At 65.8% G+C, this 112,283-nt stretch carries 103 protein-coding genes, 1 tRNA gene, 1 pseudogene and 1 riboswitch (1 of these 106 running past the window's edge); of the genes and pseudogenes, 57 read left to right on the forward strand and 48 right to left on the reverse strand.

Annotation, left to right across the window (positions count from 1 at the left end):
* On the forward strand, positions 1-182 hold a 182-nt coding region (locus tag ISP25_RS02440; protein WP_404612099.1), incomplete at its 5' end, for an OmpA family protein.
* Between the two features lie 143 nt (positions 183-325).
* On the forward strand, positions 326-1,075 hold the full coding sequence (locus ISP25_RS02445) for a pseudouridine synthase (protein ID WP_404611409.1): 750 nt from the start codon (positions 326-328) through the stop codon (positions 1,073-1,075).
* 3 nt (positions 1,076-1,078) lie between these two features.
* Here the strand turns inward: ISP25_RS02445 and kbl are convergent, their stop codons facing one another.
* Positions 1,079-2,272 (reverse strand): glycine C-acetyltransferase, encoded by a 1,194-nt coding sequence (gene kbl / locus ISP25_RS02450; RefSeq protein ID WP_404611411.1) that lies wholly within the window; start codon positions 2,270-2,272, stop codon positions 1,079-1,081.
* Positions 2,273-2,413: 141 nt separating this feature from the next.
* Positions 2,414-6,031 (reverse strand): DUF748 domain-containing protein, encoded by a 3,618-nt coding sequence (locus tag ISP25_RS02455; RefSeq protein WP_404611413.1) that lies wholly within the window; start codon positions 6,029-6,031, stop codon positions 2,414-2,416.
* Between the two features lie 219 nt (positions 6,032-6,250).
* On the opposite strand from ISP25_RS02455, the gene ISP25_RS02460 reads away from it, so the two are divergent.
* Positions 6,251-6,802, forward strand: coding sequence for a hypothetical protein (locus ISP25_RS02460; protein ID WP_404611415.1), 552 nt, complete (start codon positions 6,251-6,253; stop codon positions 6,800-6,802).
* Between the two features lie 57 nt (positions 6,803-6,859).
* Here the strand turns inward: ISP25_RS02460 and tdh are convergent, their stop codons facing one another.
* A complete protein-coding gene (gene tdh / locus ISP25_RS02465; protein WP_192160175.1) occupies positions 6,860-7,894 on the reverse strand; it encodes an L-threonine 3-dehydrogenase in 1,035 nt (344 codons plus the stop codon).
* An 81-nt stretch (positions 7,895-7,975) separates the two neighbouring features.
* Complete coding sequence (locus ISP25_RS02470) at positions 7,976-8,680, reverse strand: hypothetical protein (protein ID WP_404611417.1); 705 nt, start codon at positions 8,678-8,680, stop codon at positions 7,976-7,978.
* 197 nt (positions 8,681-8,877) lie between these two features.
* Between ISP25_RS02470 and miaA the strand changes: the two genes are divergently transcribed.
* From miaA to msrA, 8 genes are all read left to right on the forward strand, one after another.
* A complete protein-coding gene (miaA, locus tag ISP25_RS02475) occupies positions 8,878-9,828 on the forward strand; it encodes a tRNA (adenosine(37)-N6)-dimethylallyltransferase MiaA (protein ID WP_404611419.1) in 951 nt (316 codons plus the stop codon).
* 141 nt (positions 9,829-9,969) lie between these two features.
* The gene (gene hfq, locus ISP25_RS02480; protein ID WP_192160185.1) at positions 9,970-10,248 is read left to right on the forward strand and encodes an RNA chaperone Hfq; all 279 of its coding nucleotides are present in this window, start codon (positions 9,970-9,972) and stop codon (positions 10,246-10,248) included.
* A 72-nt stretch (positions 10,249-10,320) separates the two neighbouring features.
* Positions 10,321-11,697: a ribosome rescue GTPase HflX gene (gene hflX, locus ISP25_RS02485; protein ID WP_404611421.1), complete on the forward strand. Its 1,377-nt coding sequence runs from the start codon at positions 10,321-10,323 to the stop codon at positions 11,695-11,697.
* A 159-nt stretch (positions 11,698-11,856) separates the two neighbouring features.
* On the forward strand, positions 11,857-12,939 hold the full coding sequence (hflK, locus tag ISP25_RS02490; protein WP_404611423.1) for an FtsH protease activity modulator HflK: 1,083 nt from the start codon (positions 11,857-11,859) through the stop codon (positions 12,937-12,939).
* On the forward strand, positions 12,936-13,808 hold the full coding sequence (gene hflC, locus ISP25_RS02495; protein ID WP_192160193.1) for a protease modulator HflC: 873 nt from the start codon (positions 12,936-12,938) through the stop codon (positions 13,806-13,808). The genes hflK and hflC overlap by 4 nt, the downstream gene beginning before the upstream one ends.
* Before the next feature lie 55 nt (positions 13,809-13,863).
* Positions 13,864-15,156 carry an adenylosuccinate synthase gene (locus tag ISP25_RS02500; RefSeq protein ID WP_192160195.1) on the forward strand — a complete coding sequence of 431 codons (1,293 nt, stop codon included), beginning with the start codon at positions 13,864-13,866 and terminating at the stop codon, positions 15,154-15,156.
* 123 nt (positions 15,157-15,279) lie between these two features.
* Positions 15,280-15,726, forward strand: a complete 447-nt coding sequence (gene msrB, locus ISP25_RS02505; RefSeq protein ID WP_404611425.1) for a peptide-methionine (R)-S-oxide reductase MsrB — start codon at positions 15,280-15,282, stop codon at positions 15,724-15,726.
* Complete coding sequence (gene msrA, locus ISP25_RS02510; RefSeq protein WP_404611427.1) at positions 15,726-16,241, forward strand: peptide-methionine (S)-S-oxide reductase MsrA; 516 nt, start codon at positions 15,726-15,728, stop codon at positions 16,239-16,241. The genes msrB and msrA overlap by 1 nt, the downstream gene beginning before the upstream one ends.
* A gap of 123 nt (positions 16,242-16,364) precedes the next feature.
* Here the strand turns inward: msrA and ISP25_RS02515 are convergent, their stop codons facing one another.
* Both ISP25_RS02515 and ISP25_RS02520 read right to left on the reverse strand, forming a co-directional pair.
* Positions 16,365-17,210 carry a hypothetical protein gene (locus tag ISP25_RS02515; protein WP_404611429.1) on the reverse strand — a complete coding sequence of 282 codons (846 nt, stop codon included), beginning with the start codon at positions 17,208-17,210 and terminating at the stop codon, positions 16,365-16,367.
* A gap of 106 nt (positions 17,211-17,316) precedes the next feature.
* Positions 17,317-18,567, reverse strand: coding sequence for a S8 family serine peptidase (locus ISP25_RS02520; protein WP_404611431.1), 1,251 nt, complete (start codon positions 18,565-18,567; stop codon positions 17,317-17,319).
* A gap of 120 nt (positions 18,568-18,687) precedes the next feature.
* Here ISP25_RS02520 and ISP25_RS02525 point away from each other — a divergent pair, with 120 nt between their 5' ends.
* On the forward strand, positions 18,688-19,179 hold the full coding sequence (locus ISP25_RS02525) for an RNA polymerase sigma factor (RefSeq protein ID WP_404611433.1): 492 nt from the start codon (positions 18,688-18,690) through the stop codon (positions 19,177-19,179).
* Positions 19,176-19,919 (forward strand): anti-sigma factor, encoded by a 744-nt coding sequence (locus ISP25_RS02530; RefSeq protein ID WP_404611435.1) that lies wholly within the window; start codon positions 19,176-19,178, stop codon positions 19,917-19,919. The genes ISP25_RS02525 and ISP25_RS02530 overlap by 4 nt, the downstream gene beginning before the upstream one ends.
* Positions 19,920-19,945: 26 nt before the next feature.
* On the opposite strand, the gene ISP25_RS02535 is transcribed toward ISP25_RS02530, so the two are convergent.
* From ISP25_RS02535 to ISP25_RS02545, 3 genes are all read right to left on the reverse strand, one after another.
* Positions 19,946-20,164, reverse strand: a complete 219-nt coding sequence (locus tag ISP25_RS02535) for a hypothetical protein (RefSeq protein WP_404611437.1) — start codon at positions 20,162-20,164, stop codon at positions 19,946-19,948.
* 67 nt (positions 20,165-20,231) lie between these two features.
* Entirely contained in the window at positions 20,232-21,002 is a 771-nt protein-coding gene (locus tag ISP25_RS02540; protein WP_192160212.1) for a LytR/AlgR family response regulator transcription factor, read from the reverse strand.
* Positions 20,999-22,261 carry a sensor histidine kinase gene (locus ISP25_RS02545; protein WP_343227599.1) on the reverse strand — a complete coding sequence of 421 codons (1,263 nt, stop codon included), beginning with the start codon at positions 22,259-22,261 and terminating at the stop codon, positions 20,999-21,001. The genes ISP25_RS02540 and ISP25_RS02545 overlap by 4 nt, the downstream gene beginning before the upstream one ends.
* Positions 22,262-22,476: 215 nt before the next feature.
* Here ISP25_RS02545 and ISP25_RS02550 point away from each other — a divergent pair, with 215 nt between their 5' ends.
* A complete protein-coding gene (locus ISP25_RS02550; protein ID WP_404611439.1) occupies positions 22,477-25,131 on the forward strand; it encodes a M1 family metallopeptidase in 2,655 nt (884 codons plus the stop codon).
* Positions 25,132-25,378: 247 nt separating this feature from the next.
* Here ISP25_RS02550 and ISP25_RS02555 read toward each other — a convergent pair whose 3' ends face one another.
* The 4 genes and pseudogenes from ISP25_RS02555 to ISP25_RS02570 form a co-directional block, all read right to left on the reverse strand.
* Positions 25,379-25,849 carry a hypothetical protein gene (locus tag ISP25_RS02555; protein ID WP_404611441.1) on the reverse strand — a complete coding sequence of 157 codons (471 nt, stop codon included), beginning with the start codon at positions 25,847-25,849 and terminating at the stop codon, positions 25,379-25,381.
* A 225-nt stretch (positions 25,850-26,074) separates the two neighbouring features.
* Entirely contained in the window at positions 26,075-27,238 is a 1,164-nt protein-coding gene (locus tag ISP25_RS02560) for a MalY/PatB family protein (RefSeq protein WP_404611443.1), read from the reverse strand.
* A 195-nt stretch (positions 27,239-27,433) separates the two neighbouring features.
* Entirely contained in the window at positions 27,434-29,581 is a 2,148-nt protein-coding gene (gene ovoA, locus ISP25_RS02565) for a 5-histidylcysteine sulfoxide synthase (protein WP_404611445.1), read from the reverse strand.
* A 251-nt stretch (positions 29,582-29,832) separates the two neighbouring features.
* Positions 29,833-30,131, reverse strand: a pseudogene (locus ISP25_RS02570) (hypothetical protein); the annotation flags it as partial.
* A 193-nt stretch (positions 30,132-30,324) separates the two neighbouring features.
* Here ISP25_RS02570 and ISP25_RS02575 point away from each other — a divergent pair.
* Positions 30,325-32,955, forward strand: a complete 2,631-nt coding sequence (locus tag ISP25_RS02575) for a M1 family metallopeptidase (RefSeq protein ID WP_404611447.1) — start codon at positions 30,325-30,327, stop codon at positions 32,953-32,955.
* 192 nt (positions 32,956-33,147) lie between these two features.
* On the opposite strand, the gene gcvP is transcribed toward ISP25_RS02575, so the two are convergent.
* On the reverse strand, positions 33,148-36,069 hold the full coding sequence (gene gcvP, locus ISP25_RS02580) for an aminomethyl-transferring glycine dehydrogenase (protein ID WP_404611449.1): 2,922 nt from the start codon (positions 36,067-36,069) through the stop codon (positions 33,148-33,150).
* Positions 36,070-36,104: 35 nt separating this feature from the next.
* A riboswitch (glycine riboswitch) is annotated at positions 36,105-36,198 on the reverse strand.
* Positions 36,199-36,361: 163 nt separating this feature from the next.
* On the opposite strand from gcvP, the gene ISP25_RS02585 reads away from it, so the two are divergent.
* Positions 36,362-36,772, forward strand: coding sequence for a VOC family protein (locus tag ISP25_RS02585; protein WP_192160225.1), 411 nt, complete (start codon positions 36,362-36,364; stop codon positions 36,770-36,772).
* Here the strand turns inward: ISP25_RS02585 and ISP25_RS02590 are convergent.
* Together ISP25_RS02590 and ISP25_RS02595 are read right to left on the reverse strand one after the other, a co-directional pair.
* On the reverse strand, positions 36,769-37,386 hold the full coding sequence (locus tag ISP25_RS02590) for an HAD family hydrolase (RefSeq protein WP_404611451.1): 618 nt from the start codon (positions 37,384-37,386) through the stop codon (positions 36,769-36,771). The two genes, ISP25_RS02585 and ISP25_RS02590, sit on opposite strands and share 4 nt — an antisense overlap.
* Positions 37,387-37,462: 76 nt before the next feature.
* Positions 37,463-37,547 (reverse strand) — tRNA-Leu (locus ISP25_RS02595).
* Positions 37,548-37,707: 160 nt separating this feature from the next.
* Between ISP25_RS02595 and rnr the strand changes: the two genes are divergently transcribed.
* Genes rnr through ISP25_RS02610 form a run of 3 tightly spaced genes read left to right on the forward strand, consistent with a single transcriptional unit; the run spans position 37,708 to position 41,254 of the window.
* A complete protein-coding gene (gene rnr, locus ISP25_RS02600; RefSeq protein ID WP_404612060.1) occupies positions 37,708-40,254 on the forward strand; it encodes a ribonuclease R in 2,547 nt (848 codons plus the stop codon).
* On the forward strand, positions 40,251-40,997 hold the full coding sequence (gene rlmB, locus ISP25_RS02605) for a 23S rRNA (guanosine(2251)-2'-O)-methyltransferase RlmB (RefSeq protein ID WP_404611453.1): 747 nt from the start codon (positions 40,251-40,253) through the stop codon (positions 40,995-40,997). Before rnr ends, rlmB begins: the two co-directional genes overlap by 4 nt.
* Positions 40,994-41,254, forward strand: coding sequence for a CBU_0592 family membrane protein (locus ISP25_RS02610; protein ID WP_404611455.1), 261 nt, complete (start codon positions 40,994-40,996; stop codon positions 41,252-41,254). The genes rlmB and ISP25_RS02610 overlap by 4 nt, the downstream gene beginning before the upstream one ends.
* Before the next feature lie 135 nt (positions 41,255-41,389).
* Here ISP25_RS02610 and phoU read toward each other — a convergent pair whose 3' ends face one another.
* From phoU to rnt, 6 genes are all read right to left on the reverse strand, one after another.
* Complete coding sequence (gene phoU / locus ISP25_RS02615; protein WP_192160231.1) at positions 41,390-42,121, reverse strand: phosphate signaling complex protein PhoU; 732 nt, start codon at positions 42,119-42,121, stop codon at positions 41,390-41,392.
* A 125-nt stretch (positions 42,122-42,246) separates the two neighbouring features.
* Positions 42,247-43,062, reverse strand: a complete 816-nt coding sequence (pstB, locus tag ISP25_RS02620; protein ID WP_404611457.1) for a phosphate ABC transporter ATP-binding protein PstB — start codon at positions 43,060-43,062, stop codon at positions 42,247-42,249.
* Positions 43,055-43,924 (reverse strand): phosphate ABC transporter permease PstA, encoded by an 870-nt coding sequence (gene pstA, locus ISP25_RS02625; RefSeq protein ID WP_192160233.1) that lies wholly within the window; start codon positions 43,922-43,924, stop codon positions 43,055-43,057. Before pstA ends, pstB begins: the two co-directional genes overlap by 8 nt.
* Entirely contained in the window at positions 43,924-44,883 is a 960-nt protein-coding gene (pstC, locus tag ISP25_RS02630; protein ID WP_404611459.1) for a phosphate ABC transporter permease subunit PstC, read from the reverse strand. Before pstC ends, pstA begins: the two co-directional genes overlap by 1 nt.
* A gap of 151 nt (positions 44,884-45,034) precedes the next feature.
* Entirely contained in the window at positions 45,035-46,048 is a 1,014-nt protein-coding gene (gene pstS, locus ISP25_RS02635) for a phosphate ABC transporter substrate-binding protein PstS (protein ID WP_404612062.1), read from the reverse strand.
* 160 nt (positions 46,049-46,208) lie between these two features.
* Positions 46,209-46,835, reverse strand: coding sequence for a ribonuclease T (gene rnt / locus ISP25_RS02640; protein WP_404611461.1), 627 nt, complete (start codon positions 46,833-46,835; stop codon positions 46,209-46,211).
* A 229-nt stretch (positions 46,836-47,064) separates the two neighbouring features.
* Here rnt and ISP25_RS02645 point away from each other — a divergent pair, with 229 nt between their 5' ends.
* On the forward strand, positions 47,065-48,756 hold the full coding sequence (locus tag ISP25_RS02645; RefSeq protein WP_404611463.1) for a hypothetical protein: 1,692 nt from the start codon (positions 47,065-47,067) through the stop codon (positions 48,754-48,756).
* 409 nt (positions 48,757-49,165) lie between these two features.
* Here ISP25_RS02645 and ISP25_RS02650 read toward each other — a convergent pair whose 3' ends face one another.
* The 3 genes from ISP25_RS02650 to ISP25_RS02660 form a co-directional block, all read right to left on the reverse strand.
* Positions 49,166-50,608 (reverse strand): efflux transporter outer membrane subunit, encoded by a 1,443-nt coding sequence (locus tag ISP25_RS02650; RefSeq protein ID WP_404611465.1) that lies wholly within the window; start codon positions 50,606-50,608, stop codon positions 49,166-49,168.
* Between the two features lie 190 nt (positions 50,609-50,798).
* A complete protein-coding gene (locus ISP25_RS02655; protein WP_404611467.1) occupies positions 50,799-51,977 on the reverse strand; it encodes an efflux RND transporter periplasmic adaptor subunit in 1,179 nt (392 codons plus the stop codon).
* Positions 51,967-55,206: an efflux RND transporter permease subunit gene (locus ISP25_RS02660; RefSeq protein WP_404611469.1), complete on the reverse strand. Its 3,240-nt coding sequence runs from the start codon at positions 55,204-55,206 to the stop codon at positions 51,967-51,969. The genes ISP25_RS02655 and ISP25_RS02660 overlap by 11 nt, the downstream gene beginning before the upstream one ends.
* 257 nt (positions 55,207-55,463) lie before the next feature.
* On the opposite strand from ISP25_RS02660, the gene ISP25_RS02665 reads away from it, so the two are divergent.
* Positions 55,464-55,910, forward strand: coding sequence for a hypothetical protein (locus ISP25_RS02665; RefSeq protein WP_404611471.1), 447 nt, complete (start codon positions 55,464-55,466; stop codon positions 55,908-55,910).
* A gap of 28 nt (positions 55,911-55,938) precedes the next feature.
* Here ISP25_RS02665 and ISP25_RS02670 read toward each other — a convergent pair whose 3' ends face one another.
* The 8 genes from ISP25_RS02670 to ISP25_RS02705 form a co-directional block, all read right to left on the reverse strand.
* A complete protein-coding gene (locus tag ISP25_RS02670) occupies positions 55,939-57,327 on the reverse strand; it encodes a sensor histidine kinase (RefSeq protein ID WP_404611473.1) in 1,389 nt (462 codons plus the stop codon).
* Between the two features lie 10 nt (positions 57,328-57,337).
* Complete coding sequence (locus ISP25_RS02675) at positions 57,338-58,003, reverse strand: response regulator (RefSeq protein WP_192160244.1); 666 nt, start codon at positions 58,001-58,003, stop codon at positions 57,338-57,340.
* A gap of 85 nt (positions 58,004-58,088) precedes the next feature.
* Entirely contained in the window at positions 58,089-58,727 is a 639-nt protein-coding gene (gene nth, locus ISP25_RS02680) for an endonuclease III (RefSeq protein ID WP_404612064.1), read from the reverse strand.
* Between the two features lie 127 nt (positions 58,728-58,854).
* On the reverse strand, positions 58,855-59,466 hold the full coding sequence (locus tag ISP25_RS02685) for an RnfABCDGE type electron transport complex subunit B (protein WP_404611475.1): 612 nt from the start codon (positions 59,464-59,466) through the stop codon (positions 58,855-58,857).
* Positions 59,459-59,911: a putative signal transducing protein gene (locus ISP25_RS02690; protein WP_404611477.1), complete on the reverse strand. Its 453-nt coding sequence runs from the start codon at positions 59,909-59,911 to the stop codon at positions 59,459-59,461. The genes ISP25_RS02685 and ISP25_RS02690 overlap by 8 nt, the downstream gene beginning before the upstream one ends.
* An 11-nt stretch (positions 59,912-59,922) precedes the next feature.
* A complete protein-coding gene (gene metG / locus ISP25_RS02695) occupies positions 59,923-62,022 on the reverse strand; it encodes a methionine--tRNA ligase (RefSeq protein ID WP_404611478.1) in 2,100 nt (699 codons plus the stop codon).
* A 131-nt stretch (positions 62,023-62,153) separates the two neighbouring features.
* Positions 62,154-63,956, reverse strand: a complete 1,803-nt coding sequence (locus tag ISP25_RS02700) for an alkaline phosphatase family protein (RefSeq protein ID WP_404611480.1) — start codon at positions 63,954-63,956, stop codon at positions 62,154-62,156.
* Between the two features lie 284 nt (positions 63,957-64,240).
* Entirely contained in the window at positions 64,241-66,535 is a 2,295-nt protein-coding gene (locus tag ISP25_RS02705; RefSeq protein ID WP_404611482.1) for a S53 family peptidase, read from the reverse strand.
* 316 nt (positions 66,536-66,851) lie between these two features.
* Here ISP25_RS02705 and ISP25_RS02710 point away from each other — a divergent pair, with 316 nt between their 5' ends.
* Together ISP25_RS02710 and ISP25_RS02715 are read left to right on the forward strand one after the other, a co-directional pair.
* The gene (locus tag ISP25_RS02710) at positions 66,852-67,484 is read left to right on the forward strand and encodes an HAD family hydrolase (RefSeq protein WP_404611484.1); all 633 of its coding nucleotides are present in this window, start codon (positions 66,852-66,854) and stop codon (positions 67,482-67,484) included.
* A gap of 515 nt (positions 67,485-67,999) precedes the next feature.
* Positions 68,000-68,752 carry a hypothetical protein gene (locus tag ISP25_RS02715; RefSeq protein WP_404611486.1) on the forward strand — a complete coding sequence of 251 codons (753 nt, stop codon included), beginning with the start codon at positions 68,000-68,002 and terminating at the stop codon, positions 68,750-68,752.
* A gap of 143 nt (positions 68,753-68,895) precedes the next feature.
* Here ISP25_RS02715 and ISP25_RS02720 read toward each other — a convergent pair whose 3' ends face one another.
* Positions 68,896-69,363 carry a DUF2147 domain-containing protein gene (locus ISP25_RS02720; protein WP_404611487.1) on the reverse strand — a complete coding sequence of 156 codons (468 nt, stop codon included), beginning with the start codon at positions 69,361-69,363 and terminating at the stop codon, positions 68,896-68,898.
* 150 nt (positions 69,364-69,513) lie between these two features.
* On the opposite strand from ISP25_RS02720, the gene apbC reads away from it, so the two are divergent.
* From apbC to ISP25_RS02740, 4 genes are all read left to right on the forward strand, one after another.
* Positions 69,514-70,608 (forward strand): iron-sulfur cluster carrier protein ApbC, encoded by a 1,095-nt coding sequence (apbC, locus tag ISP25_RS02725; protein ID WP_404611489.1) that lies wholly within the window; start codon positions 69,514-69,516, stop codon positions 70,606-70,608.
* Positions 70,605-71,141, forward strand: coding sequence for an NADPH-dependent FMN reductase (locus ISP25_RS02730; RefSeq protein WP_192160268.1), 537 nt, complete (start codon positions 70,605-70,607; stop codon positions 71,139-71,141). The genes apbC and ISP25_RS02730 overlap by 4 nt, the downstream gene beginning before the upstream one ends.
* A gap of 512 nt (positions 71,142-71,653) precedes the next feature.
* Positions 71,654-72,223 (forward strand): dCTP deaminase, encoded by a 570-nt coding sequence (gene dcd / locus ISP25_RS02735; RefSeq protein ID WP_404611491.1) that lies wholly within the window; start codon positions 71,654-71,656, stop codon positions 72,221-72,223.
* An 84-nt stretch (positions 72,224-72,307) separates the two neighbouring features.
* The gene (locus ISP25_RS02740) at positions 72,308-72,832 is read left to right on the forward strand and encodes a hypothetical protein (RefSeq protein WP_404611493.1); all 525 of its coding nucleotides are present in this window, start codon (positions 72,308-72,310) and stop codon (positions 72,830-72,832) included.
* A gap of 68 nt (positions 72,833-72,900) precedes the next feature.
* On the opposite strand, the gene ISP25_RS02745 is transcribed toward ISP25_RS02740, so the two are convergent.
* The 5 genes from ISP25_RS02745 to ISP25_RS02765 all read right to left on the reverse strand — a co-directional run bounded on the left by ISP25_RS02745 (position 72,901) and on the right by ISP25_RS02765 (position 77,289).
* Positions 72,901-73,992, reverse strand: a complete 1,092-nt coding sequence (locus ISP25_RS02745; protein ID WP_404611495.1) for a S41 family peptidase — start codon at positions 73,990-73,992, stop codon at positions 72,901-72,903.
* Positions 73,993-74,092: 100 nt separating this feature from the next.
* A complete protein-coding gene (locus ISP25_RS02750) occupies positions 74,093-74,758 on the reverse strand; it encodes a response regulator (RefSeq protein WP_192160273.1) in 666 nt (221 codons plus the stop codon).
* Positions 74,755-76,161 (reverse strand): ATP-binding protein, encoded by a 1,407-nt coding sequence (locus tag ISP25_RS02755; protein WP_404612066.1) that lies wholly within the window; start codon positions 76,159-76,161, stop codon positions 74,755-74,757. The genes ISP25_RS02750 and ISP25_RS02755 overlap by 4 nt, the downstream gene beginning before the upstream one ends.
* 10 nt (positions 76,162-76,171) lie before the next feature.
* On the reverse strand, positions 76,172-76,621 hold the full coding sequence (locus ISP25_RS02760) for an HIT domain-containing protein (protein ID WP_404611497.1): 450 nt from the start codon (positions 76,619-76,621) through the stop codon (positions 76,172-76,174).
* Positions 76,618-77,289 carry a dienelactone hydrolase family protein gene (locus ISP25_RS02765; protein WP_192160276.1) on the reverse strand — a complete coding sequence of 224 codons (672 nt, stop codon included), beginning with the start codon at positions 77,287-77,289 and terminating at the stop codon, positions 76,618-76,620. Before ISP25_RS02765 ends, ISP25_RS02760 begins: the two co-directional genes overlap by 4 nt.
* A gap of 197 nt (positions 77,290-77,486) precedes the next feature.
* Here ISP25_RS02765 and rimO point away from each other — a divergent pair, with 197 nt between their 5' ends.
* From rimO to arr, 6 genes are all read left to right on the forward strand, one after another.
* Positions 77,487-78,824 (forward strand): 30S ribosomal protein S12 methylthiotransferase RimO, encoded by a 1,338-nt coding sequence (gene rimO, locus ISP25_RS02770; protein ID WP_404611499.1) that lies wholly within the window; start codon positions 77,487-77,489, stop codon positions 78,822-78,824.
* A gap of 6 nt (positions 78,825-78,830) precedes the next feature.
* Complete coding sequence (locus ISP25_RS02775; protein ID WP_404611501.1) at positions 78,831-79,679, forward strand: DUF3025 domain-containing protein; 849 nt, start codon at positions 78,831-78,833, stop codon at positions 79,677-79,679.
* A gap of 51 nt (positions 79,680-79,730) precedes the next feature.
* Entirely contained in the window at positions 79,731-80,105 is a 375-nt protein-coding gene (locus ISP25_RS02780; RefSeq protein WP_404611503.1) for a bleomycin resistance protein, read from the forward strand.
* Positions 80,106-80,284: 179 nt separating this feature from the next.
* Complete coding sequence (locus ISP25_RS02785; RefSeq protein WP_404611505.1) at positions 80,285-81,313, forward strand: ADP-ribosylglycohydrolase family protein; 1,029 nt, start codon at positions 80,285-80,287, stop codon at positions 81,311-81,313.
* Between the two features lie 21 nt (positions 81,314-81,334).
* Complete coding sequence (locus ISP25_RS02790) at positions 81,335-81,718, forward strand: VOC family protein (RefSeq protein ID WP_404611507.1); 384 nt, start codon at positions 81,335-81,337, stop codon at positions 81,716-81,718.
* Between the two features lie 210 nt (positions 81,719-81,928).
* Positions 81,929-82,360 (forward strand): NAD(+)--rifampin ADP-ribosyltransferase, encoded by a 432-nt coding sequence (gene arr / locus ISP25_RS02795; protein ID WP_192157818.1) that lies wholly within the window; start codon positions 81,929-81,931, stop codon positions 82,358-82,360.
* Between the two features lie 54 nt (positions 82,361-82,414).
* Here arr and greB read toward each other — a convergent pair whose 3' ends face one another.
* From greB to ISP25_RS02810, 3 genes are read right to left on the reverse strand one after another with little or no spacing between them, the layout of a single operon-like run.
* Positions 82,415-82,927: a transcription elongation factor GreB gene (greB, locus tag ISP25_RS02800; protein WP_404611509.1), complete on the reverse strand. Its 513-nt coding sequence runs from the start codon at positions 82,925-82,927 to the stop codon at positions 82,415-82,417.
* A complete protein-coding gene (locus tag ISP25_RS02805; RefSeq protein WP_404611511.1) occupies positions 82,924-83,535 on the reverse strand; it encodes a DUF998 domain-containing protein in 612 nt (203 codons plus the stop codon). The genes greB and ISP25_RS02805 overlap by 4 nt, the downstream gene beginning before the upstream one ends.
* The gene (locus ISP25_RS02810; RefSeq protein WP_404611513.1) at positions 83,532-84,779 is read right to left on the reverse strand and encodes a hypothetical protein; all 1,248 of its coding nucleotides are present in this window, start codon (positions 84,777-84,779) and stop codon (positions 83,532-83,534) included. The genes ISP25_RS02805 and ISP25_RS02810 overlap by 4 nt, the downstream gene beginning before the upstream one ends.
* Before the next feature lie 235 nt (positions 84,780-85,014).
* On the opposite strand from ISP25_RS02810, the gene ISP25_RS02815 reads away from it, so the two are divergent.
* Positions 85,015-86,490 carry a transglycosylase SLT domain-containing protein gene (locus ISP25_RS02815; RefSeq protein ID WP_404611515.1) on the forward strand — a complete coding sequence of 492 codons (1,476 nt, stop codon included), beginning with the start codon at positions 85,015-85,017 and terminating at the stop codon, positions 86,488-86,490.
* 25 nt (positions 86,491-86,515) lie between these two features.
* Here ISP25_RS02815 and ISP25_RS02820 read toward each other — a convergent pair whose 3' ends face one another.
* Positions 86,516-86,956 (reverse strand): hypothetical protein, encoded by a 441-nt coding sequence (locus tag ISP25_RS02820; RefSeq protein ID WP_192157811.1) that lies wholly within the window; start codon positions 86,954-86,956, stop codon positions 86,516-86,518.
* Between the two features lie 103 nt (positions 86,957-87,059).
* Positions 87,060-87,905, reverse strand: a complete 846-nt coding sequence (gene asd / locus ISP25_RS02825) for an archaetidylserine decarboxylase (protein WP_404611517.1) — start codon at positions 87,903-87,905, stop codon at positions 87,060-87,062.
* Positions 87,906-88,027: 122 nt separating this feature from the next.
* Here asd and prmB point away from each other — a divergent pair, with 122 nt between their 5' ends.
* The 10 genes from prmB to ISP25_RS02875 all read left to right on the forward strand — a co-directional run bounded on the left by prmB (position 88,028) and on the right by ISP25_RS02875 (position 98,303).
* Positions 88,028-88,948 carry a 50S ribosomal protein L3 N(5)-glutamine methyltransferase gene (gene prmB / locus ISP25_RS02830; protein ID WP_404611519.1) on the forward strand — a complete coding sequence of 307 codons (921 nt, stop codon included), beginning with the start codon at positions 88,028-88,030 and terminating at the stop codon, positions 88,946-88,948.
* Positions 88,923-89,489: a GNAT family N-acetyltransferase gene (locus ISP25_RS02835; protein WP_404611521.1), complete on the forward strand. Its 567-nt coding sequence runs from the start codon at positions 88,923-88,925 to the stop codon at positions 89,487-89,489. Before prmB ends, ISP25_RS02835 begins: the two co-directional genes overlap by 26 nt.
* A gap of 389 nt (positions 89,490-89,878) precedes the next feature.
* Positions 89,879-90,967 (forward strand): chorismate synthase, encoded by a 1,089-nt coding sequence (aroC, locus tag ISP25_RS02840; RefSeq protein WP_404611523.1) that lies wholly within the window; start codon positions 89,879-89,881, stop codon positions 90,965-90,967.
* Between the two features lie 23 nt (positions 90,968-90,990).
* On the forward strand, positions 90,991-92,019 hold the full coding sequence (locus ISP25_RS02845; RefSeq protein ID WP_404611525.1) for a 2-hydroxyacid dehydrogenase: 1,029 nt from the start codon (positions 90,991-90,993) through the stop codon (positions 92,017-92,019).
* Between the two features lie 18 nt (positions 92,020-92,037).
* A complete protein-coding gene (locus tag ISP25_RS02850; RefSeq protein WP_404611527.1) occupies positions 92,038-93,066 on the forward strand; it encodes an aspartate-semialdehyde dehydrogenase in 1,029 nt (342 codons plus the stop codon).
* Entirely contained in the window at positions 93,063-93,338 is a 276-nt protein-coding gene (locus ISP25_RS02855) for a hypothetical protein (protein WP_404611529.1), read from the forward strand. The genes ISP25_RS02850 and ISP25_RS02855 overlap by 4 nt, the downstream gene beginning before the upstream one ends.
* Before the next feature lie 183 nt (positions 93,339-93,521).
* Positions 93,522-95,747 carry a FimV/HubP family polar landmark protein gene (locus tag ISP25_RS02860; RefSeq protein WP_404611531.1) on the forward strand — a complete coding sequence of 742 codons (2,226 nt, stop codon included), beginning with the start codon at positions 93,522-93,524 and terminating at the stop codon, positions 95,745-95,747.
* A 125-nt stretch (positions 95,748-95,872) separates the two neighbouring features.
* Positions 95,873-96,640, forward strand: coding sequence for a tRNA pseudouridine(38-40) synthase TruA (gene truA / locus ISP25_RS02865; RefSeq protein ID WP_192157794.1), 768 nt, complete (start codon positions 95,873-95,875; stop codon positions 96,638-96,640).
* On the forward strand, positions 96,637-97,266 hold the full coding sequence (locus tag ISP25_RS02870) for a phosphoribosylanthranilate isomerase (RefSeq protein ID WP_404611533.1): 630 nt from the start codon (positions 96,637-96,639) through the stop codon (positions 97,264-97,266). The genes truA and ISP25_RS02870 overlap by 4 nt, the downstream gene beginning before the upstream one ends.
* Positions 97,267-97,268: 2 nt before the next feature.
* On the forward strand, positions 97,269-98,303 hold the full coding sequence (locus ISP25_RS02875) for a cupin-like domain-containing protein (RefSeq protein ID WP_404611535.1): 1,035 nt from the start codon (positions 97,269-97,271) through the stop codon (positions 98,301-98,303).
* Positions 98,304-98,313: 10 nt separating this feature from the next.
* Here the strand turns inward: ISP25_RS02875 and ISP25_RS02880 are convergent, their stop codons facing one another.
* On the reverse strand, positions 98,314-99,207 hold the full coding sequence (locus ISP25_RS02880) for a LysR family transcriptional regulator (RefSeq protein ID WP_192157790.1): 894 nt from the start codon (positions 99,205-99,207) through the stop codon (positions 98,314-98,316).
* A gap of 103 nt (positions 99,208-99,310) precedes the next feature.
* Here ISP25_RS02880 and trpB point away from each other — a divergent pair, with 103 nt between their 5' ends.
* The 4 genes from trpB (at position 99,311) to ISP25_RS02900 (ending at position 103,173) form a co-directional block, all read left to right on the forward strand.
* The gene (trpB, locus tag ISP25_RS02885; protein ID WP_192157788.1) at positions 99,311-100,522 is read left to right on the forward strand and encodes a tryptophan synthase subunit beta; all 1,212 of its coding nucleotides are present in this window, start codon (positions 99,311-99,313) and stop codon (positions 100,520-100,522) included.
* Positions 100,519-101,319: a tryptophan synthase subunit alpha gene (trpA, locus tag ISP25_RS02890; RefSeq protein WP_404611538.1), complete on the forward strand. Its 801-nt coding sequence runs from the start codon at positions 100,519-100,521 to the stop codon at positions 101,317-101,319. Before trpB ends, trpA begins: the two co-directional genes overlap by 4 nt.
* A 143-nt stretch (positions 101,320-101,462) precedes the next feature.
* Entirely contained in the window at positions 101,463-102,332 is an 870-nt protein-coding gene (accD, locus tag ISP25_RS02895; RefSeq protein WP_192157784.1) for an acetyl-CoA carboxylase, carboxyltransferase subunit beta, read from the forward strand.
* A gap of 64 nt (positions 102,333-102,396) precedes the next feature.
* On the forward strand, positions 102,397-103,173 hold the full coding sequence (locus tag ISP25_RS02900; protein ID WP_404611540.1) for a dienelactone hydrolase family protein: 777 nt from the start codon (positions 102,397-102,399) through the stop codon (positions 103,171-103,173).
* Positions 103,174-103,417: 244 nt separating this feature from the next.
* Here the strand turns inward: ISP25_RS02900 and ISP25_RS02905 are convergent, their stop codons facing one another.
* From ISP25_RS02905 to ISP25_RS02915, 3 genes are all read right to left on the reverse strand, one after another.
* Positions 103,418-103,975 (reverse strand): phosphatase PAP2 family protein, encoded by a 558-nt coding sequence (locus ISP25_RS02905; RefSeq protein ID WP_404611542.1) that lies wholly within the window; start codon positions 103,973-103,975, stop codon positions 103,418-103,420.
* Entirely contained in the window at positions 103,944-105,104 is a 1,161-nt protein-coding gene (locus ISP25_RS02910; protein ID WP_404611544.1) for a glycosyltransferase family 4 protein, read from the reverse strand. Before ISP25_RS02910 ends, ISP25_RS02905 begins: the two co-directional genes overlap by 32 nt.
* Before the next feature lie 92 nt (positions 105,105-105,196).
* A complete protein-coding gene (locus tag ISP25_RS02915) occupies positions 105,197-105,958 on the reverse strand; it encodes a transporter (protein WP_192157781.1) in 762 nt (253 codons plus the stop codon).
* 28 nt (positions 105,959-105,986) lie between these two features.
* Here ISP25_RS02915 and gltX point away from each other — a divergent pair, with 28 nt between their 5' ends.
* The 9 genes from gltX to hisD all read left to right on the forward strand — a co-directional run.
* Positions 105,987-107,387, forward strand: coding sequence for a glutamate--tRNA ligase (gene gltX / locus ISP25_RS02920; protein ID WP_404611546.1), 1,401 nt, complete (start codon positions 105,987-105,989; stop codon positions 107,385-107,387).
* Positions 107,388-107,412: 25 nt separating this feature from the next.
* Positions 107,413-107,691 (forward strand): hypothetical protein, encoded by a 279-nt coding sequence (locus ISP25_RS02925; RefSeq protein ID WP_404611548.1) that lies wholly within the window; start codon positions 107,413-107,415, stop codon positions 107,689-107,691.
* A 56-nt stretch (positions 107,692-107,747) separates the two neighbouring features.
* Positions 107,748-108,233: a transcriptional repressor gene (locus ISP25_RS02930; RefSeq protein WP_192157775.1), complete on the forward strand. Its 486-nt coding sequence runs from the start codon at positions 107,748-107,750 to the stop codon at positions 108,231-108,233.
* A 68-nt stretch (positions 108,234-108,301) separates the two neighbouring features.
* Positions 108,302-108,814, forward strand: a complete 513-nt coding sequence (locus ISP25_RS02935; protein WP_192157773.1) for a MerC domain-containing protein — start codon at positions 108,302-108,304, stop codon at positions 108,812-108,814.
* A 137-nt stretch (positions 108,815-108,951) separates the two neighbouring features.
* Positions 108,952-109,923 (forward strand): cation diffusion facilitator family transporter, encoded by a 972-nt coding sequence (locus tag ISP25_RS02940; RefSeq protein ID WP_404611551.1) that lies wholly within the window; start codon positions 108,952-108,954, stop codon positions 109,921-109,923.
* Positions 109,924-110,002: 79 nt separating this feature from the next.
* Complete coding sequence (locus ISP25_RS02945; RefSeq protein ID WP_077483554.1) at positions 110,003-110,164, forward strand: 30S ribosomal protein THX; 162 nt, start codon at positions 110,003-110,005, stop codon at positions 110,162-110,164.
* Positions 110,165-110,353: 189 nt separating this feature from the next.
* Complete coding sequence (locus ISP25_RS02950) at positions 110,354-110,689, forward strand: YerC/YecD family TrpR-related protein (protein ID WP_404611553.1); 336 nt, start codon at positions 110,354-110,356, stop codon at positions 110,687-110,689.
* Positions 110,686-111,579, forward strand: a complete 894-nt coding sequence (gene hisG / locus ISP25_RS02955) for an ATP phosphoribosyltransferase (RefSeq protein WP_404611555.1) — start codon at positions 110,686-110,688, stop codon at positions 111,577-111,579. Before ISP25_RS02950 ends, hisG begins: the two co-directional genes overlap by 4 nt.
* A gap of 13 nt (positions 111,580-111,592) precedes the next feature.
* Positions 111,593-112,283, forward strand: partial view of a histidinol dehydrogenase gene (hisD, locus tag ISP25_RS02960; protein ID WP_404611557.1) — the 5' portion only. It continues 617 nt past the right edge of the window; only the first 691 of its 1,308 coding nucleotides appear in the window; its start codon is at positions 111,593-111,595; its stop codon lies beyond the right edge, outside the window.

Consider the following 112,283-nt stretch of genomic DNA (forward strand, 5'->3'; position numbering starts at 1 on the left):
ACAACCAGTCGCTGTCGGAGCGTCGTGCGCAGATCGTGTACGACTACCTGACCAGCCACGGGATCGACGCGAGCCGTCTGGAAGGCCCGATTGGTCACGGCGAAGACAACCCGATCGGCGACAACGCGACCGACGCGGGCCGTGCGCAGAACCGTCGCGTGGAATTGCAGGTCCAGCAGTAATCGGACTTGTTGCAGTGTCACGAAAAAGCCCGGCGCATGCCGGGCTTTTTTTGTGGGTACTGCGGCCACGGATGACCGTCCGTTTGGTTCTCGTGATCATGGATGATTGCAATGGGGTGTTCCGACGCCATTTGAGCTTGCCGATGACTCGTGTACGACAATCCGAACCGCTAGGCGGCAAACGACACGGTGTTGCCCGCGCACTGAGCAAGCTGGGTGTGTGTTCGCGCAGCCAGGCCGAGGCGGCGGTGCGGGCAGGGCGTGTTGGCGTGGATGGCCGGCCGGTGCACGATCCCGAGCATCCGGTGGATGCGGCTCGCCAGAAAATCAGTCTGGATGGCGTAACCGTGGTGGCGACCCAGCGCGTCTATCTCGCCCTCAACAAGCCGCGCGGCATCGTGGTGAGCGCAGCGGACGAACGCGGTCGCGATACCGTATATGACCTGTTGCGTGACGCCGGTTTGCCATGGTGCGGGCCGGTCGGCCGGCTGGACAGGGCCAGCGAAGGCCTGCTGCTGCTCAGCAATGACAGCGTATGGGCGGCCGGCATCACCGAACCGAGTACGCATCTCGACAAGACCTACCACGTGCAAGTGGTGGGGCGGCCAGACGCCGATGCTCTGGCGGCGATGCTGGCCGGTGTTCGCGATGGTGCGGATTTGCTCAAGGCGCGCAGGGTCGCGTTGCTGCGTGCGGGCGAGAAGAACGCCTGGCTGGAAGTGCTGTTGGACGAAGGCCGCAATCGGCACATCCGCCGCCTGCTGGCGGCGCTGGGCTTCGAGGTGCTGCGGTTGGTGCGCGTTGCCATCGGGCCCCTGCAGCTTGGCGAGCTTGCCAAGGGGCAATGGCGCCACTTGAGTGCCGCCGAAGTGGCGGCACTCAGGACGCGTTGAGCATCAGATCACGCCAAGCTGTTTACCCACCTTGGTGAATGCCGCGATGGCGCGATCCAGGTGTTCGCGCGTATGCGCCGCGCTCATCTGCGTGCGTATGCGGGCCTGCCCTTGGGGCACCACTGGGTAAAAGAAGCCAGTGACGTAGATGCCTTCGTCTAGCAGGGCAGTGGCCATCGCCTGTGCCTTGGGTGCGTCGTAGATCATCACGGGTACGATGGGATGCACGCCAGGCTTGATGTCGAAGCCGGCCTTGGTCATCTGCTCGCGGAAGTAGCGGGTGTTTTCCTGCACCTTGGCGCGCAGATCCCCCGCGGAGGCAAGCATGTCGAATACCTTGATCGCCGCAGCCACCACATGCGGCGGCAGCGAGTTGGAGAACAGGTACGGCCGCGAGCGTTGGCGCAGCATCTCGATCATTTCGGCGCGGCCGGTAGTGAAGCCGCCCAGTGCACCGCCCAGCGCCTTGCCCAGCGTGCCGGTGAAGAGGTCGATCTTGTCCATCACGCCGTTGACTTCGGCCGAGCCACGGCCGGTTTCGCCGAGAAAGCCGGTGCAGTGGCATTCGTCGATGTGTACCAACGCGTTGTACTTCGCGGCCAGCGCGGTGATCTGGTCGAGCTTGGCGATGAAGCCGTCCATCGAGAACGCGCCGTCGGTGGAGATCAGCTTGGTGCGCGCGCCGGCTGCGTCGGCGGCCTGCAACTGCTTCTCCAGGTCGGCCATGTCGCTGTTGGCATAACGGAAGCGCTTGGCCTTGCACAGGCGGATGCCGTCGATGATCGAGGCGTGGTTGAGCGCGTCGGAGATCACCGCGTCTTCCTCGCCCAGCAGCGGCTCGTACAGGCCGCCGTTGGCGTCGAAGCAGGCGGCGTAGAGGATGGTGTCCTCGGTACCGAAGAAGCCGGCGATCTGCTTTTCCAATTGCTTGTGCAGGTCCTGCGTGCCGCAGATGAAGCGCACGCTGGCCATGCCGAAGCCGTGCGTGTCCAATGCATCCTTCGCGGCCTGGATCACGTCGGGATGGTCGGCCAGGCCGAGGTAATTGTTGGCGCAGAAATTCAGCACCTTGCGGCCGCCTTCCAGCTCGATTTCCGCGGACTGCGGCGAGACGATTACGCGCTCGGCCTTGAACAGGCCCTGCTCGCGGATGGATTTCAGTTCGCTGGCGTAGCGCGCTTGGCCGGGGTAGCTCATGGTGGAGTTCCGCTCATAGGGAAAGCGCCTATTGTCGGCCTTTTTGCGAGCGCCATCCATGGCGGCCGTACGCGTGGCCGATGCGGATGTGATGCAGAGACCACATCCGGCGATTTTCCCCGTGACGGAGGCCTCTGGTTTTCAGTGTAGGCCGAAGTCGACACGCGTGGTCTTGCCCGCGTCATCGATGCCCTTGGCATCGACCTTTGGCGCCAGCACGAACACGCGATTGTCGGCGAGCTTGCCGCGCAACGCGGCGCGCACCGCATCGGCCCTGCGTTCGGCAAGGTGGCGCAACGCGTCTTCGTCCACCGGCATGTTGGTTTCCAGCAACTTGCGCATCACGTCCGAGGGCTGCGATTTGGTGAGGCCGATGGCGTCGCGCGGCTTGGGGAACTTGGCGTGCTTGTAGGCCTTCTTCAGGTATTTGTCGTACTGGTCCGGTGTGAGCTTGGCAAGGTCGGCGCCTTCGCCAGCCTCCTGTTGCACCAGGTCGTCCACCATCACCTTGCGCAGGCCGCTTTCGTCGAACTTCGGATCGACACGGCCAGTGACGTCCAGCTTCAGAGCGGTTTTCTGCTGGAGGATCTTCACAATCTGGTCCAGCTTTTCCTGCGCCTTGGCGTCCAGCACGGCCGAGCCGGGGGCGAATTCCACATAGCCCAGATCCTGCTGCTTGCCGCCGCCACCCATGGCCGAGGCGATCAGCCGGAACGGGGAGGTCACCGCACGGCCGATCAGGTTGACGAAGGCATGCCAGATCAGTCCGCCCACGCTGAACTGCGGGTCGTCCAGCGAGCCGGATACCGGCACGTCCACGTCGATGTTGCCGTCGGCATCCTTCAGCAGCGCCACCGCCAGCTTCACCGGCAGGTGGCTGATGCCGGGGCCCTGGATGGCGTCGCCGAAGGTGAGCTGGGTAATGAAGATATGGTTGTCGGCGTTGAGCTTGCCGTTGTCGAGCTGGTAGTGCACGTCCATCGTCAGCCGGCCCTTGGTGATCGGATAGCCGGTGTACTTGCCCGAGTACGGCGACAGGTGGGTGAGCTCCACGCCATCGGCCTTGCCCTTCACGTCGAGGGACGCCGTCGGTGCCAGCGGGTTGATCGTGCCGGTGATGTTTACCGGCGCGTTATCGTCGAGCTGGCCCTGCAGGTCCATGTCGGCGGGCGGGCCGCCCGCAGTGCCGAACGCGCCAACCTTGCCGGCTAGGTCGGTGATGTTGGCCGTGTAGTTCGGCTTGATGAAGTTGTCGGTGTAGTTGAGGTAGCCGCGTGCCAGCGTGATGCCGCCGATCTGGATGTCGGCGGCGGGTGCCGCGGCGGTGCCGGCGGGGGTAGGCGAGGCTGTGGTAGCGGCAACCTGCGGTTTCGCCGCGGGTGCCGCGGGGTTCTGTCGCGTCTGGGTCACCGAGACGGGAGCGGCGGCCGGGTTGGCTACCACGTCCTGCATATTGGTGCGGCCATTCGTATTGATGATGACGCGGGCATAGAAATCGTCCAATGCCAGACCGGCTACCGACACATGCGGCACGTCTTCGCCCATGTGCACCGTCAGGCCGCTGGCGTCCAAGGAGTTCCAGCGCAGGAAGTCGTCGCCGGTGAGCTTGTCCTGCACGCGCACGTTGCCCAGCGTGACGCGGCCGCGCCAGTCCATCAGCGCCTGTGGCTGGTGGTCGCGGTAACGCAAGCGACCATCCGCGCTGAGCGTGGCGCTGGTGAGTGTCACGTTGAGCGGCACCGTGGCCAGCGATTGCAGCGGGGCGATATCGAGCCGCGTGGTGCGTACGCGCAGGTTGGCATCCAGCGGTTGCGGGCGCAGCGTGCCGTCCACGCGCAGGCTGCCGCGGCCGATGCCACCTTCCAGTGCCAGCTTCAACGGCTTGCGCATGTCGCTGGAAAGATCATCGAAGTTGGCGTGTGCCAGCTTGAGCGCGGTGCGGTTGTTCTTGCCGGCAATGTGCGGATCAGTGAGCGCCAGCGTGCCGTCGATGCCGACGTGGGCGATGCTCCAGTGCCAACTCGGCGAGGGTGGCGATGGTTTGCGCGAGCCATGCGTCGGCTCGGACTTCATCAGGTCGGTCAGGTCGATGTTGCCGTTCTGCAGGCGCCGCGCCTCGACCTGCAGGCCGTGCAGGGTTACGTGATCGAGTTGCGCTGTGCTGCTGGCGAGATCGAGCTGCGTGATGCCGGCTTCCAGCGATTGCCATGCGAGCGGCGTGCGCTTGCCCTGCTGCAGGGCGAGGTCGTTGATCGTTGCAGTGGTGGTTTGCAGCGTGAGGTTGAAGACCTTGCCCCAGTTGGCTTGCAACTGGCCGTCCGCATTCAGCGTGCCCTTGGTCAGCTCGGCGTCGAGCATCGACGGGGCCAGCGACAGCAAGGGCGGCAGGCCTATGCCTTTCATGCCCAGCTTGCCGTCGTAGTGGCCATTAGCCACATCGAGTTTGCCGCTTGTGGAGAGGTTGCCGCCGTTGAGCGAGGCGGCAGCAATATCGAGTATTGCAGGTGGCGCGGCGACCGTGGATAGCCCGCGCAATGTGCCGTAGATATTGTTCAGCGCTAGCGAGGCTGGTTTGCGGCCACTGGCGTCGGTGTAGTCGAGGTGACTGACTCCCAATGTCAGCGCGGCGATGCTCACCTCAGTGGTCGGTGCGGCGGGTTTGGTAGGTGGTGTGGGTTTCGCGGCATCGCCCCCGGTCAGCGCATCAAAGTTGCTGTGGCCTTCGGACGTGCGGGTGTAGTGCAAGGCGAGGCCGTACAGTTGCACCACACCGAGGCGATAGCGCGACAGCAGTGGCTCCACGTCATCCAGTGTGGCCTTGGCGAGAGCTAGTTCGAACAGCGGCGCACCTGCCGGCGTGGTCAGTGCGAAGCCGTTCAATTGCAACTGGCCGCCAAGACGAATCTGCGGGCCGGACTTTGCCTGCACGAACTGCAGATCGAGCTTGCCGGACAACTGGCCGCTGGGTATCGCCACCGGCAGCTTCGCCGGCACGTAGCCGAGGTAGCGCGGCAGATCGAGGTGATCCAGCGAGAAATTGATGTCCGACTCGAGGCTGTCCGAGAACGGCTTGGTCTGGCCGGCGACGCGCAGCGGGCTGCCGTCTACGTTCATAGCCAGCAGCGGCTGCACGAATACGTCGGTGTCGCGCGGCAGGTTGGCGATGAAAGGGATGCCGACCTGCAGGTGGTCGATGCGGTGCGTGGCGTTGGACACCGCGTCGGCGAACGTGATGTCACCGTCGGTCACGCTGATGTTGGACAGCGCGAAGCGCGCGGGTTGGCTGTCCGGCTTCGGCGGTCCGCCGGAGAACTTGGCGATCAGGTCGGAGAAGTTGAACTGCTGCGGCGCGGTACGCGCAATGTGCAGCTGCGGATGCTGCAGCGAGAGTTCGTCGAGGATTGGCGCCATGCGGAACAGCGAAGTCCACGAGGCATTGACCACGGCGCGGTCGATGTCCACGAACGGCGAATGACCGTCGCGGTCGCCGATGTGCAGCTTGTCCAGTTCCAGCCGCAGGGTGAACGGATCCAGGTGCACCGCGTCCACGCTGACCGGGCGGTCGAGCAGGGCGGTGAGCCGGGTCTGCAGCTGGCTCTTGATGATCGGCGGCGCGACCAGGAAACCGAGCAGGCCGAACACGACCAGCACGATGGCAATCACCAGCGCGGTCTTGCGCGTGCGCCGCGAGCGATACAGCCGTTCGGCGCGGTCGCGCGCCATCGCCAGAGGGGAAGCTGCTGGGCGAGGATCGTTCATGATCGCGGTATCCCGTTGCGCGTCGACCGTGAAAGTTTACGTGAAAGGAAAATCGGCGGCGTGGCCCACCTCCTTCGCGCTTCGCTGCGGCTTGCATGGTCTGTTGCAGGGAGTGGAAACCCACGCCAAACGCAAAGACATGCACCAATTGACCGCTTCAATCCCCGGGAGTAGAAGTCCGGATAGCCACGACAACGCGGCATTTGCAGGAGCGAAGCCATGAAACGTGCAAATGGTGTATTGCTTGGTCTTGCCGTGTCGATGTTGTTCGGAGCGAGTGTCGCCGCCCACGATGCTTCGCCGGCAAGCCTTCCCCAATCGGCAGCCAGTGGCGCCACCCAGGCGCAGTCCAGCGCGGTCACGAATATTCCCCTGCTGGTGATCGTGACCAACAAGGGGCAGGTTCGCGACATCCAGCATGCGCAGCGCCTGCCCACGCAGGTGAACCGGTTGCTCTGGAGCAGCGTGCAGGACTGGACCAGGTCACCCGCACGCGTCAACGGCAAGCGTGTCACGGCGCAGGTTTACATGGATGTGACCTTGCACGCGGAGCCGCGGGCCGACGGCAGCTCCAGCGTCTATTTCACCTTGGCCTCCGTCGGCCCGGTCATGCGCGGCTACTGGAAAATGCGCGGCGACCGCATCAACGGTCCGTGCGAGAAGGTGACGGGCAACATGACCGCTGGCGTCGGCGGTGCTGGCGCCTGGTGCACGTTCAAGCTCACAGCGGGAATTCCGTCGACGGCGACCGAGGCACCTTCCGCCAAATGACGACCATGAAAAACGGGCCGGCTTCAGGAGCCGGCCCGTTTCGCTTGCGTCAATGCATCAGTTCCAGGAACAAACGACCTTGCCGCAGGTGCCGGCGTCCATCAGGTCGAAGCCCTTCTGGAAATCGTCAATGTGGATCTGGTGGGTCAGCACCTTCTGCAGCGGGAAGCCGGTGAGCACCATCTGGGTCATCTTGTACCAGGTCTCATACATCCTGCGGCCGTAGATGCCCTGCAGGGTGAGGCCCTTGAAGATCACCCTGTCCCAATCGATGCCGGCGCCCTTGGGCAGGATGCCGAGCAGGGCGACTTTGCCGCCGTGGTACATGCAGTCGAGCATGTCGTTGAAGGCGCGCGGGTTGCCGCTCATTTCCAGGCCCACGTCGAAGCCTTCCATGTGCAGATCCTTCATCACGTCCTTCAGCGAGGTGTTAGCCACGTTCACCACACGGGTGGCGCCCATGTCCGCCGCCAGCTTCAGGCGGTAGTCGTTGACGTCGGTGACCACCACGTTGCGCGCGCCCACGTGCTTGGCGATGCCGGCGGCGATGATGCCGATCGGGCCGGCGCCGGTGATCAGCACGTCCTCGCCGATCAGGTCGAATTCCAACGCGCAGTGCGCGGCGTTGCCGTAGGGGTCGAAGAACGCGGCCAGCTCGGACGGGATCTGGTCCGGGATCGGCCACAGGTTTGAGGCCGGCATGGTCATGTATTCGGCGAACGCGCCGTTGCGGTTCACGCCGATGCCGATGGTGTTCGGGCACAAGTGCTGGCGGCCTGCGCGGCAGTTGCGGCAGTGGCCGCACACGATGTGTCCCTCGGCCGAGACACGGTCGCCCACCTTGTAGCCGGTGACGCCGGGACCGATTTCCACGATGCGGCCGACGAACTCGTGACCGATGGTGAGGCCGGGCTTGATGACGCGCTGGCTCCACTCATCCCATTTGTAGATGTGCAGGTCGGTGCCGCAGATCGCGGTTTTTTCCAGCTTGATCAGCACTTCGTTGGGGCCGACCTCGGGCACCGGCACCTCTTCCATCCAGATGCCTTTCTCGGCGTGGCGCTTGACCAGGGCTTTCATCGTCTGCGGCATGGGGGATCCAATGGCTGGCCCGAACGGGCGGGGAAGACCACGATTATAAATCCATGGCCGGCATCGCCGCCCACAGGCCGGTTACTGGTCGACGCGCACGTAGTTGCGATGGAACACCACCGGCCGCTGCAGGAAGCCGGGTTGCCATTGTTCGGTGACTTGCAGCGTGTGGCCGTCGGCGGAACGCGACCAGATTTCGTTGAGATGACTGCCGTCGTTGAATTGCAGGGTGAACTGCAGGCCCTGGCCGGCGTCCAGCCGGTGGGCGATCGCATTGCCGTCAAGCGTGTGCTGATCATGGCCGTTCAGCGGCATGGCCAATTGTTCGCCATTCTCCAGTCGTGTCTGCAGAGCATTGGCATCCTGCTGGACGATCAGCACGGAGTCGTTGGCCAGCGTGGGCGGCAGCTTGAGCAGGTCGGCATCGTCGGACGAGTTGCTCGATGATGCGCTGTCCGTCTTGTTGCCGCCGCGACCGTGGCCACCACCCATGTGGCCGCCGCCCATGCCTCCACGGCCGCCACCATGGCCCCCATGGCTGCTCGGCTGGGATGTGCTGGCGCTGGACGATGCACCGGCCGGCGCCACGGTAGGCGACTGTTCGCGCCGCAATTCGCTGCGCAGCATGGCAGTGACCTGGTCCGGGCCATCGCTGCCCTGGTCGCTGAGGCGCCACAGGCCATTGAAGTCGGGCAACGTGGTGATCTGCTGCGAGATGGCCCAGGTGCTTGCGGCAAGCAGGGCAACGGCGGGGAGTGCGGATGTGAGGGCATTGGGCTTGGGCATGCAGAGGCAAACGCGCGAGTCGATATGCCGATTACCTGCGAGCTGCGGTTCTATCCACAGCGGATGTGGATACGCGCGGGACAAGCATGTGGACAACTCCGGTTCGCGCCGCTGCGACAGACACTTGCCTCGCATTGATGAAGTTTTGCGCAGGTGCGTTCGGCTACGCTTGCGCATCCTTTGCCGCATCGCCACGCATGAGCCTCGACGCACGTCCCCTCGCGGTCTTTCTGATGGGCCCTACGGCCTCTGGCAAGACCGCGCTTGCCTGTGAGCTGGCGGATCGCTTTCCGCTGGGGCTGGTCAGCGTGGATTCGGCGCTGGTGTATCGCGGCCTCGACATCGGTGCGGCCAAGCCGGATGCGGCCACGCTGGCGCGTTATCCGCATGCCCTGATCGACATCCGCGATCCGGCCCAGCCTTATTCGGCGGCGGAATTCTGCGACGACGCGCTGGCGGTCATGCGCGAAATCACGGCACGGGGCAGGGTGCCGCTGTTGGTGGGGGGCACCGGGCTGTATTTCCGAGCCTTGCAGCACGGACTTTCCGAATTGCCCGAAGCCGATCCGGTGATCCGTGCGCGATTGACGGACGAAGCCGCGCGTATCGGTTGGCCGGCCATGCATGCGCGACTGGAGCGGCTCGATCCTGCCGCCGCAGCGCGCATCGGCCCCAACGACGCCCAGCGTCTGCAGCGCGCCCTTGAAGTGATCGAGTTGAGCGGACGGCCGTTGTCCGAATTGCAGCGTGGCGGTCATGGCGAGGTGTTTCCCTGGCGCGTACTCAAGCTGGCACTGTTGCCGACGGATCGTCGGCCGCTGCATGCGCGCATCGCGCGGCGCTTCGATGCCATGCTTGCCGACGGCTTTCTCGACGAGGTGCGCGTTCTGCGCGAACGCGGCGACCTGCATGCCGACCTGCCCGCGATCCGTGCGGTGGGCTACCGGCAGGGCTGGGAATATCTGGCCGGCCAAGGCAATGCCGTCGACTTCCGCGATCGCGCCATCTTCGCCACCCGCCAGTTGGCCAAGCGGCAGATCACCTGGCTGCGTGCCGAGCTGGATGCGCGCGTGTTCGATCCGGAGCTTGCGCCGCCGCTCGTGCAGGCTACCGAAGCGGCGCGCCTGTTTCTCGGGACAGCGCACTGAAGCGGTGACCATTCCGTGCGCCGCGACCCGGAAAACCCCCTTCCTTCAAGCCCTTGAACCCGGTTAACATCGATTCCGTTGAACCGGGGCGCCTTTGGCGTTTTTTCCCCGGTTCGGGTGCCGCTTAGGGGAGAACAAGAAATGTCCAAGGGACAATCGCTGCAGGATCCTTTTCTCAACGCCTTGCGTCGCGAGCGCGTGCCGGTGGCCATTTATCTGGTGAACGGCATCAAGCTGCAGGGCACCGTCGAGTCCTTCGACCAGTTCGTGGTGCTGCTGCGCAACCAGGTCAGCCAGATGGTGTACAAGCATGCCATCTCCACCGTGGTGCCCAGCCGCAATGTGCGCATCGGCACCGGCCATGAAGGCCACGAGGCGCATGTCGATGCCGCTCCTGCGGGCGACGCCACGGATGCTTGATTGACGGCCGGCTGGCCCACATGAAGGTGGGGTCGTCCCGACTCCGCCCAATCGCAAAGGCCACCATCCCACGTGTTTGATCGTCAGAAGAAAGGCGAACGCGCCGTACTCGTGCTGCCGCACGCGCGTGGCGGCGGCGATGCCGAACGCCGCGCGGACGAGTTCGCGGAACTGGCCAGGTCGGCCGGTGCCGAGGTACTGGGCAGTGTCTCCGCGCGTGTCGAGGCGCCCAATCCGCGTTTCTACGTCGGCAGCGGCAAGGCCGACGAAGTGGCCGAGATGGTGCGCGCGCTGGGTGCCGACCTCGTGCTGGTCGACCACCTGCTCAGCCCGGTGCAGGAGCGCAACCTCGAAAAACACCTCAGTGCGCGCGTGGTCGACCGTGCCGGCCTGATCCTCGACATCTTTGCACAGCGTGCGCGCTCGCACGAGGGCAAGCTGGAGGTCGAGCTGGCCCAGCTCAAACACGTCGCCACCCGGCTGGTGCGCGGCTGGACGCATCTGGATGCCCAGCGCGGCGGTGCGATCGGCAACCGCGGCCCCGGCGAGACCCAGCTGGAAACCGACCGTCGCCTGCTCGCCGAACGGGTGAAGCAGCTCACCAAGCGCCTCGAAAAAGTGCAGACCCAACGCGGCCAGCAGCGCCGCGCGCGCCTGCGCAACACGGTGCCGCGGGTGGCGTTGGTGGGCTACACCAACGCCGGCAAGTCCACCCTCTTCAACGCGCTCACCGCTGGCGGGGTGTATGCCGCCGACCAGTTGTTCGCCACGCTCGATCCCACCGTGCGCCGGCTTGAGGAGCTGACCTGTGGCCCGGCAGTGATCGCCGACACCGTAGGCTTTGTCCGCGAATTGCCGCATGACCTGGTCGCCGCGTTCCGCGGCACCTTGGCCGAGGCGCGCGACGCCGATCTGTTGCTGCACGTCAGTGACGCCGCCGACGAGGAGCGCGAAGCGCTGCGTCGCGTGGTCGACCAGGTGCTGGAGGAAATCGGCGCGGGCGAGGTGCCGCAGCTGCGCGTCTTCAACAAGATCGATTTGATGGGAAGGGACGACGGTGCCAGTACCGCCACTCCTCAGGAAGGGGCGGTTTCGGATGCGATGGCCCGCGAAAAGGCCATGGAGCCCCGCATCGATCGCGATGCTTCCGGCAAGCCGCAGGCTGTATGGCTGTCTGCCGCCACCGGCGCAGGCATCGAACTGTTGCGCCAGGCGCTGGGCGAACTGCTCGGCGGCGAACGGGTGCAGTCCGAGTTGCGCCTGCCGCTGACGGCTGGGCGGCTGCACGCGCGGCTCAAGGCCATCGGCGCGATCGCCGGCGAACAGGTGGACGAGCATGGCTGGTGCCTGCGCATCGACGCCCCACGCAGCGTGATCGCGCCGCTCAACGGTGGCAGCACGGCGGAAAACGAGCTGCTGCGCGGCTTGCTGGGTAGCGCGACATCCTGATTTCGCGCGGCTCTGCTAGAATGCCAGCCGTTTGTGCGACCGAAAAAGTCTGGTCGCCACATCGACGGCAATCCCTTTACGCCTCATGCGATTTCCTTTACCCACGATGCGTTCCGGTGCAGCTTGCCGGCCTCCCAAGCGCCCCCCAGGAGACTGACAATGGCTTGGAATGAACCCGGCGGCGGGCAGCGCGACCCTTGGAACCGGCAGCGTCCCAACGATGCCGGCCTTTCGCCGAACCGGTGGCTGAAGAACTTCGGCAAGCATTTCGGCAAGCTGGGTCGCGGCCCCGGCGGCATCCTCATCGCGATCGTCGTGATTGCCGCAGTGTTCCTGCTGATGAGCAGCTACACCATCATCGACGCGCGCCAGGTCGGCGTGGTGCTGCGTTTCGGCGAATACTCGCGAACGCTGCCGCCGGGCTTCCACCTCAAGCTGCCCAGCCCCGTCGAGACAGTGGACAAGGTCGAGGCCACGGGCATCCGTTCGGTCAACGACCGTGTTTCCATGCTCACCCGCGACGAGAACATCATCACCATCGACTTCACCGTGCAGTACCAGGTGGACGATGCGTACAGGTACCTGTTCTCGGTGAGCGACCCGGACGGCAGCGTGAGCGCGGCCGCCGAGGCTGCGGTGCGCTCGGTGGTCGGCGGCAGCGACATGGACCAGGTCCTCTCCGCCGATGGTTCGACCCTGGTGACCGAGGCGCAACAGGCGCTGCAGAAAACGCTGGACGGCTACAACAGCGGCCTGCGCGTCACCGAGGTGAGCTTCCAGAACGTGGCGCCGCCGGCCGAGGTGAAAGATGCCTTTGATGACGTGAACAACGCACGCGAAGACAAGCAGAGCATCGAGAACGCCGCGCTGGCCTACGCCAACAAGGTGGTGCCGGTGGCGCGCGGCGACGCGGCGCGCATCGCCCAGGAGGCCGAAGGCTACAAGGCCGAGCGCATCGCACGCGCGCAGGGCGATACCGCGCGCTTCGACCTGCTGCTCAAGGAATACAAGGCCGCACCTGCAGTGACGCGCAAGCGCCTGTGGCTGGAGACGATGGAAGAGGTGGCAGCCGACAACACCAAGGTGGTCGATGGCTCCGGGGGTCGCAACATCATCAACCTGCCGGCCACCCATCGTGCGCACGCCGCTTCGGACGACGGCAGCAAGGCCGCCGCGGTAGCGGCACCCGCAGCGGCGGCCTCCGCCAGCGATGCCGCCTCGGACAAGGGAGCCCAGCCATGAAGAGCGTCGTTGCGATCCTCGTCGTCGCCCTGCTGGCGTTGCTCGGTTTCAACAGCGTGTTCGTGGTCGACGAAGGGCAGAGCGCGTTGCTGCTGCAGTTCGGCCGCATCGTGCACGCCGACTACCAGCCCGGCCTGCACGTCAAGCTGCCGGTGATCCAGCAGGTGCTGCACTTCGACAAGCGCATCCTGTCGCTGGATGCGCAGCCGGAGCGCTATTTCACTTCCGAGAAGAAAAGCGTCAATGTCGATTTCTACGTGAAGTGGCGCATCGCCGACAATGCGCTCTACTACCGCGCCACCGGTGGCGACCAGTTGCAGGCCACGCAGCGACTCACCCCCGTCGTCAAGGATGCGCTGCGCTTCGAGTTCAACGCGCGCACCTTGCAGGAGCTGATCTCCGGCGGCCGCAAGGACATCACTGAGCGCGTGCGCCAGCAGACCGATGCCTCGGCGCGCAAGAACCTCGGCATTGCCGTGGTCGACGTGCGCATCAAGCGCATCGACCTGCCGGACGAAGTGAGTGAGTCGGTGTACAAGCGGATGAAGGCTGAACGCCTGCAGCTCGCCAACGAGTTGCGCTACACCGGCCAGGAAGCGGCGGAGAAGATCAATGCCGACGCCGATCGCCAGGGCAAGGTGCTGCGCGCCGACGCCGAGCGCGATGCCGCCAAGGTGCGTGGCGAAGGCGATGCCGAGGCAGCCGCGATTTATGCGCAGTCGTACAACCAGGATCCCGAATTCTTCGCGTTCTACCGCAGCCTCGCCGCCTATACGAAGGCGTTCAAGGACGGCAACAGCGTGCTGATCCTGAAGCCCGATTCCGAATTCCTGCATTATTTCGGCAACCCAGACGCGGCCAAGCATTGACGCCATCGCGGCCATCGGCGAGCTATTTCAACTTTGCAAATTGAGTGAGAACACCATGGGCAAGTCAGTCGTAATCCTCGGCGCGCAGTGGGGCGACGAAGGCAAGGGCAAGATCGTCGACCTGTTGACCGAACGGGTAGGCGCGGTGGCACGCTTCCAGGGCGGCCACAACGCTGGCCATACCCTGGTCATCAAGGGCAAGAAGACCGTGCTGCACCTGATCCCGTCGGGCATCCTGCGCGATGACGCGCTGTGCCTGATCGGCAATGGCGTGGTGCTGTCGCCACAGGCGCTCAAGCAAGAGATCGAGGAGCTGGAAGCGCAGGGCGTGGAAGTGCGCTCGCGCCTCAAGATCAGCCCGGCGACCCCGCTGATCATGCCGTACCACATTGCCGTCGATAAGGCGCGCGAAGCCGCCGCAGGCAAGAGCGCCATCGGCACCACCGGCCGCGGCATCGGCCCGGCCTACGAAGACAAGGTGGCACGCCGCAGCGTGCGCGTGGCCGACCTGATGTATCCGCACGAACTGCCGGAGAAGATCAAGGCGGCGGTGGAGTACCACAACTTCATCCTCACCCAGTGGCTGAAGGCCGAGCCGGTCGATTACCAGACCGTGCTGGACGACGCGCTGGCCTATGGCGAATTCATCCGCCCGATGGTCGACGACGTCGCCACCATCCTGCACGACGTGCGCAAGGAAGGCGGCCATATCCTGTACGAAGGTGCGCAGGGCGCGCTGCTCGACATCGACCACGGCACCTATCCCTACGTCACCTCGTCCAACACCACCGTGGGCGGCGCACTCGCCGGCACCGGCGTGGGCGCGGGCGACATCGACTACGTGCTGGGCATTTGCAAGGCCTACGCCACGCGCGTGGGTGGCGGCCCGTTCCCGACCGAACTGCACGACGAGATGGGCGAGCGCCTGCGCAAGGTCGGCAACGAATACGGCGCCAGCACCGGCCGGCCGCGCCGCTGCGGCTGGATCGACCTCGTCGCGCTCAAGCGAGCGGTGAAGATCAACGGCATCAACGGCCTTGCCATCACCAAGCTCGACGTGCTCGATGGCCTGGAAACCATCAAGGTCTGCATTGCTTACGAATACCGCGGCAAGCGTCGCGAACTGGCTCCGCTCGATGCGGATGGCTGGGATGAGTGCAAGCCGGTGTACCTGGAGTTCCCGGGTTGGGAAGAGTCCACCGCCGGTATCCGCGAGTGGGACAAGTTGCCGCCCGCCGCCCGTGCCTACCTGCGTTCGGTGGAGGAACTTTCCGGCTGCAAGCTCTCCATCGTCGCCACCGGCGCCGACCGTGACGACACCATCGTGCTGGACGATCCGTTCGCTTGATCGACGCGTGCAAGGTGTGAAGCAAAAGCCCCGCCTTGCGGGGCTTTTGCTTGGGTACACTCGCTTGGATCGGCTCCACGCGCCCCCATTTTGGTTTGCGTCGATCCCGAGTGGAGACTTGCCATGTCCGTGTATCGCAAGACACCCGATGCCCTGGCGCGCCTGACGCCCGAGCAATATCGCGTCACGCAGGAGAACGCCACCGAGTATCCCGGTACGGGCGAATACCTGCACCACACCGCAGCAGGCATCTATGTGGATGTGGTGTCGGGCGAGCCGTTGTTTGCTTCCACCGACAAGTTTGAATCGCATTGCGGCTGGCCCAGTTTCACCAAACCGCTGGAGCCGGCGAGCGTCCGCGAATTGCACGATACCTCGCACGGTATGGCTCGCACCGAGGTGCGCTCGTCGCAGGGCGACAGCCATCTGGGGCATGTCTTTCCGGATGGCCCTGTCGAGCGTGGCGGTTTGCGTTACTGCATCAATTCCGCCTCGTTGCGTTTCGTCGCGCGCGCCGAGATGGAAGCCGAGGGCTACGGCGCTTGGCTGGACCAGGTGGAGGGCGAATGATGGCCTCCGAACGCGCCGTACTCGCCGGAGGATGCTTCTGGGGCGTGCAGGAACTGCTGCGCAAACAGCCGGGCGTGCTGTCCACCCGCACGGGTTATGCCGGCGGCGACGTGCCCAACGCCACCTACCGTCACCACGGCACGCATGCCGAGGCGGTGGAGATCGTGTTCGATCCCGCGCGTATCGGTTACCGCGAGCTGCTGGAATTTTTCTTCCAGATCCACGATCCGAGCACACCGAACCGGCAGGGCAACGATCGCGGCAGCTCGTATCGGTCGATGATCCTGTATGCCGACGAGACGCAGAAGCGCGTCGCCGAGGACACGATTGCCGACGTGAATGCCTCCGGCCTGTGGCCGGATCGCGTGGTCACCGAGGTCCAGCCGCTTGGCGATTTCTGGATGGCCGAGCCGGAGCATCAGGACTATCTGCAGCATTACCCCACCGGCTACACCTGTCATTTCGTGCGCCCGGGCTGGCGCCTGCCGCGCCGGACGGACGGTATCGGAAGCTGATCGCATCAAGACTGCTGACGCCGGCAGTCGCCCTGATCGACAGCACGATGTGGCGCTGGCTGTTCCGTCCAACGAAGAAGGCCCCGCAGGCGGGGCCTTCTTCGTTTTGTCAGCAGCGGAGGCTCAATGCCCCTGGGCGCCGGCCTGCGCGTTGCCGCTGGCCTGTGCCGAGGCGGAGATGCCGCCGCCGAGCGAACCGTTGGCGCTGGCCTGCCCACTGGCGCCAGTCGTGCCGTTCGCGCCGAAGCCGGAACGGGTGTTGGCGCGGGTATTGCCGCTGACGTTACCCGTGGCCGACGTACTGGCCGTCGTGTTGCCGACGGCGCCGGCAGTCTGCGTGCCCAGCGCGCGGACCGAGGACATGCCGTTGACAGCGGCCTGCCGGGCCGAGCCGATGCCCGACTGGGCGGCACCCTCGGCTTCCGTGCGCGCATTGCCGGCTGCAGTCCGCGCGCGATCCACGGTGCTCATGGCGTCCTGATTGGCCGTCGAAGCAGCCGAACGTGCCTGGTTCGCAGCCGCGCCTGCGTCCTTGCTCGCAGCGGAGCCATCGATGCTCCCGGAGGCGGATGCCCCCAACCCGGCCACGCCGTTCAATGTAGCCTGACCCGCACTCGCGCCAGTGGCGCCGGCGAGTTGGCCGGAGCCGTTGGCGGCCGCCTGGCCGCTCGACCGGTTGGCGGTCTGCGTCACGGCATGCGTGGCGGTCGACGCGGTGTGCTGATGCAGGTGCTCGGCACGCAGCTCAGCCGTGCTCGGATTGATGCCTGGCATGCCGAGGTTGCCTGCGCCTTGCGCGGAGCCGCCGAGCTGGCCGCTTCCCATCGCTCCGTGGAGTTGACCGGTGGCACTGCCGACGAGGCCGCCGCCCAGATGCTGGGCATAGGCGTTGGTCATCGAGGCCAGGGCAAGCGCGCCGGTGCACAGGGCGACGCCGAGGGTCTTCTTGCTGAAGGTCGTGTTGCGCATGGTGGAGCCTCCTGCCAGCGGCGAATCCGCGGCTTCCAGAGACCACTACGAGTGCCGGCGGAGCATCCTTCCATGTCGCGCGGCTGTGGTTGTTTCGTGTTCAGTTTCAGGGCAGGAGCAGGCCGTGGCCGCAACGCGAGCCGCTGTCATGGGTATCGGGAGCGCGGGCTTCGCCGATCAGGTTCAGCAATACCTGGGCCGCCGCGCCGGGCCGAGGAGCATTCAGCGCGTGGGCGGCCTTGCGCGCCACGATGGGTGCCGCGAACGACGTACCGCGCAGCATGCCGCGGCCGCTGCCGACCACGCCCGGCGCGCAGAAGGCTACCTGCTTGCCGCTGGCGGACTCGGGCAGCACGCGACCGTCCGCATCGACGGCGCCGACGCCGATCACGGCGGGGTAGGCCGCCGGAAACAAGGGCGGTGCGGCGGGGCCGTCGTTGCCGGCCGCAGCGACCAGCACGTGGCCGCGCGCGATCATCGCCTGCACCGCGCGCGCGAGCACCGGGTTGTCGGGGCCGACCAGGCTGATATTGATCACCGCCACTTGTTCGCGATCCATCCATGCAAGGGCATCCACCAACCCGGCGGTGGCGCCGCCGACCTCGTCACCGCACCACAGGTCAGCGGCATGCAAGGTGTCCGTGTCGCCGGCGACCAGACGAACGGCGACGGCCGTGCCGTGTCGCGAGGCGGTCGGCGTGCTGCAGCCATGCGTTTCGACGCGCGCGTGTGCCAGCGCGGGATCGGCGGGGTCGATCCCGCCGTCGATCATCCCGATGTCGCGTACCGGCGTGGCAGGCATGGGCGAGGACGAGCTCGTGGCAGGGGCCGTGTCGCTGCCGCCCGCCGGGAGGTAGAGATGCTGGTACGCCAACGTCGCATCCGGCGCAGCCCGTTGCAGGATGCGCATGGCTTTTCGCGTACTGCGGTCACGGCTGTCGTGCAGCACGACAAGGTCCAGCCCGAGCGTCGCATCCGTGGTCGTCTGGCGATCCACGGTGAAGCCCTGCGCCTGCACGGCATCGAGTTGGGGGCCTGACATGCCCATGGCCAGAAACTCGCCGCGCAGGATAGGCGCGCCTTGGGGATCCACGGTGACGCGCTGCGGCTCCCGGCGCAGCAGCGCCTCGACCTGCGTCTTCAGGCCAAGGGTCTGCGACCGCCGCAGCAGGTCATCGGCATTTTGCAGGTCCACGCCGGGCACGGTGCCGGGCAGGGGCGTGGCCGGAAGCGGCAGGTTAGGCAGTCTCTGCTGCACCGGGCCCAGCAGTTGCGCATGCACGGGGGGGCTGCCGCCCAGCGCGAGCACGAGGGCCAGCACCGGAATGGACAACGCGGAAGCACGAGGCAAGTGCATCGCCGGACACCTCGGGAGCGACGGGGCCGGATGCTAGCATGCGTTTTCTTTACGCCCTCGAACCGCCCGGTGCGCGCGAGGGAAGGAATCCGTCCCTCCAGGCGTAGTGGAAGGTGATGCGTGCATTCGAGCGATGCCGTGCGCGAAGGGCTGATTGAACTGCTGCCGCGCCTGCGACGCCTGGCGCGGGCGCTGGCAGGGCAGGCGGCCGATGCCGACGACCTGGTGCAGGTGGTGCTGGAGCGCGCGCTCGCGCGATCCGTGCAATGGCGGCCGGATGCTGCGCTGGACAGGTGGGTGTTCGCGATCGCGCGCAATGCCTGGCGGGACGAGTTGCGTGCGCGTGGCAGAGAGCAGCATCTGTTCGCGCCGGAGGAGGCCGGCGACACGGTAGCCGATGGCAGCGAGGCGCGGCACGCGCAGCAGATGGAACTGGCGCAGGCACTGGCGACGCTGCCGCCGGACCATCGCGAAGTGGTGGCGCTGGTGCTGGTCGAGGGCTTGTCCTACGACGAGGCTGCCGTGTTGCTGGAGGTGCCGGTGGGAACCGTCACCAGCCGCCTGGCTCGCGCCCGTGCCACCTTGCAGGCCCATCTCGGGAACGACGCATGACACCGATAGACGACGAGATCTTGCAGGCTTACGTGGACGGCGCGCTCGATGCGGCGGATACCGCGCGCGTCGATGCGGCGCTGGCGCAGGACGATGCGCTGGCCTGCCGCGTGCGACAGTTGCGTGCCCTGGATGCGCAACTGCGGGCTGCGTTCGATCCGGTGCTGGACGAGCCGATACCCGGGCGCCTGTCTGCCCTGCTGCAGCCAACGGCTGCACGGGCCACGCCGTTCACCGTGCTGGAGGGTGGGCGCGATGCGGGTGCCGTTCGTCGTCGTGCGACCCGCCGTTGGTTGGTGCCGGGCGCCGCGCTGGCGACATCGGTGGCTCTGCTCGCCGCAGGCCTGTGGTGGCAGGCAGACAGCGGTTGGGTGCGCACGCAAGACGGACGGCAGTTTGCGGCAGGCGCGCTGACCCGCGCGCTCGACAACCAACTGGCGAGCGAGCCGGATGCACACGCCTCGGTCGCGATCGGCCTCAGCTTCCGCAGCAAGGACGGACAGGTCTGCCGTAGCTTCACCGTCCGCACGCCACCGGTGCGTGCCGGACTGGCCTGCCACACAACAGCGGGTTGGGAATTGCCCGTGCTGGGGCCGGCGGTTCCGTCCGAAGGCGGTGAACTGCGGCAGGCCGCGAGCGATCTGCCGCCCGCCGTGCAGGCTGCGATCGATGCCCGCCTGAGCGGCGAGGTCTTCGACGCGCAGCAGGAACGGGCGGCGCGCGCAGAGGGGTGGCGCTGAAGCACCGGGCATCGCGGCGAGAGCGCCTAACGCTCCTTCGCGAAATTCGCCGTACGCATGCAGAGATCGAAGGCGACGTTGCGCAGGCCGATGCCGGTGCTGTCTACGGCGTAGGCCGGAGCCACGGCTGCACGTACCCTGCAGTCGCGCACGGCATGCCAGTGCAGCGCGTCGTGATCGATGGGGGGCGTGGCGCAGGCGGCAAGGCAAAGGCAGGCCAAGCCGGCAATCGTCAGCTTCTGCATGATGAATTTTCCGAAGTGGCTGGGGTTTGGACGCGCGGCACGTGTGTGACGAGCCGTGCGCGATGGATCACATGTTGCGGAACAGCACCATGAAGGGCTGGCTCACGGTGAGGGTCTCGGGGCGTTGCTTGAGGCGCACGGTGCCTTTGCCGCTGTCGTCGCGGACGATGGAGGCGATGGCTTTCAGGTTGACGATGGTGGAACGGTGGATCTGTTTGAACACGGCTGGGTCGAGTTGCTCCAGCAGTTCGCGGATCGGCTTGCGCAGCAACGCCTCGCCGTCGGCGGTCATCGCCACGGTGTACTTGTGGTCGGCACGGAAGTAGGCGACATCGTCCACCATGATCAGCCGCGTCTCGCGGCCGGTGCCGGCGGTGATCCAGGTGAGCGGCGGCGCAGCACCGGCTTGCGCGGCGCCTTGCGCCAGCTCACGCAGCAGCAGGACGAGGTCGCCGCGCGCGGCCTGGCCGGCGGTGGCGCGACGCTTCAGCCGTTCTATGGTGGCGGCCAGGCGTTCGACCGTGATGGGCTTGAGCAGGTAATCGATCGCGCCACGCTCGAAGGCATCGATGGCGTACTGGTCGTAGGCGGTGGTGAACACCACCTGCGTGGCGGGGCTGGCTTCGGCGGCTGCGGCAGCCACTTCGAGGCCGCTGAGACCGGGCATGCGGATGTCGAGGAAAGCCACGTCCGGCTGCTGCGCGGCGATGGCGTCCAGTGCGTCAGCGCCGTTCTCGCACTCGGCAATCACATCGAGCTCCGGCCACGCCTCGCCGAGCAGGCGGCTCAATGCTTCGCGCAGCAGCGGTTCGTCCTCGGCGATCACGGCGCGGGTCATGGCCGTGATTCCGTCGGGCTCGCTGCGGCCTGTTGCGCCGGCACGGTGAGCGTGGCGGCGACGCCCTCGGGTACGTTGGCCACCACCGCCAGCGAGGCGCGCGGGCCATACACGAGCTGCAGCCGCTCGCGCACGTTTTTCAGGCCGATGCCGGTGCCGCCGCTCGCTGCGCCGAAGCCCTGGCCGTCGTCGGCCACGGTGATCGCCACGCTGCCGTCGTCGCGGCGCGCGAGGATCCATACGCTGCCGCCACCGGGCTTGGGCTCCAGGCCATGCTTGATCGCGTTCTCCACCAGCGTCTGCAGCATCATCGGCGGCAGGGTGATGCCGCGCAGCGCGTCGGGCACTTCGATCTTCATTTCCAGCCGCGCCCCCATACGGATCTTCAGGATTTCGAGATAGGCGCGGGCGCGTTCCAGCTCTTCGCCCAGCGTGGAAAGCGTTTCCTCCGCGCTGGGCAGCGAGTGGCGCAGGTACTGGATGAGATGGCCGAGCATGCGGTCGGCCTGCGCCGGTTCGGTGCGCGTGAGGTATTGCGCGCTGGTCAGCGTGTTGTAGAGGAAATGCGGTTCCACCTGCGCGTGCAGCAGGCTGAGCCTGGCCTGCGCCAGTTCCTTGTCCGTGGCGGTCTGCGCGGCGGCCTGCTGTTCGCGGCGGCGGCGTTCGGCCACCCGGCGGGCGAGGGCGCGGGAGATCGCTTCGGCATTGACCAGGTTGGCGCCGTCGTCCACGCGGAACCAGTCGGTCCACGCGCCGCTTTCCGGTTCGCACACCAGGGTGACGCTGCCGATGCCGTTGCCCGGCGTCACCGTGGCGAAGATCTGGTTGCGTCGGCTGCCCAGCCAGCTGAAGGGATTGAGCCAGCCGACGATGGCGCGGCCATACGGATTGGGACGACGCACCTTGGCGCGCACCTGCAGGCTGTCGCGGGCGCTTTCGATTTCCTCGGTGTAGGGCAGTTCGCGGATCGTCGCATCCAGCATGTCGAATGCCTCGCCGGCCTCGAACGGCAATTCGATCTGGCGGCGCTGGCGGTTGCCCAGCGTGTCCAGGTTCGCGTGGCCGGCGATCAATCGCACGCGGCGCAGGTGGGAGAATGCGCCGGTCACCACCAGCACCAGCACCACGACGATAATGATCTGCGGCAACGGTTCCGTGCCGCGAAGCGGGCCAGTGTTGACCATCAGGATCACGACGAAGAACAGGGCCAGCAACCAGGCCACGACTAGGCGCGCTATGAAGAAAAGACCCTTGATCACGACGGTGTCCCCAGTGATTGATCGGGAACGAGCATAGCGGCCGATTTCGCGGGTTTTCCCACGCATCCGACCAAGTCGGGTTCGGCGGGTGCGGAACGCGCGAAAGGCGGCGCGAAGCATGGACGGCAGGCATGACTTCCGGCCGTTCCTGGCTGTCGCCGCCAGCGCCACCATGGGCGGCAATTCATTCCCGATGCCCTCCAAGGAGAGGTTCCATGCGCAAGTCCCTGGTTTCCGCGATCGCTATGGCGCTCGCCGTGTCCGCCGGCAGCACGTTGGCGATGCCGGCGCAGCCGGCAGCTGCCGTGTCGTCACAGACTCCCACGCAGTTGCCGCGCAATGTGCGCCCCACGCACTACGCGGTGGCCATCACCCCGCATGCGGAGAAGATGAACTTCGACGGCCAGGTGACCGTGGATGTGCAGGTGCTCAAGTCCAGCACCAGCATCACCCTCAATGCCGAGGGCATGACGTTCTCGTCGGTGACACTGGAGCCGGCGTCGGGCAAGGGCACCGCCGTGACGGCCAAGGTCGCGGTGGACGAAAAGACGCAGACCGCCACCTTCAGCTTCGACAAGCCGGTTGCGCCGGGTAGCTACAAGCTGGCGATGAACTACGTCGGCACCATCGGCACCCAGGCCAACGGCCTGTTCGCCATCGACTACCCCACGGCGTCGGGCAACAAGCGCGCGCTGTTCACGCAGTTCGAGAACTCCGACGCGCGCCGCTTCATCCCGTCGTGGGACGAGCCGAACTACAAGGCCACGTTCGACCTCAGCGTCACCGTGCCGGGCAACGAGATGGCGGTGAGCAACATGCCGGTGGCCTCCAAGGCCGACGCCGGCAACGGCCTGCAGAAGGTGACCTTCCAGACCTCGCCGAAGATGTCCACCTACCTGCTGTTCTTCGGGCTGGGCGAATTCGACCGCGTCACCACCACCTCGGACGGCACCGAGATCGGCGTGGTGATGCAGAAGGGCAAGGGCGCGCAGGCGGCCTTCACGCTGGATTCGGCCAAGGCCGTGCTGCACGACTACAACGACTACTTCGGCATCAAGTACCCGCTGCCCAAGCTGGACAACATCGCAGCGCCAGGCAGCAGCCAGTTCTTCTCGGCGATGGAGAACTGGGGCGCGATCTTCACCTTCGAGTACGCCATGCTGCTCGACCCGTCGTTCTCCACGCAGGGCGACAAGATGGAGGTGTTCAACACCGCCGCGCACGAAATGGCGCACCAGTGGTTCGGCGACCTGGTGACCATGAACTGGTGGGACAACCTGTGGCTCAACGAAGGCTTCGCCTCGTGGATGGCCGAGCGCGAAACCGAGAAGGTGCATCCCGAGTGGAACACCGTGCTCGATACCGTGGGCACACGCGAAGGCGCGATGTCGGTCGACGCGGTGGCCACCACGCATCCCATCGTGCAGAAGATCGACACCGTGGAGCAGGCCAGCCAGGCCTTCGACACCATCACCTATTCCAAGGGCGAGGCGGTGATCCGCATGCTCGAGGCCTATGTGGGCCCGGAGAACTGGCGCCAGGGCGTGCACAATTACCTCAAGGCCCACTCCTACGGCAACACGGTGTCCGACGACCTGTGGCATGCGGTGGACGGCGCGGCTCCCGGCAAGCACATCACCCAGGTGGCGCACGACTTCACCCTGCAGCCGGGCGTGCCGCTGATGAAAGTGGACTCGGCCATGTGCAGCAATGGCGAGACCACCATCAAGCTCACCCAGGGCGAATTCACCAAGGATCGCCCGAACAAGCAGCCGTTGCGCTGGCACGTGCCGGTCATCGCGCAGGTGGTGGGCAACCCCGCCGCCAGCACGCTGGTGGACGGTTCCGCCACGCTGAAGCTGAAGGGCTGCGGTCCGGTGCTGGTGAACGCGGGGCAGAGCGGTTACTACCGCACGCTCTACGCGCCGGCACAGCTCGCCGCGCTGAAGCAGGACTTCACCAAGCTCGCGCCAATCGACCAGCTCGGCCTGATGAGCGACACCTGGGCGGAAAGCATGGCCGGCCTCGAGCCGGTGTCGGACTTCCTCGACATGGCCAAGGCCACGCCGGCCAATGCCGATCCGGAAATCTGGGCGGAAGTAGCCGGCAGCCTCGTGGGGCTGGACCAGTACTACCGCGGCGACCAAGCACGTCAGGATCGCTTCCGCGCCTATGCCGTGGCGCAGCTCAAGCCGGTGTTCGCGCGCGTGGGCTGGGACGCCAAGCCGGACGAGAGCACCTCGACCACGCTGCTGCGCACGCAGCTGATCGGCGCGCTGGCCGCGCTGGGCGACCAGGAAATGCTGAAGGAAGTGCGTCGCCGCTTCGACGCACAGGCCACGGATCCGAAGGCGGTGCCGGCAGCCTTGCGCAAGACCATCTTCGCCATCGTGGCGCAGCATGCCGACGCGGCCACCTGGGACAAGCTGCATGCCCAAGCCAAGGCCGAGAAGTCGCCGATGATCAAGGATCGCCTGTACGGCCTGCTCTCCGTCGCCGAGGACAAGGCGCTGGCGCAGCGTGCGCTCGACCTCGCACTCACCGATGAACCGGGTGCCACCAACAGCGCCGGCATGATCGGCGGTGTGGCCTGGCGGCACCCGGAAATGGCCTACGACTTCGCCATGGCGCATCGCGCGCAGGTGGACAAGCTGGTCGATTCCACCTCCAGCAGCCGCTACTACCCGATGCTGGGCGGCAGCTCGTTCGACCCGTCGATGATCGAGAAGATCAAGGCCTACGAGACCACCATCGATCCGTCCGCGCGTCGCCCGGCGGACAGCGTGATCGCCAACATCCAGTACCGCATGATGATCCGCAAGGATCGCCTGCCGGCGGTGGATGCGTGGCTGGCGAAGAACGGGGGGTGAGCGTTCTCACAAGTGACACGACAAGGCCCCGCATGCGGGGCCTTGTTTTTGGTTGCTGGGGCGATGCGATTCGGTGTTGCTCGAGCGAGCTTTTGGTAATTGCCGACTAACCAGCCTGGTTACCTTCATTTCGCTAGTATCGACCAGTCATCGAATACAGGAACCGCACGTCCGTTTTCGGCCAGAAGCGGACAGTCAACGCCTGAGTTAAGCGGCGCGCGGTACGCGCGTCCGATTGGACGACTTGTTAGGCATACGCGCTACGAACCGACTCTATTTTCGCTGCCACCTCTTTAGGCGAAAGCTCAAGCCCCGACACTAGGACCCTTATGGGGTGCCGAGAAAGTGCGATATTTGCGCGCATATACCTGCCTAGATATTTCTTTGGATCTACGACCTTTATAGCCAAAATGGCTCCGCGCCGACCCCCATAAGAAATCTTAGTATCTTCAATTTCTGGCCATGGTATTTCAATTTCACGAAGCCACCCACCTTTGATACCGAGTCCTTTGGCCGTGATCACTAGCGCAACTTTGGGCCTTTCAATGAAAGACATAAGCCTGCTGAAAAGCATTGCGCCGGCGCACAACAGGGCTACTACTACAGACGCACCTAAGTCGACTGAGATAGAGAATGAGACAAAAATAAGAACCATTGCTGGAACAGCAATCGCCCAAAATTGTTCACTCTTTGCACGGTGCACTATCAGCTCTTCCATCGCACTGACCTAATCCCTTTTTGCCTAACTATCGAGTATACGGACACGCCCGTCCGTTTATACATCCCCGGTGGCGCAACGGGATTCTTGCGCAACTCATTAGTTCTTGCAGCGGCTTATCTTTGCCACGCCCGGCAAACAACTGAACGCAAAGCCGGACAGAGGCGCCCGGCCCTAGAACGGCAGCTTTGGGTCGAAAGCCGCCAATGGCTTTGGCGAGCAGCATCATGTCGTTGCCGCCTCGATGGCGTTCAGCGCCGCCTCGACATTACACCGCGGCGTGCCGATGTTCATGCGCACGAAGCCGCCGCCGCCGGGGCCGAAGTCGGTGCCGGGGTTCAGGCCGAGCTTGCAGCGTTGGATGAAGAAGTCGCGCAGCACATCGTCGTCCATGCCCAGCCCGCGGCAATCCAGCCACAGCAGGTAGCCGGCTTCGGGCGAATGCAAGCGGATTGAAGGGACGCGCGTGCGCAGGCGGTCGGCGACGAGGTCGCGTGTGTCGCCCAGGTAGGGCTTGAGCGCATCAAGCCACGCATCGCCTTCGCGCCACGCGGCTTCCGCCGCGGCGATGGCGAAGGGGCTGGCGTCGCCCAGATGCATGGCGGCAACCGTCTTGCGCAATGCGGTGCGCAGGTCATCGCGCCTGGCTACCAGCATAGATAGCGCCAGCCCCGAGAGGTTGAACGTCTTGCCGGGCGAGAGCAGGGCAATGACGCGGTCGTCCACCTGCGCCAGACTGCCCAGCGGGCAATAGCCGGCACCGGGCAACGCGAGGTCGCCGTGCACCTCGTCGGCAATCACGGTGATGCCGTGGCGGCGTGCGATGCGCAGTACTTCGCCGAGCTCGTCCGGCGACCAGGCACGGCCGCCCGGGTTGTGCGGGTTGCACAGCAGCAGGGCGCGCGCGCCGTCGCGGGCCTGCTGTTCGAGTTGCGCGAGGTCCATCGCGTAGCGGCCGCCGGTTTCGCGCAGCGGGTTGTGCAGTAATCGTCGGCCGGCATCCTCCACGGCACGGAAGAAACCGGGGTAGACCGGCGGTTGCACAATCACCGCATCGCCCGCGTTGGTGCATGCCTGCATGGCGGCGGACAACGCGGCCAGCACGCCGGAAGCCGGCACCAGCCAGTCGCGCTCGACGTGCCAGCGATGGCGGCGCATGCACCAGCCGACCAGTGCCTGCTGCAGGCTTTCGGGGTATTGCGTGTAACCGTAGATCGGGTGTCGGGCGCGTTCCTGCAATGCCTCGACCACGCACGGCGGTGCGGCGAAATCCATGTCGGCCACCCACAACGGGCTGACCTCGTCGCTGCCGAATTTCTGCCGGCGTCCGTCGAACTTCAGCGCATGGCTGCCGCGGCGGTCGATGGGCTGGTCGAAGTCGAAAGTCATGGGCGGCCTGCTGGTGCGTGGCTCGTCACCCCGGCGAAAGCCGAGGTCCAGTGCCTTTGCCTCATGCGGGAAAGGCACTGGATGACTCGCTGCGCTCGCCCCTTTGGGGCCGCCCTACGGGCCTTCTGCGCGCTGCGCGCTTGTCCTGCTTGCGCAGGAATGGCGGTGAGGTAGTCCCTGTGCCAGGGAGGCACGTCACGCGCGCCGCCGCCACAGGGTCACCTCGGACAAGGTGTGCTGGAACTTGCGCCGCGTCTCGCGTATCACGAAGGGTACTTCGCGTGGCTCGCCCAGCCGCTCGAAGTGCTGGCCGAGGATCGCGTCCAGCCCGTCCAGCGTGGTGAAGCTTTCGCCGTCCCTCTTGAAGCCGCCCACCCATTCCGCGCGCGGCGTGTGCTCGGCCAGCCACGTGTAGGGCGAGGCGATCATCAAGATGCCGCCAGGGTTCAGCCGTTCGTGGATGGCTTCGAGGAATTGCGCCGGGTTGTACAGGCGGTCGATCAGGTTGGCGGCGAGCACGAAGTCGTAGCCGCTGAATTGCGGCTTGAGGTTGCAGGCGTCGCCCTGGAAGAACTCCACCTTGGCCGCGGTGTCCGCCAGGCCCAGTTCGGCGAGGTTGCGCGACTTGTATTCGACCAGCTCGCCTTCGTCCTGCAGCAGGTAGCGCAGGCTGTCGCCGCCTGCCAGCGCTACGCCCTGGCCGATGAAGCGCGCGGAGAAATCCACGCCGGTCACGTGGCCGAAGTGGCGCGCTAGCTCGAAGCTGGCGCGGCCCGAGGCGCAGCCGAGATCGAGTGCCTTGCGCTTCGGCGAGCCGTCGAGCATACCCATCGCCAGGTCGACCAGTGCCTTGGAGAAATTCGGCACGCCGAAGTAGCTGTCGCCGTAATGGAACTCGGCGTATTCGCTGAGCAGTTTGTCGGTTTCGTAGTGCGAGGCGGGGGCGGGTTTCATGTTTTTGGACACCACGTAACGGAAGCCTGCGTGCTGGAAGAAATGGCGGCGGAAGGCGTAGCGCGAAGCGGCCTCGGCCTCGTTGCCGGTGGCGATCCACGAGCCGCCCTTCATCAGGTTGTGACGTCCGTCGAAGGTGGGGGTGGTGAAGTCGTCGTAGATCGGGTGCACCGCGAAACCTTCGAACGGATAGATCGGCGTTTCCGTCCATTGCCAGGCATTCCCGGCCACGTCGAAGAACTCGCCCTGCGCGAAGCGGTTCACCGCGCAGGACGAGGCCCAGTGTGCGAGGTTGAGGTTCGCGCCCGGCGTTTCCCCATGCGGTGCGCCGCGACGGCTTTCGGCGTACAGGCGGTACCACTCGTCTTCGGTGGGCAGGCGCACCGGCTGGCCGCTATGTGCGGATTTCCAGCGGCAGAACGCCCTGGCTTCGTGGTAGTTCGTTTCCACCGGCCAGTCCCATGGCATGGCCACTTCCTCGGTCATCAGGCGCAGCTTCCAGCCGTCCGCCGAGCTGCGCCAGAACGTGGGATGGTTGGCCTTGGCGAATTCGCGCCAGCCGTTGCCTTCCTCGTCCCACCAGCCGGCCTGGGCATAGCCGCCGTCTTCCACGAAGGCGCGGAATTCACCGTTGCTCACGAGGAAGCGGCTGGCCTCGAAGGCCGCCACCTCGGCTTCGTGCCGACCGTATTCGTTGTCCCAGCCGTAGGTCGCGCTATCGATGGAACGGCCCAGCACGACACTGCCTGCCGGTACTTTCACCAGCGTGTTTTCCGGCGCTGCGCCGCTCTCCGTGCATGGCCGCCATGCGGGATGCGGCTTCACGTAGGCGAGCTTGTGCTGGCGGACCAGCACCGACGAGGTTTCCAGGTGGATGCGTTCGTGCTCGATGCCCATCACGATGGTCCACCATGGATGGTCCCAGCCGATGGGCATGGTCAGCGGCGCTTCGTCGATCAGGCGCAGCACCAGCGCGCGCACCTTGTCGCGGTAGGCCTTCACCTCGGGCACGCCGGGCCAGTCGTAGTGGGTGTCGTCGAGGTCGTCCCAGCTCATCTCGTCCACGCCCACCGCGAACACGGACTCGAGGTGCGGGTCGATGCGCTGCTCGATCATGCGTGCAAGCAGCAGCTTGTTGACGAAGAAGGTGGCGGTGTGGCCGTAGTAGAAGATCAGCGGGTGGCGCAGGGTGATCGAAGGTTCGTACCAGGCTGCGTCGACGGCGAGCGTCTCGAACAGCGACTCGTAGCGGTCGAAGGTGCTGGTGAAGTAGTCGCGCAGCACCTGGCGCATGCGCACGGGATTGGCTTCATGCAGGTTCGGCGTGCGCGGCAGCGGCGCGGTCGCGGCGGAGCGCTGGCTGGGTTCGGCGAGCGTGGAAGCGTTCATGGCGATGACCTCTCGATCCCGGGGAATGGATGGGCGTCAGGCACAGCGGAGTTCGCATTCTGGCACGTGGCAACCGGTGTGATCCGGTCTTGCACCAGGCGGACCCATCCCGGCTACATGCGGGGAGCCGTCGGCGATTCAATGCCGCACCAATAAAAAGCCGCGCACGGGGCGGGGCCGGATACCGTAGGAGCGCATCCTGTGCGCGATCGGGTTCTTCGCGAAGAGCGTTTCGCGCACAGGGTGCGCTCCTACGCGTTGTCGCCAGGCGCTTGCGCCTCGACTTCTTTCTTGTAGGCATCCACCGGGATGCAGGCGCACATGATGTTCTTGTCGCCGTAGACGTTGGCGACGCGGGTCACCGGCGACCAGCACTTCTGCAGTCTCAGCGAGGGCAGCGGGAAGGCGGCCAGCTCGCGCGGGTAGGTGTGGTCCACTCGCTGGCGCTCACCGCGAACGCGGTGAGCGGGGCGTAGCGCAGCGGGTTATCGTCGCGGTCCAGCTTGCCTTCCTCCACCGCGCGGACCTCGTCGCAGATCCGGATCGGTGCAATGCCACCTGGGTGGCATCGCGCAGGCCTGCTGTGCTCATCAGCGTGATGTACATCCACACGATCGGAGGGATCGATGCGCTGCCGAAGAGCGTCTGCCTTGTGCTACTTTCCGGCCAGCATGATGCGGAGGCGAGGCGTCCTTGGCATGGGACGCCGAGCGAACAGCAAGAGTCCATGACAGGGGAAAGCCATGCGGATGCTGTTTGGAATGGTGACGCTGATGGCGGCGATGCTGCTGAGCGCAAGTCATGCCCTTGCAGCGGATACCCAGCCGTTGGCGGTGACGACGCAGCTGCCCACGGATGTGCGTCCGACCCATTACGATCTCGCCATTACGCCTCACGCGCGAGCCATGCGTTTCGACGGCAAAGCGGTGATCGCGCTCGATGTACTGCGTCCCACCGCACACATCACGCTCAATGCGCTGGACCTGGATCTGACCCGAGCGGTGCTGAGCGGCGGCCCTGATCGCGCACACTTCGATCCACCGCGCATCATGCAGGACAAAAAAGCGCAGACGGCTACGTTTGCCTTTCCCGCCAGCCTGCCGGTGGGCCATTACCAGCTGAGCATCGACTATGCCGGCGTCGTCAACACGCAGGCGTTCGGCTTGTTCGCGGTGAATTACCAGGGCAAGCAGGGCCCGCAGCGCGTGTTGTACACCCAGTTCGAGAATGCTGATGCGCGGCGTTTCTTTCCATGCTGGGACGAGCCGGCCTACAAGGCCACGATTGCATTGACCGCGATCGTGCCGAAGGGCGAAATGGCAGTCAGCAATATGCCAGTTGCTGCGCAGGACGATGTCGGCAGCGATCTGCAGCGGGTGCGTTTTGCCGTCACACCGCCGATGTCTACGTATCTGCTGTTCTTCGCCCTGGGCGATTTCGAGCGCATCAGCACCCGGGTGGACGGCACGGATATCGGCCTGGTGGCCCCGCGCAGCGCGGTGGCGCAGGGCCAATTCGCGCTCGCATCCGCACGTGCCATCCTGCCCGAATACAACGCCTATTTCGGTGTGCGCTATCCCTTGCCGAAGCTGGATATCGTGCTTGCGCCAGGCAGCAGTAGCAGTACTGCGGCGATGGAAAACTGGGGCGCAATCCTCTCGTTCGAAGACTACATGCTGCTCGATCCGGCCATTTCCAGCGAGATGAACAAGAGCACGGTATTCAACACGCTGGCGCACGAGATGGCGCATATGTGGTTCGGCGACCTGGTCACCATGCGCTGGTGGGACAATTTGTGGCTGAACGAAGGCTTCGCCAACTGGATGGCCCTGCGCGCCACCAGCAAGCTGCATCCGGAGTGGGAGCAGGACGTCTACAACGTGTGGTTCAGCGAAGGTGTCATGGGCATCGATGCGCAAAAGACCACGCATCCGATCATTGAACCGGTCACTTCGCCCGAGCAAGGCCAGCAGGCCTTCGATTCGATCACCTATGCCAAGGGCGAGGCGCTGATCGGGATGCTGGAGCGCTACATCGGCGAAGATGCCTGGCGCCGCGGCCTGCAGCGGTATATCGCGCGGCATGCCTACGGCAATACCGTATCCGAAGACCTGTGGCAGGCCATGGCGGGCGAGACGACCGAGCCGGTCGCCGCTATCGCGCATGATTTCACTACCCAGCCGGGTGTGCCGCTGCTGCGTGTGGCCGATGCGACATGCCAGGACGGCCAGACCACGGTGCAGTTGAGCCAGGGCGAGTTCTCGGTGGACCAGCCGGACAAAGCACCGTTGCACTGGCGGGTGCCGGTGATCGCCCAGGTGATCGGGCAGCCGCGGGTTCGGCAACTGGTGGTGGGCGGTGCGACGCTGAAACTGCCGGGCTGTGGCGCATTGCTGGTGAACGCGGGACAGAGCGGTTACTACCATTCCCTGTACTCGCCGCCACTGCTGGCGGCGATCAATGCGAATTTCCAGAAGCTTTCGCGCACGGATCAGATGGGCGAGTTCGACAACGCCTGGGCTTTGTCGATGGCCGGCATACAACCGGTATCCGAGCCGTTCGAGCTGGTGAAGGCGGCGTCGCCTGCCAGCAACCCCATGTTCTGGTGGGATGTCGCCCGGCACCTGTCCGAATTCGATGCGAATTTTCGTACCGATCCGGCCGCGCGTGAGCGCTATCGCCGGTTTGCCACGGCACGGCTGGAGGCGGTGTTTGAGCACGTGGGCTGGCTGCCCAAGCCGGGCGAGCGGGCGTCGTACAAGGTGCTGCGTACGCAGCTGATCGCCGCCCTGGCTACCTTGGGCGATGCGCGGATCACCGCCGAAGCACGGCAGCGCTTTCTCAACCTGCCGAAAGCATCCTCCGGCGATTTGCGCCAGAACGTGCTCTACGTGGTTGCGCGCCAGGCCGATGCGGATACGTGGAATCGGCTTCTGGCCATGGCCAGAAATGAGGGAGCACTGCTGGTACGGCAGAAGCTCTATGAGATGCTCGCCCTGCCCGAAGACGAGGGACTGGCGACACGCGCGCTTAATCTGGCACTGACCCCGGAGATCGGCACCAACGGCAGCGCGATGTTCACCAGCGTGAGCTTTCTGCATCCGGAGCTGGCTTTCGATTTTGCGGTGGCGCATCGCGTGCAGGTGGATGCGATGGTCGGACCCAATGACCGTGCAGAGTTTTACCCTGATCTGGCCTGGGGATCGAACGATCCGAAGATCATCGACCGCATCCAGGCGTTCGCCGCGGCGCACATCGCGCCCGATGCGCGCAGCAGTGCCGATACAGTGATAAACATCATTCGCCACGGTGCCGAAGTACGGAAACGGCAGACGCCGCAGATCGATGCCTGGTTGAAGCAGAACGGATGGTGAGGCTGACGCAGCGAACGGCTGCGACGGTCTTCAAGTTTGCATCATCGTGTGTTCCCCGCGCCTGAGCCGTCGTTCCCGCTTTCGCGGGAACGACGGCCTATACCGACGCCGCGCAACAAGAATGCAGTTCCCCAAAAGCAAAACCCCGCCGGGAGCGGGGTCTTGCTTTACTTTGCGCCGCGATGTGCAGACTTACGCCTCGATCTCTTCCTTGTACGCATCCACCGGGATGCAGGCGCACATGATGTTCTTGTCGCCGTAGACGTTGTCGACGCGGGCCACCGGCGACCAGTACTTCTGCAATTTCAGCGAAGGCAGCGGGAAGGCGGCCAGCTCGCGCGGATAGGCGTGCGTCCACTCGCTGGCGCTCACCGCGAACGCGGTGTGCGGGGCGTGGCGCAGCGGGTTGTCGTCGCGGTCCAGCTTGCCTTCCTCCACGGCGCGGATCTCGTCGCGGATCTGGATCATCGCGTCGATGAAGCGGTCCAGCTCGTGCTGCGATTCGCTCTCGGTCGGCTCCACCATCAGCGTGCCGGCCACCGGGAAACTCAGCGTGGGCGCGTGGAAGCCGAAATCGATCAGGCGCTTCGCCACGTCTTCCGCGCTGATGCCGGTGGCGTCCTTGATCGGGCGCAGGTCGAGGATGCACTCGTGCGCCACCAGGCCGTTGCGGCCGGTGTACAGGGTGGGGTAGTGCGCGGCGAGGCGCTTGGCGATGTAGTTGGCGTTGAGCAGCGCCACCTGGGTGGCCTTGCGCAGGCCCGCCGTGCCCATCAGCGTGATGTACATCCACGAGATCGGCAGGATCGAGGCGCTGCCGAAGGTGGCGGCGCTGACCGCCGGGCCGTTGCCGGTGCCCTGCGTGCGCGCGCCGTCGTTGCCCAGCGCGCCCGGCAGGAACGGTGCGAGGTGCGAGCGCACCGCACACGGGCCCACGCCCGGGCCGCCGCCGCCGTGCGGGATGCAGAAGGTCTTGTGCAGGTTGAGATGGCTGACGTCCGAGCCCCACTTGCCGGGCTTGGCCACGCCCACCAGCGCGTTCATGTTGGCGCCGTCGGTGTACACCTGGCCGCCGTGCTGGTGGACGATGTCGCAGATCGCCACCACGTCTTCCTCGAACACGCCGTGGGTGGACGGGTAGGTGAGCATGATCGCTGCGAGGTTGGCCGAATGCTTCTCGGCCTGCACGCGGATGTCTTCCAGGTCGACGTTGCCGTTGGCGTCGCACTTGGTCACCACCACGCGCATGCCGCACATCTGCGCGGAGGCCGGGTTGGTGCCGTGAGCGGATTCGGGGATCAGGCAGATGTCGCGATGGCCTTCGCCGCGCGACTGGTGGTACGCGCGGATCGCCAGCAGTCCTGCGTATTCGCCTTGAGCGCCCGAGTTCGGCTGCAGGCTCACCGCGTCGTAGCCGGTGATCTCCACCAGCTGCGCTTCCAGCCCGGCGATCAGTTCTTCGTAGCCCTGCGTCTGCGCGGCGGGCGCGAACGGATGGATGTTGCCGAATTCCGGCCACGTCACCGGGATCATCTCGGCGGTGGCGTTGAGCTTCATCGTGCACGAGCCCAACGGGATCATCGTGCGGTCCATGGCCAGGTCCTTGTCGGCCAGCGCACGCAGATAGCGCAGCAGTTCGTGCTCGCTGTGGTGGGTGTTGAACACCGGGTGCGTGAGGAAGGCCGAGGTGCGCCGCAGCGCCTGCGGGATCAGCGAAGGCGCACTGGTGTCCAGCGCGTCGATGCTGGGCAGCGTGGCGTCGTCGCCGCCGAAGATGCGCCACAGCAGCTCGATGTCGGTGCGGGTGGTGGTCTCGTCCAGCGAGATGCACAGGTACTCGCCCCAGGCCTTGCGCAGGTTGGCGCCCAGCGCCACCGCGCGCGCTGCGATGGCGTCGGTGCGCTCGCCGGTCTTCAGGCTGATCGTGTCGAACGCGGTCTCGTGGTGGCTGGCGGTGAAGCCGAGCTGCTGCAGGCCGGCCCTGAGGATGGCGGCGAGGCGCGCCACGCGCGTGGCGATGCGGGTGAGTCCTTCCGGGCCGTGGTAGACGGCGTACATCGAGGCCATCACGGCGAGCAGCACCTGCGCGGTGCAGATGTTGCTGGTGGCCTTCTCGCGACGGATGTGCTGCTCGCGCGTCTGCAGGGTGAGGCGGTAGGCCTTGTTGCCTTCGGCGTCGATGGAGACGCCGATCAGGCGACCCGGCATCGAACGCTTGTATGCATCGCGGCAGGCCATGAAGGCGGCGTGCGGGCCGCCGAAGCCGAACGGCACGCCGAAGCGCTGCGAGTTGCCGATCACGATGTCCGCGCCCATCTCGCCCGGCGGCTTGAGCAGGGTCAGTGCCAGCAGATCGCTTGCGAAGATGGCCAGTGCGCCCTTGGCATGGACCTTCGCTACATCTTCGCTCCAGTCCATCAACCAGCCGCTGCTGGCCGGGTATTGGATCAGCGCGGCGAAATAGTCGTCCGCGGCGATCGCGGCGTCCCATTCCTCGGCGGAGTTGACCAGTTTGACCGTCAAGCCCAGCGGCTCCGCGCGCGTCTGCATCACCGAGATGGTCTGCGGATGTGCATCGCCGGACACCACGATCACGTTGCCCTTGGCCTTGGCCGAGCGCTTGGCCAGCGTCATCGCCTCGGCCGCCGCGGTGGCTTCGTCCAGCAGCGAGGCGTTGGCGATCTCCATGCCGGTGAGGTCGGCGCACATGGTCTGGAAGTTGATCAGCGCTTCCATGCGGCCCTGCGAGATCTCCGCCTGGTACGGCGTATAGGCCGTGTACCACGCCGGGTTCTCCAGGATGTTGCGCAGGATGACGTTGGGCGTGTGCGTGCCGTAATAGCCCTGGCCGATGAAGCTCCTGAACACCTTGTTCTTGTCCGCGATGGCACGGATCTTCGCCAGCGCCTCCACCTCGCTCATCGCGACGGGCAACGCCAGAGGCGCGGCGGACTTGATCTTCGCGGGCACGATCGCGTCGGTCATAGCCTCCAGCGAGTCATGGCCGACGGTGCGCAGCATGTGCGCGATCTCGGCGTCGTTGGGGCCGATGTGGCGCGCGATGAAGGCGTCGTGGTTTTCCAGCTCGCGCAGGGAGGGAGTGTTCTGGCTCATGAAGGGCGTCCGAAGTCTGCGTGCATGCCGCACGCGGGCGCCCCTCTGTCCTTTTGCCTGAGAGTTTGGAGGCGTGAACCTCGTGCCCCTTCGGCGGCGGATCGAACCGCTCTCTCCAGAGTGCTGTTGCGCAGGATGGTATGGGGCCTGAGCGATTACGGGCGTTGCGCCTTCGGCAGCGGTGCGCTCTCGTGGAGCGGCCGCTTCTCCCACCATGCGTTTCGCCGGCAATTATACAGGGGAGGGCCAAGCGTAGCGCTATGCTCCGGGTTCCCCATTTCCCGGAGCCGCCATGATCCGCATTGGCGAAATCGACCATGTCGTGCTGCGCGCCATCGACGTCGAGGCGATGCGGCATTTCTATTGCGATGTCCTGGGTTGCCGCGAAGAGCGCCGGCAGGACGAGATCGGCCTGCTGCAGCTGCGCGCCGGTGCGTCGTTGATCGACCTGGTCGGGGTGGAGGGCAAGCTGGGTCGCCATGGCGGCGCGGCGCCGGGCAGGGAGGGCCACAACATGGATCACCTTTGCCTGCGCGTTGAGAAGTACGACGAAGCGGCGATCCTCGCGCATCTCGAGGCACATGGCGTGCGTATCGGCGAGCTGGGTATGCGCTACGGCGCGCGTGGCGAAGGGCCTTCGATCTATTGCTACGACCCGCAGGGGAACATGATCGAGCTCAAGGGGCCGGCATCGGATATCTAGCCGGCCGTGGCACCCAGTGCCGCAGCCAGGTCGCCGCAATCGACGAAATGCCAGTCGGCCAGATCAGGCCATGGGTTCAGCGGCAAGTTCACCAGCACGGCCTGTGCGCCGGCAGCGCGGGCACAAGCCAGGTCGTAGGCATAGTCGCCAACCATGGTCAGCAGGGCAGGATCGATTGCCCAATGTTCGGCCAGGCGGTGCAGCCCGGCGGGGTCGGGCTTCGGTGGTGCGTCTTCGCGGCCCAGCACGTCGGCCGGGTCGAAGCAGTCGGCCAGGCCAATCGCCTCCAGCGAAAGCAGGGCCAGTTCGCGCAGGTTGCGGGTGAGGATGCCGAGCCGGCAGCCGCGCGCCGCGAGCGAGCGGACCAGTGCGATCGCGCCCATGGCAGGGCGCGAAGCCACCGCAAGCCCGCGCTCGTGCTCAAGCAGCCACACGCGCTTCGCATCGGCTTCGTGCGCAGGCAGTGCGGCGATGTGAGCAAGGATGTCTTCGTGGTCGCGAACGCCCAGAGCCTGGCGGATCGCGGCGAAGTCGTGCACGGCGACGGTCAGCGTGCCATCGAGATCGAAAACCCAATGACGCCGGGAGGCAAGGACATGCGGCGAGGACGTCATCGGCAGCTCACCCATTGCGGCGCGTGCGAATCGCAAAAACGACGAAGCCCGCATCGCTGCGGGCTTCGTCTACAATTGGTGCCCAGGAGAGGACTCGAACCTCCACGGTTTTACCCGCTAGTACCTGAAACTAGTGCGTCTACCAATTCCGCCACCTGGGCAGGTGTCGCGCGTGCCTTTCGGGCTGCGTGAGCCGCGTAGATTAGGCATCTGCCCAGCTCCTGTCAACACTTTGTTGACGCTTTCCATTTTTCGGTTGTGCCGCTCGTGGCGCAGCCATCCATACAAGGTAATTTCGTGACCAAGAAGAACAACAAGAACATGCAAGACAAGCGCGCGAGCGCGAAACCGCCGGCCGGCAAGCGCAAGGGCGCCACGCGCGACCCGCAGGCCGAGCGCGAGGCGCAGCGCTACGAGCGCCCCATCCCCAGCCGCGAGGCCATCCTCGCCCTGCTGGAGGAGCGCGGCGAACTGCTCACCGAGGCGCGCATCGCCGAGGTGCTGGCGCTGCACGAATCCGACGACCTGTTCGCGCTGCACAAGCGCCTCGGCGCGATGGTGCGCGATGGCCAGTTGCTGCTGGGGCGCCGCGGCGGCTATGCGCCGGCGAAGAAGCTCGACCTGATTCCCGGCGTGGTGCTGGCCAATGCCGAGGGTTACGGCTTTCTGCGCCCCGACGAGGGTGGCGATGATCTTTACCTCTCGCCGCAGCAGATGCGCGGCGTGCTGCATGGCGATCGCGTGCTGGCCAGCGTGGTCGGCGTGGATCGGCGCGGACGTCGCCAGGGCGCGATTGCCGAAGTGCTGCAGCGGCGCTCGCCGCGGCTGGTGGGCCGCGTGGTGGTGGAGAACGGCGTGACCCTGGTGGCGCCGGACGACCGCCGCCTGCACCAGGACGTGATGATCCCGCCCGGCGAGACGCAGGGCGCGCGCGCCGGCCAGATCGTGGTGGCCGAAATCACCGATCCGCCCACGCCGCATCGCGGCCCGTTGGGCGTGATTCGCACCGTGCTGGGCGAACGCCTGCAACCTTCGCTGCTGATCGAGATGGCCATCGCCAGCCACGACCTGCCGCATGAGTGGCCGGCCGAGGTATTGCGCGATGCAGCCGAGGTGGAGCCCGAGGTCACCGCCGCCGAGCGCGAAGGCCGTGTCGACCTGCGCAAGCTGCCGCTGGTGACCATCGACGGTGCGGATGCGCGCGACTTCGACGATGCCGTATACGCCGAACCCAAGCGTGGCGGCGGCTGGCGGCTGGTCGTCGCCATCGCCGACGTGTCGCACTACGTGCCGGTGGGTACTGCGCTGGATCGCGAGGCGTACGAGCGCAGCACCTCCACCTATTTCCCCGGCTTCGTGGTGCCCATGCTGCCGGAGACGCTGTCCAACGGCATCTGCTCGCTCAATCCCAAGGTGGAGCGGCTGTGCATGGTCTGCGACATGGTCGTCGACGCCGACGGCGAAGTAGCGAAGTCGAAGTTCTATCCGGCGGTGATGCGTTCGCACGCGCGGCTCACCTACGACCAGGTGTGGCAGGCCGTGGGTCTGCGCGAGCCCGGCGCCCTCGACGCGGTGTCCGACGTGCTGCCGCAGCTGGAAAACCTGCATGTGCTGTACAAGGCGATGGCCGCCCAACGCAAGCAGCGCGGCGCCATCGACTTCGAGACTCCGGAAGTGAAGTTCCGCCTCGACCAGCGCGGCGAGGTGGAGTCGGCCGGCGCCACCGAGCGCAACGACGCGCACAAGCTGATCGAGGAATGCATGATCGCCGCCAATGTGCAGGCGGCGCTTTTCCTGGAAAAGAAGAAGATTCCCGCACTGTTCCGTGCCCACGAGCCGCCGCCGGCGGAGAAGTACGAAGACCTGCAGCAGTTCCTGCGCGAGTTCAAGCTGCGCATGCCGCCCGTGGAAGAGGTGACGCCGGCCGATTTCGCCGATGTGCTGCGCCTGGTGGCCGAGCGCCCCGAGCGCGAGCTGATCCAGAGCGTGCTGCTGCGCGCGCAGAGCATGGCGGCCTACCAGCCCGACAACCGCGGCCACTTCGGCCTGGCGCTTTCGGCCTACGCGCATTTCACCTCGCCGATCCGCCGTTACCCGGACCTGCTGGTGCATCGTGCGATCCGCTACGCGCTCACCGGCGGCAAACCGGCCAGCTACGAATACACGCCCGCGCAGATGGCCACGATGGCGGTGCATTGCTCGCAGCGCGAGCGCCGTGCCGAGGAAGCCGAGCGCGACGTGGACGAACGCTACAAATGCGCATGGATGGCCAAGCACGTGGGCGAGGAGTTCGCGGGCGTGGTCACCGGCGTTACCTCGTTCGGCCTGTTCGTGGAACTGGACGAATCCAAGGTGTCCGGCCTCGTCCACATCAGTCAGCTCAGCAACGACTATTACCACTTCGACCCGCAGCGCCACATGCTGAAGGGCGAACGCAGCGGCGCGCAGTACCGGCTGGGTGATCACGTGCGGGTGCAGGTGCTGCGCGCCAGCCTGGAAGACCGCAAGATCGACTTCCGGCTGGCCGCACCGCGCGCTTCCGTCACGCCGCCCACGCGCGTGGCTCGGGCCTACGATTATGCTGCGTCGGGCGAGCGCTATTCGCTGCCCGGCAGCAAGGCGCCGGGCATGGTCGGCAAGGCGGCGAAGGCGATTGGCCGCATGTTCGGCCGGCGCGAGCAACCGGTGTCCCCCACCGTGCCGCCGCCGCGCGATAATCCGCCGCCCGCTGCCGCGCGTTCGCGCAAGCCGGCAGGGCAGGTTGCCGCGGCGAAGGCCGACGGCAAGCCGCACAAGAGCACACAGAAAGCGCCGCGTGCCACGAAGAAATCGGCCGCGCGGCCACCGAAACCGAAAGGCAGGAAATGAACGAACACTGGATCGTCGGCATCAACCCGGTCGATGGCGCACTGAACAACGATGCCGCGCGCGTGTGCGAGCTGCTGGTCGAAAACGGCCAGCGCAACCCGCGCGTGCACGAACTGGCCGAACGCGCCAAGGCACTGAAGATCCCGGTGCATCATCGCCCGCGCGAGCAGCTCGACAAGCTTGCCGGCGAAGCGCGCCATCAGGGCGTGGCGGCGTTGTACGAAGCGCCCGCGATGGCGACGGAAGGCGACCTGCCGGAATTGCTGGAGCAGGCGGGTGGCTCGGCGCTGGTGCTGGTGCTGGACGGCGTCACCGATCCGCATAATCTCGGCGCCTGTCTGCGCAGTGCGGCGGCGGCCAATGTCACCGCCGTGATCGTGCCGAAGGATCGCGCCGTGGGCCTCACGCCGGTGGTGCGTCGCGCCTCGGCGGGCGGCGCGGATCGCGTGCCGTTGATCGCGGTGACCAACCTCGCGCGCACGCTGCGCGTCCTCAAGGATGCCGGCGTGTGGATCACTGGACTGGCTGGCGATACTGACCAGTCGATCTACGGCATCGACCTCAAGGGGCCGGTGGCGCTGGTGATGGGCAGCGAAGGCGAAGGCCTGCGCCGGCTCACGCGCGAGACCTGCGATTTCACGGCGAAGATCCCGATGCCGGGCGCGATGGAAAGCCTCAACGTTTCCGTGGCTACCGGTGTCGTATTGTTCGAAGCCCTGCGGCAACGGAGCGCATCGCGATGACCTTCCACTGGTACGACTGGACCGGCTACCTCGGCGTGCTGCTGGTGCTGCTGGCGTACTTCCTGCTGCAGGCCCGCAAGCTGCATGGCAACAAGCTGGGCTACCAGCTCATGAATATCTTCGGTGCGTTCGGCGTGCTGCTGTCGCTGACGTTCGGCAGCTTCAACTGGTCGGCGTTCCTGCTCGAGGTGGCATGGATCGCCATTGGCATCTACGGCATTGCGCGTGGGGTGAAGCTGAGGCGCCTCGAGCGCTGAAATGCGTCGCACGCATTGCTTGTCATGCCGACGCAGGCCGGCATCCAGCAGCGATCAGCTTGTACGAGCCGCACAATCCCTGGATGCCGGCCCGCACCGGCATGACGATTCCGGTAGTCGGCTGTGGAACCTGCCTCAGTCCCCGCGATCGCCCAGCTTCGGCATTTCCGGGTTCGCCGTGAGGTCGCGCTTGTTGCGCTGGGCGGTGAGCGGCTCGCCGGTGACCTGGTACCACACGTTCTCGGCGATATTGGTGGCGTGGTCGCCGATGCGCTCGATGTTCTTGGCCATGAACAGCAGATGCGTGCACGGCGTGATGTTGCGCGGATCTTCCATCATGTACGTGAGCAACTGGCGGAAGTAGCCGGTATAGGCGTCGTCCAGCTCCACGTCGTCCTTCCACACCTGATAGGCACGCTCGGCGTCGCGGTCGCGGTGGGCGCGCAGCACTTCGCGCACTTCGGCGGCAGCCAGTTCAGCGAGGTGGGCCAGGCCGCTGGTGGGGTTGATCGGGGCGGCCATCGACAGCGGGATGGAGCGCTTGGCCACGTTCGCGGCGTAGTCGCCGATGCGCTCGATGTCGGCGGCGATGCGCAGCGCGGCGAACACGTTGCGCAGGTCGCCCGCCATCGGTGCGCGCAGCGCCAGCAGGCGCACCACGTCGTGGCTGATTTCCTGTTCGAGCTGGTCGATGGCGTCGTCGTTGCCCACCACGTGCTGGGCGGCGCGTTCGTCGCGGCGTTCCACCACGTCGATCGCTGCTTCCAGCTGGCTCACCGCCAGCTCGCCCATGCGCACCAGCTCGCCGGTGAGGCGCGCCAGCTCGTCGTCGTAGCTCTTGATGATGTGTTCTTTGCCAGTGCTCATGGTGTACCTCGTGGTTGTTCCCTTCTCCCTCCGGGAGAAGGTGCCCGAAGGGCGGATGAGGTTCGGGCGGAGTGCTGTGCCAAGGGTTCCCGAACCCTCTCCCGGAGGGAGAGGGCTTCGATGGATCAGCCGAACCGCCCGGTGATGTAATCCTCGGTCTGCTTCTTCGAGGGCTTGGTAAAGATCTTCTCGGTGACATCGAACTCGATGAGGTCGCCCATGTACATGAAGGCGGTGCGGTCGGAGACGCGTGCAGCCTGCTGCATATTGTGGGTGACGATGACGATGGTGTAGTCGCGCTTGAGTTCCTCCACCAGCTGCTCGATGCGGCCGGTGGCGATGGGGTCGAGTGCCGAAGTGGGTTCGTCCAGCAGCAGTACCTCGGGCTTCAGCGCGATGCCGCGCGCGATGCACAGGCGTTGCTGCTGGCCGCCGGAGAGGCCGAGCGCGCTCTTGCCGAGCTTGTCCTTCACCTCGTCCCACAGTGCGGCGCGGCGCAACGCCTGCTCCACGCGTTCGGCCATCTCGGCCTTGCCGAGTTTTTCGTGGTGGCGGATGCCGTAGGCCACGTTCTCGAAGATGGTCATCGGGAACGGCACCGGCTTCTGGAACACCATGCCGACCTTGCTGCGCAGGCGGTTCATCGAATACTTCGGGTCGAGGATGTTCTCGCCGTCCAGCAGCACTTCGCCCTTGGCTTCCAGCTTCGGGTAGATCGCGTAGATGCGGTTGAAGATGCGCAGCAGGGTGGACTTGCCGCAGCCGGAAGGACCGATGATCGCGGTGACCTGCTTTTCCGGGATATCCATGGCGACGCCCTTCAGCGCATGGGCACCGTTGTAGTAGAAGTGCAGGTCGCGCACCGCGATCTTGGTACGCGTGGCGGAAGCCGCGGCGGTGTTCGCCGTGGCGTTCGCGGCACTCGCGGCGAGGTCAGTCATAACGCACCTTGTGGCGGGAGAACAGCATTCGGGTCAGCAGGCTGAGCGCAAGCACGAACAGCGTGATCAGCAGGGCGCCGGCCCAGGCGATGGCATGCAGGTCGGGGCTGGGGTCGTTGGTGTACTGGTAGATCGCCACCGGCAGGCTTTCCATCTTGTCCAGCGGATGCACGGTCATGAAGTTGTTGCCGAAGGCGGTGAACAGCAGCGGTGCGGTTTCGCCCGCCAGGCGCGCCAGCGCCAGCAGAACGCCGGTGACGATGCCGGAAGTGGCTGCGCGCATCAGCACCTGTATGGTCATCTTCCACTGCGGGATGCCCAGCGACAGCGTGGCCTCGCGCAGTGTGCCCGGCACCAGCTGCAGCATTTCGTCGGTGGTGCGCACGATCACCGGCAGGCCGATCAGCGCCAGCGCCACCGAACCGGCGAGGCCGGAGAACGACACCGAACCATGCGTGAGGCTGGACATCGGCAGCACCACGATCACGTAAACGAACAGGCCCAGCACGATGGACGGTGCCGACAGCAGGATGTCGTTGAGGAAGCGGATGGTGGCGCCGAGCCGGGTGCGGTTGGCGTATTCGGCGAGGAAGGTGCCGGCGAGCACGCCGATCGGCGCGCAGATCAGCAGCGCCATGACATCCATGATCAGGCTGCCCACGATGGCGTTGGACAGGCCGCCCTGGTCGGCGTAGGCGGTGATCCGGGTGAACAGGTGCGGAGTGATCGCGCCGAGGCCGCTCTTCAGTGTGGTCCACAGGATCCACGCCAGGAACAGCAGGCCCAGCAGGGTGGCGCAAGCGCTCAACACCAGCGCCACCACGTTGACGATGCGACGGCGCAGGTAGACGGAGGCGGCCATCAGTTGCCCTCCTTGCGCGACAGCCGGCGCAGCATCAGGCGCGCGATCAGCAGCACGATGAAGGTCACCACGAACAGCAGGAAGCCCAGCGCGACCAGCGCCGAGCGGTGCGTGCCCACCGCCTCGTTGAACTCGTTGGCGATGGAGGAGGAGATCGAGGTGCCGGGCATCAGCAGCGAGCCGCTGAGGTCGTAGGCGTTGCCGAGCACGAAGGTCACCGCCATCGTTTCGCCCAGCGCGCGGCCGAGGCCGAGGAAGACGCCGCCGATCACCGCCGAGCGCGTGTAGGGCAGCACGATGTCCCACACCACTTCCCAGGTGGTCGAGCCCAGCGCGTAGGAGGATTCTTTGAGGCGCACCGGTACCGTCTGGAACACCTCGCGCATCACCGAGCAGATGAAGGGCAGGATCATCACCGCCAGCACGATGCCCGCGGTGAGCAGGCCCAAGCCCAGCGGCGGGCCTTGGAACAGCTTGCCGACCAGCGGCAGCTTGCCCAGCGTGTCGGAAAGCGCCGGCTCGATGTTCGCCATGAACGGCACGAACACGAACAGGCCCCACATGCCGTAGATGATCGACGGGATGCTGGCCAGCAGTTCGATGGCAGTGGCTACCGGGCCGCGCAACCAGTTGGGAGCGATCTCGGTAAGGAACAGGGCGATGCCGAAGCTCACCGGCACCGCCAGCACCAGCGCGATCAACGAGGTGACCAGGGTGCCGTAGATCGGCGCCAGTGCGCCGTAGTCGTCGGTGACCGGATTCCAGGTGTCGCTGGTGAGGAAATGGAAGCCGCCCTTGAACAACACCTCGCGCCCGCCCCACAGCGTGGACAGCGCGGCGCCGAGCAGGGTCGCCAGTACCAGCAGCGCACAGCACTTCAGCAGCGTGCGGAACCATGCGTCGTGGCGCGCGTCGCGGCGGCTGCGTTGGTCGACGTCGGTGGCTGGGATCGATGACATGCGATGTTCGCGATGAGGTTTCTCCTTCTCCCTTGGGGAGAAGGTGGCCCGAAGGGCCGGATGAGGGTTCGGGCATGGCGATACGTATCGCCATGCCCGAATCTTCTTCCCAACCCCTCCCCCGGAGGAGGAGGGGTTTCGAGGCTTGCGCTTACTGCTTGATCTCGGTCTTCCAGTAGTTCTCGATCTGGCCGACCAGGTTGGTGGGCAGCGGCACGTAGTCCAGCGAGCGGGCGGCGTCCTGGCCGTTCTCGTAGGACCACTTGAAGAAGTCGAGGATGACCTTGCCGTTGGCGGCGTTCTTCGGCTGCTTGTACACGATCACCCACGAGGTGGCGGTGATCGGCCACGCACCGGCGCCCGGGGCGTTGGTCATCAGCAGGTTGAAGTTCTTCGCGCTCGCCCAGTCGGCGGTGGCGGCGGCGGCCTGGAAGCTGGCCGTGTTCGGCTGCACCACCTTGCCGGCGGCATTCTTCATCACCGCGTAACCGATGTTGTTCTTCAGCGCGTAGGCATATTCCACGTAGCCAATGGAATTCGGGATCTGGCGGATGTACGCCGACACGCCCTCGTTGCCCTTGCCGCCGATGCCGGTCGGCCAGTTCACCGCCGTGCCTTCGCCCACCTTGGCCTTCCAGGTGGCGTCGACCTTGGAGAGGTAGTCGCTGAAGTTGAAGGTGGTGCCCGAGCCGTCCGAGCGATGCACCACGGTGATCTTCGCGTCGGGCAGCTTCACGCCCGGGTTCAGCGCGGCGATGGCCGGGTCGTTCCACTTGGCGACGGTGCCGAGGAAGATGCCCGCGAGCGTCTTGCCGTCCAGCACCAGCTTGCCCGGGGCGACGCCGGTGACGTTGAACGCCGGCACGATGCCGCCGATCACGTCGGGGAACTGGGCCAGGCCGAACTGGCCGAGTGTGGTTTCGTCCAGCGGCATGTCGCTGGCGCCGAAATCCACCGTGCCGGCCTTGATCTGGGCGATGCCGCCGCCCGAGCCGATGGACTGGTAGTTGACGCGGTTGCCGGTCTTCTCCGCGTAGGCGGCCGACCACTTGGAGATCACCGGATAGACGAAGCTGGAGCCCGCGCCGGTGATGTCGGTGGCTTGCGCGGACAGGCTGCCCAGCGCACAGGCGGCGGCAAAGGCGATGGCGCCGAGGCGGAACATGGAACGGGAAGAGGTGAACACGTGGTGGCTCCTTGGTGTGCACGGGGCGTGCGCCCGGTTGCCCGCCATTGCAGCGTCGGCGTGTTGCAATGAAATGAGATGAATGTTTCAGGCAGATGACAATCCGGCAGGCGAGGGCCTCCGGAGGCAGGGCAGGCTCTCAGCCCGCGTCCAAGTCGACCCGGTTGCGTTCCAGCGTTTCCAGTTGCCGCCAGCGATTGACGATGTCACAGAACAGCATGGCGGTGATCTCGGCATCGTAGATCGCCGAATGCGCCTCGCGGGTGTCGAAGTTGCGGCCCGAGGCCTGCACCGCCTTGCCCAGTACGGTCTGCCCGTAGGCCAGGCCACCCAGCGTAGCCGTGTCGAAGCAGCTGAAAGGGTGGAAGGGGTTGCGCTTGTTGCCGGTGCGGCGCACCGCGGCGTTGACGAAACCCAGATCGAACGCGGCATTGTGGCCGACCAGGATCGCGCGCTGGCAGCCGTTGTCGCGTACCGCGACGCGAACCGCCTTGAAGATGTGTTCCAGCGCCAGTTGTTCGTCCAGCGCGCCGCGCAGCGGGTTGCCTGGGTCGATGCCGGTGATTTCCAGCGCGCGCGGGTCGAGATTGGCACCGGGGAAGGGATGCACATGAGCTTGCACGGTGGGCAGCGGATGTACGAAACCCTGCGCATCCATGCCCACGGCGACCGCGGCGATTTCCAGCAGGGCATCGCGCTCGGCGTCGAAACCGCCGGTCTCCACGTCCACGATCACCGGAAGAAAGCCGCGAAAACGTTCGGCCATGCGGCTGGCCATGTTGTTGAGTAACCCCATTGATGAAGCATATCAGCCGTTGCGCACCGGCCGCGAATGCGGTGGGGCACTCAGGGGAGGTGCGCTGTCTTCGATCTGTAACAAAACATCCACATGGCAGTAAAACGGCCAACGCATTCTTTACGTCGACCCCGCTTGGTTGCCAGGGGCTTGAGTGGCGCAACCGTGGCGGTTCAATTCGACCAAGTGGAGAAATTACATGCGTTCCAAGATCCTCGCAGTGGCGATTGCCGCTGGTCTGGGCGTAACCAGCGTCTCGGCGATGGCCCAGACATCCGGCAATCAGAAAGTGACGCTGACCGCCAGCGAACTTGCGCAGATGAAGGCCGAGATCGCGGCGCTGCAGCAGAAGGTCGACGATCTGCAGTCGCAGTCGTCTGCCCAACAACAGCAGCAGCAGCAGACAGCGCAGACCGTACAGGCCACCCAGCAGCAGGTGCAGGCGACGCAGGCCCAGGTGCAGCAGGCCGAGCAGACCGTGGCGACCAAGCTCGGTGACACGCTGGGCGGCTCCGGCGGCGTGAAGTGGACCTTCGGCGGCTTCCTGGCGGCTGAAACGGCGTATCGCTCGCGCGACACCGCCGATGACGTCGCCACCAAGTTCACCGCCGTTCCGTTCATGGGCGGCACGAGCACCGCGCCGATCAACACCAGCACCGGTGCGACCACCAGCTATCCGGTGACCAACGCTAAGAACAGCCAGTTCCTTTACAGCGCGCGCCAGAGCCGCATTTCGATCATGGCGCAGGGCGACATCAACGACTCCACCCATGTGACCGGCTACTACGAGACGGACTTCCTCGGCGGCGCGCAGACGGCAAACATGAATGAGAGCAACTCGTTCAACCTGCGCATGCGCCAGCTGTGGACCAACGTGGATTGGGACGACTACGGCCTGCACCTGCTGGGCGGCCAGGCCTGGTCGCTGCTGACCCTCGACAGCAAGGGCATCACCCCGCTCAAGGAAGTGCTGCCGCCGACCATCGACGCCCAGTACCAGGCGGGCTTTACCTGGGCTCGCCAGGCACAGCTGCGCCTCGTGAAGGATTGGGACAAGACCTGGTGGCTGGGTATCTCGGTGGAAAATCCGCAGACGGCGGGCATCGGCTCCGTGGCCGGTCCGGGCTCCAAGGGATATGCGACGTCGACCGCGACGGTTGGCGCCGGCAGCCTGTATGACAGCCTCAACTCGGTTTCGCTCAACAAGTTCCCGGACGTCATCGTGAAGTTCGCGGCTGATCCGGGCTGGGGCCACTACGAAGTGTTCGGCATCACGCGTGAATTCACCACCCGCGTCACGCCGACGACCGCCAACGGCGGCCCGGCGGCGACCAGCAACCAGACGGCGCATGGCGGCGGCTTTGGTGTGGGCATGGTGCTGCCGCTGGTTCCGAAGGTGCTGGACTTCCAGTTCTCGGGCATGACCGGCAAGGGCATTGGCCGCTACGGCACCACCGGCTTGAACGACATCACCTACGACCCGAGCGGCGCTCCGCATCCGCTGAAGGAAAACATGCTGCTCGCGACGCTGACCTGGCACGCCACCGACGCGCTCGATGTGTATGCCGCCGGCGGCCGCGAACAGCAGGACAGCTATCTGACCGCCGGTGCAAACGGCAAGGCCTTCGGCTACGGCAGCGAGCTCCTGGGCTACAACAACAGCGAATGCATGACCTACGGCGCGCCCAGCGATTGCACGGGCCAGACCCGTCAGGTCGCCGAGCAGACGCTCGGCTTCTGGTGGAAGTTCTACCAGGGCAAGTTCGGCAAGGTGCAGTTCGGCACCCAGGTCTCGCATGTCACGCGCAAGCTGTTCAGCGACATCAATGGCAACGCGCCGTCCGCTCCGGACAACATGGTGTTCACCAGCCTGCGTTACTACCCGTTCTGATCAGCGGGCGACGGAGAAGCGTCAAGGTTATCGTAAGGAGTTCTACCCTGGGACGGAAAACGGCGGGCATGATGCCCGCCGTTTGCTTTTGTGCTTTCTATTGATGCTTCTGCCTTTTGTGCTATCGCAATTGACAAGGCGGTTTCGTCCACCTGCCGGTGGCCGAGTTACTTTTCTCTTGCATGGCCAAGAGAAAAGCAACCCAAAGAGAAGGCCACCCCGAGGCGACGCTCTCCGGGCATCCTGCCCTCCGCCTTAGGGCCGACTTCGCCGTTCGCCATCGTTCCTGCGACCGCGTGGGCCAGCAAAGAGAAGTAACTCGGGCGCCGGCAGGCGACCGAAACCGCTTTGTTCCTTGCAGCAGGCGTTCAATACCGCCCACCGAAACCGAAAGAAAGCTCGACGCTTCCTACGGCTTCGCCGGCGGCTTCTCCAGCATCGCCACCTTCCATCCACCACCCAGTGCGCGCACCAGCGCCACGCTGGCCTGCAACCTGCGCGTGCGCACCTGTTCCGCGGCGCGTTTGGCGTTGAGGTAGGCGGTCTGCGCGGTGACCACGTCCAGATAGTTGATGATGCCCTCGGTATAGCGGTTGGTGGCGATTTGCTGGGCGGCCTGCGCCGCGCTGGCGGCGGCATCCTGGTCGTGTGCTTCGTGGGTGAGTCGGGTGAACAGCGAGAGGCTGTCCTCCACCTGTTCGAAGGCGTCGAGTACGGTGAGCCTGTATTGCGCGGAGGCTTCATCGAACTCGGCGTGTGCCTGACGCGCGCGCGCGCGACGCAGGCCGCCGTCGAACAGGGGCAAGGAGACGAAGGGGCCCAATGCCCAGATGCGGTTGCCGAAGGAGAACAGGTTGCCTTCGCCGGTGTCCTGCCAGCCGTACATGCCCGAGATGCCGATGTCGGGGAAGAACGCCGCGCGCGCCACGCCGATGCCGGCATTGGCGGCGAAGGTGCGCCGTTCCGCCGCGGCGATGTCGGGCCGCCGCTGCAGCAAGGTGGATGGCACCGAGGCGGGGATGGTCGGCGGCTGTATTTCTTCCTGCGAGGCGGGCAGCGTGAAGTCAGGAGCGGGCACGCCGATCAGGGTGGCGATGGCGTGTTCGGTCAGCGCGCGCTGCGCCGCCACCTCGTCGATCTGGGCGTGGGCATCGGACAGCTGGTTCTGCGCGCGCGCCACCGACAGGCCGGAGGCGATGCCGCCCTGCATGCGGTTGCGAGTGAGGGTCAGGCCTTGCTGATAGGCCTGCAGCGAGCTGTCCAGGATTTTCGCCTGGAGGTCGTAACCGCGCAGTTGGATGTATTCGTTCGCCAGCCGGGCTTGCAGGCTGAGCTTGGCCGACGCCAGGTCCGCTTGCGCAGCTTGTGCCTGCGCGTGGCCGGCGGCGACTTCGTTGCGGATACGGCCCCACAGGTCGAATTCGTAGCCGGCGCCGAATTGCGCGGTATCGTCGTCGTATTCGTTGGGCTGGTTGGAACCGCGCAACGGGCGGTTGTTCGATTGACGGTCGTCGCTGGTGCTGCCGCCGACACCGAGGTGCGGGAACAGTCCCGCACGCGCTTCGCTCTCGAATGCGCTGGCGCGTTCGTAGCGAGCCAGCGCGATCGCGAGCGACGGACTGTTCGCATCGAGCAACTGCTCGAGCCGGTCGAGCTCCGGGTCGTTGAACACCGTCCACCAGTCGCCGCGCGGGCTCATATCCGCGGGTGCTGCACGTGTCCACAGGCCGGTGCCTTCCTTGTACGCGGCGGGCACCGGTACCGCCGGTGTCTTGTAGACAGGGGCCAGCGAGCAGCCGGCCAGCAGGCCGGCGAACACCAGTGCCAGCGCCGCCGGTCGAACGCGGCGCATGGCCTTGGAACTTGTCCGTACACTCCCGTCCGCACTGAGCGTGGCGCCAATGCGCGACGCGGGGAGTGGCCATGGATGGCGAGGTTCCGAGGAGCGAGGAAGTCGAATTGCTGTCGACCGCGGCATCTCCGGTGTTTCGACCGCACGAAGCTTCGCTTCGCTGCGCTCGACACGAACGGTTTTGGAGTCCTCATTCGTCGCCATGCGACGACTCCTTGCCGGAAGCCACGCGCACGGTGTCGCCGGCGGCCAGCGAATCGGGCGGATTGTCGATGATGCGGTCGTCCGGCTGCAGGCCGCGGTCGATTTCCAGCGCGCCGCCCAGATCCATCGCGATGTGCACGTCGCGCATCACCACTTTGTTGCCGGGACCGAGCACGGCGATCTGCGGGCCCTGGGCGCGGAAGATCAGCACGGTGGAAGGCACGCTGGTGACGGCCTGGCTGGTGGCCAGCGGCAGCTGCACGTCGGCGTAGTCGCCGGGCAGCAGCTTGCCGTTGTCGTTGGCCACTTCGAATTGCGCCAGCAGCGAGCCGGAAGCCTGGCTCACCGCGTCGGAGGAGCCGATCAGGGTGCCCTGGTAACTCTTGCCCGGATGATCCGGCACGGTCAGCGAGACGGTCATGCCCGGACGGATCGACGATGCATAGCGCTGCGGCACCGCAACGTACAGGCGCATCTTGTCGGTGTCCGCCACGGTGAACAGCGGCAGTGCGGACTGGCTGTCGGCAGTCACCAGATCGCCGATGTCGGTGTTGCGCGCGGTCACCGTGCCGGCGAACGGTGCGGTGACGTTGCGGAACGCTTCGAGTGCGGCGAGGCGATCCAGGTCGGCCTTGGCGGAGAGCACGTTGGCGCCGGCCACGGCCGCCTCGCTGGCCTTCTCGTCGGCTTCCTGCTTGGACACCGAATTGGAGGAAAGCAGGTGCTGCCAGCGCTGGCTGGTCACCTTGGCGAGTTGCGCATTGGCTTGCGCACGCACCAGCACGGCCTTGGCCTGTTCGTATTGCTGGTCGAGCTCGGGTGTGTCGATCACGGCCAGCGTTTCGCCGGCTTCGACGTGGCTGCCGATGTCCTTGTTCCAGCTCTTCACGTAGCCGGAGACCTGCGCATGGATCGGCGCGCTGATCCATGCGTCGATGTGGCCGGGCAAGGTCATCGTGTGCGCACCCATCGAGCCGAGCGGTGCGGCCAGCGCCACGGTGGGGATGGCCTCGGCATCCACCTGCTTCACCAACTGGTGGTAATCGTGCGCGCGAAGCGCCAGGCCGATCGCCGCGGTGACCGCGGCGACCACCAGCAGGCCGATCACCGCCGGGCGCAGGCGCAGCGTGCGCGGATGCGCCGGTGGGGCGTGTTCATGCGACATGGGAGGCTTCTCCGAGCTGCGGAATGGCGGAGGGCGCGTGCTGTTCGCGCCCATGGACGATGCTGAAGACCACCGGGACGAACACCAGCGTGGCGCAGGTGGCGAACATCAGGCCGCCGACCACGGCGATGCCCAGCGGCGAGTTCTGCTCATGGCTCAACGACATCGGCAGCATGCCGATGATCATCGCCAGCGCGGTCATCAGCACCGGACGGAAGCGCGTGAAACCGGCTTCCAGCGCGGCCTTTGTCGCGTCGCCGTGCTCGGCCAGCCGCTCGCGGCAGAAGCTCACCACGAGAATGGAGTTGGCGGTGGCGACACCCATGCACATGATGGCGCCGGTAAGCGCGGGCACCGACAGCGTGGTGTGGGTGGTGAACAGGATCCACACGATGCCGGCCAGCGCGGCGGGCAGGGCGGTGATGATGACGAACGGATCGAGCCAGGACTGAAAGTTGACCACGATCAGCAGGTAAATCATCACTACCGCACCGAGCAGGCCGAACAGCAGACCGTTGAAGGCCGTGTTCATCGTGTGCACCTGGCCGCGCAGCGTGACCAGCGTGCCCTTCGGGCGGCTGCTGGCGAACTGGTCCAGCACCTTCTGCACGTCGCCGGAGACGCCGCCGAGGTCGCGGCCCTGCACCGAGGCATAGATGTCGAAGGTGGGCAGGATGTTGTAGTGCGAGACCACCGCCGCGCTGGGGCCGCGGGTGAAAGTGGCGACATTGCTCAGCACCTGGCTGTCCTTGCCGGCCGAGGCGGTCACCGGCAGGCGCAGCAGGTCGGCCATCGAATCCATCTTGTACTGCGGCGTGGAGGCGACCACCGCGTAGGACACGCCGTTGTGCGGATCGAGCCAGAACACCGGCGCCACCTGGCTGGAGCCGGCCAGCGAGGCGACCATGCTGTTGGTGACGTCACGCTCGGTGATGCCCAGCGTGTCGGCGCGGGTACGGTTTACCTTCACGTTGATCTGCGGATAGCTGGTGCTCTGCTGCAAGCGCACGTCGGCGATGCCGGGGATGTCGCGTAGCCTGCGCATGATCTTCGTCGCATAGGCCTCGTTCTCGGCGCTGTTGCGGCCGGTCACCGTGACGTCCAGCGGGGCCGGCGCGCCGAAGTTGAGGATCTGGCTGGTCATGTCCGCGGGCAGGAAGGAAAACGTCGTGCCAGGGAACTCCCGCGGCAGCAGCTTGCGCAGCTCCGCCACGTAGCCGTCGGTGGGCGCATGGCCTTCGCCGAGCACGATCTGGATGTCGCCGTCCTGCGGGCCGATCGAGCCGGTGTTGCTGTAGATCAGGTTGGTGTTGGACAGCGGCAGGCCGATGTTGTCGATCATCGTCTTCAGCTGGTCTGGCGGGATGACTCTGCGGATCGCGGCCTCGATGTGGTCGAACTCCGCCGCGGTCTCCTCGATGCGCGTGCCCATCGGCGCACGCACATGCAAGGCGATGGCGCCGGAGTCCACCGAAGGGAAGAAATCGCGGCCGAGGAAGGGCACCAGCGCGAACGAGGCAAGCACGAAGGCCAGGAAGCCGCCCACGAACACCCAGCGCAGCTTCAACGCCGTGGCCAGCAGTGCGTAGTAGCTATCGCGTACGCGGGTAAAGCCGTGCTCGAACTTCTGCTGGAACGCCACCAGACCGCGCACCAGCGCACCGTGGCCACGCCGGTGGTGCTGGTCGCCCTCGTGATGGTTGATGTACGGGTCTTCCGGGTGGTCGCCGACGCCGTGCTCGGTGTGGTACGTCTTCAGCAGGTACATCGCCAGCGTCGGCACCAGGGTGCGCGACAACACGAACGACGACGCCATCGCGTAGATCACCGCCAGCGCCATCGGCCGGAACAAGAAGCCGGCAATCCCGTTCAGCATGAACATCGGCACGAACACGATGCAGATGCACAGCAGCGAGACGAAGGCGGGTGTGACGATCTGCTTCGCACCGTCCATGATCGCGGTGCGCACATCCTTGCCCTGTTCAAGGTGCCAGTTGATGTTCTCGATGGTCACCGTGGCGTCGTCCACCAGGATGCCCACCGCCAGTGCGAGGCCGCCCAGCGTCATCACGTTGAGGGTCTGCCCGGTGGCCGACAGCAGGGCGATGGCCGACAGCACTGCCAGCGGGATCGACACCGCGATGATGACGGTGGAGCGCCAGCTGCCGAGGAACACCAGGATCATCACCGAAGTCAGCAGCGCGGCGATGATGCCCTCGCGGGCCACCGAAGCGACCGCGTCCTTCACGAACACCGACTGGTCGGCGAGCTGGGAGATCTTCAGCGACTTCGGCATCGTCTCCTTGATCAGCGGCATCAGCTTCTTGACGCCCGCCACCACCGCCAGCGTCGAGGCGCTGCCGGTCTTCAGGATCGGCATCAGTACCGCGCGACCGCCATCCACGCGCACGATGTTGTTCTGCGGCGGCGAGCCGTCGCGTACGTGCGCCACGTCGCCGATGGTGATGGTGGCGCCGTTAACGGTGCGGATCGGCAAGCTGTTGAGCATGTCGATCGCGGTGGGGCTGTTGTTGAGCTGCACGTGGTATTCGTAGGTACCGATCTTCGCGGTGCCGACCGGGATGATCTGGTTCTGCGCCGCCAATGCGTTCGCCACGTCCTGTGCCGACAGGCCCTTGGCCGCCAATGCCTGCGGGTCGAGGTCGATCGTCACCTGGCGCTGCTTGCCGCCATAGGGCGTGGGGATCGCTACGCCGTTCACCGACACCAGGGTCGGGCGCACTTCGTTCTGTGCGATGTCGCGGATCTTCGCCTCGGACAGCCCCTTGCCCGAGAACGCCATCTGCAGCACCGGCACGGTGGAGGCGTTGTAGTTGATGATGGTGGGCGGCGTGATGCCCGGAGGCATCTGCTTCACCACCGTCTGCGAGATCGAAGTGACCTGTGCGGTGGCGGTGCGGATGTCGGTGCCCGGCTGGAAGAAGATCTTCACGATCCCGGCGCCGGGCAGCGATTGCGACTCGATGTGCTGGATGTTGTTGACCGCGGTGGTGAGCTGGCGTTCGTAGTAGTAGATGACGCGGCCGGACATCTGGTCGGGCGGCAGGCCGTTGTACGACCACACCACGCCGATCACGGGGATGCCGATGTTCGGGAAGATGTCCGTCGGCGTGCGAAGCGCCGCCAGCGGGCCGATGATCAGGATCACGATAGCGAGCACGATGAACGTGAGCGGGCGCGCGAGTGCGGTGCGGACGAGGCCTAGCATGTCGTGTTCCGGAGGGGGCGGACGGCAGCCCGGACGTTCCGGGCTGCATGACATGCTGGCAGCGCATCCTTATGCGAACCTTTTGGCTTACGTGACGGGACAGGTTCGTTCATCGCCGGGATGGTTGAGCGCCGCTTTTTCGGGTGGCAGATGCGTGCGGGCTAACACAAGATTGTCATGAATGAGTGCGGCCACAATTTCGATCCGGAGCGGACGCCACGTTCTCGGATTCCGTGCATGCCGCATGAGGGAGAACCATGTCATTCGACTGGAAATCCGTGGGACGGATGTCAGCCGGGCTCATGGCAGTCGTTCTGGCCACTTGCGGGACAGGTCTGGCCATGTGGCAATCCCACCAGGATCGAGTGAAGCAAAAACTAGGACAGAGCACGCTGCTGCCAATGACGGCAGGATTGGGGTCGGGGCTAGCGATCGGTCCCGTGGACCCGGACCTTCATTGCGTCACCTTGCCGGCAGGCATAAGACTTCTTCCCGGGCACGTAAGCATGGAGACGATGGACAGTCGCTACCATGGGCCCGATTGGTCCGTCGTCAGCGAACACATAAAGCCGGGTGACGACATTTATGCGTACGACAACATCGTGCATGCGCCTCCCGGCATGGCGTTCCCCGGCAACGGCGGTGGCTTTGTGGTTCTGCGCGGGTGGTGCCTGGTCGGGCGGATCATCACCTGGGTGGAATAGCTGATGCCCGCTTCGACGCGCCAGGTCTTTACGGGTGCGTGCTGCCCAACAGGAATTCCACCCGCACCCGCAGCCCCTTTCCGAACGGCGAATCGAGCAGGTCGATGCGGGCATCGTGCAGTTGGGCGGCGCGGCGCACGATGTTGAGGCCGACGCCGTAGCCGCCTGCGGTGTCGTGGGTTTCGCGCCGGAAGCGTTCGAATACCGTTTCGCGGTGTTCGGCAGGGATGCCGGGGCCATCGTCGCTGATGTCGATGGTGGCGACGTCAATGGCATGGCTGAGCGCGACTTCGACCTGGCCGCCCTGCGATACATAGCGCATGGCGTTTTCAATCAGGTTGCGCAGCATCGCGGTCAGCGCCACCTCGTGCCCGGGCACGCGCAGCGGCGTGCCGTCGTGCAGCAGGCTGAGGGTGATGTCCTTGTCGGCGATCAGTGGCGCGAGTTCCTCGATCACCGAGGTGACGATGGCGGTCAGGTCCTGGGGCGAGCGTTCCGTGGCTGCCGCGCCGGCTTCGAGCTGGGCCATCGAGAGGATCTGCTCGATGCGCCGCGCAAGACGGGAGGCGCCTTGCCGCGCGTGTTGCAGGGCGGCGCGGGCGTCGTCCGGACTGCTGGCGATGGCCGCGCTGTCCAGTTGCAGCATGGTGGCGGCCAAGGGCGTGCGCAGCTCGTGCGCCATGTCGGCGGTCATGCGGCGTTCGCGTTCGATGGCATCCTCCAGCCGTTCGAGCTGCTGGTTCAGCGTGGCGATCAGCGGGCGGATTTCTTCGGGCGCCAGCTCGATCGCCACCGGCTGGCGGCTGCCGGGCGTGCGTTGCGCCAGTTGTCCGGTGAGTTCGTCCAGCGGCCGCAGACCGCGTCGTACCGCCCACAGCGCCAGCAAGGCGAGCAGGGGCAGGCCGATCAGCAGCGGCAGGCCGTGTTCCAGCATCAGTCCGCGGTCGATGTTCAGGCGGTTGTCGTAGCGTTCGCCGATGCGGATCAACAGGCCTGCGCGGTTCTGCAGGATGAAGGTACGCCAGAGATAGCCGTCCAGCGTGATCTTGCCGAAGCCGGCTTGCTCGGCGCGGGGCGGTGGCAGGCTGGCGAAGTTGGCGGTGCTCACCATCGGCCGGCCGCGGCCGTCGTAGACCTGGAAGCCCACGTCGGGTTCATAGTTGCGGCGGTGCACGGCGACGATGAGGGCGCGGCCAATGTCGGCGTCCTTGGCGATGGCGGCGTGGTTCGCGCCGGCGTCGCTGTTCTCGATCAGCACGCCCAGCGTGCGTCCGGCTTCCGCGAGCCGGCCGTCGAGCAGCTCGTTCATCTCGCGCCGCTCGCGCTGGTAGCTGATGATGCCCAGCGGGATGAGCACCGCCACCATCACCGCGATGATCAACCAGGTGAGACGGTGGCGCAGGCTGAGCGGTTTCATGCGGAGGCGTTCACTTCGGCTCCCGCGGCAGCATGTAGCCGATGCCGCGCACGGTGCGGATGGTGTCCGCACTGAGTTTGCGCCGCAGCCAGTGCACTTGCACCTCCAGCGCGTTGCCCTCCACCGGATTGTCGATGCCGTACACCGAGTTTTCCAGCGTCTCGCGGTGCACGATGCGGCCTGCGCGTTCCATCAGTGCGCGCAGCAGGGCGAACTCGCGACGCGTCAGCGTGACCGCGGCCCCGCGGAACGCCACGTCGCCGGTGGCGAGGTTCATCCGCAGGTCGCCGGCTTCGATGATGTTGTCGGCGAGCCCGCGGGTGCGGCGGATCAGCGAGCGTATGCGTGCCGACAGTTCCTCCAGGTGGAACGGCTTGACCAGGTAGTCGTCGGCGCCAAGGTCGAGGCCCCGCACGCGGGCTTCGAGGCCGTCGCGCGCGGTCATCACCAGGATCGGCGTGCGGATGCCCTTGCGGCGCGCTTCGGCCAGCACGTCGAAGCCGTCGCGATCCGGCAGGCCGAGGTCGAGCAGCACCAGGTCGGCGCTCTGGTCGTCCAGCCCCAGCATCGCCTCGCGGCCATTGCGCAGCCAGGTCACCGCGCAGGATTGCTGCACGAGGGCATGGCGGATGGCCTCGCCGAGTTCGGCGTCGTCCTCGACCAGCATGATGTGCATGGGCTTGTCCGTGATGGTTGCGGTGGCATTGTTGCCGCATCTTGGACGCCTAGGCTTACACCAACCTTAAGAGCTTTCAGAGTCTTCAGCCTGCCGGCGTCTTGTCCTTGTAGCGGCACAGGTCGCGGATCACGCAATTGGGACAATCCGGCCTGCGCGCCTTGCACACGTAGCGGCCATGCAGGATCAGCCAGTGGTGGGCGTCCTGCTTGAACTCGGCGGGCACCACCTTTTCTAGCTTGTCCTCCACCGCGCGCACGTCCTTGCCGGGCGCGAGGCCGGTGCGGTTGGCGACGCGGAAGATGTGCGTGTCCACCGCGATGGTGGGTTCGCCGAAGGCGGTGTTGAGCACCACGTTGGCGGTCTTGCGGCCCACACCGGGCAGCGCCTCCAGCGCCTCGCGCGTGCGCGGTACTTCGCCGCCGTGCTGCTCGACAAGGATGCCGCACAGCGCGATCACGTTTTTCGCCTTGGCGTTGAACAGGCCGATGGTGCTGATGTACTTCTTCAGCTTTTCCTCTCCGAGCTCGAGGATGGCCTGCGGCGTGTTCGCCACGGGATAGAGCTTTTTCGTAGCCTTGTTCACCCCGACATCGGTTGCCTGCGCAGACAGCACCACGGCCACCAGCAGCTCGAACGGCGTGCTGTAGTCCAGCTCGGTGGTGGGATGCGGGTCCAACTCGCGCAGGCGGGCGAACAGCTCGACCACGTCGGCGCGTTTCATGGGCATGGCGAGCCGCCCCGCGCCGACGTCGTCATGCCAGCGGAAGCTGGCATCCAGTGCCTTGGGTGCTCGCGAGAGGCGCTGGATTCCGGCCTGCGCCGGGGTGACGGCGTGGAGGATGGTCGTTTCATGGCGTCTTGCCCTGTTTGGCGCGTGCCCGTGCCAACGCGGCCAGCACTGGGTTGGTGGATGCGGCGGTGTCCACGGCGGCCTTGCGCGCGGCCAGTTCCGCCTCGCGCTCGGCGGCTTCGCGCGCCAGCCGCGCTTCGCGTTGCCGGAAATGTCCGCGCGCCGCGTCGGCATGCGCCTGGTCGATCTGCGCCAGCGGCATGGGTTCCAGCACGATGCAGTCCACCGGGCAGGCCGGCACGCACAATTCGCAGCCAGTGCAGTCGTCGGTGAGCACGGTGTGCATCAGCTTGGCCGCGCCCACGATGGCGTCCACCGGGCAGGCCTGGATGCACTTGGTGCAGCCGATGCACTCGTCCTCGATCACCCGCGCCAGCATGCGCGGCTTCTCGATGCCGTTGGCGGGGTTCAACGGCAGGGCGGGGCGGTTCAGCAAAGTGGCCAGCTTCGCGATGCCGGCTGCGCCGCCGGGCGGGCACTGATTGATCTGCGCCTCTCCGCGTGCGATGGCCTCGGCGTAGGGGCGGCAGCCGCGATAGCCGCATTGTTCGCATTGCGTCTGCGGCAGGAGCGCGTCGATGCGGTCGGCGAGGGACGGCAGTTCAGTCATGGCGTCCATGCGCTGCGGCCTTGTCCGACGACACGCTCAATTCGGCATAAGTGTCCGGGATCGCTTTCCAGTGGTAGCCGCACGACTTGCAACGTTCCCGCCACTTGAGCGCCGGCCATATCGGCAGGCCGAGGAAGCACCCGAAAAAGAAGGCCCAGCCACGGTAGTTGGGGTTTCCTTCGATGTCGGTGCTCTGGCAGCGGGGGCAGCAATCGTCGCAGTCGAGGCGATAGTCGCCGCGCCGCCAGTGATCGAGAACACCGCGGGCCTGCACCAGGCACGCGTCGGGCACCATGACCAGGAAGCCGCCGAATGCGATCACCTGGTACCACTTGAGCCGGGACAGGCCATTCTCGAAAACGAAGGCGATGCATCCTTCCTCGCGCAGCAGGCCGGCGACGATCTCCGCCTCGGCATGGTCGTAGGATCGATGGACGCACCGCATGCGTGCTGAGGTCAGCGCACCGTGGCGCCGGGCTTCGCGCCCTGATCGGCGTCGAGCAGAAACAGGTCGCTGCCGCCGTCGCCGGCGGAGAGGATCATGCCTTCGGAGAGGCCGAAGCGCATCTTGCGCGGCGCGAGGTTGGCGATGAACACCACGTTGCGGCCGACCAGTTTTTCTGGCTCGCCGTAGGCGGCGCGGATGCCGGAGAAGATCTGCCGCTTGCCCAGCGCACCGGCATCCAGTTCGAAGCGCAGCAGCTTGTCCGAGCCTTCCACGAATTCGCAGGCCAGCACGGTGCCGACGCGCAGGTCGAGCTTGGCGAAGTCGTCGATGGCGACCGTGACCGGTGCATTCGTGGCGGGTGTTTCGGTTGGTGCGGCGGGCTTGGCGGTGTCGTTCATGGGCTTTTTCTTGGGTGGTTCGGCGGCAGGCGCCGGTGCGCCCAGCGATTCCCTGGAGGCTTCGACCATCGCCTCGACCAACTTGGGGTCGAGGCGCGCGAGCAGCGGTTCGAAGGCATGGATGGCATGGCCGTGCAGCGCGCTGCGCGCATCGGCGAAGGTGGCGATGGGCGCAGCGAGGAATTGCTCGGCGGCGGCCACGGTGGCGGGCACGATGGGCTTGAGCACGCCGGCGAGCAGGCGAAAGGCGGCCAGCGCGAACGAGCACACCTGGTGCAATTCGGCACGGCGCGCGTCGTCCTTGGCCAACGCCCATGGCGCCTTCGCGGCGATGTGGCCGTTGACCAGGTCGGCCATCAGCACGAAGCGGCGGGTGAGTTCGGCGAATTCGCAGCCCTCGTACAGGGCGTCGATGCCCTCGTAGTGCGCAAGCAGGTCCTGCCACAGCGCGGAGTGCGCCGCATCGAACGCATCGGCGAGCCTGCCGTCGAAGAACTTGTGCACGAAGCCCGCGGTGCGGCTGGCGATGTTCACCCACTTGCCGACCAGGTGCGAGTTGACGCGTTCCTCGAAGGCCTTGAGGTCGAGGTCCACGTCCACCGGCGTGTCGTTGAGCAGGCTGGCGAAGTAGTAGCGCAGGTACTCGGGGTTGAGCCCGGCATCGAGGTAGGTGCGTGCCTGGATGAAGGTGCCGCGCGACTTCGACATCTTCGCGCCGTTCACCGTGAGGTAGCCGTTCACGTGCAGCGCAGTGGGCACCCGCATCTGCGCGCCGTGCAGCATCGCCGGCCAGAACAGGCCGTGGAAGTTGATGATGTCCTTGCCGATGAAGTGGTGCATCTCCGCGGTGCTGTCCGGTCCGAGGTACTCGTCGAACTTCATGCCGGAGCGGTCGCACAGCGCCTTGAAGCTGGCGAGATAGCCCACCGGGGCGTCCAGCCACACGTAGAAGAACTTGCCCGGTGCGTCGGGAATGGGAAAGCCGAAGTAGGGTGCGTCACGCGAGATGTCCCAATCCTTCAGGCCGCCGTCCAGCCACTCGCGCAGCTTGGCGGCCACACCTGCGTTCGCCACCGGACGGCCGCCGGAGTACTTGCCGGCGAACCAGTCGCGCAGCAGGCTCTCGAACTTGCCCAGCTCGAAGAAGTAGTGCTCCGAGTCCTTCAGTATCGGCGTGGCGCCCGACATCACCGAATACGGGTTGATGAGGTCGGTGGGCGCGTAGGTGGCGCCGCAGTTCTCGCAGTTGTCGCCGTACTGGTCGGGCGTGCCGCACTTCGGGCAGGTGCCCTTGATGTAGCGGTCGGGCAGGAACATCTGCTTTTCGGGATCGAACAGCTGCTGGATGTTGCGTCGGGCGATGTAGCCGCCGTCGCGCAGTCGCGTGTAGATCAGCGAAGCCAGCTCGCGGTTCTCGTCCGAATGCGTGGAATGGTAATGGTCGAAGGCCACCCCGAAGGCGGCGAAATCGGCCTCGTGGCCGACACGGATGCCGGCGATGAAGGCTTCGGGCGTCATGCCGGCCTTCTCCGCGGCCAGCATGATCGGCGTGCCGTGCGCGTCGTCGGCGCAGACGTACGACACCTCGTTGCCCATCATGCGCTGCGCCCGTACCCAGATGTCGGCCTGGATGTAACCCAGCAGGTGGCCCATATGCAGAGGGCCGTTGGCGTAGGGCAGGGCGTTGGTGACGAGCAGGCGTCGTGACATGGTGGGCAGAGCCGTCTGGGAAGCCCCGCATTATGACATGACGGATGTTTTTCCCGGCCGTGGGAGGCTTGTGTGCACCAAGCCGTTCCCCACCCTCCCGTGCGGGGAGGGTGAGGTATGCCCGAGGATGCTCAGTGGCTGGTCACGCTCAGCGTGATGGGGCCTGCCAACTCGGTGTAGCCGCCGTTGTAGCAGTACCAGACGTTGTACGTGCCCGGCGACAGGCTGGAGGTATCGAACGTTACGGTACCGCTGCCGTTGGGCGCGTACTGCCAGCTGGCGGAGCTGCCGTGGCCGGGACTGCTGCCCGTGGCGTAGATGCCGATCCAGTTCTCGCTGTTGAGCTGGCTGGCCGGCGTGGCGTAGTCGAAGTGCACGTAGGTGCCCGCGCTCACGCTCGGCATGGTGCTGGCGAGGCTGGGCGTGGTCACGGCGGTGGTGGTCACGAAGGCATCGTTGATCGGTTGTGCGTACTGGTCGTTGTTGGTGAGCGGTGCGATGCCCAACGCGTTCTCGACGGTCCGGCCGACACTGAAATGGTTGTAGCTGGCATTGCTGGCGTAGCCGGCCTGCACCGCGCCCGGCGAGCCAAACAGAATGGTGGCGATGTGATTGCCGCTGGTGGACTCCGATTCGTCCCAGGTGAGGATCAGCAACGAGCGCTGTTGCGTCCACGCCGGCGAATTGAAGATGGGCTGCAGGGTCTGCTGCAGCCAGCCGTTCTGCACCTGCAGACTTTGCGCCGATCCGTTGCCGGAGGATTCGCCATCGTAATAGTCGTCTGCGGCGATCCAGGAGAAGTTCGGCGTGCTGGCAGCCGACTGCAGGTCGGTGGTGAGCTGGGTGGTGTCGAACAGATGCGCCGCGCAACGCGTGGGGTTCGAGGAAATGTCGGTGAAGTTGATGAACGGCGCGTCGTCAGGCTCGTAGTAGCTGTCGTTGTTGTTGCTGGTGTTGCACGGCGTGCCCATGCCCTGTTCATAGGCCTTCCAGGTCTTGCCGATCCCTTCGAGCCGGTCGCCGATGTGCTGCGCCGTCACCTTGATGTTCGGATAGTAGATGGCACCCTTCACAAAAGTGTCGCCGCCGGCGATCGCCAGGTAGTTCTCGTCGCTGGGGTGGTACACGCCGCTGTAGTTGTCGAGCAGCGTGCCCTGGCGGGCAAGGCTGTTGATGAAGGGCGCGTCGGTGGTGTCGCCGATCACTTGGTCGTAGTCGGTGTTTTCCATCATTACCACGAAGACGTGATCGAAGGCCGGTACCTGCGAGGCCGGTGCCTGCAAGGTGGGCGCCGTGACCGGCGTGGACAGCGTCAGCGAGAGATTGTCGGCGTAGCCGATGTTGTAGGACGCCGAGGTGTCGTTGAACTGCAGCAGCACCGAAATCGTGCGCGTGCCGGCCGGTACGTTGCCGGTGGCGGACTCGGCCAGGAAACCGGTCTTGTCGCCGCGTGCGGACGCGTTCGCGCCGGCAAGCTGCGCGGGCGTGCCCAGCGGATTGCCGTGAGCATCGAGAAAGGTCGCCGTAACCACAGCCTGCCCGTTGTAGCTGGTGTAGCCGCCGAGCCAGCCCGAAAGCGCATAGGTGATGCCGCCGCCGTCGATGGCGCTGGCGGCGCTGGACACGTCCACGTTCTGGCGCAGTGCGGAATCGCCGTAGGGGCCGTCGGCGATGAAGGCATTGCCGCCCGAAGCGTTGCCCGGCGTGCTGAAGCTGCCGATCGAGTAGCACACGGTCGACGGGCTGCCTTGCGTCACCGTCCAGCCCGGCACGGTATTCACTGCCGACCAGTCGGCGGTGCAGGTGCCCGATTCGCCGTTGCCGTTCACCAGCAGGTTGCTGCTGGCGCCGGCTAAGGCGGATGTGGCGAACAGGCCGCTGAGGCAGGCCGCTGCCAGCAGCACACCTGCGTTCGACTTGCGTTGATGTCGCATAGCCCCTCCCTTTGTGGTGTGAGAAGGGCTGGACAGTGCGAGGGAGTGGTTGCGGATGCGCGACGGCTGGATGACAGCGTGCGGCTCATGCGGCGCAATGCGATGCGTTGCGCAGACGGAGTGTCGACTGCTGCGTAAAACGCGATTTTCCGGGATGCTCTCCGCGATCCGGAGAAAGCGTGCGTTTATTGGGTGCGTTCCGCGCGCGGTTGCGCCCCGCCAGGACGGCGCCGAACCCTTGGCGGGAATCCCGCCAAGGGCAATCGCATCAACGCCTCGGGTTATTACGGCGCATTCACGAAGGCCTTCCAGGCCGAATACAGGTTGCCTGCGTTCACCGAGCCGAGACCATTGGCGAAGCTCCAGCCCGGCTGCGCCGCATAGGCCGCGGTGGTCGGGTTGTACTTCGTCGCGCTGGTCGAAGTCAGCCCGATCTTGGTGGATCCGTAGAACCCTTCGAAGTTCGCTATCGTGCCGTAGAAATAGCAGTCCGGCGTGGTCTCCGCGAACGCTTCGACCTCGATGCACTGCGTCGAATTGCCGCCGCCGGTGATGTTGTGGAACACGCATTTGGCGGTGCCCTTGGTGCCGTTGTCGGCATCGCATTGCGCAAGCGTGGACGGCACGGCTCCCGTCGCATCTCCGTATTCGCTCCTGGCCAGCGCGTACAGCGTGGGTGCAGCGTTGCCCTGATCGGTCGACAGACCAGCCTTGGACATGCCCTGGTCGATCAGTGCCTGGATGCCTGCGAACATCGGCGACGACAATGATGTCCCGCCCTCCAGCACCACCGGGGTCGTGAAGTTCTGCGCGCACGGGTAGTCGCCGGTGCAAAGGATGACCCACGAATAGCCGCCATAGGAGCCGGCGAACAGCGAGACGTCGGGCAGGTCACGCGACTGGTCCTTGGCGGCCCCATGCACCTGCCGCTGCCAGGCCGGCTTGCGGTCGACCGACGAGGGACCGCCGCTGCCGCTTTCGGAGGTTGCGTACAAGCCCTCCGGGTCGTAGATCAGCGCGTTCTTGCAGAACTGCAGCGCCGTCAGTCCCACCAGTTGCTGGGCCGCCGTGGTGTTGCCGCAGGACTGGTTCCAGGTGATCTCCGGCACGTAGGACAAGGCCGAGCCATACACCGTGTTGAGCGTGCTGCTGAAGTACTTCTTGGTCGTGCCGTCGAGCACGTCGGCGGTATCCGAGCCGCCGACACCAGTCACGTTGGGCGAGGTGGCAAACGAGTTGGCGTCCACGCCAACGCCATTGATGATGGAGCCGTTGAAGCTCGGGTTGGATCCGGAATCGCCGGTGGAAACAAATACCGAGATCCCTTCCGCGTCGGCCTGGGCCCACATCAGGTCGATCGCCGTCTTGCTGGCGGTATCCGTATAGCCTTCCCCGTATCCATAGCTGGCACTGATGATGTCCGGCCGAGAAGTGGCATTGATCAGGTTGTTCGCCGCCGTATACACGCCGCCGAAGAAATTGGTGCTGCCGGCGTCGTTGCAGGTCGCCACCCAGATGTTGGCACCGGGTGCCATCGCCGTGGACCACTCCGAGTCCAGCACGGTCTCGATGCTTTCCTCGTCGCCTGTGGCATTACCCGGGTCAGTGCAGTTGCCCGTGGATGGCGTCAACTGCGGCTGGAACTGCATGAACGTGCCGCCATAACTGCCGAGGTTGAACTGGCTGACGAAGTTGGGCCAGTCCGAAACATCCATGTCGCTGTCCTCGACCACGGCAATATTGATGCCTTTGCCGGTCAGGCCTTTGTTGTAGAGCGCGGTGGTGTTGTACATCGTGTTCAAGTCATACGGCACGAAACCGCGCGCACCGTTGGTGAACGCCAACGCCATCGGGTTGACCTGGGAGTTCGTGCTGGACGCAGACGCTTGTTTCAGCGTGAAGTTCCGCTTGCCGGCGTTGAACTGCCCTACTTGCGGGGCCACGTGCAACGGTTGCGGACGGAAATCGTTCAAGCCCGCGACACCGACGATCACGTTCTGCAGCGCTGAAGGAATGCTGATGTCACTCGCGTTGGCGATGTGGCTGACCTTGTTGACGGTATAGCGGTTCATTTGCGTATGGAATGCCTGGCGCACCTGGCCAGCCGTGCCGCTGAAATCGATCTGCGACTTGTTCGGATACACACCGTTGACTGTAAAGCCCTGTGAAATGAGCCAGGACTTCACGCTATTGATGTCCGCGTCGGTGATGCCGAAGTTCTCGCCGAATTCGGCGGGCGTCACCCATTGATGGAACTTGGGCGATGAAGGATCGTGCTGCGCAGCAATCAACGACTGCAGTGCCGATTTGCGCAACGCGCTGCGCTGCAGGATGAGCTGCATATGGTTCATGGGCAGCGAGTCAGCCACTGCGGCAGTCGGCGTCAGGGCGCTGATCAGGGCCAGGTGGGTATTGCCCAGCGTGGACACGACGCGATTGTCGACAGTCTGGGTGACACGCGGCGCCTCGGCCGTGTTCAGGCCGGCCAGTGCGGTTGAAGCTTGCGCCACGGCGATCGCCGGCAACGAGGCGAGGGCGACGGCAATGGATACACTCAGCATCACGCGTTCAGTTTTCACGTCTTTTCTCCAAAGAAATGCCAGATGAAAAAAACGAGTCCCCTGTCCCCTGTGATGAAACGGATCATTTGACTGGATGGATTTGTCGAGATCTGCCTCCCTTGCGTCGAACGTGTGCCAGCGGAAGAGCCATCGGATCGCCGTACGGACCCGACGCAGCCACATACGGCGGTCGCGCTGACTGAAAATTAACAACACCCCGTGCCCGGCCGAACGGCCGACAGCATTTCGGAGCATGCGCTCGAACCAGCGACGCAGTCCAGTGCATCGGCCCTTCGTTTACATTCGTGCCTGTCCTGGACGGTGACGAGTGACGATGGATACAAGAAAAGACATGATCGATACCGTGGTATTCGACCTCGGCGGCGTGCTGATCGACTGGAACCCGCGTTACCTCTATCGCCGGTTGTTCGACGACGAAACGGCGATGGAACGTTTCCTCGCCGAAGTCTGCACCAGCGCATGGAACGAGCGGCAGGACGCGGGGCGCTCCTGGCACGAGGCGGTGGACGGCTTGAGTGCGCAGTTTCCGCAGCACGCTGGCCTCATCGCGGCTTATCGCGATGGGTGGGAAGAAATGCTGGGTGATGCCATCCAGGGCAGCGTGGATTTGCTTGCGGAGCTGAAGGAGCGCGGTGTGCGTCTGTATGCGCTGACCAATTGGTCGCATGAAACCTTTCCGCGCGCGAAGAAGATCGAGAGGTTCGGTTTCCTGCACTGGTTCGAAGGTATCGTCGTTTCCGGGGAGGAGCAGCTGATCAAGCCGGATCCGCGCATCTATCAGCGGCTGTTCGAACGCTATTCGATCGACCCTGCACGCGCGCTCTACATCGACGATGCGCGCCGCAACGTCGATGCGGCGTCAGCGCTGGGCATGCATGCGTGGTGGTTCCGCGACTCCGATGGCCTGCGTGGGTGGCTGGCTTCGCACGGGCTGCTACCGGCGTAGGCATCCTGCATAGCGGCACCACGCGCGGAAACAATGCCGCGGGCGAACGGGAAACGCAGGTCAGCGGGTCAGGGCGGCCTTTGCCGTTGGCATTGATCGATCCTCGCGCCGGATCGCATGTGACTACTGCCCCGCGTCTGGACGGCTATCGGGTAGCGTCGTGACGCGGGTTGCACGCCCGTCGTGGCATTGTCATGAAACCGGCGTAGGTGCCGGAATGCTGGCGCTGTTTTGTTGACGCACTGCCTCGATGTGTTGCGGCAAGGCGAGTGATTCATCGTCGCCACGGCCTGCCTGGACATGCTGCAAACCCCTATTCCCAATGTCATTACGCTTCTTTACACGGTGTTGCATACGCGACAGCCGACTCTGGTCAACAAATTGCTAGAGGCTGTCTCGCGTGAGCTCCCTCCGGGGGCGTCTGCGTTACTCGCCGCATGGATGAGGCTTGGTGTGATGAAAGCCGCCAGATCCGACGGCTTGATCGGCAGTCCAACTTCGCACGAGAACCCTCCATGACGATCAATTCGATTTCAAACAACAATCCCTGGCTGACCCAGCTCAGCCAGTCCGCCAGCACCAACGCGGCCAGCGGCAGCGCCAGCACGACGGGTTACGCGCCGCCGCCGGGCGGCCTGTTCAGCTCGATCTTCCAGGCGCTGTCCACACTGGGTGTAGGCAGCAGCACGAGCGCTTCGAGCAGCGGCGCCGGCACGACGACGGGTAGCAGCACGGCCGCTACTTCCTCGACCTCGACGCAAAGCCCCCAGCAAGCCATGTCGGCCTTCATGCAAGCCCTGATGGGCGCGTTGCAGGCGCAAAGCGGCCAGGCCGCCGGCACGGCTTCCACTACTACCGACGGCACCGCTGCCGCGGGGGCCGCGGCGGGGTCATCGTCTACTGCAGCGGCCAGCCCGGCGGCTGCCGGCACCGATGGTGCCGACCAGAGCGGCTGGCATCGCGGCGGTCACCACCACCATGGCGGCGGCCAGATGCAGAGCGACCTGCAAAGCCTGATCAGTCAGCTCGATTCGAGCAGCGGCAGCTCTTCCACATCGACTGCGTCCGCCGCGTCCACCGCATCGTCGTCGTCCACCTCAGGGACCTCCAGCAGCGTGCTCGGTTCGCTGGAGCAAAGCTTCCAGAATCTGGTCGGCTCGCTGGGCGGCGCGGCCAGTGGCGCCACGCTGGGCAATTTCCTGCAGACGCTTTCCAGCGACCTGGGCGGGACGTCCGCTTCCGGCGCGATGGTCAGCACCCAGGCCTGACCCCTAGAGGTACAAGTCCTCATGCCTGCACCGCGCTTGTGCGCTGCATCGGGCTTGGGCGGCAGGATGACTGGATCGGCATGAAAAACGCGGGCCATGGGCCCGCGTTCCGTCGTTGCCGCAGACCAGCTGTGCGCAACGATTTATTGTTCTCGCTTCCACACCTGGCTGCGCCCGAGCAGGGAAAAGCCGATGTAGCCGTGCACGTCGAGTTTCTGGCCGCCGTCCTTCAGCGTGAGCTTCACCTTGTAGATCCTGCCGTTCTTGGGATCGAGGATACGGCCGCCGTCCCACACGTCGTAGTCGCGGGTCACGCCCCACATCACGGTCATGCCGATGATGGGCTGGTCCTTGCGCGCGCCGTCGCATTGGGTGCACTTCGGCGGGTTGCCGTCGCGCGCGATGTCCTCGGGCGTGGCGTTCATCACCTGCAGCACCTTGGCCTGCAGCTCGCCATTGGACTCGGTGATCTGCAGGATCGAGGTCGGTTTGCCGGTGACGTCGTCCACCTGCTGCCAGGTGCCCACCGGCGTGCTCACGTCGGCGGCGGAAACGGCTCCCGTGGCCAGCAGCAGGCCGCAGGCGAGGGTGAGGCGGACAGCATGTTTCATGGTGGCATTCCCCGTGCGTGACAGTATGGTTCGAGCCTGCCGGTGCCGGCCGGAGTCGTCAAGTTGCATCGCGCCAAGCTTTGCCGCATCAGACGAGGCCGTTGTCATGGCTGGCATAATGCATGGCTCCCCACCCCATCCAGACATGACATGACGCAGGCGAACGAAACCCTGGTGCGCCGATTGCTCGGCGAACTGACCGACCCTCACACCGGTGCTTCGCTGGCCGAGGTCGTTCGCGCAGTGGGCGTGGACGGGACGCGGGTGTCGGTGGACCTGCAGCTCGGCTACCCTGCGGGGAGTGCGGCCGAGGCCTTGGCCGCAAGGGCGAAGCAGGCACTGGAAGCCGATCCCGCCATCGAATCGGCTGCCGTGTCCGTCACCAGCCGTATCCAGTCGCACAAGGTGCAGGGCACGCTGGCGCCGCTGCCCAACGTGAAAAACGTCATCGTGGTGGCTTCGGGCAAGGGCGGCGTAGGCAAGTCCACGGTGTCGGCCAACCTCGCGCTGGCGCTCAAGGCCGAAGGCGCCAAGGTGGGCGTGCTCGACGCCGACATCTACGGTCCCAGCCAGCCACGCATGCTCGGCATCAGCGGTCGGCCGGAATCGCCCGACGGCAAGAGCATCACGCCGATGCAGGCGCACGGTTTGCAGGCCATGTCCATCGGTTTTCTCGTGGACGAGGAGACGCCGATGATCTGGCGCGGCCCGATGGTGACCCAGGCGATGATGCAACTGCTTACCGACTCGCGCTGGGAGATGCTGGATTACCTCATCGTCGACCTGCCGCCCGGCACGGGCGACATCCAGCTCACGCTGTCGCAGAAGGTGCCGGTGGCCGGCGCGGTGATCGTCACCACGCCGCAGGACATCGCCCTGCTGGACGCACGGAAGGCGCTCAAGATGTTCGAGAAGGTGGAAGTGCCGGTGCTCGGCATCGTGGAAAACATGGCCACCCATGTCTGCTCGAACTGCGGCCATGAGGAACACATTTTCGGCGAAGGCGGCGGCGTGCGCATGGCCGAGCAGTATCACGTGCCGTATCTCGGCTCGCTGCCGCTGGACATCCGCATCCGCGAACAGGCCGATGGCGGCACGCCCACCGTGGTGGCGATGCCCGATTCCGATCTCGCGGCGCGCTACCGCGAGATCGCCCGCAACGCTGCCGGGCGGTTGTCGCGCCAGCCGCGCAACAAGTCGCTGGGGCTGGGCAAGATCGTGGTGCAGGGTTCCCCCGCCGCATGAGCATTCCGCGGCGCGTGCTCTGCCTGTGCGGCAGCCTGCGCCGCGTTTCCTCCAACCGCGCCACGCTGGAGGCCGCACGCCAACTGGCACCCGCGTCGCTGGAGCTGGCGATTTACGATGGCCTTGCCACGCTGCCGTTGTTCAACCCCGACGACGAACGCGATCCCTTGCCCGCTTCCGTGCTGGCGTTGCGTGAGGCGGTCGGTCGCGCCGACGTGTTGCTGATCGCCTGTCCCGAATACGCCCATGGCGTGCCCGGCGCGTTCAAGAACCTGCTGGACTGGCTGGTGGGCAGTCTGGAATTCCCCGGCAAGCCCGCGCTGCTGCTCAATACCTCGGCGCGCGGCTCGCACCACGCGCAGGAGGCACTGGCCGAGATCCTGTGCACCATGTCCGCCGAACTGCTGACGACGCAGCCCATGCCGGTGGCCTTGCCGGGGGCCGGCTGCACGGCGGAACAGGTGCTGGACAGCGCGGAGCGCCGTGCGGAACTACATAAGGTATTGGACTGCCTGGACTCGGAATTGGGCTGATTTGCCTTGCATGGCGTGCATGACTTTGCTCGTCATCCCGGCGCAGACCGGGATCCAGTAGCGAACACGCTTGCCCAGGCCAGACAGTCACCCGATCCCAGCCTTCGCCAGGATGACGAACGTGGGGCCCTTCGTTTCGTGTGAGCCCTCAGTTTTTCAGATACGGCGCGTGTGGCCGCACCGTCTATCGCATAGGCGGGAGTGGCTCCCAAGCCCTCGACACAGCCTGCTTGTAGTTCCGGCGTATCAAGCCAGGCCATTTCGCTTGGTTCCTTCTCTTGACTCCGGGCATCCTGCCTTCCGCCCTTCGGAACAGCGAAGAGAAGGAACTCGGGCGCCGGCAGGTGATCGAAACCGCTTTGTTCCTTGCGACAACGCAAGCCCCCGCTCCCCAAATCGAAAGCAGCAAAGGCCATGAACCGGCCCCGCGCTGGCGCACCGCCTCCCCGACCATGTATTTTTGCAGTTTTACGCTTGGCCTACCCGGGCCCCACGCCGACCGCGGAGTACACGTGAGCATCAAGTCCGACAAGTGGATCCGCCGCATGGCCGCAGGCCACGGCATGATCGAGCCGTTCGAGCCGGGCCAGGTGAAGCTTGGTGCGGATGGCAACCGCGCGGTCTCGTGGGGCACCTCCAGCTACGGCTACGACGTGCGCTGCGCGCGCGAGTTCAAGGTGTTCACCAACATCAACTCCACCATCGTCGACCCCAAGGCGTTCGATCCGAACAGCTTCGTGGACGTGGTGTCGGACGTGTGCATCATTCCCCCCAATTCCTTCGCGCTGGCGCGCACGGTCGAATACTTCCGCATCCCGCGCGACGTGCTGGTGGTGTGCCTGGGCAAAAGCACCTACGCGCGCTGCGGCATCATCGTCAACGTGACGCCGCTGGAGCCGGAGTGGGAAGGGCACGTCACGCTGGAGTTCTCCAACACCACGCCGTTGCCCGCAAAGATCTACGCCAACGAGGGCGTGGCGCAGATGCTGTTCTTCGAATCCGACGAATCCTGCGAAACCAGCTACCGCGACCGCGGCGGCAAATACCAGGGCCAGCAGGGCGTGACCCTGCCGCGTACCTGAACAGCCATACCGTCCCCGCGCGCCGGCGTTGCCGCGCGCATTAAAATTGCCAAGTCACACGATCGCTTTTCGCAGGAGAACCCGATGATCCGTTTTTCCACCATCCTGACCCGCGCTGCCGCCGCGCTGGTCTTCGGCAGCGTGCTCGTGCTCGCCGGCTGCCACACGAACAGCATCAAGACGCAACAGGCGCAGACGGCCCAGTGGAAGGGCAAGTTCGACACAACGATCGAGGCCTACAAGGAAGGGCAGTTCGTGATCGACGGCGCGGTACTTTCCGCGGTCGATGCCGGCAGTCACTTCGCCTATCTCAAGGACACGGGCAAGATGCCCAAGACCATCCTGCTGGTGCCCAGCGACGATTCCAAGGTGCGCAAGGTGCACCTGCAGTACATGGCGCGCATGTCGATCGACTACGGTTTCACCGTGTACTACGACAAGGACGGCCAGCTCACTGAAATCAACGCGATCAACACCACCGCGCGCGAGCTTGAGGACCACCACGCGCCGGCGACGATCAGCAACGGCCAGGAGTGCAAGACCGCTGCCGGTTGCGATTCCGTCGACCAGGCGGCACAGCAGCAGGGGCAGGGGCAAGGGCAGCACTGATCGGCCCAGCGATTGGCAGAAGAGCCCGCGGAGCGATCCGCGGGCTTTTTCGTGAGGTGGCATCCGGCCTATTTCAACTCTTCGATGTGCCTCTGCATGTCGTCCTTGCGCATGGGGTCTGTTTCGGCAGGCAGCATTCCCTCGAGGATCGCAAGCTGAGCGGCATCGAGCGCCTTCTTGGCCGACGTCCTGACGTCCGGCACAACGCCCACGCCTTCCCAGTCGCCGTGCGTCACCGGATTGATCGGACGTCCCGACGGCACGAACATCATGAAGTGTGCGTCGAGGCGATGCGGTGCACCGGCATGCGCGGCACCGGCCGTGGTTTCGCCGACAAGCCTGGCGCGGCCGGCATTTTTCAGCGCATAAGCGAAGTCTTCGCAGCCCGAGATGGTGTCGTTGCTGGTGAGCAGATAGAGCGGGCGCGCCTGGCCGTAGCGTCTGCCGGGCACGCTCGCCGTCGTCCAGCGTTCCTCCGTGCGGTTCTCGTCGCGGAAATAAATGTCGTTGAGATGGGTCGGCTTGTCGAACAGATAGCTGGCCAGCAGCATCACGGTGTCCGGGTCGCCACCCCGGCATTCGCGCAGGTCGACGATCAGGGCATCGGTATCGCCGAGCAGGGTCATCGCGGCGGCGATGCGACTGGCTGCCTGTTGCGGCCGGCCGAACGCATGCAGTTCGAGCAGGCCGATGTTGAAGTGCAGCCGGCCGACATTGGCGAAGCCGTAGTTGACCTGCTTCTGGTGCAACGCCTCTTCGGCCTGCTCCTGCGGCGACAGGCCGCCGTCCGGGCTCTCGGCAATGGCTTCCTGGAAGTAACGGACTTCCAGGTGCTTGTCGTGGGTCTGGCCCTGCAAGGCATCGGTGAGGACGTCGGCAAATTTCTCTGCGCTTCCGATGCCGTCGAAATCCCCGCGTGACAAGCGTGCGCGCAGGTCTTTTCCGATCATGGCGGCCTTGTCCGGAAAGACATAGCCGCGGTCGAGATTGGCGATCACGTTGTTTATGACCTCGGCGCGCGTCGCCTTGTCGATGACCATGTCCTTCTGCGGCGGCTCGTGCGGAGGGCCTGCATCCGGCCACGCCAGCGCGGCGATGCTGCCCAGCGCGGATATCCCGACGATGGCCGCAGCGGTGGCGATCTTGGCTTTTTTGTTCATCCCACTTTCCTCCCGGTATGTGCGTCGACGACCGACAGGGCCAAGCCTGCGACCACAATGTGGGGGAATCGTGTGCGCCGGCTTCGGCGCGGCCCGCGTCTTACAAGTCGACGCGATAGCCGAGTCCATAGATCGAATGGATGATCTCGACGCCCGGTAGCGCCGTGGCGAGCTTGCGCCGAAGGTTTTTGATGTGCGTGTCGATGGCGCGGTCGCTGACGTCGAGGTTGTCGCGCCGGGCGATGTCCAGCAGTTGCGCACGCGAGAACGCCGTGCCGGGCCGTTTCGCCATCGCTGCGAACATGTTGTATTCGCTTGGCGTCAGGTCGAGCGTCTGTGGTCCGATGCGTGCAGCGTGCGCCGCTTCGTCGATCTCCACGAGCGGGCGTCGTGCCTCAGGGCCGTGCGAACGGCGCAGGATCGTCTTGATGCGCGCGACGAGTTCCCTGGGGCTGAACGGCTTGCAGACGTAGTCGTCGGCTCCCGCTTCCAGGCCGAGCAGGCGGTCGATCTCCTCCACTCGCGCGGTTAGCATGAGGATAGGCACGTCGGAAAACGCACGCACGGCGCGGCACACGGCGAGGCCGTCGAGCCCGGGAAGCATCAGGTCGAGCACGATCAGGTCGGGAGGAGTGCGGCGGATGCCGGCGAGGGCGGCGATGCCGTCGGCGATCACCTCGGCCTTGAACCCGGCGGCGACCACGTAGTCGGCGACTATCGCCGCGAGGTCGCCTTCATCTTCCACGATGAGAATCGTCGGGCTCATGCGCCGTGCAATTTCAGGATGATGGTTGCGCGCAACCCGCCGAGCGGCGACGGGGCGAATTCGAGGCGGCCGCCGTGCGCGGCGAGAATCTGCCTGCCCAGTGCCAGGCCCAACCCACTGCCACCGGAGGCCCGGCTGCGCGAAGCGTCCATCCGGAAGAACCGCTCGCCGAGACGGTCGAGCGACGAGCCGGGTATGCCTGGAGCGGAGTCGTCGATGGTCATGCGCACTTCGTCGGCGGACGCGGTGCCGGCCAGTACGACGTGGCCGCCGGCCGCGGTGTAGCGCGCGCTGTTCTCGAACAGATTGGCGGCGACCTGACGCAGGCGATCGGCATCGCAGATCACGAGGGAGTGGGCAGGTGCTTCGCCGATTTCGGCACCCAGTCCGGCGGCGTGGAATCGATCAGCGAAATCATCGAATACCTCGCGCATGAGCAGCCATGCGTCGTGCGGTGCCATGTCGTAGGCGGTTTGCCCGATGTCGGCGCGGGCCAGTTCGTACAGGTCGTCGACAAGCTTGCCCAGCGAACGCACCTGGCGCTCCATCAGGGCGAGGCTCTCCGGCGTGACGGCGCGGACGCGATCCTGCAGGCTTTCCACTTGCGCGCGAAGTACGGCCAGCGGCGTGCGCAGTTCGTGCGACGTCTCCGCGATCCATTGCCTGCGCGCGCGTTCCGCATCTTCGAGCCGGGTGGCCAGGTGGTTGAAGGCGCTGGCGAGCTCGCCGAGTTCGTCGTTGCGGCGCAAGTCGATGCGGGTGTCGAATCGCGCCTGTTCGAGCTGGCGCGCACCCGCGGCAAGCCGCGCAATCGGCCGACGCAGATGCGCCGCGAACAGCGCTGCGATCATCGCACTCAGTAGCAAGCCGGCCATGCCAACGAACAGCAGGTGGTTTTGCTGGTCGATCAAAAACGCCACGGCCAGTGCATCATCGGGATTCTGCGGCTGCGCCACCACGAGCGAACCGATCCGCTCGCCATCGACGATCAACGGGTGCGCGATCCGGTCTGGCGAGACCAGGGCGACCGTCATGGGATTGGCCAGCACGCCAGCCAGGTAGTTTCCCTGCCGGTCCACCAGGCCGAGGCGGTGGACGACGCCTGCCGCATCGGATTTCGCCTGGAATAGGGCTGCGGTTTCCAGCGAATGCGCATATGCGTCGGACAGCCACGCCTTGCGTTGCGCAGCATCGGCCGGCAGGAACGACCAGTCCTGATGCACCTGGTATCGGGCTTGCAGCGAGGTGCCCAGGCTGTCGAGGAAGCGCGTATCCGTATCGGGCAGGCCGCCGGAGAAATTGTCCAGCAGCTTCCAGCGCGCCAGTTCGATGCCAAGCGCACCGAGCGAAAGCATGGTCAGCCAGACGGTGAAGAACAGACGGTGGCCGATGGACAACTTCAAGGGTGCGAAGTCACTGGCGGCCAGGAGGCACGTCAGCTGGCTTAGTGCGATCCAGGGCATCGCGCAATGCGTTTAACCGGTTCGTCAGGGCCTCGCGATCGTACGGTTCGCGTTTGCCGTGGCCCCATGCCGGTCCGGGCCATGCCGCATCGTCTTGCGTGCGGGCCAATACGTGCAGATGCAACTGGCGCACGATGTTGCCCAATGCGCCGAGGTTGAGCTTGTCGCAGGGTGCCACCGCGCGCAGCGCAGTGGCGCACCAGTTCGCCTCGCGCCAAAGCAGCTGCTGTTCCGCATCGGTGAGATCGGCGACTTCCACCTTGTCCGCGCGGCGCGGTACCAGCACCAGCCATGCGAAGCGCGCATCGTCCATCAGGCGCAGCTCGCATAGCGGCAGCATGGCAACGTGGCGGGTGTCGGCTTCCAGCCGTGGATCGAGCGCAAATGCCGCCTCGCTCATGCGCCGGCCAGCTGCTGGTCGAAGAAGGCCAGTGTGCGTTGCCACGCCAATGTTGCGCTGGGCTCGTGGTAGTGCGGATCGCCGTCGCGGTTGAACGCATGGCCTGCGCCGGGATAGACGAAGGTATCCATCTGCGGCAGTTGCTCGCGGTGCTGCGCCACCGCTTCGGGCGGGATCGACGCATCGTTCTCGCCGAAGTGGAACATCACCGGTGCCTTCGGCGTTTCCACCAGGAAAGGCACGTTGCGTGCACCGTAATAACTCACTGCAGGCAATCCCAGCCGCAACGCGGCGAGCAGGGCGATCGTGCCGCCCCAGCAGTAGCCGGCCACGCCGACCTTGCCGGAGGAGGCGATGGATTCGGCGGCGCTGGCGACGTCCTCCAGCGGGCGGTCCAGCCCCAGCTCGTAAACCAGGGCCTTGCCGCGTGCCATGCCCACCTCGTCGTAGTCCAGTTCCAGCCAGGACTCCAGATGGTCGAAAAAAGCCGGCGCGATGGCGGTGTAACCGGCGGCGGCGAAGCGATCGGCCACGCTGCGGATGTGGGCCGTGACGCCGAAGATCTCCTGTACCACCACGATGCCGCCCTTCGGCTTGCCCTCGGGCTGGGCAAGGTAGCCGCCGATGCACTGCGTGCGCGAGGTGGGGATGTGGATGTGCTGACCCATGGCGGTCGTCTCCCGAGCGGCGGTTGCCGGGATTCTAACCGGCGCGCGTGCCGGTGGTGGGTGAAGGTGCGCTGCCCTGGCCTCCAGGCCGGTCATTCCGGCCTTGGCCGGGACGACCGGCCTGTATCCGGTGCCTTGGCCCAGGCTGCATGGCCGTATAATTCGCCGTTTCCCCATTCCCCACGGTTGTCGCCGCCATGTCGCAGGCCACGCAGAAAATCGGTTTCGTCAGCCTTGGTTGCCCCAAGGCGCTGGTGGATTCCGAGCGCATCCTCACCCAGCTCAAGGTCGAGGGCTACGAGATCGTGCCCAGCTACGACGAGGCCGACGCCGTGGTGGTGAACACCTGCGGCTTCATCGACGCCGCGGTGCAGGAGTCGCTGGACTCCATCGGCACGGCTCTGCACGAGAACGGCAAGGTGATCGTCACCGGCTGCCTCGGCAAGCGCGCCGAGCTGATCCGCGAAGCCTACCCGGACGTGCTCTCGATCAGCGGCCCGCAGGACTACGCCAGCGTGATGCATGCGGTGCACGAGGCGCTGCCGCCGGTGCGCAACAAGTTCCTCGACATCGTGCCGGACACCGGCGTCAAGCTGACCCCCAAGCACTACGCGTACCTGAAGATTTCCGAAGGCTGCAACCACCGCTGCAGCTTCTGCATCATCCCCTCGATGCGCGGCGATCTCGTCTCGCGTCCGGTGGACCAGGTGCTGCTGGAGGCCGAGAAGCTGGTGAAGGGCGGCGTGAAGGAGCTGCTGGTGATCTCGCAGGACACCAGCGCCTACGGCGTCGACCTCAAGTACGCCGAGCGCGAATGGCGCGGCAAGGCGTACCGCACGCGCATGACCGAGCTGTGCGAAGGCCTGGCTGAACTCGGCGTGTGGACCCGCCTGCACTACGTCTACCCGTACCCGCATGTGGACGAGGTGATGCCGCTGATGGCCGAGGGCAAGATCCTCCCGTACCTCGATATTCCGTTCCAGCACGCCAGCCCGCGCATCCTCAAGCTGATGAAGCGCCCGGGCAACATCGACAAGACGCTGGAGCGCATCCGCAACTGGCGCAAGCAGGTGCCCGACCTCACCATCCGCAGCACCTTCATCGTCGGCTTCCCCGGCGAGACCGACGCCGAGTTCGAGGAATTGCTCGACTTCCTGCGCGAAGCCGAACTCGATCGCGTGGGCGCCTTCGCCTACTCGCCGGTGGACGGCGCCAAAGCCAACGAACTGCCGGGCGCCGTCTCCGAGGAGCTGAAGGAAGACCGCCTCGAACAGTTCATGGCCGTGCAGGCGGAGATCTCCGCCGCCAAGCTGCAGCGCAAGATAGGCCGGACCATCAAGGTGCTGGTGGACGAAGCGAACGCCGAGGGCGCTGTTGCCCGCTCGGCCGCCGACGCGCCGGAGATCGACGGCAGCGTGCTGATCTCCGACGGACAGGGCCTCAAGCCCGGCCAGTTCGTCGACGTGGTGGTCGACGGCGCCAGCGAGCACGATCTCACCGCGCGCCTGGCGCATCCGACCCTCAAGATCGTGTAATCACCCATGCGCTACATCGCGCCCGTTCGTGACGCGGTCGATCCGCAGGTGTTCGGGCGGATGCCGCTGGCGGCGTGGCGCGAGTACAGCGGATTGATCGGGGGCCGCGACTGGCCTTCGATCGAGGCGCTCAACGGCTGCCGTCCTGCGGGCATGCACGAACGCTTCGCGGCGCAGAACCGCGAGCTGCTGGCTGACGATCAGCACTATGAACAGCGCATCGCCGAGCGCGGCGAGATCGCCACACGCGAAAACAACTGGCACGACCTGTTCAACGCCCTGGTCTGGCTGCGTCACCCGGCGCTCAAGCGCGCGCTCAACGCGCGGCAGATGGCCGAAATCGTCCACATGGGCACGAAGCAGCGTTCGCGTGCCCAATACGCGCTTACCCACTTCGATGAAGCCGGTGTGGTGATCGCGCTTCGCGATCCGGCGTTGCTCGCGCTATGGGACGCCCACGACTGGCACGGCCTGTTCTGGCGCGAGCGCGCCGCATGGCTGGACGGCCGCATCCAGGTGGAACTGTTCGGCCATGCGTTGCTTGAACACGCGTTGACGCCGAGGCAGTTGCTGGTGGGGAAGGCACTGGTGGTCGTTGGCCCGGACCTGTCGACCGTCGCGGCTCTCGAGGCCTGTGCACAAGCGATTCGTGCGGGCAAGGTACTGTGCGATCCGCTGGAGCTGAGGCCCTTGCCGCTGGCTGGGGTGCCCGGTTGGCATCCGGACAATACGCAGGAAACATTTTGCCATGAGGCTGCGTGTTTCCAACCTGCAAGGGCAGGGCGGCGCTACCCTGCAGCGCTTGAGCTCCGGGACGAAGCGGCTTGCGCCGCCACTTGCGGGCGTGACGGATGAGAAGACGGACCTGAGCCTGCCCGGTTCGATGCGGCACCCCAGGAGAATCGTATGGATGGGATCTGCCAGATCACGCCATTTCTGCATGTGCCGGACATGAGTGAAGCCCTTTCCTTCTTCCATGACATTCTCATGTTCGAGGTCAAGTACCGCCATGGCGACTATGCCTACCTTGAGCTTGAAGGTTGTGGGCTGCGCCTGCTTGAAGAGCCGACGCGCAAACTCACCCCTGACGGAAAGGCCAGGGTCGCCATTTGCATCGATGTCGCGGATGTTGATGCGTTGCATGCGAAGCTCGGTCCCGCGCTCGCCACACTGCCGCCTGATCGTTTAGAGCCGTTGAAGGACATGCCGTATCGCCAACGGGAGTTTCAGGTGCGCATGCCGGACGGCGACTGGCTCAACTTCACGGCGCCCATGGCGTGAATCTCCAGCAAAGCCCGGGCCGACCTGGTTGATTTGCACGTCTGAAGCGGCCCGGGCAATTCCGTTGGAGTGCGTGGACGCCAAGCGTACGATGGCCCGGTGTTGTCGCACTGCAGGCTTTCCAAATGTCACAAGCCCGATCTCCCGTTTCGAGGAAAAGCCGCATCCAGGGCGCCCTGATGGGTGCCTTCATCGGTGATGCGTTGGCTCTCGGCCCGCACTGGTACTACGACCTCGACGCGCTCAGGCGCGACTACGGCGATTGGGTCGGCGACTACACGGCGCCGAAGCCGGGGCGCTATCACGAGGGCCTGCCGGCGGGCGCTTCCTCGCAGGCTGGGTTCATCCTGGCGTTGACGCTGCGCTCGCTGGTGAGCTGCGGGGGTTACGACGAGGCGGATTTTTGCGACCGGATGGATCGCGAGCTGTTTCCGTTGCTGGACGGCACGCCGATGGCGGGGCCGGGTGGCTACACCAGCCAGTCGATCCGCGAGGCGTGGCGCAAACGCCGCGCCGGCCTGCCCTGGGGGCAGGTGGCAGGGCTGGCGGACAATACCGAGGCGGCGGAGCGGGTCCTGACGATCGCACTGCGTTATGCGGGTGAGCCGGCGCAACTGGCGCAGCATGTCAGCAGCAACGTGGCGCTTACCCAGCGCGATCCCACGGTGGGTGCGATGACGCTGGCGTTTGCCGTGGTGCTGGGACAGCTGGCGAACGGCGTGGCGCTGGACGCGGACTTGTCCGGTCGGCTGATGAGCATGGTGAAGTCCGGCGAGCTGCCGTTCCACACCGTGACCAGCGGTGAGCTGGACGTACCGAAAGATGCGGAGGCGCCATTGCAGGCTGGGCAGTTTGCTTCGCCTGATGCCCTGCTCACGGTGTCGTCCATCGCGAAGGCGGCGCACGATCCCGCTGTCGCGATCGAGCCAGCGTCGAAGGTGGGTCTGGTCTACGGCCTGCCATGCGCGGTGTACCACCAATTTCCCGCGGCCTATTACCTGGCAGCACGTTTCCAGGGCGACGTGGAGCAGGGCGTGCTCAACGCGGTGAACGCGGGCGGGCAGAACCAGGCCCGCGCCATGCTCACCGGTGCGCTGTGCGGCGCGATCGGCGGGATCGAGGCGATACCAGGGCGTTTCATCGCGGGGCTGGAAAAAGGCGCGGAATACCTGGCGCTGGCGGAGGCTCTGGCGCTTCAGTCGGATTGACCTGGCGCCGGGAGGCTGCTGATGAAACGTACGTGGACCATCATCGGCGTGCGCGATGTCGCCCGCAGTCTCGCGTGGTACCAGCGCCTGTTCGGCCGGCCCGCGACGGCGCCCGAGCACGACTACTTCGGACAGCTCGTCGACGCGGACGGCACGGTGCTGCTCTGCCTGCACGCGTGGGGCGTGCACGACCATCCATCCCTGGCCAGCCCCGACCTCGCCACGCCCGGCAATGGACTGCTGCTGTTCTTCCGCGTGGATGATTTCGATGCTGCGCTGGAACGGGCGGGCACCTTGGTATCCAGGCTTCAAGAGGAGCCGGCCCAGAATTCGGCCACCGGAACCATGGAGTTCTCGATTCGCGATACGGACGGGTATTACGTCACGATCAGCGCGCTTTCATGATCCGGCGGTGCACCACGTGGGATATGCCGCCAATGGTATATGGCGCATCTCGACGATCACGAGAAATGTGAGCGTCAAAATAAAAAAGAGGCGCACCGCGCCTCCCACTGTCAATTTATACCGTCCGTGGGGACTTGCGGCAAGACTCGAGGCGAAAACTAGAATCGCGGCCCTGTCGATAGGGCAGGATTGCGAGAGGCGATCAGGACGATGTGTAATGACGAATGGGTCCCCGTTTCCCCCGCGAATTGCCATCTGCTGACTGGTCCGTTCTACCACGGTACAAAAGTCAGTTTGTCGGTCGGCGATCTGTTGACGGCGGGTTTCAGGTCCAACTACGACGACAGCGTCGTGATGAACCACATCTATTTCACCGCGGTGCCCAAGGGCGCCGGTCTTGCTGCGGAAATGGCCAGGGGCGAAGGCAGGCCGCGAGTTTATGTCGTGGTGCCGACAGGAGGGTTCGAAGATGACCCGAACGTCACGAACAAGAAATTCCCGGGCAACCCGACACGGTCATACCGAAGCGGGCATCCCTTGAAGATCATTGGCGAGCTTGAGAGCTGGGAACCCCACGACCCGGAATTCATCCGCCAGTTGAGGAGCCGTGTCGAAACAGGCATGGGCGAAATCCTCAATTGAGGGGGCGAAGGAAATCAACTGCCATGAAGGCGATTGGTTCCGCGGCGCATGCCGTCACTTCGCACACGCTTCGTAGTCGACCTCGACCACCAGGAACCGCGTGTGCCCGCCGGGCAGTTCCGCCTCGAACTCGTCGTCCAGCCGCTTCTTCAGCGCCGCGCGGGCCAGCGGCGAATCGATGCTGATCCAGCCCAGCTTCGCGTCGGTCTCGTCGGGGCCGACGATGCGGTAGCGGACTTCCTCGCCGTTGGCGAGGTTCTCCAGCGCGATGACGGCGCCGAAGAACACCGCCTCGCGATCCGCGGGTGCGCCTTCGGCCACCTTGAGTGCGGGGATGCGCTTGCTGAGATAGCGCACGCGGCGGTCGATCTCGCCGAGTTGCTTCTTGCGGTAGGTGTACTCGGCGTTTTCCGAGCGGTCGCCTTCGGCGGCGGCGGCGGCCAGGGCCTTCACCACCTCGGGGCGCAGCGTATGCCAGAGATGGTCGAGCTCGGTCTTGAGCTTCTCGAAACCGGCGCGGGTGATGATGGCCGTGGAGCCGGGCGAGGGTGGGCGCCAACGACTCATGCGCTGGCCTCCCCGTGACCGCGCAGCAGTTGCCACGCGGCGCCAAGCAGCCAGCCCAGCATCAACAGGATCAGCGCCTTCTGGCTGAGGCCGCGAGGCAGTGCGCGCCAGAATGCCTGGACCCAAAGCAGTACGAAACAGAGCGCTGCATAGGGGAAGGCGGGGCGGAACCAGCGCCGCCAGCGTGCGTCGCCGCGCAGCCGCCAGCTTTGCAGCAGCATGGCGGTGGCGGTGCACAGGAAGGCGGTCTGCGCCGCCACACCATGCACGTAGCCGTGCAGCGTGGGCGGATGGTTCCACGTGTCGGTGGTTACGATGGCGGTGAGTGCCAGCGCCGCACCGCCCATGACGAACAGCAGCAAGGGTGCGGCGCTGCGCGCAGCGGGAGCGAGTTCGGAATAGGCGCCCACGCCAAGCAGCGCCAAGGCCAGCGCCATCGCGTAGTAGCCGGCCCGCACCATGCCGCCCCAAGGGCCGATCAGGTAGAAACTGTTGGGTACGCGCATCCAGTCGAGATCGGGGCGCAGGCATTGCGCGGCGATGCCGGTGGCGAGGAAGGCCAGCATGCCGGCGAGTGCGATGGCGGCAGCGGGCTTGCCGGTGCTCATGCGGTGCCCGCCAGTTGCCGTTGCAAGGTGGCGATGTCGTTGCGCAGCGGATGTTCGGGCCACGCGCTCGCCAGCTTTTGCAGCAGCACCATGGCTTCGGTGCGGCGTTCGGCCTGGGCACCCAGCAAGCGTGCGGCCAGCAGGCCGTAATGCGGCGCGCGTTCGTCGCGCGACCAGTGCGCGAGGTAGCCGCGGCCCAGGTGAATGGCGAGGCGTTCCATGCCAAGGCGCGCGGCGAGGTCGGCCAATTCGCCGCAGGTGCGCGGGTCGTCGGGGATGAAGGCGGAATCGGCGGTGCAGCATTCCTGCAGCACGCCCAGGGCGCGACGTGCCTCGTTTTGCGCGACCAACGCGGCGATCCAGATCTGGCCATGTACCAGCAGGTCGTCGCGCAGGCCCTGGCGACGCAGCAGCTCGCGGTAGAGCTGGTGTACCGGCGCGGGTGCGGTGCGCTTGCGCAGGCGTTCGGCCAACTGGTGCAGCGCTGCGGTGGGATCGCTCTCGGCCAGCGTGCGTGCGGCGTCCACCAGTTGGCTGTCCTCGTCCTGGCCGATGGCCTTGGCGAGTTTCGGTGCCTCCGGTTCCAGCCCGAAGCGTTCGTGGCGCTGGTGGATCAACACGCCCATCAGGTGGAAGGCCAGCACGATCAGGTAGGTATAGGCGAAGCCGAACAGCGGTAGCGCCAGGAAGTGCGGCAACAGGTTGGAGGTAAGCGTAGCCACTGCGATAAGCGCGCCCAGCAAGAGGTTGATCGCCACCGGTATGAAATAGGCGCCCTCGAAGCCAAGCGCAATGCGCCACCAGGTCGCCGGGTTCAGCGCATGCAGCACATTGCCCTCGAAGGCCAGCGACATGTCGATGGCCGGCAATGCCAGCACCAGCACGGGAACCAGCAGCCACAGCGTGGCCGGGGCGAGCAAGCCGCAGGCGACGAACAGCGCGCCTGCCACCAGATGGATCAAGGTGAGTGCCCAGCCGGCCGTGCCGGCTTCGTCCACGCCGACATCGGGCGGGTTGGCATAGCCGTTCGCGGTGTACTGCATGCAATCGGCGGCATAGCGCCAGGTGGCGGCCCACACCAGCAGGTTGGCCAGCATGCCGATGGCGGGCAGGTAGCTGGCGTAGTGCGCAATAGCCAGTGCCGTGCAGGTGGCTAGGCCGGCGCCGCGCAACGGGTAGCTGAAGCTTGCGGCAAGGCGTTCACCGAACGGGGTATTGGCGGGCACTACTTCGATGCGCGGCATCGCGGGAGCCTCAGTGCTTGCCGTCGGTGCGGACGCCCACGAGTCCGCTCCTGCCACGACGCGAGTCGGAATCGGTGCGGGTGTGTTCGTTGCCGTCGGGCGAAGGGTCGATCATGAGCAACTCCGTTGTTCCGCGTCTAAGCGGAATTGTAGCCACGGCTTGCGGGGCGCCGGTTCATTGAGTATGCCGATCCCGCCGGCTATGGTGTCGGACTTTCATCGGATGGTTTTTGTCATGCGGTCTGCTCGTCTTGTTCGATCCCTGCGCCTGGCTCCGTTGGCGTCTTCGATGGCATTGCTGGCGGCATGCGCCAACCCGGGATCGGTCAAGCCAACGGCGACGGTGACGGCGTTGTACGCCCAGCTGGATCAGGCTACGCAGGGTTATGAGACGGCATTGCAGCAGGTGCGCGCCGGCAACGACGCCGCGGGGCAGCAGACGCTGAACCAGGCAATCGACACAGTGAAGAACGCTTCGGTCCACTGCGGAAGTACCCCCGGATGCGATCCGCAGCGCTTCTTCTCGGCCTACGACCGCATGCTGCGCCTGAAGGATGGCAGTTTCATCGGCGACGAGAACGCCGACGGCGATCCGCAGACCGGCATGGCGCTGGATCAGCACGGCCCGGCCGCGCTGCCGGAGGCGCAGCGCAGCGTGATCCTGCTGCACGGCCAGAAGCTCTCAGAGCTGATCGCGATGAACGGCGCGGTGAAAGCCGCGTTGCAGATGTGGCTGACGCAGTGGCGGCCGAACCTGATCGATGCCTGGATCAGCTACCAGTACATGCGCAGCGAGATGTGGCCGGCGTACCAGAAGGCCGACCTGCCCGAGGCGTTGCTGTTCGGCATCATGGCCAAGGAATCGGGTGGCAAGGTGCATGCGGTGTCGCGCTCAGGCGCGGCGGGCCCGCTGCAATTCATGTATGCCACCGGCATGCGTTTCGGCCTCACCACCGACGACGGCTTCGATCTGCGCTTCGATCCCGCCGCTTCGGCGCGCGCGAATGCCGAGTACATGGACGAGCAACTGAAGGTGTTCAACGACAACCTCGAGTTGACCATCGCGGCCTACAACACTGGCGAAGGGCGCATGAGCCGGCTGGTGGGCGACGACACCAAGGTGAGTTTCTACGACCCGCGCATCTACAACCAGCTGTCGCAGGAGACCCGCGACTACGTGCCTTCGGTGCTGGCGGCGGCGTGGCTGTTCCTGCACCCGGACAGCTACAACCTGCGTTTTCCGAAGATCGATGGCGAACCCGGCAGCATCACATTGAAGCGACCGGCTTCGCTGAGCGAACTCACCGTGTGCCTGGGTTCGGCCGGCGGCATGGAGGAAGGCTGGTTCCGCACACTGCGTAATCTCAACCCGCGGCTCGACCCGCAGCAGGAGCAGCCGGCTGGCGTGGTCCTGCAGGTGCCGAAGCTGCTGGAACAGCCGTATGCCGCGCGCTGCGTGGACGGCCCGTGGCCCATCCTGGCAGGCGACCTGCATGCCGCTGCCGCACCGGTGGTGGCCGATCCTCTCGCGCCAGCGCGTGCCGCGGGGGCGGTCCGGACGCGTAGCTACAAGGTGCGCCGCGGCGACACCCTGGTGGGCATCGTGCGCCAGCTGCGCTGCTCCAGCGTGCAGGAAGTCGCCGAAATGAACCACCTGCGCCACCAGCACATCACGGTGGGTCAGGTGTTGACCATGCCGGAGTGTCGCTGAGAGATTTGACTCCTCGTGCAGGCGATCAGGCGGAAGCGCTGGCACTCATCCAGCTTTTGACCGGATCGACCGTCGGGCGATGCAGGCGCTTCAGTTCGGTCAGCAACTGCAGCACCTGGCGGTGCTGTGGCAGCAGGCGGTCCTGCGGCGAGTGTTTGGTTTCGTGATAGGCCACGGCCAGCCACAGAGCGACGCCGCGCAGGGCCACTTCGGGATTGTCCGAGCGCGCCCGTTCATAGCCGGCGGCGGTGCCCTGGCCCCATGGCAGGTAGCGCGCTTCCGGTGCCGTGCCGTAGAGATGCGGGAACTCGCTGCGCGCGGCCTGGCCGATCTCGCGCAGGGTCAGCACGCTCAGCTGGGTGCGGCTGCGCTGGGGCAGGGCGCGCACGCAGCGTTCTATTTCGCGCAACTGGCGGGTGAGTTGGTGTGCGCGGAAGAACGCAATGGCTGGGCTCAGCAGTCGCATGGAATTTCCGTCCCCTCACGCCGCATGGTCGCGGCCGACGACGGGAGGATAACGATCCGGTGCTGCCGAGTGCGCCCAGTGCGTCACAAAACGACGCGCTGCGTCAGCCTTGGGGCGCGGAGCCCAGTCGTTGCCCCACGCGTACCGCCTGTTGCGGCGCCAGCGCGTCCAGCTCGGCCATGCCTTCGGGCAGCAGCAGGATCACGGTGGAGCCCATGTTGAAGCGGGCCATCTCGGCGAAGCGTTCCAGCGTGATGTTCTGTCCGGCGAACGACTTGCGTCGGATCGAAGGCGCATAGGGCGGTATCACCAGTCCGTCCCACACCGTGGCCACCGACGAAACGAGGATGGCACCCACCATCACCACCGTGAACGGACCGCGCGTGCTGTCGAAGTGGCAGACCAGCCGTTCGTTGCGTGCGAACAGCCGCGGAATGGCCTCCACTGCGAACGGCGCCACGCTGAAGATGCGCCCCGGCACGTGCACGGTTTCGCGCAGCGTGCCGGTCAGCGGCATGTGCACGCGGTGGTAGTCGCGCGGCGACAGGTACACGGTGACGAAGCGGCCATTGCGGTACGGCGCGGCAGCGGCTTCGTCGCCCAGCAGTTCGGCGGCGCTGTAGTCCTGCCCCTTGGCCTGGAAGATGCGCCCGTCCACGATCTGGCCGGCCTGGCTGATGCGTCCGTCGGCGGGCGAGAGCAGGGCGGCAGGATCTGCATCCGCTTGCCGCGCGCCAGGCTTCAGCTTGCGGGTGAAGAAGGCATTGAAGTGCTGGTAGGCCAGCGGATCGGGCTGCGCCGCCTCGGTCATGTCCACCTCATAGTTGCGCACGATGGTGGAGATCAGCCAGTTCTTCCACGGCGCGAAGGTCCAGCGCGTACCCCAGTAGACCAGGCGCGACAGGAAGCGGTGCGGAAGGGCGTATTGGAGGAATACCTTGAAAGTCATCCGACCAGTATACGGGTGGCGGCGCCTCCCTTTGTGGGTTCTCCCTTCCGCCGGGAAAGGGTTTCGGGCGCGGGGCCGTATAATTGCCGACCCTTTGCATTGCGCACGCCAGGACCAGGCCAGTGACCGCCGAACTTGCAACCATCATCGACTTCATCCGCTACGGCGCCAGCCGCTTCTCGGCCGCCGGGCTGACCTTCGGCCACAGCCACGACAACCCCATCGACGAAGCCACCCACCTGGTGCTGGCCAGTTTGCACCTGCCGCCGGACATTCCGCCGGCCTATGGCGCGGGCCGCCTCACCGCCGAGGAGCGCGCCAATGTGCTGGCCTTGATCGAACGTCGTGTCAACGAGCGCCTGCCGGTGGCCTACCTTGTGGGCGAGACCTGGTTCGCCGGGCTGAAGTTCAAGAGCGACCGTCGTGCCCTGGTGCCGCGCTCGCCCATTGCCGAACTGATCGAGTCGGGCTTTGCGCCCTGGCTGGACGAACGCCACGTGGAGCGCGCGCTCGACCTGTGCACCGGCTCCGGCTGCATAGGCATCGCGATGGCCGAGTACAACCCGGAATGGCAGGTGGACATCGTCGATGTCAGCGACGACGCGTTGTCGCTGGCACGCGAAAACATCGTGTTCCAGCACGTCGAGTCGCGCGTCGAGGCGGTGAAGTCCGACCTGTTCGAAGGCGTGCGCGGGCGCAGGTACGACCTGATCGTCTCCAATCCGCCCTATGTCACCGAAGACGAATACGCCGCGCTGCCCGGCGAGTATGCGCACGAGCCCAAGCTCGGCCTTACCTCGGGCGAGGATGGCCTGGACATCTGCCTGCGCATCCTCGACGAGGCTGCCGACCTGTTGACCGACGACGGCTTGCTGATCGTCGAAGTGGGCGAAAGCGAGCATGCGCTGGCCGCGTTGCTGCCCGAGGTGCCCTTCGTGTGGATCGAGTTCAAGGTGGGGCAGATGGGCGTGTTTGCGCTGGAACGCCGCGACCTGGTCGAACACAGGGCGGCGATCCATGCTGCTGCCGTCGCGCGGCGCTGATTCGGTGCTGCTGGAAACGGCCCGCCTGCGGCTCGACAGTTTGCGCGGCGAGGATGCACAGGCGCTGTTCGCCTATCGCGCCGACCCGTCGGTGAGCCGTTACCAGGGCTGGCGTCCGACTTCCCCCGATGAGACGGTGCGTTTCATCGAGCGCGAGCAAGCGGTGGCGTTCGATACGCCGGACAGCTGGTTCCAGTTCGCCCTGCGCCTGCGCGACAGCGGTGAACTCGTCGGCGACCTGGGCCTGCATTTCGTAAATGCGGATACGGTTGAATTCGGCGTCACCTTGTCGCCGGCCCAGCAGGGGCGCGGGTTGGCCGCCGAGGCGGTACGCGCCGTGCTGGCACTGGTGTTCGACTCCCTGAAGCGTCACCGCGTCTACGCTTCGGTCGACCCGCGCAACCTCGCTTGCGTGAAGTTGCTGGAGCGCCTGGGCATGCGCAAGGAGGCGCATTTCCGCGAGAGCTGGCGCGAGGGCGATATCTGGGTGGATGACGTCATCTATGCGATGTTGGCGGGAGAGTGGAGTGCTCGCATGTGAGGTTTTTGCTGCTGTTGGAGAGGTTTCCTCGCGTTCTTGCTGGTAATGGAGCGGTTTGGCCCCGCCGCGCGGCCTGACCGTCCCCGCCTCACCGCCTCCGAGGGAGGGGCGTGGCGAAGCAGCGTGTTCCCGGCGCGCAGAAGCCACGGTCAGAGCAGGACAAAACCATGCAGGGCAGTGCCAAGCGCTCGCGCTTTTGCTTGTCATCCCGGCGCTGGTCGGACAAGAACGCAGTGCGCAGAACGTCCGCAGGCGCCCCGCAGGACGAGCGTGGCGGGTCATTCAGCCGCGACCACGATTATCCAAGCCACGTTGGCACTGGGTGACCAGTCTCGCTAACACAGTTAAGCTGTAAAGCTTGCTTCCACCCGAATGGACGTCCAAACCCCGTGTCCAGCAATTCCTTCGGCAAGCTCTTCACCGTCACCACTTTCGGCGAAAGCCACGGCCCGGCCATCGGTTGCGTGATCGACGGCTGCCCGCCCGGCCTGGCGATCAGCGAAGAAGAATTTCGCCAGGACCTTGATCGCCGTGCCACCGGCAAGAGCCGCCATACCTCGCAGCGACGCGAAGCGGACGACGTGGAGATCCTCTCCGGCATGTACGAGGGCAAGACCACCGGCACGCCCATCGCGCTGCTGATCCGCAACACCGACCAGCGCAGCAAGGATTACGGCGACATCGCCTCGACCTTCCGGCCGGGGCACGCCGACTACACTTACTGGCAGAAATACGGTATCCGCGATCCGCGCGGCGGCGGGCGCTCTTCGGCGCGGGAAACCACGATGCGCGTGGCCGCGGCGGTGGTCGCGAAGAAATGGCTGGCCGAGCGCCACGGCGTTCGAGTGCGCGGCTATCTTGCCCAGCTGGGCAGCCTTGCACCGTCGGACTTCGATTGGAATGCGGTCGAGCAAAATCCCTTCTTCTGGCCTTGCGCCGAGCAGGTGCCTGAGCTCGAAAAGGCCATGGACGCGCTGCGCAAGTCGGGCGACTCGGTCGGTGCGCGCGTCAGCGTGGTGGCCGAAGGTGTGCCGCCGGGCTGGGGCGAGCCGATCTACGGCAAGCTGGATGGCGACCTGGCGAGCGCACTGATGTCGATCAATGCCGTGAAGGGCGTGGAGATCGGCGACGGTTTCGCCGCGGTTTCCCAGCATGGCAGCGAGCACCGCGACGAAATGCGTTTGGACGGCTTTACGTCCAATCACGCGGGTGGCATCCTTGGCGGCATCAGCACGGGACAGGCCGTGGTGGCCTCGATCGCGCTGAAGCCCACCTCCAGCATCCTGATCCCCGGCCGCAGCGTGAACCTGGCCGGCGAACCGGTGGACGTGGTCACCAAGGGTCGACACGATCCCTGCGTCGGCATCCGCGCCACACCCATCGCCGAGGCAATGATGGCGCTGGTGCTGATGGACCACGCCTTGCGCCACCGCGCGCAATGCGGCGACGTGGGCATCGTTGCGCCGCGCATCCCCTGAGGCGCCGGTACGCTGGAGTGAGCATGGCAGGCAACAAACCGGTCGTCTGGGTGTCGCGCCCCACCTTCGAGAGCGAGATCGCGCGACTGTGGCCGCATTTCGAAGTGCACGAGGAGTCGCAGGAGGTGAAGTTCACCTCCGCCGAACTGGCGACCAGGCTGGCTGCTTGCGACGCCGCCATCGTGGGCCTGAAGGAGCGCATCGGAGCGGCCGAGCTGGCCGGAGCGAAACGGTTGCGCATCGTCGCCAACCTCGGCGTGGGCTACGACAACCTCGACGTGGCCGCGCTCACTGCGGCCGGCGTCGCCGCCAGCAACACCGCCGACGTGCTCAACGAGAGCGTGGCCGACTATGCCTGGGCGTTGCTGCTGGGTGCCGCGCGACGGATCGGCGCCGCCGAACGCTGGCTGCGCGCCGGGCAGTGGCGGGCCACCGAATTCAGGGGCTGGCTGGGCACCGACGTGCGCGGTCGCACGCTGGGCATTCTCGGCATGGGCCGCATTGGACAGGCCATCGCACGGCGTGCGCAGGGCTTCGGCATGCCGGTGCTCTATCACAACCGTTCGCGCCTGCCCGAAGCCATCGAGCGCGAATGTCGCGCCCGCCTTGTGGACAAGGCCACGCTGCTGCGCGATTCCGATTTCCTGGTGCTGGTGCTGCCGCTGACGCCGCAGACACGCCATGCCATCGGTGCCGCAGAACTGGCGCAGATGAAGCCGACCGCGGTGCTGGTGAACGTGGCGCGCGGCGGCATCGTGGACGACGCTGCGTTGGCGGCCGCCCTGCGCGAGGGTCGGCTCGCTGCCGCCGGCCTGGATGTTTTCGAGGGCGAACCGCATGTGCACCCAGACCTGCGCACCCTCGACAACGCGCTGCTCAGCCCGCATATCGCCAGCGCCACGACCGATACGCGCCGCGCCATGACCGCGGTGGCGGTGGACAATGTGCTGGCGTCTTTCGGTCACGGTCCGCACGCGGGCCATCCGCCGAATCTCCTGAATCCCGAAGCGCTGGCTACGGCCGGCGCGACTTCCCATCCCACCCGAAACTAACCTGACGAGCAGCACCCGATGAGCAAGAAGAGCAGTTACAAGGTTGCGATGATCGGCGCCACCGGCGCCGTGGGCGAGACGCTTCTCGCCATCCTCGCCGAGCGCAACTTCCCGGTCAGCGAGCTGGTGCCGCTGGCCAGCGAGCGTTCGGCCGGAGGCAAGGTGGAGTTCGCAGGCAAACAGGTGACGGTGAAGAACCTTGCCGACTACGACTTCGACGGCGTGGACATCGCCTTCTTCTCGGCCGGCGGTTCGGTGAGCAAGGCGCATGCGCCGCGCGCCGCGGCGGCCGGCGCGGTGGTGATCGACAACACCTCCGAGTTCCGCTACCAGGACGACATCCCGCTGGTGGTGAGCGAGGTGAACCCCCACACCATCGCCCAGTACACCACCCGCGGCATCATCGCCAATCCGAACTGCTCGACCATGGGCATGCTGGTAGCGCTGGCGCCGATCCATCGCGCGGTGGGCATCGAACGCATCAACGTGGCCACTTACCAGTCGGTCTCCGGCGCGGGCCGTTCGGGCATGGAGGAACTGGGCAAGCAGACCGCGGCCTTGCTCAATTTCCAGGACGTGGAGTCGAAGAAGTTCTCCAAGCAGATCGCCTTCAACGTGATCCCGCACATCGACGACTTCCAGCCCAACGGCTACACCAAGGAAGAAATGAAGATGGTGTGGGAGACGCGCAAGATCCTGGAGGACGACTCCATTGCGGTGAACCCGACGGCGGTGCGCGTGCCGGTGTTCTACGGGCATTCCGAGGCGGTGCACATCGAGACCCGCGACAAGATCACGGCCGAACAGGCACGCGAACTGATGGAGCAGGCCGAGGGCGTGGTGGTGATGGACGAGCGCAAGGCCGGCGGCTATCCCACCCCGGTGGGCGACGTCGCCGGCAAGGACCCGGTCTATGTGGGCCGCATCCGCGAGGACATCTCGCACGAGCGGGGCCTCGACCTGTGGATCGTCTCCGACAACATCCGCAAGGGTGCGGCGTTGAACGCCGTGCAGATCGCCGAACTGCTGATAGAAGACTATCTGTGAGGCGTGGGGCATGCAGTTGGGTGCTGGCCGGTCTGCTGATAGTGGCTGGGCCGGTCTGCGCACAGACCCATGGGTCTGCGCGTCAGGTGGCGACCGCGGTGGCCAGGCAGCAAGCCGAGGTGCAGCGCTTGCAGAAGGACGTGGCCAAACAGGAATCCGGCAGCCAGGCGGCAGCGGAAAAGCTCAGGCGGCAGGATGCGGAAATCGCCGAATTGCGGCGCCAGTTGCAGGCGGTCCAGCAGGCAAGAGAGGCGGTCGGCAAGGGGCATTGAGCGTCCCCGGGCCGGTCGGGCGTCTTCTCCATTGCTGGAATGCGCGATAGCAATGCGTCGCAAGTCTGCGATCCGCCTATTGTTGATCCGCTTGCATCTAACTAAAGTGCAGCATCGTCCGGCCGAAGCGCCGCCATTGTGGCGGCCTCCCCGGACACTGCGGCTTGTTCGGGGGAGCACCTGATGAATCGTTCGTTGAAACTGCCCTTGCTGGTGGCTCTGGCTCTTGGCAGCGGCCAGGCGTTGGCCATGGACCTGGGGCAGATCCAGGTCAAATCGGCGCTGGGCCAGCCCTTGCTGGCGGAAATCCCGGTACAGCAGGCCTCGCCGGCCGAGCTGCAGCAGCTCAATGTGCATCTGGCATCGGGTGACGCTTCCACCGGGATTCCCCTGCATTTCGCCGTGGTCGACGGCGGCGACGGCCACAAGGTGATCCGCATCACCAGCGAAACGGCTGTCAACGATCCGTTCCTCGACCTGCTGGTCGAGGTCCATGGCGGCAATGGCAAGAGCGTGCGCGAGTTCACCATCCTGCTCGATCCGCCGGGCAGCAGTCCCGCGCCGCAGCCTGCGCGCGTTGCACACGCGGCGAAGCCGGCTGCAGCACCGCGTCAGGCGAGCAGCGCTGCCGGTACGCCATCGTCGGGGCAGGCGGCCAATGGGCGCTGGACGGTCGAGCGCGGCCAGACCCTGTCCACGGTGGCCCACCAGACGGCGCCGGCTGGCGTCGACGTCAACCAGATGTTGCTGGCGCTCAAGCAGACCAACCCCGATGCGTTCTATCGCGACAACATCAATGCGCTGAAGGCAGGCGCGGTGCTGCGCATTCCCAGCAAGGCCGAGGCCGAGGCGATCGCGATAGCCACCGCTGCCGAGGAAGTGCGTCGCCAGAACGGCGACTGGCGCAGCGGTACGGTGGGCAGCGCGCCGACCAACGTGGCCGATGCGGGTACGCGTGCCGGCACCTCCAGTTCGCCCACGGCGACCGGCACAACGGGCGACCACCTGGCGCTGGTGCCGGCCAAGCAGGGCAGCAAATCGGCCACCGACAACAGCGACGCCCTGCGCCAGGATCTGCAGCGCAGCAAGGAGAGCCTTGCCACCCTGCAACAACAGGGCGATGACCTGAAGTCGCGCTTGAAGGACCTCAGCGACATCAACAGCAAGAACCAGCGTCTGCTCGCGCTCAAGGACAACGAAATCGCCGAGCTGCAACAGAAGCTGGCCGCGGCGCGCAAGGCGGCTGGTGCGCCGGCCGAGCCGGCGAACGCGGCGCCGGCGGCAACCGCGCCGGCCGCCACCGCATCGAAGACCGCGACCACTCCGGCCAGCATCGCCCCGCTGCCGGCAACACCGGCCGGCAGCGCGACAGCGGCCATGCAGGCGGCAGCGCCTGCCGCCGCCGCAACGGCACCCGCGGCGAGCAAGCCCGAACAGGCAGCCGCCCCAGCCAAGGCCGAACCTGTCAAGGCAACGCCGGCCAAGCCGGCCGCCAGCAAACCGGCGCCGTCCGACGACGAGCCCTGGTACTCGCAGCTCTGGGCAGAGGTGGCAGGTGGCGTCGTCGTCCTTCTGCTGGTGCTGTGGGCCTTGCTCGGTCGCCGCAAGGCGAAGCCTGCGTCCTCGTTGCCGAAGCTGGCGCCGTCGCTGGCCGATCGCTTTGGCTCGGAGCCGTTGCATGACGCCGACGACGTCGACCAGAACCTGCTGCTCGATCAGCTGGCCGAGCATCCCGACGACATCGGCCTGCACCTGGAGCTGGTCAGCCTGTACTACGGTCGCCGCGACATCGACCATTTCGAGGCGGCAGCTGAAGCCATGCATGCCCACGTTTCCGACCCGCAGCAGGAGGAGTGGCAGCAGGTAGTGCGCATGGGCGAGGACCTGGTGCCTGGCCATCCACTGTTCGCGCACCATGATGGCGCGTCGACGGAAGAACATGAGGCCCACCACGGTTTCGACATCGACCGTTATGCCGCCGAGCCCGTCGCGGCGCCCGCGCCGGCCGGCCCGCCGCCGATGCCGACCAGCCCGGTCAAGGTGAGCGAGTACAACTTCAACTTCGACCTCACGCCTCCGCACGAATCGGCGGCCAAGCACGTCGACGACACCAAACCCGCCGACGAGGCCAAACCGGTCGAGCAACATGCCGCCGCGGACGAAGATGCGACGGTGGTGAGGTCGAGCTGGCAGTTCGACGAGCCGGAGGCCGAACTGCAGCCCGCCGGCCATGATATCGAGTCGCGCGATTTCAGCGACGATCCGGCGGACACCAAGCTGGACCTGGCACGTGCCTACCTCGACATGGGTGATCCCGAAGGCGCCCGCGCCATGCTCGAGGAAGTACTGCACGAGGGCAGCCAGATGCAACGCGACGTGGCCAAGCGCCTGCTCGACGACCTGCACTGATAGTTTCATTGCATTGGTAAAGCACGAACGGGCCGGCTATGCCGGCCCGTTTGATTTTCGCGATCAGGGGCGATCGCAGGGAAGATGCCTGTTACGCTCTCCGCTTTGAATCGACAGCACGATCCATGCGCATCGCCCTGGGCATCGAATACGACGGCACCGACTTCCTTGGCTGGCAACGCCTCACCCATGGCAGCACGGTGCAGGGCGCGTTGGAACAGGCTTTGTCGAAGGTCGCCGCGCAGCCGGTCGAGGTGACCTGCGCAGGGCGAACCGATGCGGGTGTGCACGGCCGCTGCCAGGTGGTGCATTTTGACGCGCCGGTGGAACGCGAGATGCGCGGCTGGTTGCTCGGCGCCACTTCCAACCTGCCGCACAGCGTGGCTGTGCTGTGGGCGCAGCCGGTGGCGGAGGATTTCCATGCGCGCTTTTCCGCCCGCAGCCGGCGTTACCGCTATACCGTCCTGAACCGGCAGGTGCGTGCGGCGCTGGACGCGCGTTATGTCACCTGGGAACGCCTGCCGCTGGATGCCGCTCGCATGCATGCCGCCGCACAGGCGCTGGTGGGCGAACACGATTTCTCCGCGTTCCGCGCAACCTCATGCCAGGCCGCCCATCCGCGCCGTTGTGTGCTGGCGGCAGGCGTGCGGCGCGAGGGCGAGCAGGTGATCGTGGAGATCGAGGCGAATGCCTTCCTGCACCACATGGTGCGCAACATCGTCGGATCGCTGCTGCCGGTGGGGCGTGGCGAGCAGCCGGTCGAATGGGTTGCCGAGCTGCTGGCTGGCCGCAATCGCGAAGTAGCCGGGCCTACCGCGCCATCATCGGGCCTGACCTTCCTCGGTCCGCGTTACGAAGCGCACTGGGGCCTGCCTGCGGAGGTATCGCAATGACCCGCATCAAGTGTTGCGGCATGACCCGCACCAAGGACGCCTTGCTCGCTGCCCGGCTGGGCGCGGATGCGATCGGCCTGGTGTTCACCGCGCGCAGCAAGCGGCGGGTGGCGCTGGAACAGGCGCGGGCGATCCGCCAGGCCCTCCCGCCGTTCGTGGATGCCGTGGCCTTGTTCATGGACGACGAGGCTGCCCTGGTCGAGGAAGTCATCGCGACGGTGCAGCCCGATCTGCTGCAGTTCCACGGCGGCGAGGCCGACGACTGGTGCGCGCAGTTCAGGCGCCCGTACCTCAAGGCCATCGCAATGGGTGAGGGCGCTGCGGCGTTGCCGCGCCTGCACGACTACCCTCGCGCCGCCGCGCTGCTGCTGGACGGCCATGTCGCGGGCGAAGCCGGCGGCAGCGGCAAGGCATTCGACTGGTCGCTGCTGCCGCGTGGCCTTGCGCAGCCGGTGATCCTTGCCGGTGGCTTGCATGCGGGCAACGTCGGCGCGGCGATACGTGCGGCGCGGCCGTGGGCGGTGGACGTGGCCAGCGGCGTGGAGTCGGCGCCGGGCATCAAGGATGCCGGCAAGTTGCATGATTTCATCGCGGCGGTGCGCGCCGCGGACGAAGGGGAAGGCTAGCCATGAGCGAAGGTTCCAGCACGGTGCCGACACCGACCGCGATGGAGGAGTGCCGGGTCGACGCCGATCATCCGTTCGATCCGCGCATCCTGGTCGACCGCGACCGTCCGCTGGTGATCCGCGGCCTGGTGCGCGATTGGCCGCTCGTGAAGCTCGGACTGCAGTCGGACACCGCCTTTGCGCAGCGGCTGGCCGAGCTGGACAACGGCACCGACGTCAGCACCCTGATGGTGGCGCCGGAGGCCGACGGCATCGTCGGCTACTCGGCGGACCTGGGCGAGATGAACTACCAGCACTTCAAGGTGCCGGTGACCATGGGCCTGCAGCGACTGGCCAGCTACAGCCGGCGGGAGAACGCGCCGGCGCTGGTGATCCAGAGCGCGCGCGTGCGCGAATGCCTGCCGGGCTTGCTGGAAGACCACCAACTGCCGTTCCTCGATCCCTCGGTGGAGCCGCGCCTGTGGGTGGGCAACAAGGCCACCACACCCACCCATTTCGACTCGATGCGCAACATCGCCTGCGTGCTGTGCGGCGCGCGGCGTTTCACCCTGTTCCCGCCCGAGCAACTGCCCAACCTCTACATCGGTCCGCTGGATTTCGCGCCCACCGGCGCAGCGATCAGCCTGGCGCGACTGGACCGGCCCGATGACCCGCGCTATCCGCGCCTGAAGCAGGCGCTGGCCGCCGCGCAGGTGGCCGAACTCCACCCCGGCGACGCGATCTACATGCCGCCGCTGTGGTGGCACAACGTGGAATCGCTGCAGCAGCTCAACGCGTTGATGAACTACTGGTGGAGTCCGGTGGACGTGCCCGGCTACAACTCCGGCTACGCGCGCGCGGCGCTGTTTCATTGCCTGCTGGCCTTCCGCGAACTGCCTGCGGCGGAACGGGAGCAGTGGCGCAGGCTGCTGGACTATTACGTGTTCGGCGGCGAGGAAACCGTGGCGCACATCCCAGAGCATCGCCGTGGCGTGCTGGGGCCGCAGACGCCGGAGGTCGTGGAGAAGCTGAAGGAGGGGGCGCGGCAGAATCTCTGACCGCGCCGTTTCACGCCTCAGCCAATTCGTGGCGCAGCCAGTCCGCCAGCGCCGCGAACCGTGCATCGTCGGTGCGCCGGGTTGAAACCAGCGCCCAGCGCGCGGAGGTTTCGCGAAACCCCCACGGTGCAAGCAGCCGCCCGCTGGCGAGGTCGTCGGCCACCAGTGGCTGCGGCGCGATGGCCACGCCCAGCCCCGCTGCCGCGGCTTCCAGCAGGAAGTAGAGATGGGGCAGGGCCTGGGCCTGCTGCAATGATTCGGGCGGCAGGTCCATGGCGCGCGCCCATTCCGGCCACGCCTGCGGGCGCGAGGCGGTATGCAGCAGCGGTTCGTCGCACAGCGCGCTGGCGGGCAGCTCGCGCAGACGGTCGGCGCCGGGATAGCGCGGGCTGAGCACGGGTCCGATACGTTCCGGCGCCAGCTCATGCACCTGCCAACCGCTGGGCCACGGCGGCGCGGCCAGCAACAGGGCAGCATCCACGTTGGCCAGATGGTCGACCACAGGTTCTTCCTGCACAGCCAGATGCAGCGTCAGTGCAGGGAGATCGTGGCGCAGGCGCTCCAGTCGCGGAATCACCCAGCGCGCGAGCACGCTGCCGGAACAGCCGAGAACGCAGGCCGCGGCAGCGCGCTTATTCCGCAACTGCAGCCAGCCCTCGCGCAGTTGCCCGAACGCGGTGCTGCACTGTTCGCGCAGCTGCTGGCCTATCGCGGTGAGCGCGACGCCACGCCCTTGCCGGGCGAATAACGGCTGGCCCAGAGCTTCTTCCAGCGCGCGGACCTGCCGGCTGACGGCCCCATGAGTGACGTGCAATTCCTGTGCGGCAAGGCTCATGCTGCCCAGCCGCGCGGCGGCCTCGAAAGCACGCAGGGCATTCAGCGAAGGCAGGTCGCGATCCGACATGCTGTGAGTCTAGCTCAAGTATCGAGGCGATCTTTTCGCTTTTTCATGGGATGCCAAGGCGTTAAGGTGTGAGCCTGTCGCCGCGCTTCCTTTTGGAGTTCCCATGCCCGAGATCCGGGATTTCCACGCCTTCCCCGACGCCCAGGGCCGCTTCGGCCAGTTCGGCGGCAGCTATGTCGCCGAAACCCTGATGGCGCCGCTGGCTGAACTGACCGAGGCCTACCTGCGCCTGCGCAAAGATCCGGCCTTCGTCGCCGAGCTTGATCGCGACCTCACGCATTACGTGGGCCGGCCCAGCCCGGTGTATTTCGCCGAGCGGTTGACCAGGCACGTGGGCGGTGCGCGCATTCTGCTCAAGCGCGAGGACCTGAATCACACTGGCGCGCACAAGATCAACAACACCGTGGGCCAGGCGCTGGTAGCGCGGCACATGGGCAAGACCCGCATCATCGCCGAGACCGGCGCAGGCCAGCATGGCGTGGCCAGCGCCACGGTGGCAGCGCGGCTGGGGCTGGAATGCGTGGTCTACATGGGCGCCACCGACATCGAGCGGCAGAAGATCAACGTCTACCGCATGAAGCTGCTGGGCGCCGAAGTGGTGCCGGTGACTTCCGGCTCGAAGACGCTGAAGGACGCGCTGAACGAGGCGATGCGCGACTGGGTCACCAACGTGGCCGACACCTTCTACATCATCGGCACCGTGGCCGGGCCGCACCCGTATCCGCTCATGGTGCGCGACTTCAACGCCATCGTCGGCCGCGAGGCGCGTGCGCAGCTGCTGGAGCAGTACGGCCGCCTGCCGGATGTACTCACTGCCTGCGTGGGTGGCGGCTCGAATGCGATCGGCCTGTTCCATGCCTTCCTCAACGATCGCGACGTCCGCATCGTCGGCGCCGAGGCAGCGGGCGAGGGCATCGCCACCGGTCATCATGCGGCGTCCCTGGCCGCCGGCCGGCCCGGCGTGCTGCACGGCAACCGCACCTATGTGCTGTGCGACGACGACGGCCAGATCACCGAGACGCATTCGGTGTCGGCGGGCCTGGACTACCCAGGCGTCGGCCCCGAGCACGCCTTCCTCAAGGACGCCGGTCGTGCCGAATATGTCGGCGTCACCGACGACGAGGCTCTGGAGGCCTTCCACCTGCTGGCGCGCACCGAGGGCATCCTTGCCGCGCTGGAATCCAGCCACGCGGTCGCCCAGGCGATCAAGCTGGCGCGCGAATACCCGAAGGACGGCATCGTGCTGTGCAACCTCTCCGGCCGCGGTGACAAGGACGTGCACACCATCGCGGCGCGTGAAGGAGTGCAGGTATGAATCGCATCGACCGCCGTTTTGCGGCGCTGAAGTCCGCCGGCCGCACCGGCCTGATTCCCTTCGTTACCGCCGGCGATCCGTCGCCTGGACATGCGGTGGCGCTGATGCACGCACTGGTCGAGTCCGGTGCCGACGTGATCGAGCTTGGTGTGCCGTTCTCCGATCCGATGGCCGATGGCCCGGTGATCCAGCACGCCAGCGAGCGTGCCATCGCCAAGGGAGTGGGCCTGGGCGACGTGCTGGGCTGGGTCACCGAATTCCGCCGGCGCGATGCCGATACGCCGGTGGTGTTGATGGGCTATCTGAACCCCATCGAGATCCACGGCTATGCGCGCTTCGCGGCGGAAGCCGTGCAGGCCGGCGTCGACGGCGTGCTGCTGGTGGACTGCCCGCTGGAAGAGTCCGAAGTGCTGGCGCCGCTGCGCGCGGCCGGTCTCGCGCAGATCCTGCTCGCCGCGCCCACCACGGCGCCGGACCGCTTGTCGAAACTGTGCGCGGCGGCCGAGGGCTTTCTCTACTACGTATCGTTCGCCGGCATCACCGGCGCCGCGCGATTGAGCACCACGGATATCGCGGCGCGCGTGGCGGACGTGCGTGCGCACGCGAAGGCGCCGGTGGCCGTCGGCTTCGGTGTGCGCGATGCGGAAAGCGCGAAAGCCATTGCCGCTTTCGCCGATGCGGTGGTGATCGGCAGCGCGCTGGTGGAGCGGTTGGCGGGCGCGGCTTCGGTGGATGAGATTGCCGAGCGCGTGCGTGCGTTCCTGCAACCCATTCGGGATGCGCTCGACGCGCATTGAGTTGCGTTCTTCAGCGACTTTTCTGCGCACGATGGACGATCTCGAGAGTCACTTCGGGCTCCGCTGAAGGAGCGCACCACACGCCGGCGTCCGGTGCTTCCAGCGATCTCGGCTAGAATGCGCGCTTCACTAGAGGCATCGCTATGAACTGGCTGCAGAAAATCATGAACCCGCGTGCGCACACGCAAGGCTCCGGTGCAGGCAAGGGCAAGGTGCCCGAGGGCGTGTGGGAGAAGTGCGCAGGCTGTGGCTCAGTGCTGTACAAGCCGGAGCTGGAGCGCAACCTGATGGTCTGCCCCAAGTGCGGGCACCATCACGCCATCCGTGCCCGTACGCGCCTGCTCGCATTGTTCGACGAAGGCTCCACGCAGGAACTGTGGCCGAGCATGGAGGCCACGGACCCACTCAAGTTCCGCGATTCCAAGAAATACCGCGAGCGCATCGTCGCCTCGCAGAAGAGCAGCGGCGAGAAGGACGCGCTGGTCGCGATGAACGGCCGCCTGAAGGGCCGTCCGCTGGTCGCTACCGCATTCGAGTTCGGTTTCGTCGGCGGCTCGATGGGATCGGTGGGCGGTGAGAAATTCGCCCGCGCGGGCGAGCGGGCGCTGGCCGAGAAAAGTGCGCTGGTGTGCTTCGCCGCCAGCGGCGGCATGCGCATGCAGGAAGGCCTGTATTCGCTGATGCAGATGGCCAAGTCCTCCGCCGTGCTGGCCAAGCTGCGCGATGCCGGCGTGCCCTACATCAGCGTGCTGACCAATCCGTCCACCGGCGGTGTCTCCGCCAGCCTGGGCATGCTGGGCGACATCAACATCGGCGAACCGAAGGCGCTGATCGGCTTCGCCGGCCCGCGCGTGATCGAGCAGACCGTGCGCGAAACTCTGCCCGAAGGTTTCCAGCGTTCCGAGTTCCTGCTGGAGCACGGCGCCATCGACATGATCGTCGACCGCCGCGAGATGCGCGACAAGCTCGCCGATCTGCTCAACCTGCTGGAGAAGGCGCCGCGCGCGGCGTAACGACGGCTTCGCATCCGATGACGCCGCCTGCGGGCGGCGTCGTTCGTTTCGCGGGGAAGGGCGTTTGACCTCGGTCGTGATGATGATGAGACGGTGGGCTCGCGTCCATTCGCTTGCGCTGTTCGCGCTCATGTTTTTGGCCACGACTGAAAAGGCCAGCGCGGCTGCGCGCGAGTCACTGACGCTGCAAACGCCGACTGGAAGCGTGCTGGTCGAGTGTTTCGCCGATAAGGCGGATTTCGCGCGCCCGACGGTCCTTGTGCTGAGTGGCAGCAAGGGGTTCTGGTCGCCGGCTTATGAGGAGATCGGGCGAGCGCTTCGCAGCGAGGGTTTGCGAGCTTGCCTGGTGCACTTTCTTTCCCCGAAGGATGTGAGCGCCATCGGTCGTGCGGGTAGCTCCGATGCCCGCGAGCGCTACTACGCCAAACACCAGTCCGGATGGATCGCAACGATCCGTAGCGTAGCGACTTACTACCATGCGCAGTCTGGGCATGCTGGAAAGGTCGGACTGCTCGGGATATCGCTTGGCGCGGAGATAGCCTTGGCGGTCTCGGCCAACAGTACGGACATCGACGCGCTTGTGATTGTCGATGGCGGATTCCCGGAGGGTTACGCACACCCTGTGCATGCCTTGCCACCGCTCCGTCTGATATGGGGCGACGGGGATAAGACCTTTCCCTTGGCGGTGGGAGCAGGACTCAAGCGAATGGCGAGGCGTCTCGGCGACGAGGCCGACTTCGATATCTACAAGGGCGGACCTGCCTTTTTTCTCGATGCGGCAACACCACAGGCCTGCGCGGCTCATTTGAACGCAGCCCGCTTTTTCGCATCGAGGCTGTAGCGAGGCCAGGTTTCCCCGGCGGCGCGGTGTTTTCCACAGTCAATGTGGATGCCTGCCGAACAAAGCTGTGGACAAGCCGTGTTCACGGCTTTGGCAACAGATACTTGGCACGCATTGACGAATTTCTGCGCAAGCCTTTGCGCGTTTTCCACAACAAATGTGGAAGCACATGGGCATAGCCTGTGGATAGGTGGTGCAAGTGCTTGAGCGCACAGTGGCGCGCGACGCGATGCGCAGATTTTGCTCAGACAAGCATGGTCGTGGCGTGCACCAGCCACAACGACAGTGTGCCAAGCGCACCGCCGATGCCGATCGCAGCGAGCACGTCGCTGGGGTAGTGCAGGCCGAGGATGACACGCGATGCGGCGACCAGCGTGGTGAAGGTCAGCAGCAGCGGTGCCAGCAGCGGGTACCAGGCCAGCGCCACCATGGTGAAGCCCACCGCCTGCAAGGTATGGCCGGAAGGGAAGCTGAATTCGTCCAGCGGCGGCACGTGTGCGATCACGCCGGGGCAGGCGCGGAAAGGGCGCGGCCGGCGCGTGTACCGTTTCAACAGGCGATACAGCTGCAGGGCAGCAATGCCGGTGGCGGCCATGTGCGCGGCCGCGAACAATCCGCGCCGTCCCTCCAAGACGGCCAGGGCCAGCATCAGCGCGTACCAGAACATGCCGTCGCCGAGCCGGCTGACGGTGCCGAAGAACACGCCCACTGCGCGGCGCGTGCCCCAGCGGTTCGCCGCCACGCAGACGCGACGGTCGAAGGCAACGGTTCTAGGCATGGACGATGACGGCATGGTGCTCATGGCGCTGCTCCTCAGCCAGTTCTCGCAACAAGGACTCGAATTCGCGGATGACCTGATCCGGCGACAGGCGCGCCATGCTTTCGTGCGCGCGGCGACCCATGTGGCGGATCAGCCCAGGGTTGCCGGCCAATGTGGCGGTGGCAGTGACGAATGCGTCCGCATCGGCGGGCGCGATGCAGTAACCGTTGTAGCCGTCGCACAGGTGCTCGCGTGCCGCGCCTTCGCGATAGGCGATCACCGGCACTCCGCAGGCCAGCGCTTCAAGGATCACGTTGCCAAAGGTTTCGCTGAGGCTTGGGAAAGGGAACAAGTCTGTGCTGGCGATGTGCCGCGCCAGTGCTTCGCCACGTTGGGTGCCGGCGAAGACGAAATCCGGGTTTGCCGCCTGCAATGCAGCGCGCGCGGGGCCGTCGCCCACCCACACGAAGCGCATGGCGGGCAGTTGTTGTTGCGCAGTACGGAAGGCCCGCACAGCCAGCTCGAGGTTCTTCTCCGCTGCGATGCGGCCCACATACAGCATCACCGGTGTGCCGGCGTCGACGCTCCATTGCGCGCGCAGCGACGGATCGCGCTGGCCGGGATGAAACAGTTGCGTATCCACAGCGCGGCGCAGCAGGCGTGCATTGTCCACGCCGAGCGAGGCGAGCTCCTGTGCCAGCGCTTCGGTGGGCACGAGGGTGGCGGCGGCGCGGCGGTGGAAGCGGCGCAGGTGGCCGCGCACCAGCGGCGTGAGCCAACGCAGGCCGTAGTGGCTGGCATAGCTGTCGAAGCGCGTGTGGAATCCGGAGGCGACCGGGATGCGCAGGGCGTTCGCCACGCGCAGCGCCGAACTGCCCAACGGGCCTTCGGTGGCGATGTAGATGGCGTCCGGGCGTTCCTGCGACCAACGCTCGCGCAGGGTCCGTCCTGCGGGCAGGCCGAAGCGCAGGCCAGGGTAGCGGGGCAGGGCCGCGCCACGGGCGAACACGGTTTCGAAATGGGCATCGGCGGCACTCGGGCACGCCTGACGCGGACGCACCACTTCGACTGTGTGCCCGCGTGCCACCAGACCGGTGGCGAGACCGTACACGGTGAGCGCGACGCCATTGATCTCCGGTAGCCAGGTTTCGCTGACGATGCCGATGCGCATGACGTTGCTCTCGCGTGACCTGCGTACAGCTTCGCGCCGCGGCTTTGCGCAAGGGTGGCGAATACATGACGGGCGGATGACGGTCGCGGTTTTCAGCGGCCGAAGTACACCGCTATCCCGAGTCCGGCTTCCCACTCGGGCGCAGCGCCATCGAGGCGATGGCGCATGCTGGCATCCAATTGCACGCGTGGCGTAAGCATCCATGCCAGGCCGGCGCCGGCGCGGCTGCCTTGGCCAACGCCGGACACGTCCATCACGCCGAATTCGACGTAGCCGCTGAATCTCGGCGTGAAGGCGTAACCATCGCTGACGGCGAGTTGGCGGCTGTCGTGGCCGCCGCTGCGCACGTTTTCCAGGTACAGCGCGAGGCCATTGCGTTCGTCCAATTGCCAGTTGAACTCGGTGCCCAGCAGGTACTGGCGGCGCGGGTTGCGAAAGTCGCTCGCGCCATCAGTGAATTCGATGCTGCCCAGCAGCCCCCAGCTGAAGTTGCCGCGTGCGGGCGGGGCGAATTTCAGCGCCAGGGTGCTGTCGCCGCGTCCGTAGTCGACCGCATCGCCTTGGCTGAGTCGGTTGTAGGAGCTGCCGAATTGCAGTTCCAGCGATTGACCGATACCCAGCCGCAGCAGGCTGTCGGCGGTGTATTGAGCGCTGTCACCGCTGCTGGCGCGGGCGAGACTCCAGTCCGGCAGACCTTGTTCCAGCGTGATGTCGCCGGCGCCCAGCACGACCGGAGTGAAGCCGAGACCGGGACGGTCGTAACCGGGGTTGTCCAGTGCTGACGCAGTCGAGACAAATCCCGCCAGCAACAATGACGGCACGCCGAGCCAGCTGCGGTATCGGCTAAAATCCATGGTTTCTACGCGCCCCCCAGTACATTCCATGACCGTCCGCACCCGTTTTGCCCCCAGCCCCACCGGTTTCCTGCACATCGGCGGCGCACGCACCGCCCTGTATTGCTGGCTGGAGGCGCGGCGCCGCGGCGGCGAGTTCCTCTTGCGCATCGAGGATACCGATCGCGAGCGCTCCACCGACGAAGCGGTGCAGGCAATTCTCGATGCTATGGCATGGCTGCATCTTTCCGCCGACGAGGCTCCGGTTTACCAGACCCAGCGCCTGGCCCGCTACAAGGAAGTGGCCGCGCGCCTGCTGTCCGAGGGCAAGGCGTACTACGCCTACGAGAGCAAGGAAGAGATCGAGGCGATGCGCGAGGCGGCGATGGCGAAGGGCGAGAAGCCCCGCTACAACGGCCATTACCGCGACCGAAACGAGCCGTACCGCGAGGACCCGAACCGCGTGATCCGTTTCAGGAACCCGCTGGAAGGTTCGGTGGTGTTCGAGGACAAGGTGAAGGGCCGCGTGGAGTGGGCCAATGCCGAGCTGGACGATCTCGTCATCTTCCGCTCCGACGGCTGGCCCACCTACAACTTCGCCGTGGTGGTGGACGACATCGACATGGGGATCACCGAAGTGATCCGCGGCGACGACCACGTCAACAACACGCCGCGCCAGATCAACATCTACCACGCGTTGGGCGCGCCGGTGCCGGAATTCGCGCACCTGCCGATGATCCTCGACAAGGAGGGCAAGAAGCTCTCCAAGCGCACCAACTCGGTGAGCGTGATGGAGTACCGCGAGGAGGGCTACCTGCCGCATGCCATCCTCAATTACCTGGTACGCCTCGGCTGGTCGCATGGCGACCAGGAAATCTTCTCGCGCGAGGAGATGACCAGGCTGTTCGATGTCGCCGACGTCAACAAGGCTGCCTCGCGCTTCGATACCGAGAAGCTCAACTGGCTCAACCAGCACTACCTCAAGACCGACGATCCGGCGGCGCTTGCGCCCGAATTCGCCTGGCACCTGGCGCGTGCCGGCATCGATGCCGTGCACGGTCCGCAGCCTGCCGACGTGATCGTGGCCTTGCGCGACCGCGTACATACGCTGAAGGAAATGGCCGAGCGCGCGAAGATCTGGTACGGCCCCGTCACCGATTGGGACGACAAGGCTGTCGCCAAGCACCTGAAGAACGACGGCGCGGTCGCCGTGCTGGAAACGGCGAAGACGCTGCTGGCCGGGGTGGAGTGGCGGCCCGAGCCCATCCATCAGGTCATCGAGCAGATGGCTGCGAGGCTGGAGCTCGGCATGGGCAAGATTGCCCAGCCGCTGCGCGTGGCGATCACCGGCACGCAGGTATCGCCGTCCATCGACCATACCCTCTATCTTTGCGGCCGCGACGAGGCGCTGCGGCGCATCGACCATGCGCTGACGCTGGCGCGCGGCTGAAACAGACGGCCTGGGCAGGCATCCCATGGACGAACTGCTTGCCCGTGCAACGCATGGCGTCGACCCGAATTCTCCGGGTGCGTTCTGGCAGGTTTTCCTGAACCTGTGGGCGATGGTGCCGTGGACTGCGCTGTTCTGGTGGAACCTCGCATTCGTGGCGGTGGGGGCGCTGTTGGGCTGGTGGCGCGGGCGCCTGTGGGAAGGTGTCGCCTGGGCCTGGTTTCTGGGGCCGATCGGCTGGCTGGTGATCTGCTACCGCCCACGCGCCAAGCCCCGGGTCGAACCGCCTCCGCTGAGACGCTGACACGTCACATTGCGCGCAGCGTCGGGCATGTATGATCCCCCGCAAGGAGAATCCACTTGGCCCATGAAGCCGCCGGCAAGCCGCACGCCCATCATTCGCATCCGCACGACGCGAAGGGTTTCGTGCGTGAGGTCGCGCATGTCAGCGAGGAACGTGGCCTGCGGCTTACCCCGCTGCGCATGGAAGTGCTGGAGCTGGTCGCCGCCGCCGAGAAACCGGTGAAGGCTTACGACCTGCTCGACCAGCTGCGCGAACGCCACGGCAATGCGGCGCCGCCCACGGTGTACCGTGCGCTGGATTTCCTGCTGGAACAGGGCTTCATCCACAAGCTGTCGTCGATCAATGCCTTCGTTTCCTGCCATCATCCGGCCGAGGCGCACCAGGTGCCGTTCCTGATCTGCGACGTCTGCTCTGGCGCCGAGGAAGTTTGCGACCAGCGCGTGGCCGAGCTGATCGAGGCGCAGGCCAAGGTGCTTGGTTTCCGCGCCCAGGCACAGACGCTGGAAGTGCATGGCGTCTGCAAGCGTTGCCGCAAAACCTGAAGCCGTCCCGGTCGCCAGCGGACGCGGTCGCTTGTGTGGTGTCGATGTTATAAAGTAACATTTCGGATATGGACAGGATCGAAAGCTCCGCCAATAACGACGGCTTGCTGCTGCACTCGGGTGACGCGGGTGCCGTCGTCGTGGGCGGGGCATCGAAGTCCTCGCGCTGGTGGCAGCTTGCCGACCGCGTGGGCGCCGCGGCTTCATTCCTGTGCGCGATCCACTGCGCGCTGTTGCCATTCGTGCTTACCGTATTGCCGCTGCTCGGGCTGGGCTTCCTGGCGGGGCATCGTTTCGAACGCGACTTCGTGATGTTTGCCGCCTCGTTGGCGCTGTTTGCCCTGATCGGCGGTTATCGCCGGCACCATCAGCCGCTGTCGCTGTTGCTCGCCGTGCCAGGGTTGCTGCTGCTGCTGCTCGGCGTCGTCTGGGTGTCGGAAGAGCGGCACATCATCGTGCACAGCGTGATGGTGACCTGCGGTGGGCTGCTGGTGGCCTCGGCGCACTTCATGAATCTCTATATCGACCGCCGGCATGTGCATGCAGTAGCGCATGTGCACGGCGCGCAATGCGTGCATTGAGTTCCGGCTGACCGCCAAGCGTGGCATGCGCGGCCTGCAGTATCCCGACGGTTTCGGCTACACCGTTTCCGGCCGAGCGGTATTGGAAATCCGCGCGGTGATTGTGTAACGCGGCCGGCGTTTCCTAGCATTTGCGAATGAGCAACGTGCATCCCTGCAAACACGATCACTCGAGTCCTCACGCTGTCGATGCGCGTGATCACCGGCATGACCATTCGGCGCATGCCGACCCGCGTGGCCGCAAACTCCTGCTCGCCTTCGCGCTGACCACCATCACGATGCTGGCGGAGGTGATCGGTGGCCTGTGGTCGGGCTCGCTGGCGCTGCTTACCGACGGTGGCCACATGATGGTGGACGCGCTGGCGCTGCTGATGGCCTACGTCGGCGCGCGTCTTGCGCTGCGGCCAGCCGATGCCCGGCGCAGCTACGGCTACGGGCGCATGGAGGTTCTGGTCGGCTTCGTCAACGCCATCAGCCAGTTCGTGCTGGTCGGCTGGGTGGCGTGGGAAGCGACCCAGCGGCTGCTGCACCCGGGCGAGATCCTGTCGGGCATGATGCTGGCAGTGGCCATCATCGGTTTGCTGGTGAACGTGCTGGTGCTGCGCAGCCTGCACGGACACTCGCACGACGACGTGAACCTGGCCAGCGCCAGCCTGCATGTGCTGGGCGACCTGCTCGGTTCGGTAGCGGCGGTGCTGGCGGCGTTGGTGGTCCGTTGGCTGGGTTGGCTCTGGGCCGATCCGGTGCTGTCGTTGCTGGTGGCCGTGCTGATCCTCGGCAGCGCCTGGCAGTTGCTGCGCCGTTCCGCGCACATCCTGCTAGAGGGCGTGCCGGACGGCATGGACTGGACCGAGCTGGAAGCTGCGTTGAACGGTGTCGATCCGGCGATCAGCGGCGTCCATCACCTGCATGTGTGGCAACTGGCTTCCGGTTCGCGCATGGCCACTCTGCATGCCGAATTGCATGACCCGGCCGATGCCGCGCAGGCGCTGCGCGCAATCAACCGGTTGCTGCAGGAACGCTTCGGCATCCAGCACGTTACCGTGCAGATCGACCCCGAGGACTGCCTGGACCCGCCCCGGGGTTGTGCCGGCCATGGCCACGGTTAAGCCTGGCGCGGGCGGCTATGGTGCCGTCGCCGGCACTGCTATCATGGCAGGCCATCATGTTATTCCTGAGGAGATTCCCATGGGCAAGGGTGATCGCAAGACCCGTCGTGGCAAGACCTACCGTGGCAGCTACGGCAATACCCGCGTGCACGGCGCCCAGCCGGCGGTGGTTGGCGCCAAGCCGACCGTGACCAAGCCGGCTGCCGCAAAGAAGGCTGCGCCGAAGAAGAAGTCGGCCTGAGCCGCTTTCGCCGCGCATCACGAAGAACCCCGCCTTGTGCGGGGTTTTTTGTGGGTGCGTTCCCGGCCCGGAGTCGTTGGCGCAAGTGAGTGGTGACGCTTCGCTGAACAAGGGGCAGGCCCAACGACTTGCGCCGGGCATCTTTGCTACTTACAATGGCCATCCAATGTACTAACGCATTAATACATTATGAAACGTCGATCGCTGGATCCCGAGATGCCCGTCGAGTCGGCCGAACTCAGCCTGTGCCAGGCGCTGCTGTCGCTGAAGGACGCGGATGAGATGAATGCCTTCCTCCGCGACTTGTGCACGCCGGCCGAACTCGAAGTGCTGGTGGACCGCTGGCGCGTGGTGCCCTTCCTGCTGGACGGGGTGGCGTACCGCGAGATCCACGAGCGCACCGCGGTGAGCATCACCACCATCGGCCGGGTGGCGCGCTTCCTCAACCAGGGCAATGGCGGTTATCTCGCTGCCGCGGCGCGGGCGACGCGTCGCCGTGCCACAACGAAGAAGGAACGCGCATGAAACCCCGCGACCGTTTGCGCATCGCGATGCAGAAATCGGGCCGGCTCACCGAGCCGGCGCTGGAGCTGCTCAAGCGTTGTGGCCTCACGTTCCGGCAGAGTCGCGACAAGCTGTTCTGCTTCGGCGAAGGCGAGCCGGTGGATTTGCTGCTGGTGCGCGACGACGACATCCCCGGCCTGATCGCGCAGGGCGTGTGCGAACTGGGCATTGTGGGGCGCAACGTGCTCGACGAGTTCCGCCTCACGGCCGGCCGCGAGAGCGAGCCACTGGCCGAGTTGCGCCCGCTGGGTTTCGGCCGCTGCCGGCTTTCCATCGCCGTGCCGCAGGAGTTCGATTACAGCGGGCCCGCGCAACTGGCCGCCCGGCGTATCGCCACTTCGTACCCGGGGCTGCTGGGCGCATGGTTGCGCGAGCATGGGGTTGAAGCCGGCGTGGTGACCCTGGCCGGCTCAGTGGAAATCGCGCCGAAGCTCGGCACCGCGGACGCGATCTGCGACCTGGTGCAAAGTGGCGGCACGCTGGTGGCTAACCAGTTGCGCGAGGTCGATGTGTTGCTGGAAAGCGAGGCCGTGCTGGCTGGCCCGCAGAACATGCCCGCCGACGAGCGCGGCGATCTGATCGAGCTGCTTCTGAAGCGGTTGGATGGTGTGATCCAGGTGCGTGAATCCCGCCTGCTGCTGCTGCAAACCCCGCGCGCCGCGCTGGATGCGGTGACCCGGTTGCTGCCCGGTGGCCCGCAGCCGACCTTGCTGCCGGTGGCCGGCCAGCCTGACCAGCTGATGCTGCAGGCGCTGTGCGCGGGCGAGGTGAGCTGGCGCCAGCTGGAGGAGATCAAGAAGGCCGGTGCGCGCGAGATGTTCGTCCTTCCCGTCGAGAAAATGCTTGCATGAAAGGCCGGCTGCCATGAACTGGATCGATTGGGATTTGCTCGACGAACCGGGCCGCTGTGCCGCATTGGCGCGGCCTGCGCAATCGCGCGCGGCGGAGCTGCGCGAAGACACGGGCCGCATCATCGCCGATGTCCGTGCCCGTGGCGACGAAGCCCTGCGCGAACTGAGCGCGAAATACGACCGTTGCGCCCTGACGGAACTCGAAGTCGACGAGGCCGAGTTCGCCGATGCTGAGGCGTCGCTGGTACCCACCTTGAAAGCGGCGATCCGCGAAGCCGCCGGACGCATCGAGGTCTTCCACCGTGCAGCTGCACCGCAAGCGGTGGGCGTGGACACTGCGCCCGGGGTGCGCGTGGAGCGCATGCTGCGCCCCATCCAGCGCGTAGGCCTGTATGTGCCGGCAGGCAGTGCGCCGCTGCCTTCCACGGCCTTGATGCTGGGCGTGCCCGCGCGCATTGCCGGTTGCCGCGAAGTGGTGCTGTGCTCGCCCGCGCGCGCCGACGGCCGCTGCGATGCCGCGGTGCTGTATGCCGCGCGCCTCACCGGTGTGCACAAGGTGTTCAAGCTGGGTGGCGCGCAGGCGATCGCCGCGATGGCCTATGGCACGGTTTCCGTACCGAAGTGCGACAAGCTGTTTGGTCCTGGCAACGCATGGGTGACCGAGGCCAAGCTGCAGGTGTCGGCCGAGCCGGAAGGCGCAGCGA

This window comes from Rhodanobacter hydrolyticus, assembly GCF_044904645.1.

Excerpts from the sequence above, each read along its gene's own strand:
- ISP25_RS02445 (WP_404611409.1), top strand. The coding sequence starts at position 326 with ATGACTCGTGTACGACAATCCGAACCGCTAGGCGGCAAACGACACGGT.
- kbl (WP_404611411.1), bottom strand. The coding sequence starts at position 2,272 with ATGAGCTACCCCGGCCAAGCGCGCTACGCCAGCGAACTGAAATCCATC.
- ISP25_RS02455 (WP_404611413.1), bottom strand. The coding sequence starts at position 6,031 with ATGAACGATCCTCGCCCAGCAGCTTCCCCTCTGGCGATGGCGCGCGAC.
- ISP25_RS02460 (WP_404611415.1), top strand. The coding sequence starts at position 6,251 with ATGAAACGTGCAAATGGTGTATTGCTTGGTCTTGCCGTGTCGATGTTG.
- tdh (WP_192160175.1), bottom strand. The coding sequence starts at position 7,894 with ATGCCGCAGACGATGAAAGCCCTGGTCAAGCGCCACGCCGAGAAAGGC.
- ISP25_RS02470 (WP_404611417.1), bottom strand. The coding sequence starts at position 8,680 with ATGCCCAAGCCCAATGCCCTCACATCCGCACTCCCCGCCGTTGCCCTG.
- miaA (WP_404611419.1), top strand. The coding sequence starts at position 8,878 with ATGAGCCTCGACGCACGTCCCCTCGCGGTCTTTCTGATGGGCCCTACG.
- hfq (WP_192160185.1), top strand. The coding sequence starts at position 9,970 with ATGTCCAAGGGACAATCGCTGCAGGATCCTTTTCTCAACGCCTTGCGT.
- hflK (WP_404611423.1), top strand. The coding sequence starts at position 11,857 with ATGGCTTGGAATGAACCCGGCGGCGGGCAGCGCGACCCTTGGAACCGG.
- hflC (WP_192160193.1), top strand. The coding sequence starts at position 12,936 with ATGAAGAGCGTCGTTGCGATCCTCGTCGTCGCCCTGCTGGCGTTGCTC.
- ISP25_RS02500 (WP_192160195.1), top strand. The coding sequence starts at position 13,864 with ATGGGCAAGTCAGTCGTAATCCTCGGCGCGCAGTGGGGCGACGAAGGC.
- msrB (WP_404611425.1), top strand. The coding sequence starts at position 15,280 with ATGTCCGTGTATCGCAAGACACCCGATGCCCTGGCGCGCCTGACGCCC.
- msrA (WP_404611427.1), top strand. The coding sequence starts at position 15,726 with ATGGCCTCCGAACGCGCCGTACTCGCCGGAGGATGCTTCTGGGGCGTG.
- ISP25_RS02515 (WP_404611429.1), bottom strand. The coding sequence starts at position 17,210 with ATGCGCAACACGACCTTCAGCAAGAAGACCCTCGGCGTCGCCCTGTGC.
- ISP25_RS02520 (WP_404611431.1), bottom strand. The coding sequence starts at position 18,567 with ATGCACTTGCCTCGTGCTTCCGCGTTGTCCATTCCGGTGCTGGCCCTC.
- ISP25_RS02530 (WP_404611435.1), top strand. The coding sequence starts at position 19,176 with ATGACACCGATAGACGACGAGATCTTGCAGGCTTACGTGGACGGCGCG.
- ISP25_RS02535 (WP_404611437.1), bottom strand. The coding sequence starts at position 20,164 with ATGCAGAAGCTGACGATTGCCGGCTTGGCCTGCCTTTGCCTTGCCGCC.
- ISP25_RS02540 (WP_192160212.1), bottom strand. The coding sequence starts at position 21,002 with ATGACCCGCGCCGTGATCGCCGAGGACGAACCGCTGCTGCGCGAAGCA.
- ISP25_RS02550 (WP_404611439.1), top strand. The coding sequence starts at position 22,477 with ATGCGCAAGTCCCTGGTTTCCGCGATCGCTATGGCGCTCGCCGTGTCC.
- ISP25_RS02555 (WP_404611441.1), bottom strand. The coding sequence starts at position 25,849 with ATGGAAGAGCTGATAGTGCACCGTGCAAAGAGTGAACAATTTTGGGCG.
- ISP25_RS02560 (WP_404611443.1), bottom strand. The coding sequence starts at position 27,238 with ATGACTTTCGACTTCGACCAGCCCATCGACCGCCGCGGCAGCCATGCG.
- ovoA (WP_404611445.1), bottom strand. The coding sequence starts at position 29,581 with ATGAACGCTTCCACGCTCGCCGAACCCAGCCAGCGCTCCGCCGCGACC.
- ISP25_RS02575 (WP_404611447.1), top strand. The coding sequence starts at position 30,325 with ATGCGGATGCTGTTTGGAATGGTGACGCTGATGGCGGCGATGCTGCTG.
- gcvP (WP_404611449.1), bottom strand. The coding sequence starts at position 36,069 with ATGAGCCAGAACACTCCCTCCCTGCGCGAGCTGGAAAACCACGACGCC.
- ISP25_RS02585 (WP_192160225.1), top strand. The coding sequence starts at position 36,362 with ATGATCCGCATTGGCGAAATCGACCATGTCGTGCTGCGCGCCATCGAC.
- ISP25_RS02590 (WP_404611451.1), bottom strand. The coding sequence starts at position 37,386 with ATGACGTCCTCGCCGCATGTCCTTGCCTCCCGGCGTCATTGGGTTTTC.
- rnr (WP_404612060.1), top strand. The coding sequence starts at position 37,708 with ATGCAAGACAAGCGCGCGAGCGCGAAACCGCCGGCCGGCAAGCGCAAG.
- rlmB (WP_404611453.1), top strand. The coding sequence starts at position 40,251 with ATGAACGAACACTGGATCGTCGGCATCAACCCGGTCGATGGCGCACTG.
- ISP25_RS02610 (WP_404611455.1), top strand. The coding sequence starts at position 40,994 with ATGACCTTCCACTGGTACGACTGGACCGGCTACCTCGGCGTGCTGCTG.
- phoU (WP_192160231.1), bottom strand. The coding sequence starts at position 42,121 with ATGAGCACTGGCAAAGAACACATCATCAAGAGCTACGACGACGAGCTG.
- pstB (WP_404611457.1), bottom strand. The coding sequence starts at position 43,062 with ATGACTGACCTCGCCGCGAGTGCCGCGAACGCCACGGCGAACACCGCC.
- pstA (WP_192160233.1), bottom strand. The coding sequence starts at position 43,924 with ATGGCCGCCTCCGTCTACCTGCGCCGTCGCATCGTCAACGTGGTGGCG.
- pstC (WP_404611459.1), bottom strand. The coding sequence starts at position 44,883 with ATGTCATCGATCCCAGCCACCGACGTCGACCAACGCAGCCGCCGCGAC.
- pstS (WP_404612062.1), bottom strand. The coding sequence starts at position 46,048 with ATGTTCCGCCTCGGCGCCATCGCCTTTGCCGCCGCCTGTGCGCTGGGC.
- rnt (WP_404611461.1), bottom strand. The coding sequence starts at position 46,835 with ATGGCCGAACGTTTTCGCGGCTTTCTTCCGGTGATCGTGGACGTGGAG.
- ISP25_RS02645 (WP_404611463.1), top strand. The coding sequence starts at position 47,065 with ATGCGTTCCAAGATCCTCGCAGTGGCGATTGCCGCTGGTCTGGGCGTA.
- ISP25_RS02650 (WP_404611465.1), bottom strand. The coding sequence starts at position 50,608 with ATGCGCCGCGTTCGACCGGCGGCGCTGGCACTGGTGTTCGCCGGCCTG.
- ISP25_RS02655 (WP_404611467.1), bottom strand. The coding sequence starts at position 51,977 with ATGTCGCATGAACACGCCCCACCGGCGCATCCGCGCACGCTGCGCCTG.
- ISP25_RS02660 (WP_404611469.1), bottom strand. The coding sequence starts at position 55,206 with ATGCTAGGCCTCGTCCGCACCGCACTCGCGCGCCCGCTCACGTTCATC.
- ISP25_RS02665 (WP_404611471.1), top strand. The coding sequence starts at position 55,464 with ATGTCATTCGACTGGAAATCCGTGGGACGGATGTCAGCCGGGCTCATG.
- ISP25_RS02670 (WP_404611473.1), bottom strand. The coding sequence starts at position 57,327 with ATGAAACCGCTCAGCCTGCGCCACCGTCTCACCTGGTTGATCATCGCG.
- ISP25_RS02675 (WP_192160244.1), bottom strand. The coding sequence starts at position 58,003 with ATGCACATCATGCTGGTCGAGGACGACGCCGAACTCGGCGAGGCCATC.
- nth (WP_404612064.1), bottom strand. The coding sequence starts at position 58,727 with ATGAAACGCGCCGACGTGGTCGAGCTGTTCGCCCGCCTGCGCGAGTTG.
- ISP25_RS02685 (WP_404611475.1), bottom strand. The coding sequence starts at position 59,466 with ATGACTGAACTGCCGTCCCTCGCCGACCGCATCGACGCGCTCCTGCCG.
- ISP25_RS02690 (WP_404611477.1), bottom strand. The coding sequence starts at position 59,911 with ATGCGGTGCGTCCATCGATCCTACGACCATGCCGAGGCGGAGATCGTC.
- metG (WP_404611478.1), bottom strand. The coding sequence starts at position 62,022 with ATGTCACGACGCCTGCTCGTCACCAACGCCCTGCCCTACGCCAACGGC.
- ISP25_RS02700 (WP_404611480.1), bottom strand. The coding sequence starts at position 63,956 with ATGCGACATCAACGCAAGTCGAACGCAGGTGTGCTGCTGGCAGCGGCC.
- ISP25_RS02710 (WP_404611484.1), top strand. The coding sequence starts at position 66,852 with ATGGATACAAGAAAAGACATGATCGATACCGTGGTATTCGACCTCGGC.
- ISP25_RS02715 (WP_404611486.1), top strand. The coding sequence starts at position 68,000 with ATGACGATCAATTCGATTTCAAACAACAATCCCTGGCTGACCCAGCTC.
- ISP25_RS02720 (WP_404611487.1), bottom strand. The coding sequence starts at position 69,363 with ATGAAACATGCTGTCCGCCTCACCCTCGCCTGCGGCCTGCTGCTGGCC.
- apbC (WP_404611489.1), top strand. The coding sequence starts at position 69,514 with ATGACGCAGGCGAACGAAACCCTGGTGCGCCGATTGCTCGGCGAACTG.
- ISP25_RS02730 (WP_192160268.1), top strand. The coding sequence starts at position 70,605 with ATGAGCATTCCGCGGCGCGTGCTCTGCCTGTGCGGCAGCCTGCGCCGC.
- ISP25_RS02740 (WP_404611493.1), top strand. The coding sequence starts at position 72,308 with ATGATCCGTTTTTCCACCATCCTGACCCGCGCTGCCGCCGCGCTGGTC.
- ISP25_RS02745 (WP_404611495.1), bottom strand. The coding sequence starts at position 73,992 with ATGAACAAAAAAGCCAAGATCGCCACCGCTGCGGCCATCGTCGGGATA.
- ISP25_RS02750 (WP_192160273.1), bottom strand. The coding sequence starts at position 74,758 with ATGAGCCCGACGATTCTCATCGTGGAAGATGAAGGCGACCTCGCGGCG.
- ISP25_RS02760 (WP_404611497.1), bottom strand. The coding sequence starts at position 76,621 with ATGAGCGAGGCGGCATTTGCGCTCGATCCACGGCTGGAAGCCGACACC.
- ISP25_RS02765 (WP_192160276.1), bottom strand. The coding sequence starts at position 77,289 with ATGGGTCAGCACATCCACATCCCCACCTCGCGCACGCAGTGCATCGGC.
- rimO (WP_404611499.1), top strand. The coding sequence starts at position 77,487 with ATGTCGCAGGCCACGCAGAAAATCGGTTTCGTCAGCCTTGGTTGCCCC.
- ISP25_RS02775 (WP_404611501.1), top strand. The coding sequence starts at position 78,831 with ATGCGCTACATCGCGCCCGTTCGTGACGCGGTCGATCCGCAGGTGTTC.
- ISP25_RS02780 (WP_404611503.1), top strand. The coding sequence starts at position 79,731 with ATGGATGGGATCTGCCAGATCACGCCATTTCTGCATGTGCCGGACATG.
- ISP25_RS02785 (WP_404611505.1), top strand. The coding sequence starts at position 80,285 with ATGGGTGCCTTCATCGGTGATGCGTTGGCTCTCGGCCCGCACTGGTAC.
- ISP25_RS02790 (WP_404611507.1), top strand. The coding sequence starts at position 81,335 with ATGAAACGTACGTGGACCATCATCGGCGTGCGCGATGTCGCCCGCAGT.
- arr (WP_192157818.1), top strand. The coding sequence starts at position 81,929 with ATGTGTAATGACGAATGGGTCCCCGTTTCCCCCGCGAATTGCCATCTG.
- greB (WP_404611509.1), bottom strand. The coding sequence starts at position 82,927 with ATGAGTCGTTGGCGCCCACCCTCGCCCGGCTCCACGGCCATCATCACC.
- ISP25_RS02805 (WP_404611511.1), bottom strand. The coding sequence starts at position 83,535 with ATGAGCACCGGCAAGCCCGCTGCCGCCATCGCACTCGCCGGCATGCTG.
- ISP25_RS02810 (WP_404611513.1), bottom strand. The coding sequence starts at position 84,779 with ATGCCGCGCATCGAAGTAGTGCCCGCCAATACCCCGTTCGGTGAACGC.
- ISP25_RS02815 (WP_404611515.1), top strand. The coding sequence starts at position 85,015 with ATGCGGTCTGCTCGTCTTGTTCGATCCCTGCGCCTGGCTCCGTTGGCG.
- ISP25_RS02820 (WP_192157811.1), bottom strand. The coding sequence starts at position 86,956 with ATGCGACTGCTGAGCCCAGCCATTGCGTTCTTCCGCGCACACCAACTC.
- asd (WP_404611517.1), bottom strand. The coding sequence starts at position 87,905 with ATGACTTTCAAGGTATTCCTCCAATACGCCCTTCCGCACCGCTTCCTG.
- ISP25_RS02835 (WP_404611521.1), top strand. The coding sequence starts at position 88,923 with ATGCTGCTGCCGTCGCGCGGCGCTGATTCGGTGCTGCTGGAAACGGCC.
- ISP25_RS02845 (WP_404611525.1), top strand. The coding sequence starts at position 90,991 with ATGGCAGGCAACAAACCGGTCGTCTGGGTGTCGCGCCCCACCTTCGAG.
- ISP25_RS02850 (WP_404611527.1), top strand. The coding sequence starts at position 92,038 with ATGAGCAAGAAGAGCAGTTACAAGGTTGCGATGATCGGCGCCACCGGC.
- ISP25_RS02860 (WP_404611531.1), top strand. The coding sequence starts at position 93,522 with ATGAATCGTTCGTTGAAACTGCCCTTGCTGGTGGCTCTGGCTCTTGGC.
- truA (WP_192157794.1), top strand. The coding sequence starts at position 95,873 with ATGCGCATCGCCCTGGGCATCGAATACGACGGCACCGACTTCCTTGGC.
- ISP25_RS02870 (WP_404611533.1), top strand. The coding sequence starts at position 96,637 with ATGACCCGCATCAAGTGTTGCGGCATGACCCGCACCAAGGACGCCTTG.
- ISP25_RS02875 (WP_404611535.1), top strand. The coding sequence starts at position 97,269 with ATGAGCGAAGGTTCCAGCACGGTGCCGACACCGACCGCGATGGAGGAG.
- ISP25_RS02880 (WP_192157790.1), bottom strand. The coding sequence starts at position 99,207 with ATGTCGGATCGCGACCTGCCTTCGCTGAATGCCCTGCGTGCTTTCGAG.
- trpB (WP_192157788.1), top strand. The coding sequence starts at position 99,311 with ATGCCCGAGATCCGGGATTTCCACGCCTTCCCCGACGCCCAGGGCCGC.
- trpA (WP_404611538.1), top strand. The coding sequence starts at position 100,519 with ATGAATCGCATCGACCGCCGTTTTGCGGCGCTGAAGTCCGCCGGCCGC.
- accD (WP_192157784.1), top strand. The coding sequence starts at position 101,463 with ATGAACTGGCTGCAGAAAATCATGAACCCGCGTGCGCACACGCAAGGC.
- ISP25_RS02905 (WP_404611542.1), bottom strand. The coding sequence starts at position 103,975 with ATGAGCACCATGCCGTCATCGTCCATGCCTAGAACCGTTGCCTTCGAC.
- ISP25_RS02910 (WP_404611544.1), bottom strand. The coding sequence starts at position 105,104 with ATGCGCATCGGCATCGTCAGCGAAACCTGGCTACCGGAGATCAATGGC.
- ISP25_RS02915 (WP_192157781.1), bottom strand. The coding sequence starts at position 105,958 with ATGGATTTTAGCCGATACCGCAGCTGGCTCGGCGTGCCGTCATTGTTG.
- gltX (WP_404611546.1), top strand. The coding sequence starts at position 105,987 with ATGACCGTCCGCACCCGTTTTGCCCCCAGCCCCACCGGTTTCCTGCAC.
- ISP25_RS02925 (WP_404611548.1), top strand. The coding sequence starts at position 107,413 with ATGGACGAACTGCTTGCCCGTGCAACGCATGGCGTCGACCCGAATTCT.
- ISP25_RS02935 (WP_192157773.1), top strand. The coding sequence starts at position 108,302 with ATGGACAGGATCGAAAGCTCCGCCAATAACGACGGCTTGCTGCTGCAC.
- ISP25_RS02940 (WP_404611551.1), top strand. The coding sequence starts at position 108,952 with ATGAGCAACGTGCATCCCTGCAAACACGATCACTCGAGTCCTCACGCT.
- ISP25_RS02945 (WP_077483554.1), top strand. The coding sequence starts at position 110,003 with ATGGGCAAGGGTGATCGCAAGACCCGTCGTGGCAAGACCTACCGTGGC.
- ISP25_RS02950 (WP_404611553.1), top strand. The coding sequence starts at position 110,354 with ATGAAACGTCGATCGCTGGATCCCGAGATGCCCGTCGAGTCGGCCGAA.
- hisG (WP_404611555.1), top strand. The coding sequence starts at position 110,686 with ATGAAACCCCGCGACCGTTTGCGCATCGCGATGCAGAAATCGGGCCGG.